The sequence below is a fragment of the Kitasatospora sp. NPDC030952 genome (assembly GCF_055571335.1).
This window is the reverse complement of record NZ_JBVIFM010000005.1, coordinates 169,534-281,643: the sequence shown is the minus strand read 5'-3', so window position 1 is coordinate 281,643 and position 112,110 is coordinate 169,534. Positions and strand designations below refer to the sequence as shown.

At 73.1% G+C, this 112,110-nt stretch carries 102 protein-coding genes and 3 tRNA genes (2 of these 105 cut by a window edge); 60 read left to right on the top strand and 45 right to left on the bottom strand.

The window, feature by feature from the left end; translation table 11 throughout:
• The 12 genes from ACZ47G_RS13005 to era all read left to right on the top strand — a co-directional run.
• Positions 1 to 3,017: the 3' portion of a S41 family peptidase gene (locus ACZ47G_RS13005; RefSeq protein ID WP_465741898.1), read on the top strand. 220 nt of this gene lie to the left of the window's left edge; the window shows 3,017 of its 3,237 coding nt (coding positions 221-3,237); its start codon lies off the left edge, out of view; the stop codon is at positions 3,015 to 3,017.
• A 117-nt stretch (positions 3,018 to 3,134) separates the two neighbouring features.
• Positions 3,135 to 3,878, top strand: coding sequence for an RDD family protein (locus ACZ47G_RS13000; protein WP_465741896.1), 744 nt, complete (start codon positions 3,135 to 3,137; stop codon positions 3,876 to 3,878).
• Positions 3,879 to 3,933: 55 nt separating this feature from the next.
• Entirely contained in the window at positions 3,934 to 4,287 is a 354-nt protein-coding gene (locus tag ACZ47G_RS12995) for a histidine triad nucleotide-binding protein (RefSeq protein WP_465741894.1), read from the top strand.
• Between the two features lie 6 nt (positions 4,288 to 4,293).
• Entirely contained in the window at positions 4,294 to 5,217 is a 924-nt protein-coding gene (locus ACZ47G_RS12990; RefSeq protein ID WP_465741892.1) for a ribonuclease Z, read from the top strand.
• A 280-nt stretch (positions 5,218 to 5,497) separates the two neighbouring features.
• Entirely contained in the window at positions 5,498 to 6,523 is a 1,026-nt protein-coding gene (locus tag ACZ47G_RS12985) for a PhoH family protein (RefSeq protein WP_465742088.1), read from the top strand.
• Between the two features lie 14 nt (positions 6,524 to 6,537).
• Positions 6,538 to 7,032 (top strand): rRNA maturation RNase YbeY, encoded by a 495-nt coding sequence (gene ybeY, locus ACZ47G_RS12980; RefSeq protein WP_030061268.1) that lies wholly within the window; start codon positions 6,538 to 6,540, stop codon positions 7,030 to 7,032.
• A gap of 19 nt (positions 7,033 to 7,051) precedes the next feature.
• A complete protein-coding gene (locus ACZ47G_RS12975; RefSeq protein WP_465741890.1) occupies positions 7,052 to 8,377 on the top strand; it encodes a hemolysin family protein in 1,326 nt (441 codons plus the stop codon).
• 33 nt (positions 8,378 to 8,410) lie between these two features.
• A complete protein-coding gene (locus ACZ47G_RS12970; RefSeq protein WP_465741888.1) occupies positions 8,411 to 8,647 on the top strand; it encodes a hypothetical protein in 237 nt (78 codons plus the stop codon).
• A gap of 38 nt (positions 8,648 to 8,685) precedes the next feature.
• Complete coding sequence (locus tag ACZ47G_RS12965) at positions 8,686 to 9,237, top strand: DUF4383 domain-containing protein (RefSeq protein WP_465741887.1); 552 nt, start codon at positions 8,686 to 8,688, stop codon at positions 9,235 to 9,237.
• 38 nt (positions 9,238 to 9,275) lie between these two features.
• On the top strand, positions 9,276 to 9,629 hold the full coding sequence (locus ACZ47G_RS12960) for a cytidine deaminase (protein WP_380455463.1): 354 nt from the start codon (positions 9,276 to 9,278) through the stop codon (positions 9,627 to 9,629).
• 54 nt (positions 9,630 to 9,683) lie between these two features.
• The gene (locus ACZ47G_RS12955; RefSeq protein WP_360228745.1) at positions 9,684 to 9,866 is read left to right on the top strand and encodes a hypothetical protein; all 183 of its coding nucleotides are present in this window, start codon (positions 9,684 to 9,686) and stop codon (positions 9,864 to 9,866) included.
• A gap of 59 nt (positions 9,867 to 9,925) precedes the next feature.
• Positions 9,926 to 10,855 carry a GTPase Era gene (gene era / locus ACZ47G_RS12950; RefSeq protein WP_049651090.1) on the top strand — a complete coding sequence of 310 codons (930 nt, stop codon included), beginning with the start codon at positions 9,926 to 9,928 and terminating at the stop codon, positions 10,853 to 10,855.
• A gap of 44 nt (positions 10,856 to 10,899) precedes the next feature.
• Here the strand turns inward: era and ACZ47G_RS12945 are convergent, their stop codons facing one another.
• Together ACZ47G_RS12945 and ACZ47G_RS12940 are read right to left on the bottom strand one after the other, a co-directional pair.
• On the bottom strand, positions 10,900 to 11,166 hold the full coding sequence (locus ACZ47G_RS12945) for a protealysin inhibitor emfourin (protein WP_188304439.1): 267 nt from the start codon (positions 11,164 to 11,166) through the stop codon (positions 10,900 to 10,902).
• Between the two features lie 160 nt (positions 11,167 to 11,326).
• Entirely contained in the window at positions 11,327 to 12,349 is a 1,023-nt protein-coding gene (locus ACZ47G_RS12940) for a M4 family metallopeptidase (protein ID WP_465741884.1), read from the bottom strand.
• Between the two features lie 335 nt (positions 12,350 to 12,684).
• Here ACZ47G_RS12940 and leuA point away from each other — a divergent pair, with 335 nt between their 5' ends.
• The 4 genes from leuA to ACZ47G_RS12920 all read left to right on the top strand — a co-directional run bounded on the left by leuA (position 12,685) and on the right by ACZ47G_RS12920 (position 17,190).
• A complete protein-coding gene (leuA, locus tag ACZ47G_RS12935; RefSeq protein ID WP_380455459.1) occupies positions 12,685 to 14,481 on the top strand; it encodes a 2-isopropylmalate synthase in 1,797 nt (598 codons plus the stop codon).
• A gap of 238 nt (positions 14,482 to 14,719) precedes the next feature.
• Entirely contained in the window at positions 14,720 to 15,391 is a 672-nt protein-coding gene (locus tag ACZ47G_RS12930; protein ID WP_465741882.1) for a TerB family tellurite resistance protein, read from the top strand.
• Positions 15,392 to 15,599: 208 nt separating this feature from the next.
• Complete coding sequence (recO, locus tag ACZ47G_RS12925; protein ID WP_188304435.1) at positions 15,600 to 16,346, top strand: DNA repair protein RecO; 747 nt, start codon at positions 15,600 to 15,602, stop codon at positions 16,344 to 16,346.
• Between the two features lie 4 nt (positions 16,347 to 16,350).
• Positions 16,351 to 17,190, top strand: a complete 840-nt coding sequence (locus ACZ47G_RS12920) for an isoprenyl transferase (protein WP_465741879.1) — start codon at positions 16,351 to 16,353, stop codon at positions 17,188 to 17,190.
• Between the two features lie 89 nt (positions 17,191 to 17,279).
• On the opposite strand, the gene ACZ47G_RS12915 is transcribed toward ACZ47G_RS12920, so the two are convergent.
• Genes ACZ47G_RS12915 through ACZ47G_RS12900 form a run of 4 tightly spaced genes read right to left on the bottom strand, consistent with a single transcriptional unit; the run spans position 17,280 to position 20,438 of the window.
• Positions 17,280 to 17,690 (bottom strand): Fur family transcriptional regulator, encoded by a 411-nt coding sequence (locus tag ACZ47G_RS12915; RefSeq protein WP_188304433.1) that lies wholly within the window; start codon positions 17,688 to 17,690, stop codon positions 17,280 to 17,282.
• A gap of 35 nt (positions 17,691 to 17,725) precedes the next feature.
• Positions 17,726 to 18,688: a metal ABC transporter permease gene (locus tag ACZ47G_RS12910; protein WP_465741877.1), complete on the bottom strand. Its 963-nt coding sequence runs from the start codon at positions 18,686 to 18,688 to the stop codon at positions 17,726 to 17,728.
• Positions 18,685 to 19,449, bottom strand: coding sequence for a metal ABC transporter ATP-binding protein (locus ACZ47G_RS12905; RefSeq protein WP_465741875.1), 765 nt, complete (start codon positions 19,447 to 19,449; stop codon positions 18,685 to 18,687). Before ACZ47G_RS12905 ends, ACZ47G_RS12910 begins: the two co-directional genes overlap by 4 nt.
• 14 nt (positions 19,450 to 19,463) lie before the next feature.
• A complete protein-coding gene (locus tag ACZ47G_RS12900; RefSeq protein WP_465741873.1) occupies positions 19,464 to 20,438 on the bottom strand; it encodes a metal ABC transporter substrate-binding protein in 975 nt (324 codons plus the stop codon).
• Between the two features lie 191 nt (positions 20,439 to 20,629).
• Here ACZ47G_RS12900 and ACZ47G_RS12895 point away from each other — a divergent pair, with 191 nt between their 5' ends.
• Positions 20,630 to 22,012 (top strand): glycine--tRNA ligase, encoded by a 1,383-nt coding sequence (locus ACZ47G_RS12895; RefSeq protein WP_380455448.1) that lies wholly within the window; start codon positions 20,630 to 20,632, stop codon positions 22,010 to 22,012.
• Positions 22,013 to 22,133: 121 nt separating this feature from the next.
• On the opposite strand, the gene ACZ47G_RS12890 is transcribed toward ACZ47G_RS12895, so the two are convergent.
• A complete protein-coding gene (locus ACZ47G_RS12890; RefSeq protein WP_465741870.1) occupies positions 22,134 to 23,318 on the bottom strand; it encodes a hypothetical protein in 1,185 nt (394 codons plus the stop codon).
• A gap of 208 nt (positions 23,319 to 23,526) precedes the next feature.
• The gene (locus ACZ47G_RS12885) at positions 23,527 to 24,105 is read right to left on the bottom strand and encodes an NADAR family protein (protein WP_465741868.1); all 579 of its coding nucleotides are present in this window, start codon (positions 24,103 to 24,105) and stop codon (positions 23,527 to 23,529) included.
• A 318-nt stretch (positions 24,106 to 24,423) separates the two neighbouring features.
• Between ACZ47G_RS12885 and ACZ47G_RS12880 the strand changes: the two genes are divergently transcribed.
• The gene (locus ACZ47G_RS12880; protein WP_465741866.1) at positions 24,424 to 25,161 is read left to right on the top strand and encodes an alpha/beta fold hydrolase; all 738 of its coding nucleotides are present in this window, start codon (positions 24,424 to 24,426) and stop codon (positions 25,159 to 25,161) included.
• 56 nt (positions 25,162 to 25,217) lie between these two features.
• Here the strand turns inward: ACZ47G_RS12880 and ACZ47G_RS12875 are convergent, their stop codons facing one another.
• The gene (locus ACZ47G_RS12875) at positions 25,218 to 26,354 is read right to left on the bottom strand and encodes a threonine aldolase family protein (RefSeq protein WP_465741864.1); all 1,137 of its coding nucleotides are present in this window, start codon (positions 26,352 to 26,354) and stop codon (positions 25,218 to 25,220) included.
• A gap of 185 nt (positions 26,355 to 26,539) precedes the next feature.
• Between ACZ47G_RS12875 and ACZ47G_RS12870 the strand changes: the two genes are divergently transcribed.
• Together ACZ47G_RS12870 and ACZ47G_RS12865 are read left to right on the top strand one after the other, a co-directional pair.
• On the top strand, positions 26,540 to 27,478 hold the full coding sequence (locus ACZ47G_RS12870) for an alpha/beta hydrolase (RefSeq protein ID WP_465741862.1): 939 nt from the start codon (positions 26,540 to 26,542) through the stop codon (positions 27,476 to 27,478).
• A 10-nt stretch (positions 27,479 to 27,488) separates the two neighbouring features.
• Positions 27,489 to 28,202 (top strand): helix-turn-helix transcriptional regulator, encoded by a 714-nt coding sequence (locus ACZ47G_RS12865; RefSeq protein ID WP_465741860.1) that lies wholly within the window; start codon positions 27,489 to 27,491, stop codon positions 28,200 to 28,202.
• 16 nt (positions 28,203 to 28,218) lie between these two features.
• On the opposite strand, the gene ACZ47G_RS12860 is transcribed toward ACZ47G_RS12865, so the two are convergent.
• Positions 28,219 to 28,452 (bottom strand): hypothetical protein, encoded by a 234-nt coding sequence (locus tag ACZ47G_RS12860; RefSeq protein WP_465741858.1) that lies wholly within the window; start codon positions 28,450 to 28,452, stop codon positions 28,219 to 28,221.
• Between the two features lie 165 nt (positions 28,453 to 28,617).
• On the opposite strand from ACZ47G_RS12860, the gene ACZ47G_RS12855 reads away from it, so the two are divergent.
• Positions 28,618 to 29,856 (top strand): MFS transporter, encoded by a 1,239-nt coding sequence (locus tag ACZ47G_RS12855; protein WP_465741856.1) that lies wholly within the window; start codon positions 28,618 to 28,620, stop codon positions 29,854 to 29,856.
• A gap of 51 nt (positions 29,857 to 29,907) precedes the next feature.
• Entirely contained in the window at positions 29,908 to 30,498 is a 591-nt protein-coding gene (locus tag ACZ47G_RS12850; RefSeq protein ID WP_465741854.1) for an alpha/beta fold hydrolase, read from the top strand.
• A gap of 309 nt (positions 30,499 to 30,807) precedes the next feature.
• Here ACZ47G_RS12850 and ACZ47G_RS12845 read toward each other — a convergent pair whose 3' ends face one another.
• Complete coding sequence (locus tag ACZ47G_RS12845) at positions 30,808 to 32,271, bottom strand: MFS transporter (RefSeq protein WP_465741852.1); 1,464 nt, start codon at positions 32,269 to 32,271, stop codon at positions 30,808 to 30,810.
• 111 nt (positions 32,272 to 32,382) lie between these two features.
• Between ACZ47G_RS12845 and ACZ47G_RS12840 the strand changes: the two genes are divergently transcribed.
• Positions 32,383 to 33,258 (top strand): helix-turn-helix transcriptional regulator, encoded by an 876-nt coding sequence (locus ACZ47G_RS12840; RefSeq protein ID WP_465742086.1) that lies wholly within the window; start codon positions 32,383 to 32,385, stop codon positions 33,256 to 33,258.
• Here ACZ47G_RS12840 and ACZ47G_RS12835 read toward each other — a convergent pair.
• Both ACZ47G_RS12835 and ACZ47G_RS12830 read right to left on the bottom strand, forming a co-directional pair.
• Positions 33,255 to 33,644: a hypothetical protein gene (locus ACZ47G_RS12835; RefSeq protein ID WP_465741850.1), complete on the bottom strand. Its 390-nt coding sequence runs from the start codon at positions 33,642 to 33,644 to the stop codon at positions 33,255 to 33,257. The two genes, ACZ47G_RS12840 and ACZ47G_RS12835, sit on opposite strands and share 4 nt — an antisense overlap.
• A complete protein-coding gene (locus ACZ47G_RS12830) occupies positions 33,641 to 34,174 on the bottom strand; it encodes a hypothetical protein (RefSeq protein ID WP_465741848.1) in 534 nt (177 codons plus the stop codon). The genes ACZ47G_RS12835 and ACZ47G_RS12830 overlap by 4 nt, the downstream gene beginning before the upstream one ends.
• A gap of 134 nt (positions 34,175 to 34,308) precedes the next feature.
• On the opposite strand from ACZ47G_RS12830, the gene ACZ47G_RS12825 reads away from it, so the two are divergent.
• From ACZ47G_RS12825 to ACZ47G_RS12790, 8 genes are all read left to right on the top strand, one after another.
• Entirely contained in the window at positions 34,309 to 35,529 is a 1,221-nt protein-coding gene (locus tag ACZ47G_RS12825; RefSeq protein ID WP_465741846.1) for a sensor histidine kinase, read from the top strand.
• The gene (locus ACZ47G_RS12820) at positions 35,517 to 36,164 is read left to right on the top strand and encodes a response regulator (RefSeq protein WP_465741844.1); all 648 of its coding nucleotides are present in this window, start codon (positions 35,517 to 35,519) and stop codon (positions 36,162 to 36,164) included. Before ACZ47G_RS12825 ends, ACZ47G_RS12820 begins: the two co-directional genes overlap by 13 nt.
• A complete protein-coding gene (locus ACZ47G_RS12815) occupies positions 36,161 to 36,985 on the top strand; it encodes a DUF4097 family beta strand repeat-containing protein (RefSeq protein ID WP_465741842.1) in 825 nt (274 codons plus the stop codon). Before ACZ47G_RS12820 ends, ACZ47G_RS12815 begins: the two co-directional genes overlap by 4 nt.
• Before the next feature lie 70 nt (positions 36,986 to 37,055).
• Positions 37,056 to 38,303, top strand: coding sequence for a tRNA dihydrouridine synthase DusB (gene dusB, locus ACZ47G_RS12810; RefSeq protein WP_465741840.1), 1,248 nt, complete (start codon positions 37,056 to 37,058; stop codon positions 38,301 to 38,303).
• A 563-nt stretch (positions 38,304 to 38,866) separates the two neighbouring features.
• Positions 38,867 to 41,575 carry a pyruvate, phosphate dikinase gene (gene ppdK, locus ACZ47G_RS12805; RefSeq protein WP_465741838.1) on the top strand — a complete coding sequence of 903 codons (2,709 nt, stop codon included), beginning with the start codon at positions 38,867 to 38,869 and terminating at the stop codon, positions 41,573 to 41,575.
• Positions 41,576 to 41,796: 221 nt separating this feature from the next.
• A complete protein-coding gene (locus tag ACZ47G_RS12800; protein WP_465741836.1) occupies positions 41,797 to 42,324 on the top strand; it encodes a ribonuclease in 528 nt (175 codons plus the stop codon).
• A gap of 135 nt (positions 42,325 to 42,459) precedes the next feature.
• The gene (locus ACZ47G_RS12795) at positions 42,460 to 42,933 is read left to right on the top strand and encodes a hypothetical protein (RefSeq protein ID WP_465741835.1); all 474 of its coding nucleotides are present in this window, start codon (positions 42,460 to 42,462) and stop codon (positions 42,931 to 42,933) included.
• The gene (locus ACZ47G_RS12790) at positions 42,933 to 43,244 is read left to right on the top strand and encodes a transcriptional regulator (RefSeq protein WP_465741833.1); all 312 of its coding nucleotides are present in this window, start codon (positions 42,933 to 42,935) and stop codon (positions 43,242 to 43,244) included. Before ACZ47G_RS12795 ends, ACZ47G_RS12790 begins: the two co-directional genes overlap by 1 nt.
• Positions 43,245 to 43,257: 13 nt before the next feature.
• Here the strand turns inward: ACZ47G_RS12790 and ACZ47G_RS12785 are convergent, their stop codons facing one another.
• Positions 43,258 to 44,253 (bottom strand): hypothetical protein, encoded by a 996-nt coding sequence (locus tag ACZ47G_RS12785; protein ID WP_465741831.1) that lies wholly within the window; start codon positions 44,251 to 44,253, stop codon positions 43,258 to 43,260.
• A gap of 109 nt (positions 44,254 to 44,362) precedes the next feature.
• Between ACZ47G_RS12785 and ACZ47G_RS12780 the strand changes: the two genes are divergently transcribed.
• Positions 44,363 to 45,604 carry an ADP-ribosylglycohydrolase family protein gene (locus tag ACZ47G_RS12780; protein WP_465741829.1) on the top strand — a complete coding sequence of 414 codons (1,242 nt, stop codon included), beginning with the start codon at positions 44,363 to 44,365 and terminating at the stop codon, positions 45,602 to 45,604.
• Between the two features lie 16 nt (positions 45,605 to 45,620).
• Here ACZ47G_RS12780 and ACZ47G_RS12775 read toward each other — a convergent pair whose 3' ends face one another.
• Complete coding sequence (locus ACZ47G_RS12775) at positions 45,621 to 46,352, bottom strand: GNAT family N-acetyltransferase (RefSeq protein ID WP_380455406.1); 732 nt, start codon at positions 46,350 to 46,352, stop codon at positions 45,621 to 45,623.
• 675 nt (positions 46,353 to 47,027) lie between these two features.
• Between ACZ47G_RS12775 and ACZ47G_RS12770 the strand changes: the two genes are divergently transcribed.
• The 5 genes from ACZ47G_RS12770 (at position 47,028) to ACZ47G_RS12750 (ending at position 54,003) form a co-directional block, all read left to right on the top strand.
• Positions 47,028 to 47,972, top strand: coding sequence for a PAC2 family protein (locus ACZ47G_RS12770; RefSeq protein WP_465741826.1), 945 nt, complete (start codon positions 47,028 to 47,030; stop codon positions 47,970 to 47,972).
• A 147-nt stretch (positions 47,973 to 48,119) separates the two neighbouring features.
• Positions 48,120 to 49,145 carry an SGNH/GDSL hydrolase family protein gene (locus tag ACZ47G_RS12765; protein WP_465741824.1) on the top strand — a complete coding sequence of 342 codons (1,026 nt, stop codon included), beginning with the start codon at positions 48,120 to 48,122 and terminating at the stop codon, positions 49,143 to 49,145.
• 232 nt (positions 49,146 to 49,377) lie between these two features.
• Positions 49,378 to 50,688 (top strand): deoxyguanosinetriphosphate triphosphohydrolase, encoded by a 1,311-nt coding sequence (locus ACZ47G_RS12760; protein WP_465741822.1) that lies wholly within the window; start codon positions 49,378 to 49,380, stop codon positions 50,686 to 50,688.
• 56 nt (positions 50,689 to 50,744) lie between these two features.
• Positions 50,745 to 52,661, top strand: a complete 1,917-nt coding sequence (dnaG, locus tag ACZ47G_RS12755; RefSeq protein ID WP_465741820.1) for a DNA primase — start codon at positions 50,745 to 50,747, stop codon at positions 52,659 to 52,661.
• Positions 52,662 to 52,836: 175 nt separating this feature from the next.
• A complete protein-coding gene (locus tag ACZ47G_RS12750) occupies positions 52,837 to 54,003 on the top strand; it encodes an RNA polymerase sigma factor (RefSeq protein ID WP_465741818.1) in 1,167 nt (388 codons plus the stop codon).
• Positions 54,004 to 54,056: 53 nt separating this feature from the next.
• Here ACZ47G_RS12750 and ACZ47G_RS12745 read toward each other — a convergent pair whose 3' ends face one another.
• The 4 genes from ACZ47G_RS12745 to ACZ47G_RS12730 all read right to left on the bottom strand — a co-directional run bounded on the left by ACZ47G_RS12745 (position 54,057) and on the right by ACZ47G_RS12730 (position 59,268).
• Positions 54,057 to 55,265 (bottom strand): helix-turn-helix domain-containing protein, encoded by a 1,209-nt coding sequence (locus tag ACZ47G_RS12745; protein ID WP_465741816.1) that lies wholly within the window; start codon positions 55,263 to 55,265, stop codon positions 54,057 to 54,059.
• A 606-nt stretch (positions 55,266 to 55,871) separates the two neighbouring features.
• On the bottom strand, positions 55,872 to 57,275 hold the full coding sequence (locus tag ACZ47G_RS12740; RefSeq protein ID WP_465741814.1) for a glutamate decarboxylase: 1,404 nt from the start codon (positions 57,273 to 57,275) through the stop codon (positions 55,872 to 55,874).
• A 131-nt stretch (positions 57,276 to 57,406) separates the two neighbouring features.
• Complete coding sequence (locus tag ACZ47G_RS12735; protein ID WP_465741812.1) at positions 57,407 to 58,843, bottom strand: FGGY family carbohydrate kinase; 1,437 nt, start codon at positions 58,841 to 58,843, stop codon at positions 57,407 to 57,409.
• 131 nt (positions 58,844 to 58,974) lie between these two features.
• Complete coding sequence (locus ACZ47G_RS12730; protein WP_350511030.1) at positions 58,975 to 59,268, bottom strand: hypothetical protein; 294 nt, start codon at positions 59,266 to 59,268, stop codon at positions 58,975 to 58,977.
• 245 nt (positions 59,269 to 59,513) lie between these two features.
• Here ACZ47G_RS12730 and ACZ47G_RS12725 point away from each other — a divergent pair.
• Positions 59,514 to 59,586: transfer RNA gene (locus ACZ47G_RS12725), tRNA-Asn, on the top strand.
• Positions 59,587 to 59,648: 62 nt separating this feature from the next.
• Positions 59,649 to 59,721, top strand: a tRNA-Asn gene (locus ACZ47G_RS12720).
• Positions 59,722 to 59,839: 118 nt separating this feature from the next.
• Here the strand turns inward: ACZ47G_RS12720 and ACZ47G_RS12715 are convergent.
• Together ACZ47G_RS12715 and ACZ47G_RS12710 are read right to left on the bottom strand one after the other, a co-directional pair.
• Positions 59,840 to 60,589, bottom strand: a complete 750-nt coding sequence (locus tag ACZ47G_RS12715; protein WP_465741810.1) for a trypsin-like serine peptidase — start codon at positions 60,587 to 60,589, stop codon at positions 59,840 to 59,842.
• 142 nt (positions 60,590 to 60,731) lie between these two features.
• Positions 60,732 to 61,583, bottom strand: coding sequence for a trypsin-like serine peptidase (locus ACZ47G_RS12710; protein WP_465741808.1), 852 nt, complete (start codon positions 61,581 to 61,583; stop codon positions 60,732 to 60,734).
• Positions 61,584 to 61,774: 191 nt separating this feature from the next.
• On the opposite strand from ACZ47G_RS12710, the gene ACZ47G_RS12705 reads away from it, so the two are divergent.
• From ACZ47G_RS12705 to ACZ47G_RS12685, 5 genes are all read left to right on the top strand, one after another.
• Positions 61,775 to 61,848: transfer RNA gene (locus tag ACZ47G_RS12705), tRNA-Ile, on the top strand.
• Between the two features lie 459 nt (positions 61,849 to 62,307).
• Entirely contained in the window at positions 62,308 to 63,255 is a 948-nt protein-coding gene (locus ACZ47G_RS12700; RefSeq protein ID WP_465741806.1) for an SPFH domain-containing protein, read from the top strand.
• An 11-nt stretch (positions 63,256 to 63,266) separates the two neighbouring features.
• Positions 63,267 to 63,494 (top strand): type II toxin-antitoxin system antitoxin, encoded by a 228-nt coding sequence (locus tag ACZ47G_RS12695; RefSeq protein WP_465741804.1) that lies wholly within the window; start codon positions 63,267 to 63,269, stop codon positions 63,492 to 63,494.
• Positions 63,495 to 63,545: 51 nt separating this feature from the next.
• Positions 63,546 to 64,175, top strand: coding sequence for a GOLPH3/VPS74 family protein (locus ACZ47G_RS12690; protein ID WP_465741802.1), 630 nt, complete (start codon positions 63,546 to 63,548; stop codon positions 64,173 to 64,175).
• Between the two features lie 47 nt (positions 64,176 to 64,222).
• Positions 64,223 to 65,131 carry a 1-aminocyclopropane-1-carboxylate deaminase/D-cysteine desulfhydrase gene (locus tag ACZ47G_RS12685; protein ID WP_465741800.1) on the top strand — a complete coding sequence of 303 codons (909 nt, stop codon included), beginning with the start codon at positions 64,223 to 64,225 and terminating at the stop codon, positions 65,129 to 65,131.
• 60 nt (positions 65,132 to 65,191) lie between these two features.
• On the opposite strand, the gene ACZ47G_RS12680 is transcribed toward ACZ47G_RS12685, so the two are convergent.
• Both ACZ47G_RS12680 and ACZ47G_RS12675 read right to left on the bottom strand, forming a co-directional pair.
• Positions 65,192 to 66,697 carry an LCP family protein gene (locus tag ACZ47G_RS12680; protein ID WP_465741798.1) on the bottom strand — a complete coding sequence of 502 codons (1,506 nt, stop codon included), beginning with the start codon at positions 66,695 to 66,697 and terminating at the stop codon, positions 65,192 to 65,194.
• Between the two features lie 119 nt (positions 66,698 to 66,816).
• Positions 66,817 to 67,281: a MarR family winged helix-turn-helix transcriptional regulator gene (locus ACZ47G_RS12675; RefSeq protein WP_465741796.1), complete on the bottom strand. Its 465-nt coding sequence runs from the start codon at positions 67,279 to 67,281 to the stop codon at positions 66,817 to 66,819.
• A gap of 107 nt (positions 67,282 to 67,388) precedes the next feature.
• Here ACZ47G_RS12675 and ACZ47G_RS12670 point away from each other — a divergent pair, with 107 nt between their 5' ends.
• On the top strand, positions 67,389 to 68,414 hold the full coding sequence (locus ACZ47G_RS12670) for an NADP-dependent oxidoreductase (protein ID WP_465741794.1): 1,026 nt from the start codon (positions 67,389 to 67,391) through the stop codon (positions 68,412 to 68,414).
• Positions 68,415 to 68,766: 352 nt separating this feature from the next.
• The gene (locus tag ACZ47G_RS12665) at positions 68,767 to 69,261 is read left to right on the top strand and encodes a DUF3145 domain-containing protein (protein ID WP_188304317.1); all 495 of its coding nucleotides are present in this window, start codon (positions 68,767 to 68,769) and stop codon (positions 69,259 to 69,261) included.
• An 81-nt stretch (positions 69,262 to 69,342) separates the two neighbouring features.
• Here the strand turns inward: ACZ47G_RS12665 and fabF are convergent, their stop codons facing one another.
• The 5 genes from fabF to ACZ47G_RS12640 form a co-directional block, all read right to left on the bottom strand.
• A complete protein-coding gene (gene fabF / locus ACZ47G_RS12660) occupies positions 69,343 to 70,605 on the bottom strand; it encodes a beta-ketoacyl-ACP synthase II (RefSeq protein ID WP_465741791.1) in 1,263 nt (420 codons plus the stop codon).
• 183 nt (positions 70,606 to 70,788) lie between these two features.
• A complete protein-coding gene (locus ACZ47G_RS12655; RefSeq protein WP_380460597.1) occupies positions 70,789 to 71,037 on the bottom strand; it encodes an acyl carrier protein in 249 nt (82 codons plus the stop codon).
• An 80-nt stretch (positions 71,038 to 71,117) separates the two neighbouring features.
• The gene (locus ACZ47G_RS12650; RefSeq protein ID WP_465741789.1) at positions 71,118 to 72,161 is read right to left on the bottom strand and encodes a beta-ketoacyl-ACP synthase III; all 1,044 of its coding nucleotides are present in this window, start codon (positions 72,159 to 72,161) and stop codon (positions 71,118 to 71,120) included.
• On the bottom strand, positions 72,158 to 73,117 hold the full coding sequence (locus ACZ47G_RS12645; protein WP_465741787.1) for an ACP S-malonyltransferase: 960 nt from the start codon (positions 73,115 to 73,117) through the stop codon (positions 72,158 to 72,160). The genes ACZ47G_RS12650 and ACZ47G_RS12645 overlap by 4 nt, the downstream gene beginning before the upstream one ends.
• Positions 73,118 to 73,208: 91 nt before the next feature.
• Positions 73,209 to 74,405, bottom strand: a complete 1,197-nt coding sequence (locus tag ACZ47G_RS12640; protein WP_465742084.1) for a PucR family transcriptional regulator — start codon at positions 74,403 to 74,405, stop codon at positions 73,209 to 73,211.
• Between the two features lie 253 nt (positions 74,406 to 74,658).
• Here ACZ47G_RS12640 and ACZ47G_RS12635 point away from each other — a divergent pair, with 253 nt between their 5' ends.
• On the top strand, positions 74,659 to 75,435 hold the full coding sequence (locus ACZ47G_RS12635) for a pirin family protein (RefSeq protein ID WP_465741785.1): 777 nt from the start codon (positions 74,659 to 74,661) through the stop codon (positions 75,433 to 75,435).
• A 54-nt stretch (positions 75,436 to 75,489) separates the two neighbouring features.
• Here ACZ47G_RS12635 and ACZ47G_RS12630 read toward each other — a convergent pair whose 3' ends face one another.
• Positions 75,490 to 76,323: a serine hydrolase domain-containing protein gene (locus ACZ47G_RS12630; protein WP_465741783.1), complete on the bottom strand. Its 834-nt coding sequence runs from the start codon at positions 76,321 to 76,323 to the stop codon at positions 75,490 to 75,492.
• 119 nt (positions 76,324 to 76,442) lie between these two features.
• Between ACZ47G_RS12630 and ACZ47G_RS12625 the strand changes: the two genes are divergently transcribed.
• Together ACZ47G_RS12625 and ACZ47G_RS12620 are read left to right on the top strand one after the other, a co-directional pair.
• Positions 76,443 to 76,946 (top strand): MerR family transcriptional regulator, encoded by a 504-nt coding sequence (locus ACZ47G_RS12625; protein ID WP_465741781.1) that lies wholly within the window; start codon positions 76,443 to 76,445, stop codon positions 76,944 to 76,946.
• Between the two features lie 240 nt (positions 76,947 to 77,186).
• On the top strand, positions 77,187 to 78,200 hold the full coding sequence (locus ACZ47G_RS12620; RefSeq protein ID WP_465741779.1) for an aldo/keto reductase: 1,014 nt from the start codon (positions 77,187 to 77,189) through the stop codon (positions 78,198 to 78,200).
• A gap of 70 nt (positions 78,201 to 78,270) precedes the next feature.
• Here ACZ47G_RS12620 and ACZ47G_RS12615 read toward each other — a convergent pair whose 3' ends face one another.
• Entirely contained in the window at positions 78,271 to 78,849 is a 579-nt protein-coding gene (locus tag ACZ47G_RS12615; RefSeq protein WP_465741777.1) for a TIGR03086 family metal-binding protein, read from the bottom strand.
• Positions 78,850 to 78,984: 135 nt separating this feature from the next.
• Here ACZ47G_RS12615 and ACZ47G_RS12610 point away from each other — a divergent pair, with 135 nt between their 5' ends.
• On the top strand, positions 78,985 to 79,974 hold the full coding sequence (locus tag ACZ47G_RS12610) for a helix-turn-helix transcriptional regulator (RefSeq protein ID WP_465741775.1): 990 nt from the start codon (positions 78,985 to 78,987) through the stop codon (positions 79,972 to 79,974).
• Positions 79,975 to 80,032: 58 nt separating this feature from the next.
• Here the strand turns inward: ACZ47G_RS12610 and ACZ47G_RS12605 are convergent, their stop codons facing one another.
• The 9 genes from ACZ47G_RS12605 to ACZ47G_RS12565 form a co-directional block, all read right to left on the bottom strand.
• Positions 80,033 to 81,247 (bottom strand): alpha/beta hydrolase, encoded by a 1,215-nt coding sequence (locus tag ACZ47G_RS12605; RefSeq protein ID WP_465741773.1) that lies wholly within the window; start codon positions 81,245 to 81,247, stop codon positions 80,033 to 80,035.
• Positions 81,248 to 81,444: 197 nt separating this feature from the next.
• Complete coding sequence (locus tag ACZ47G_RS12600; protein WP_465741771.1) at positions 81,445 to 81,792, bottom strand: MmcQ/YjbR family DNA-binding protein; 348 nt, start codon at positions 81,790 to 81,792, stop codon at positions 81,445 to 81,447.
• A gap of 101 nt (positions 81,793 to 81,893) precedes the next feature.
• A complete protein-coding gene (locus tag ACZ47G_RS12595) occupies positions 81,894 to 84,272 on the bottom strand; it encodes a Dyp-type peroxidase (protein ID WP_465741769.1) in 2,379 nt (792 codons plus the stop codon).
• Positions 84,273 to 84,326: 54 nt separating this feature from the next.
• Positions 84,327 to 86,246 carry a galactose oxidase-like domain-containing protein gene (locus ACZ47G_RS12590; RefSeq protein ID WP_465741767.1) on the bottom strand — a complete coding sequence of 640 codons (1,920 nt, stop codon included), beginning with the start codon at positions 86,244 to 86,246 and terminating at the stop codon, positions 84,327 to 84,329.
• 259 nt (positions 86,247 to 86,505) lie between these two features.
• Entirely contained in the window at positions 86,506 to 87,735 is a 1,230-nt protein-coding gene (locus ACZ47G_RS12585; protein ID WP_465741765.1) for an acyltransferase family protein, read from the bottom strand.
• Positions 87,736 to 87,762: 27 nt separating this feature from the next.
• Positions 87,763 to 88,884, bottom strand: a complete 1,122-nt coding sequence (locus ACZ47G_RS12580) for an alpha/beta hydrolase (protein ID WP_465741761.1) — start codon at positions 88,882 to 88,884, stop codon at positions 87,763 to 87,765.
• Positions 88,885 to 89,004: 120 nt separating this feature from the next.
• Entirely contained in the window at positions 89,005 to 89,679 is a 675-nt protein-coding gene (locus tag ACZ47G_RS12575; RefSeq protein WP_465741759.1) for a response regulator, read from the bottom strand.
• Complete coding sequence (locus ACZ47G_RS12570; RefSeq protein ID WP_465741757.1) at positions 89,676 to 90,977, bottom strand: sensor histidine kinase; 1,302 nt, start codon at positions 90,975 to 90,977, stop codon at positions 89,676 to 89,678. The genes ACZ47G_RS12575 and ACZ47G_RS12570 overlap by 4 nt, the downstream gene beginning before the upstream one ends.
• A gap of 84 nt (positions 90,978 to 91,061) precedes the next feature.
• Positions 91,062 to 91,736: a TetR/AcrR family transcriptional regulator gene (locus ACZ47G_RS12565; protein WP_465741755.1), complete on the bottom strand. Its 675-nt coding sequence runs from the start codon at positions 91,734 to 91,736 to the stop codon at positions 91,062 to 91,064.
• Between the two features lie 215 nt (positions 91,737 to 91,951).
• Here ACZ47G_RS12565 and ACZ47G_RS12560 point away from each other — a divergent pair, with 215 nt between their 5' ends.
• Positions 91,952 to 93,556: an MFS transporter gene (locus ACZ47G_RS12560; RefSeq protein WP_465741753.1), complete on the top strand. Its 1,605-nt coding sequence runs from the start codon at positions 91,952 to 91,954 to the stop codon at positions 93,554 to 93,556.
• A 70-nt stretch (positions 93,557 to 93,626) separates the two neighbouring features.
• Here the strand turns inward: ACZ47G_RS12560 and ACZ47G_RS12555 are convergent, their stop codons facing one another.
• Both ACZ47G_RS12555 and aceE read right to left on the bottom strand, forming a co-directional pair.
• Positions 93,627 to 94,076: a nitroreductase/quinone reductase family protein gene (locus tag ACZ47G_RS12555; protein WP_465741751.1), complete on the bottom strand. Its 450-nt coding sequence runs from the start codon at positions 94,074 to 94,076 to the stop codon at positions 93,627 to 93,629.
• A 115-nt stretch (positions 94,077 to 94,191) separates the two neighbouring features.
• Positions 94,192 to 96,942: a pyruvate dehydrogenase (acetyl-transferring), homodimeric type gene (aceE, locus tag ACZ47G_RS12550; protein WP_465741749.1), complete on the bottom strand. Its 2,751-nt coding sequence runs from the start codon at positions 96,940 to 96,942 to the stop codon at positions 94,192 to 94,194.
• A 517-nt stretch (positions 96,943 to 97,459) separates the two neighbouring features.
• On the opposite strand from aceE, the gene ACZ47G_RS12545 reads away from it, so the two are divergent.
• From ACZ47G_RS12545 to ACZ47G_RS12525, 5 genes are all read left to right on the top strand, one after another.
• Positions 97,460 to 97,903, top strand: a complete 444-nt coding sequence (locus ACZ47G_RS12545) for a DUF3052 domain-containing protein (protein ID WP_380463919.1) — start codon at positions 97,460 to 97,462, stop codon at positions 97,901 to 97,903.
• Positions 97,904 to 98,245: 342 nt separating this feature from the next.
• Complete coding sequence (locus tag ACZ47G_RS12540; RefSeq protein ID WP_465741747.1) at positions 98,246 to 98,704, top strand: peroxiredoxin; 459 nt, start codon at positions 98,246 to 98,248, stop codon at positions 98,702 to 98,704.
• Positions 98,705 to 98,949: 245 nt separating this feature from the next.
• Positions 98,950 to 99,525 (top strand): TerD family protein, encoded by a 576-nt coding sequence (locus tag ACZ47G_RS12535; protein WP_465741745.1) that lies wholly within the window; start codon positions 98,950 to 98,952, stop codon positions 99,523 to 99,525.
• Between the two features lie 207 nt (positions 99,526 to 99,732).
• Positions 99,733 to 100,311, top strand: coding sequence for a TerD family protein (locus tag ACZ47G_RS12530; RefSeq protein WP_465741743.1), 579 nt, complete (start codon positions 99,733 to 99,735; stop codon positions 100,309 to 100,311).
• Positions 100,312 to 100,478: 167 nt separating this feature from the next.
• Positions 100,479 to 101,573 carry a DUF475 domain-containing protein gene (locus ACZ47G_RS12525; protein WP_465741741.1) on the top strand — a complete coding sequence of 365 codons (1,095 nt, stop codon included), beginning with the start codon at positions 100,479 to 100,481 and terminating at the stop codon, positions 101,571 to 101,573.
• A 115-nt stretch (positions 101,574 to 101,688) separates the two neighbouring features.
• On the opposite strand, the gene ACZ47G_RS12520 is transcribed toward ACZ47G_RS12525, so the two are convergent.
• Complete coding sequence (locus ACZ47G_RS12520) at positions 101,689 to 102,909, bottom strand: DUF2637 domain-containing protein (RefSeq protein WP_465741739.1); 1,221 nt, start codon at positions 102,907 to 102,909, stop codon at positions 101,689 to 101,691.
• Positions 102,910 to 103,305: 396 nt separating this feature from the next.
• Between ACZ47G_RS12520 and ACZ47G_RS12515 the strand changes: the two genes are divergently transcribed.
• Positions 103,306 to 104,064, top strand: coding sequence for a Tellurium resistance (locus ACZ47G_RS12515; RefSeq protein ID WP_465741737.1), 759 nt, complete (start codon positions 103,306 to 103,308; stop codon positions 104,062 to 104,064).
• Positions 104,065 to 104,243: 179 nt separating this feature from the next.
• On the opposite strand, the gene ACZ47G_RS12510 is transcribed toward ACZ47G_RS12515, so the two are convergent.
• Positions 104,244 to 105,536: a TerD family protein gene (locus tag ACZ47G_RS12510; protein WP_465741735.1), complete on the bottom strand. Its 1,293-nt coding sequence runs from the start codon at positions 105,534 to 105,536 to the stop codon at positions 104,244 to 104,246.
• A 408-nt stretch (positions 105,537 to 105,944) separates the two neighbouring features.
• Between ACZ47G_RS12510 and ACZ47G_RS12505 the strand changes: the two genes are divergently transcribed.
• From ACZ47G_RS12505 to ACZ47G_RS12495, 3 genes are all read left to right on the top strand, one after another.
• Positions 105,945 to 107,138: an HpcH/HpaI aldolase/citrate lyase family protein gene (locus ACZ47G_RS12505; RefSeq protein ID WP_465741733.1), complete on the top strand. Its 1,194-nt coding sequence runs from the start codon at positions 105,945 to 105,947 to the stop codon at positions 107,136 to 107,138.
• Positions 107,139 to 107,345: 207 nt separating this feature from the next.
• Entirely contained in the window at positions 107,346 to 109,826 is a 2,481-nt protein-coding gene (locus tag ACZ47G_RS12500; protein WP_465741731.1) for a phosphoribosyltransferase, read from the top strand.
• A gap of 155 nt (positions 109,827 to 109,981) precedes the next feature.
• Positions 109,982 to 110,797 carry an HAD family hydrolase gene (locus ACZ47G_RS12495; protein ID WP_465742082.1) on the top strand — a complete coding sequence of 272 codons (816 nt, stop codon included), beginning with the start codon at positions 109,982 to 109,984 and terminating at the stop codon, positions 110,795 to 110,797.
• Here ACZ47G_RS12495 and ACZ47G_RS12490 read toward each other — a convergent pair.
• Complete coding sequence (locus ACZ47G_RS12490) at positions 110,794 to 111,009, bottom strand: FmdB family zinc ribbon protein (RefSeq protein ID WP_380455371.1); 216 nt, start codon at positions 111,007 to 111,009, stop codon at positions 110,794 to 110,796. The two genes, ACZ47G_RS12495 and ACZ47G_RS12490, sit on opposite strands and share 4 nt — an antisense overlap.
• 139 nt (positions 111,010 to 111,148) lie before the next feature.
• Positions 111,149 to 112,110 carry the 3' portion of a hypothetical protein gene (locus ACZ47G_RS12485; protein WP_465741729.1) on the bottom strand. The gene runs 358 nt beyond the window's last position, so the window shows 962 of its 1,320 coding nt (coding positions 359-1,320); its start codon lies beyond the right edge, outside the window; it ends in the stop codon at positions 111,149 to 111,151.

Here is a 112,110-nt window from a genome sequence, read left to right as displayed (position 1 = left end):
AGGTGCACGTGGTGCCGGTGGACGGCGGGCCGTCCCGGCGGCTGACGTACTGGGGCGACGCCGAGACCAGGGTGCAGGGCTGGACGGCCGACGGGCGCCCGATCGCCACCACCGGCGCGGGCGAGTCCGGGGCGCGGCGCTGCTGGGCGCACGCGGTGCCGCTGGACGGCGGCGAGCCGGCCCGGCTGCCCTACGGGCCGGTCGGCGGTCTGGCCTTCGAGCCGGACGGCGACCAGGTGCTGCTGGTGACCGTCAACAATCGCGAGCCGGCCTGGTGGAAGCGCTACCGGGGCGGCCGGGCGGGCAAGTTGTGGATCGGGCAGGACCGCTTCACCCGGATCCACGAGGAGTTGGACGGGCAGCTCGACTCCCCGCTGTGGGTGGGCGGGCGGATCGCCTTCCTGTCCGACCACGAGGGCGTCGGCGAGCTGTGGTCCAGCCGCCCGGACGGCTCGGACCTGCGCCGCCACAGCACCGACCCGGACGGCTTCTACGCCCGCAACGCCACCACCGACGGCACCCGGGTGGTCTTCCACCGGGCCGGCGACCTCTGGCTGCTGGACGACCTGGACACCGCCGTCCCGCGCCGCCTGGACGTCCGGCCGGCCGGGTCGCGGGCCGGCCGCCGCCCCCACCCGGTACCCGCCGCGTACTGGCTGGACTCCGTCGCCCCGGACCGCACCGGCCGGGCCAGCGCCGTGGTGGTGCGCGGCAGCGTGCACTGGCTGACCCACCGGGAGGGCCCGGCCCGGGTGCTGGACGAGACCCCGGGCGTGCGGGCCCGGCTGGTCCGGGTGGTGCCGGGCGAGGACGGCGCCCAGGGCGTGCTCTGGGTGTCCGACGCCGAGGGCGAGGACGCCCTGGAGTACGCCCCCGCCGTCCACGACCCCGAGCGGCGCCGGCTGGCCGCCGGGCGGCTGGGCCGGGTCAACTCGCTGGTGGTCTCCCCGGACGGCAAGCAGGCCGCGCTGGGCGTGCACGACGGCCGGGTGCTGCTGGTCGGGCTGGCCGACGGCGCCGTGCACGAGCTGGACCGCAGCACCGACGGCGAGGTCAGCGGGCTGGCGTTCAGCCCGGACTCGGCCTGGCTGGCGTGGTCCCGCCCGGTGCACCGGATGGGCCCGTACTCGCTGCGCCAGATCGTGCTGGCGAACCTGGCCACCCGCACCGTCGGCGAGCTCACCCAGCAGCGCTTCGTCGACACCTCGCCGGCCTTCACCGCGGACGGCCGCTACCTGGCCTTCCTGTCGGTGCGCAACTTCGACCCGGTCTACGACGCGCACGCCTTCGACCTGTCCTTCCCGAACGGCTGCCGCCCGTACCTGGTCACCCTCGCCGCCGACACGCCGTCCCCGTTCGGCCCGCAGCGGGCCGGGCGCCCGCTCGGTGGGGAGGAGGACGAACCGAAGGCCCGGAAGGCGGACGGCGAGGAGGCGACGGACGGGGCCGCGCCGGCCACCAGGGTGGACCTGGACGGCATCGCCGACCGGATCGTCCCCTTCCCGGTCGAGGGTGGCCGGTTCCACGCGCTGCGCGCCGCCAAGGACGGGGTGCTGTGGACCAGGGCGCCGCTGCTCGGCGAACTCGGCGACGAGGCGGCCTCCCTGGACGACGAGCGGCCCCGGCCGGTGCTGGAGTGCTTCGACCTCGGGAAGCGCCGGGTGGAGCAACTGGTGCACGGGCTCGACGGGTTCGCGGTCAGCGGGGACGGCGCCCGGGTGGCCGTGCTGGACGAGGGCGCCCTGCGGATCGTCCCGTCCGACCGCAAGGCCTCCGGCGAGGACGACGAGACCGCCGTCGACCTCGCCCGGCTGCGGGTGACCGTCGACCCGGCCGCCGAGTGGCGGCAGATGTACGCCGAGAACGGCCGGCTGATGCGGGACAACTTCTGGCGCCCCGACCTCGGCGGCCTCGACTGGGCGGGGATCCGGGACCGCTACCGGCCACTGGTCGAGCGGGTCGGCTCGCACGACGAACTGGTCGACCTGCTCTGGGAGGTGCACGGCGAACTCGGCACCTCGCACGCCTACGTCGTCCCGTACGGGCGCTACACCGAGCCGGCCCGGCGCCAGGGCCTGCTCGGCGCCGACCTGGTCCGGGACGGCGAGCAGTGGCGGATCGGCCGGATCCTGCCCGGCGAGTCCTCCGACCCCCGGGCCCGCTCGCCGCTGGCCGCGCCCGGCGCCGCGATCCGCCCGGGGGACGCCCTGCTGGCCGTCAACGGCCGCCCGGTGGATCCGGTCACCGGCCCGGCCCCGCTGCTGGCCGGCACCGCCGGGCAGCCGGTCGAGCTGACCGTGGCCGGCAAGGACGGCACCGACCGGCGCCACCCCGTGGTCGTCCCGCTCGCGGACGAGACGGCGCTGCGCTACCACGACTGGGTGGCCGGTCGGCGGGCCGAGGTGCGGGAGCTGTCCGGCGGGCGGCTCGGCTACCTGCACATCCCCGACATGCAGACGGCCGGCTGGGCCCAGCTGCACCGCGACCTGAGCACCGAGATGGCCAAGGAGGGCCTGATCGTGGACGTCCGGGAGAACCGCGGCGGCCACACCTCGCAGCTGGTGATAGAGAAGCTGGCCCGGCGGATCATCGGCTGGTACGCCATCCGGGACACCGACAGCCGGGTGCCCTACCCGATGGACGCCCCGCGCGGGCCGGTGGTCGCGCTCGCCAACGAGCTGTCCGGCTCGGACGGCGACATCGTCAACGCCGCCATCCAGGCGCTCGGGATCGGCCCGGTCGTCGGCACCCGCACCTGGGGCGGGGTGATCGGCATCGACAGCAGGTACCAGCTGGTCGACGGCACCCTGGTCACCCAGCCCAAGTACGCGATGTGGCTGGAGAACTACGGCTGGGGCCTGGAGAACCACGGCGTCGACCCGGACGTCGAGGTGCCGTTCGCCCCGCACCACTGGGCGGCCGGCGAGGACCCCCAGCTGGACGAGGGCGTGCGGATCGCCCTCGACGGCCTGGCCGCCACCCCGGCCCGCACCGCGCCTCCGCTGCCCTGGGCGTAGCCGGGGGCGGCGGCGGGAGGCGGGGGCCGGCCTCCCGCCGCCGCGGGCGTGGGTAGGATGCGGGGCTGTTCTTGATCGCGATCATGATCTGATCGACAGCTCACGGGGGAGCACACCATGGCTCAGGGCTATCCGCCGCCGCAGTACCCGCAGCAGGGGTACGGGCCGAACCCGTACGGCCAGGGGCCGTACGGGCAGCAGCCGCCGCAGGGGTACCAGCAGCCGTACCCGCAGCAGCAGGGGTACCAGCAGGCGCCGCCGCAGCCGTACCCGCAGGGGTACCAGCAGCAGCCGCACCAGCAGCCGTACCCGCCGCAGCCGTACCAGCAAGAGCCGTACCAGCAGGAGCCGTACCAGCAGCCGTACGCGCGGCCCGCGCTGCCGCCGTGCCCCAGGGAGGCGGGCGGCGGGCGGCGGTTCCTGGCGATCGTGCTCGACTTCGTCCTCGCCCTGAGCGTCGGCTTCGCCGCCGCCGTCGCCGACGACAAGACCGCGGAGCACGCCAAGCCCGTCGTGCACGCGGCCGGCCACGCCGCCGTCCACAACCCGGTGGTGCCGTTCTGGGTGGCGTTCCTGGGCGTCAGCCTGCTGACCTCGTTCCTCAACCAGGTGGTGCTCGCCCGGCTGACCGGTTTCAGCGTGGGCAAGGGGATCCTGGCCATGCGGGTGGTGCGCCGCAAGCGGGTGATGCGACCCAACACCTGGCGGCTGACCCGGCGCTGGCTGCTCGGCTTCGTCTTCCTGGCGGTGGTGATCATCTCCGAGGACTTCGACATCTCCGAGGGGGACGTCGTCGGCATGCGCTCGGTGCGCTGGAAGCACCTGCGGGAGTACCAGCAGGCCGTCGCGCGGCTCGGCTAGGCTGCGCCCGTACGGCCCCACGTCAGCGAAGACCCAGTGACCCGAGGAGAATCCGATGGCCGGCGAGCCGCAGTCCGACTGTGTGTTCTGCAAGATCGTGGCGGGCGAGATCCCGGCGACCGTGGTGCGCAAGACCGAGCGCGTGCTCGCCTTCCGTGACATCGCGCCCAAGGCCCCCGTGCACGTCCTGGTCATCCCGCACGTCCACTACCCGAACGCCGCGGCGCTGGCCGCCGCCGAGCCGGGGATCACCGCCGAACTGATCGCCGAGGCGGGCGCGGTGGCGCGGGACGAGGGCATCGAGGACTACCGGCTGATCTTCAACACCGGTGCGGGCGCCGGGCAGACCGTCTTCCACGCCCACGTGCACGTGCTCGGCGGGACGCGGATGTCCGAGAGCATGGTCTGATCCCAGGTGTCGCAGCGCGAACTCGTCGTCCTCGGCACCGCCAGCCAGGTGCCCACCCGGCACCGCAACCACAACGGCTACCTGCTCCGCTGGGACGGCGAGGGCCTGCTGTTCGACCCCGGTGAGGGCACCCAGCGGCAGATGCTGCGGGCCGGGGTCTCGGCGACCCAGATCAACCGGATCGCCGTGACCCACTTCCACGGCGACCACTCGCTGGGACTCGCCGGGGTGATCCAGCGGATCAACCTTGACCGGGTCCCGCACCCGGTGGACGTCTACTTCCCGGCCTCCGGCGAGGTCTACTTCGAGCGGCTGCGCTACGCCACCGCCTACCACGAGACCGCGGTGCTGCGGCCCCGGCCGATCGACGAGTCCGGCCCGCTGCCCGCGCCCGGCGCCCGGTTCGCGCTGGACGCCGTCCGGCTGGACCACCCGGTGGAGTCCTTCGGCTACCGGCTGTCCGAGCCGGACGGCCGCCGCCTGGTGCCCGAGCGGCTCGCCGCCGCCGGCGTGCACGGCCCGGCCGTGGGCCGGCTCCAGCACGAGGGCGCGGTCGAGGTGGACGGCCGTACCGTCACCCTGGACGAGGTCAGCGAGCCCCGGCCGGGCCAGCGGTTCGCCTTCGTGATGGACACCCGGCTCTGCGAAGGGGTGCACCAACTCGCCGAGGGCACCGACCTGTTGGTGGTCGAGGCGACCTTCACCGACGCCGACGCCCAGCTCGCCGAAGACCACGGCCACCTCACCGCCGGACAGGCCGCCAAGGTCGCCGCCGAAGCCGGCGCGCGCACCCTGGTGCTGACCCACTTCTCCCAGCGCTACCCGGACCTCGGCCAGCACCTGGCCGACGCCCGCAAGCACTTCGACGGGGAGCTGGTGCTCGCCGAGGACCTCGCCCGGGTGCCCGTCCCCGCCCGCCGCCACCGGTGAACGGTGCACGGCCTCCTCGGGAAAAGGGCTCGCGCCGCCCCGCGATCTGCCGCAGCATCGTCGGGTGCGGCCCCGCCGCCCGCCGCGGCGATCACGCTCGCGGCGTACCCTGGTGCCCCGGAGAGACCGAGCGGCACACGACACCACGGATGGGATGAGGCAGGCCCAGCGCCGACCCATGAGTGACACATCGCAGACCCGTACCGACGGACAGTCGCGCCCCGAACCGGCGGACGACGCCCGTGTGAGCGCCCGGATCGTCATCCCCGAGAAGCACCCGATGGTCACCCTGCTCGGCACGGCGGACTCGCTGCTGCGCGTGATCGAGCAGGGCTTCCCCGCCGCCGACATCCACGTCCGCGGCAACGAGGTGACCGCCACCGGGGAGCGTGCCGAGGTCGCCCTCGTGCAGAAGCTCTTCAACGAGATGATGCTGGTGCTGCGCACCGGCCAGCCCCTGACGGAGGACTCCGTGGAGCGCTCCATCGCCATGCTCCGCGAGGAGGGCCCGGACAGCCCGGCGCCGTCCCAGGTGTTCACCGCGAACATCCTGTCCAACCGGGGCCGCACGATCCGCCCCAAGACGCTCAACCAGCAGCGCTACGTCGACGCGATCGACAAGCACACGATCGTCTTCGGCCTCGGCCCGGCCGGCACCGGCAAGACCTACCTGGCGATGGCCAAGGCCGTCCAGGCCCTCCAGGCCAAGGAGGTCAACCGGATCATCCTGACCCGCCCGGCGGTCGAGGCGGGGGAGCGGCTGGGCTTCCTGCCCGGCACCCTCTACGAGAAGATCGACCCGTACCTGCGCCCGCTGTACGACGCGCTGCACGACATGATGGACCCGGACTCCATCCCGCGCCTGATGGCGGCCGGCACCATCGAGGTCGCCCCGCTCGCGTACATGCGCGGCCGCACCCTCAACGACGCCTTCATCATCCTGGACGAGGCCCAGAACACCTCGCCCGAGCAGATGAAGATGTTCCTCACCCGCCTCGGGTTCAACTCCCGGGTGGTGGTCACCGGCGACACCAGCCAGATCGACCTCCCGGGCGGCACCCGCAGCGGCCTCAAGGTCGTCCAGGAGATCCTGGCCGGCGTTCCGGACATCCACTTCTCCGTCCTCACCAGCACCGACGTGGTCCGCCACAAGCTGGTCGGCCGGATCGTGGACGCCTACGAGCGCTGGGACGCGCTGCAGGAGGCCGAGGAGAACACCCCGGCCCCCCGCAAGCCCGCCCAGCGGCGCCCCGGCAAGACCGCCGCGGCGCGCGCACCCCGACAGTCCCATCGCACCGAAAGCTGAGCACACAGCCCGTCATGTCGATCGACATCGCCAACGAGTCCGGTTGGGACGCCGATGAGGAAGCCATCCTCGACGTCGCCCGCTTCGCCCTGGACAAGATGCGGATCCACCCGCAGTCCGAACTGTCCGTGATCCTGGTGGACGGTGCGGCGATGGAGGAGCTGCACATCCAGTGGATGGACCTGCCCGGACCGACCGACGTGATGTCGTTCCCGATGGACGAGCTGCGTCCCGGCAAGGAGGGCGAGGAGCTGCCGCAGGGCCTGCTCGGCGACATCGTGCTCTGCCCCGAGGTCGCCGAGCAGCAGGGCAAGGCGGCCCCCTCCAAGCACTCGATGGACGAGGAGCTCCAGCTGCTCACCGTCCACGGGGTGCTGCACGTCCTCGGCTACGACCACGAGGAGCCGGAGGAGGAGGAAGAGATGTTCGCCCTCCAGAAGCGCATCCTGGACGACTGGCGGGCGGGCCGCGGCCTCGGCGGCATCTCCCCGGCCCCCACCACCCACTGAGCGCGGAGCCCGAACCCCTGTGAGTGGTGAGAGTACGAGCTTCATCCTCGGCGCCGTGGCCCTGGTCGTGCTCGGCTGGCTGGCCGCGTGCGCCGAGGCGGGCGTCTCCCGGGTCTCCCGGTTCCGGGCGGAGGAGGCCGTGCGCAACGGGCGGCGCGGCTCCGCGCGGCTGCTGGCCGTCGCCTCCGACCCGTTCCGCTACCTCAACCTGGCGACCCTGATCCGGGTCGCCAGCGAGATGGCGGCCGCGGTGCTGGTCACCGCGGTGTGCGTGCGCAACATCCACCCGACCTGGCAGGCCGTGCTGCTGGCCTTCGGGGTGATGGTGCTGGTGTCCTTCGTCGCGGTGGGCGTCTCGCCGCGCACGATCGGGCGCCAGCACCCGATCTCCACCGCGACCGCGGCCTCCTTCGTGCTGCTGCCGCTGGCCGCGGTGCTCGGCCCGATCCCACGGCTGCTGATCCTGCTCGGCAACGCGCTGACCCCGGGCAAGGGCTACCGGGAGGGGCCGTTCGCCTCCGAGGCGGAGCTGCGCGCGCTGGTCGACCTGGCCGAGAAGGACGACCTGATCGAGGACGAGGAGCGCCGGATGGTGCACTCGGTCTTCGAACTGGGCGACACCATCGTGCGCGAGGTGATGGTGCCGCGCACCGACCTGGTGATGATCGAGCGGCACAAGACCGTCCGGCAGGCGCTCACCCTGGCGCTGCGCTCGGGCTTCTCGCGGATCCCGGTGGTCGGCGACAACGAGGACGACGTGGTCGGCATCGTCTACCTCAAGGACCTGGTGCGCCGCACCCACATCAACCGCGAGGCGGAGGCCGAGGAGGTCGGCGCGGTGATGCGCCCGGCCGTGTTCGTCCCGGACTCCAAGCCGGCCGGGGACCTGCTGCGCGAGATGCAGCAGCGCCGCTCGCACGTCGCGATCGTGATCGACGAGTACGGCGGCACGGCCGGCCTGGTCACCATCGAGGACGTGCTGGAGGAGATCGTCGGCGAGATCACCGACGAGTACGACCGGGAGATCGCGCCGATCGAGGACCTCGGTGACGGCTCGTACCGGATCACCGCCCGCCTCCTGGTGGAGGACCTGGGCGAGCTGTTCGGCATCGAGCTGGAGGACGAGGACGTCGAGACCGTCGGCGGGCTGCTGGCCAAGCACCTCGGCCGGGTGCCGATCCCCGGCTCGGCCTGCGAGATCCCGCTGCCCGAGCCGGCCGTGGACGGCCTGACCGGCATCCTGCTGACCGCCGAGTCCTCGGCCGGGCGCCGCAACCGGATCGGCTCGATGGTCGCCTCGCCGGTGCGCCGGGCGGGGGAGACGGCGCAGGCCGCGGGCGAGTAGCGGGTGGGCGGTCGCCGCGCGAACATGGAGGGCATGACGCACAAACTTCGCGCGGAGTACGGCCCGCAGGGGGCGGCCGGCGGAGTCAAGTCCTGGCACGTGGTGCGGGACGAGGACCCGTCGGTCGCGCTCTGCGGCCGGACCATGCCCGACGACGCCGAGACGCGGCCCGAACAGGACTGGGGCACCGGGCTGCGTTGCTGCCAGCAGTGCGGCTCGCTCTACATGCACGAGACGCCGCACATGCAGGGGAGCCACCCGTACAGCTAGACGTGCCTTTCGGTCATGGCCGAGCTCTGGAGGTCGCCATGAAGCTGCAAGACGAACTGCCGACCGTCGATCGCCGGCTCGCCCTGGTGTGGCGGGTCGGGGCGGGGCTCGGGGGGATCTTCCTGATCGTGTTCGGGATCCTGGGGCTGACCGACCACCCCGGCTTCCTGGCCACCCACGGTGACCGGATCGCCGGGCTGTCGACGAACGGGGCGCTGAGCATCCTGTCCATCGTGGCGGGCGCGGTCCTGGTGGCCGGCGCGGTGATCGGCGGGAACTTCGCGTCCAACCTCAACATGGTGGTCGGGGTGCTGTTCGTCCTGTCCGGTTTCTACGGGCTGACGGTGCTCGGCCGGCCGGACGCGAACATCCTCAACTTCCGGATGTCGAACGTGCTGTTCGCGTTCGTCTTCGGGATCGTCGTGACCACCTTCGGGATGTACGGCCGGGTCAGCAGCCATCTGCCGCACGACAACCCGTTCTGGCGGGAGCGGACCTCGCACGAGGAGCCGCTGCCGTCCGGCGCCGCGAAGACCTTCGTCAAGGTCCTCAACCCCAACCCGGGGCGCACCCGCCCGGTCGGCCACTGAGCTGTGGCGCGGGTAGGGGGCCGCCTATGCTCGGCGGCATGAGTGACATCGTCGAGCTCGACCCCGAAGACAAGAAGATCATCACCCTGGCCCGCTCGGCCCGCGCCCGCAACGGCGTGGCCGAGGGGGCCGCGGTGCGTGACGAGACCGGCCGCACCTATGTCGCCGGGACGGTCGCGTTGGAGTCGCTGCGGCTGAGCGCGCTGCAGGTGGCGGTGGCGATGGCGGCGGCCAGCGGTGCGAAGTCGCTGGAGGCGGCGGCCGTGGTGAGCGAGGCGGAGCAGCCGGCCGAGGCCGATCTGGCGGCGGTGCGGGACCTCGGCGGGGCCGGGACGCCGGTGCTGCTGGCCGGCCCGGACGGGGCGCTGCGGGTGTCCGCCCAGGCCCGCTGAGAGGCCCTGGCGGGCCCTGCCCCCATGCATTCAGCCGATAATCTCACCGGGGGAGTGGACTCGGTGAGGGGCTGGGGCATGGGGGCGTTGGCGTTCGTCGCCGGGCTGGTGCTGTTCGTGATGGGGATGGGCAAGTGGCAGGAGACCGGCACGGTCTACTGGCTCTGGGGTTCACTCGCCTTCCTGCTGCTGCTGGTGGTGTTCTCACTGGTCGGACGGGGCGGCGGCAAGGGCTGACCGCGGGGGTCAGCCGACCCCGGACGGCGGGGCTCCGGTGATCAGGGAGAATGGAGCCCATGAATGCCCCTTCCTCCTCGTACCGCTCCGGGTTCGCGTGCTTCGTCGGCCGTCCCAACGCGGGCAAGTCGACCCTGACCAACGCCCTGGTGGGGACGAAGGTCGCGATCACCTCCGACCGCCCGCAGACCACCCGGCACACCGTGCGCGGCATCGTGCACCGCCCGGACGCCCAGCTCGTGCTGGTCGACACCCCCGGCCTGCACAAGCCGCGCACCCTGCTCGGCGAGCGCCTCAACGACCTGGTCCGCACCACCTGGGCCGAGGTCGACGTGATCGGTTTCTGCCTGCCCGCCGACCAGAAGATCGGCCCCGGCGACAAGTTCATCGCCAAGGAGATCGCCGGGATCAAGAAGACCCCCAAGGTCGCCATCGTCACCAAGACCGACCTGGTCGACTCCAAGCGGCTGGCCGAGCAGCTCATCGCCATCCACCAGCTCGGGATCGAGCTGGGCTTCGAGTGGGCCGAGATCATCCCGGTCTCCGCGGTGGGCGACAAGCAGGTGGAGCTGGTCGCCGACCTGCTCACCAAGCTGCTGCCGGAGGGCGACCAGCTCTACCCGGCGGGCGACCTCACCGACGAGCCCGAGCAGATCATGGTCGCCGAACTGATCCGCGAGGCCGCCCTGGAGGGCGTGCGGGACGAACTGCCGCACTCGCTGGCCGTCGTGGTCGAGGAGATGCTGCCGCGCGAGGGCCGGCCGGCCGACCGCCCGCTGCTGGACATCCACGCCAACGTCTACATCGAGCGGCAGAGCCAGAAGGCGATCGTGATCGGCGCCAAGGGCGCGCGGCTCAAGCACGTCGGCACCACCGCCCGCAAGCACATCGAGGCGCTGCTGGGCACGCCGGTCTACCTGGACCTGCACGTCAAGGTGGCCAAGGACTGGCAGCGCGACCCCAAGCAGCTGCGCAAGCTCGGCTTCTGACCCTCGGCCTCTGACCAGGGAGTCCGAGCGGGCTGCGCGAGGGGTCACGCCCCCTCGCGCAGCACCAGGGACAGCAGCTCCCGCTGGGAGTCGGTGAGTTTGGGGTCGGCGCAGTACACCGTCCGTCCGTCGACGGTGATCTCGTAGTGGAAGCCGTCCGGCACCCCGTACGAGGGCGCGCGCAGCCCGCCCGCGACGGCTTCGCGGGCGAGCGCGTGGACGTGCGGGGCGTCCGTGCGGTCGACGGTGTCGAGCTCCGCGTGGCGGACGATTCCGGCGAGGCCGCCGGTCCGGGTCACCTGGATACGCATGGTGTCCATGGTGCTACCCAGGGAAGGCTTTTGCGGCACTTTTCCCCGACCGTGACCTTGGGCCCCGTCCGGCCGGTCTCGATCCGCTCCCGACCGGCGGCGAACCGGCCGCCCCCGGTTCGTCCCCGGTCGGCCGCCGGGCCGCCGGGCCGCCGCCCCGTCAGCCGGGGCTGACGCCGACCTGCGCCCAGGAGGCCGTCACGGTGTCCGCGACCGAGGCCTGGTCGGGGTAACGGGCCTTGGCGGCGGCCACGGTGGCGCGCGCGAAGGCGGTGAAGTCGGCGTCGGCGGGCAGGCTGCCGCCGGTCAGGGTGTCGTACCAGATCCGCCCGGCGCGCTCCCAGGACCGGCCGCCGAGGGAGGTGGCCAGCAGGTAGAACGCGTGGTTGGGGATGCCGGAGTTGATGTGCACCCCGCCGTTGTCCTCGGTGGTGTCCACGTAGTCCCGCATGTGCGCGGGCTGCGGGTCCTTGCCGAGTTGGGGGTCGTCGTACGCGGTGCCGGGGGCCTTCATCGAGCGCAGCGCGACGCCCTGGACGCCGGGGGCGAGCAGTCCGGCGCCGATCAACCAGTCGGCGCCGGCGGCGTCCTGGTGCAGCGCGTACTGCTTGACCAGCGAGCCGAAGACGTCGGAGACCGACTCGTTGAGCGCGCCGGGCTGGTCCTGGTAGTCCAGGCCGGCGGTGAACTGGGTGACGCCGTGGGTGAGTTCGTGGCCGATGACGTCGATGCAGGCGGTGAAGTCGCCGAAGATCCGCCCGTCGCCGTCGCCGAAGACCATCTGGGAGCCGTTCCAGAAGGCGTTGTCGTAGTTGCGGCCGTAGTGGACGCTGGCGTCCAGCCGCAGCCCCCGGCCGTCGATCGAGTCGCGCCCGAAGGCCTCGGAGTAGAGGGCGAAGGTGGCGCCGAGGCCGTCGTAGGCGTGGTTGACGGAGGCGTCGGTGACCGGGGACTGGCCCTCGGTGCGGACGGTGCGCCCGGGCAGGCGCTGGCCGTGCCCGGCGTCGGCGATCACCCGGCTGAGGCCGGGGTCGGCGGCGGCCGGCGGGGGAGCGGCGAGGCGGGCCGCGCGGTGCGCGGCGTCGAGGGCGAGGGAGTGGACGGCGGGCTGGTGACCGGCCTCGGCGAGGCGGTCCAGGACGTACGGCGGGACGATCGCGCAGATCGGTACTGCTGCAGTCATGTGGCCCAGAGTGAGGCTTCGATGACCGGTTGTCACCAGCTCGGGTCGAACCGGCCACCGTCTCAAGGAGTGGAACGGGAGCCCGGATCACTTCGGGGGCGCGCGGGCCTGGGTTACGCTGGGCCACATCATGCGCAACGGGCTGCTTCTTCTTAGCTGCCGCGTCGAGGGCCTGTAGTCCACTGGGGCCGGCTCCCTCGCCGCGGGGAACGAGCTGTGCGCGGAATCGGCGATCCAACGGTGTATCGCGCGGCGCAGCAGAGGCCGGCCAGTCGGTGTTGATCCCTCCCGACCCGCCCGCACCACGCATCCACAGGAAGCCGAGAGTCCCCTCCATGACCGAGCAGACCTCCGCCGCGTCCGTCCCCGCCGCTCGCGCCTTCGTCGACCGGCCGACCCCGATCACCGCCGCCTCGGTGCGCCAGCGGCCCTCGGGCATGCGCACCGGGCGCTACCTGCCGTTCGGCACCGTCGACCTGCCGGACCGCACCTGGCCGGACCAGGTGATCACCAAGGCGCCGCGCTGGCTCTCCACCGACCTGCGGGACGGCAACCAGGCGCTGATCGACCCGATGTCCCCGGCCCGCAAGCGGAAGATGTTCGACCTGCTGGTCGCCATGGGCTACAAGGAGATCGAGGTCGGCTTCCCGTCCTCCGGGGCCACCGACCACGCCTTCGTGCGGTCGCTGATCGAGGAGGGGGCGATCCCGGAGGACGTCACCATCTCGGTGCTGACCCAGGCCCGCGAGGAGCTGATCGAGAAGACCGTGGAGTCGCTGGTCGGCGCCCCGCGGGCGACCGTCCACCTGTACAACGCGACCGCGCCGCTGTTCCGCCGGGTGGTGTTCCGCAACGACAAGGCCGCCACCAAGGCGATCGCCGTCGACGGCACCCGGCTGGTGATGGAGTACGCGGAGAAGCTGCTGGGCGACGACACCGTCTTCGGCTACCAGTACTCGCCGGAGATCTTCGTGGACACCGAGCTGGACTTCGCGCTGGAGGTCTGCGAGGCGGTGATGGACGTCTGGCAGCCGGGCGAGGGCCGCGAGATCATCCTGAACCTGCCGGCCACCATCGAGCGGGCCACCCCCAACGTCCAGGCCGACCAGTTCGAGTGGATGTCGCGCCGGCTGTCCCGCCGTGAGTTCGTCTGCCTGTCGGTGCACCCCCACAACGACCGGGGCACCGCGGTGGCCTCCGCCGAACTGGCCTACATGGCGGGTGCGGACCGGATCGAGGGCTGCCTGTTCGGGCAGGGCGAGCGGACCGGCAACGTCGACCTGGTGACGCTGGGGATGAACCTGTTCTCGCAGGGCATCGACCCGCAGATCGACTTCTCCGACATCGACGAGGTGCGCCGCACCGCCGAGTACTGCAACCAGATGGAGGTGCACCCGCGCCACCCGTACGCCGGCGACCTGGTGTACACCTCCTTCTCCGGCTCGCACCAGGACGCCATCAAGAAGGGCTTCGAGGTCCTGGAGGCGGACGCGAAGGCCGCCGGAGTGCCGGTGGAGGAGCACACCTGGGGCGTGCCGTACCTGCCGATCGACCCGAAGGACGTCGGCCGCACCTACGAGGCGGTCATCCGGGTCAACAGCCAGTCCGGCAAGGGCGGGGTGGCGTACGTCCTGAAGAACGACCACAAGCTGGACCTGCCGCGCCGGATGCAGATCGAGTTCTCCCGGATCATCCAGGCCAAGACCGACGCCGAGGGCGGCGAGGTCAGCCCGGCGGAGATCTGGCGGGTCTTCGAGGACGAGTACCTGCCGACCACCGGCAACCCGTGGGGCCGGCTGTCGCTGGCCGGTTCGCGCACCCTGACCACCGAGGACGGCCGGGACGCGCTGACCGCGCAGGCCGTGGTGGACGGCACCCCGGTGACCCTGTCCGGCACCGGCAACGGCCCGGTCTCGGCCTTCGCGGACGCGCTGGCCCGGATCGGCGTGGACGTACGGGTGCTGGACTACGCCGAGCACGCGCTGAGCGAGGGCGGCGACGCCCAGGCCGCCGCGTACGTGGAGTGCGCGGTGGACGGCAAGGTGCTGTGGGGCGTGGGCATCGACGGCAACACCGTGCTGGCCTCGCTGAAGGCGATGATCAGTGCCGTCAACCGCTCGCAGCGCGGCTAATTCGTACGGGTGGTACGCGAAGGGCCGTCCCACGGGCGGCCCTTCGCCCTGTGCGCCGCCCGTTGTGGCCTGCGCCACATTTTTTCGGATCGGAAGCCGTTCGAGGTACTGACACGTGCCGGTAACCGTGGCAACATCGATCCACCGGAAAGCCGGGCCGGTGGGACGGCCTCGGTGTCCGGTCGCGTGACCTGCCCATAGTTGTGCAGGCCGCCTGCCATGTCTGGGGAGTGGCGCCGTGACCAGGTTGTGGGGTGTTCGCCCGAGGTGGCGGACCGATGTTCTCGGTGACTTCTTCTGCCCGGGCTGCGGCGGGGACCGCAACTACCGCCGGCAGCACGGCCGGCCGTGGCTGCGACTGCTGGGCACGCCCGTCGTTCCGCTCGGGTCGGTGATCGGCAGCGTCCAGTGCACCACCTGCCACGGGCGCTACGGCGTCGAGGTCCTGGAGCAGCCCACCAGCGTGCGCCTCGGCGCGATGCTGCGGGACGCCCAGTACACGATCGCGCTGGCCCTGCTCGCGGCCGGCGGCACCGCCCACCGGGCGGCCCGCGAGGCGGCCTGCACGGCGGTGCGCGAGGCCGGGTTCGAGGACTGCGGCGAGGCCCAGGTGCTGGCCGCGCTCGCCGCGCTGTCCGGGCTCGGCGGCGAACTCCACGACGCCCACGGGATGGCCGGGGGCCTGGCCGTGGAACTGCGCGCGGTGCTCGAACCGCTCGCCCCGCACCTGGCCCGACAGGGCCGGGAGCGGCTGCTGCTGCAAGGGGCCGCGATCGCCCTGGCCGACGGGCGCTACCTCCCGCAGGAGCGCGAGGCGCTGGCCGCGGTGGGGAGTTGTCTGGACCTGCCGCAGAGCCAGGTGCCGGCGCTGCTGGAGGCGGCGACCCGGACGCCGTACGAGAACCTGTAGGCCTTTCCGGCCCCGGCCCGGCGGACCCGTCCGCGACGGACCTCCCGTATCCCCCACAAACGGGCCCGATCCTCCCCGGCTTCGGCCGGGGGGACCCCCCACTCCGGGCCCGCCGTGACCCGCACTGCGGTGGTCCTCCCCCACGGCCCCCGGTGCGGGCAACACGGCTGTCCGCGGCCGGGCCCGGCGGTGGGGGACAATGGTCGGCATGAGTCTTTTCCGGGACGACGGCGTCGTGTTGCGGGCGCAGAAGCTCGGCGAGGCCGATCGGATCATCACCCTGCTGACCCGCCAGCACGGCAAGGTGCGGGCGGTGGCGCGCGGGGTGCGGAAGACCAAGTCCAAGTTCGGCGCCCGACTGGAGCCGTTCTCGCACGTGGACGTCCAGTTCTTCAGCCGGGGGAGCGAGCTGATCGGGCGCGGGCTGCCGCTCTGCACCCAGGTGGAGACCATCGCCCCGTTCGGCGGTTCGATCGTCACCGACTACGGCCGCTACACCGCCGGCACGGCGATGCTGGAGACGGCCGAGCGCTTCGCCGAGAACGAGGGCGAGCCGGCCGTCCAGCAGTACCTGCTGCTGGTGGGCGGGCTGCGCACCCTGGCGGCCGGGACGCACGAGTCGCACCTGGTGCTGGACGCCTTCCTGCTGCGCTCGCTCGCGGTGAACGGGTACGGCGCGAGCTTCACCGACTGCGCCAAGTGCGGCCTGGACGGGCCGAACCGTTTCTTCTCGCTGCAGGCCGGAGGGGTGCTCTGCGCGGACTGCCGAGTGCCCGGATGTGCCGTACCCTCCCCTGAGACACTGGTACTGCTCGGGGCGCTGCTGTCAGGGGACTGGCGGACGGCCGACGCCTGCGAGCCGCGGTACTGGCGGGAGGGCAGCGGCCTGGTCGCGGCCTATCTGCAGTGGCACCTGGAGCGGGGCATCCGCTCGATGAGATACGTGGAGAAGTGAGCACATGGCAGCGCGACGGCTCTTCGGCGGCGGCAAGCAGCGGGACTACGTTCCCCCGACCCCGCACCCCAGCGGCGCCAAGCCCCCGAAGATCCCCGGCGAGCTGGTCCCCGACCACGTCGCCATCGTGATGGACGGCAACGGCCGTTGGGCCAAGGAGCGCGGGCTGCCCCGCACCGAGGGCCACAAGATCGGCGAGTCCGTCGTGCTGGACGTCCTCAAGGGCGCGATCGAGCTCGGCGTCAAGAACATCTCGCTGTACGCGTTCTCCACCGAGAACTGGAAGCGCTCCCCCGACGAGGTGAAGTTCCTGATGAACTTCAACCGGGACGTCATCCGCCGCCGCCGCGACGAGATGGACGCGATGGGCGTGCGGATCCGCTGGGCCGGCCGGATGCCCAAGCTGTGGAAGAGCGTCGTCCAGGAGCTGCAGGTCGCCGAGGAGCAGACCAAGGGCAACGACGCGGTGACGCTCTACATGTGCGTCAACTACGGCGGCCGGGCCGAACTCGCCGACGCGGCCCAGGCGCTCGCGCTGGACGTGGCGGCCGGCCGGCTGGACCCGAAGAAGGTCAACGAGAAGACCCTCGCCAAGTACATGTACCACCCGGACATGCCGGACGTGGACCTGTTCCTGCGCCCCAGCGGCGAGCAGCGCACCTCCAACTTCCTGCTCTGGCAGTCCGCGTACGCCGAGTTCGTGTTCCAGGACGTGCTCTGGCCGGACTTCGACCGCCGCGACCTGTGGCGCGCCTGCGAGCAGTTCGCGATGCGCGACCGCCGCTTCGGCGGGGCGATCCCGAACGAGCTGCCCGAGCCGCTGGAGCTGCCGACCCAGCGCTGACCGCCGACCGGTGCACGACGAAGGGCCCGCAGGATGCGCTCCTGCGGGCCCTTCGCGGTCCGTCCGTGCGGGCTGCCCCCGTACGGTCGTCAGCCCTTCTTCGCGCAGTCCGCGCAGGTGCCGAAGATCTCCAGGGTGTGGGCGATGTCGCTGAACCCGTGCTCGGCGGCGACCGAGTTGGCCCAGCGCTCCACCGCGGGGCCCTCGACCTCGACGGTGGCGCCGCAGTGCCGGCAGACCAGGTGGTGGTGGTGTCCGCTGCTGCACCGGCGGTAGACGGCTTCGCCGTCGGCGGTGCGCAGCACGTCCACCTCACCGGCGTCGGCGAGCGACTGCAGGGTGCGGTAGACCGTGGTCAGACCGACGGAGTCCCCGCGGTGCTTGAGCAGGTCGTGGAGCTCCTGCGCGCTGCGGAAGTCCGCGATCTCGTCCAGGGCCGACGAGACGGCGGCACGCTGCCGGGTCGATCGGGCGCGCGGCGACGGGCCTGCGGTGGTCACCGTGGGTCCTCCTGGGGTCGTGGGCGTCACGCACCTCATTGTGCCAGCCCGGCCCGCTCCTCCGGAGTGGTCACGGCGGAGGAACTCTTTCCCGGGTCTTGGCCGGGGATTTGACCGGCGATGTGACCGGGCAGCCGGACGTCGCAGACCCGCGGTCCCCGCTCGGCGTCGCCGCGGCGCCGGTGGCGGCGGCGGGCGAGCGGGGCGGCGATCACGCTGAACACCGCGAAGACCGCGATGGCCAGCAGCACGATGGCCGGGCCGGAGGGCACGTTCAGCTGGTAGGAGCTGGTGACACCGGCCAGGGCGACCACCACGCCGAGCGCGATCGAGGCGGCCTGGGTGGCGGCGAAGGAGCGGGTGAGCTGCTGGGCGGCGACCACCGGGACCACCATCAGGGCGCTCACCAGCAGCAGTCCGACCACCCGCATGGCGACCGTGACGGTGACCGCGGCCATCACCGCGAGCAGCAGGTTCAGGGTGCGCACCGGCACCCCGGTGACCCGGGCGAAGTCCTCGTCCTGGCAGATCGCGAAGAGCTGGCGGCGCAGGCCGACGGTGACCGCGATGACCACCGCGCCGAGCACCGCGATGGTGGCCAGGTCGGCGGGGGCGACGGTGAGGATCGAGCCCCACAGGTAGCTCTCCAGCGAGCCGGCCCCGGCCTGGGCGGACATCGAGACCAGCAGCTTGCCGCAGGCCATGCCGCCGTAGAAGAGCATCGCGAGGGCGATGTCGCCGCGCTGGTTGCCGCGCGAGCGGACCAGCTCCATGGTGACCGCGCCCAGCACGCAGACCAGCACGGCCATCCAGACCGGGCTGGTCTGGAAGATGAAGCCGAGGCCGACGCCGGTCATCGCGACGTGCCCCATGCCGTCGCCCATCAGGGCCTGGCGGCGCTGCACCAGGTAGATGCCGACGGCGGGGGCGGTGATCCCGACCAGCACGGCGGCCAGCAGGGCGCGCTGCATGAAGTCGTAGGAGAGCATCTCGGTCATGCGAGCAGCCTCGGCGGGGTGGGGTCGGCGTGCGGGTGGACGTGGTCGTGGCCGGGCAGCGCGTGCAGACCGGTGTTGGGCACGGGCGGGCCGTCGTGCGCGACGCAGCCGTCCCGCAGCACCACGGCGCGGTCGATCAGCGGCTCCAGCGGCCCGAGTTCGTGCAGCACCAGGAGGACGGAGGCGCCGCGTCCGACCTCGGCGCGCAGGGTGTCGGCGAGCACCTGCTGGCTGGCGGCGTCCACGCCGGCCATCGGCTCGTCCATGATCAGCAGGTCGGGGGTGCCGACCAGGGCGCGGGCGATCAGCACCCGCTGCTGCTGGCCGCCGGACAGGTCGGCGACGCCGTCCCCGGCCCGGTCCAGCATGCCGACGGCGGCCAGCGCGCCGTCCACCGCGGCGCGGTCCCGGCGGCGGAAGGGCAGCAGCCGGTGCTGCGGCAGCCGTCCGGTGGAGACCACCTCGCGCACGGTGGCCGGGACGCCGGAGGCGGCGGTGGTGCGCTGCGGGACGTACCCGATCCGGTGCCAGGCGCGGAAGGAGCCGTACGGGGTGCCGAACAGCTCCAGGGTGCCCCGCTCCAGCGGCACGGAGCCGATCACGGCCTTGACGGTGGTCGACTTGCCGGAGCCGTTGGCGCCGAGCAGGGCGACGACCTCGCCCGGTCGGACGGTGAGGTCGACGCCGCGCAGCACCGGCCGGCCGCCGCGCGCGGCGACCGCGTCACGGAGGCGGACGGCCGGGGGTATCGGGTGGGTCATGGTGTGGTGTCCCGTCAGCTCGCGGGGGTGGCGGCGGGGGCGCCGAGGGCGGCCTGGAGGTTGGCCAGGTTCTGCTTCATGACGCTCAGGTAGTCGTCCTTGGCAGGGTCCTTGACGCCCTCCAGCGGGTCCAGGACGGCGGTCTTGAGGCCGAGGTCCTTGGCGACGGTGTCGGCGAGCTTGGGGCTGACCAGGGTCTCGAAGAAGATCGTGGTGACGCCGTTGTCCTTGGCGGCCTTCTGCACCTCGGCGAGGCGGGCCGGGGTGGGCTCGGACTCCGGGTCGACGCCGTTGATGGCGACCTGGGTGAGGCCGTAGTGGTCGGCGAGGTAGCCGAAGGCGGCGTGGCTGGTGACGAAGGTCTTGGTCTTGGCGTCCTTCAGCCCGGCCTGGAACTCCTGGTCCAGCGCGGTGAGCTTGTCGACCAGCGCGTCGGTGTTCTTCCGGTAGTCGTCGGCGTGCGACGGGTCGGCCTCGGCGAACTCGGCGCCGACGCTCTTGGCGATCGCGGCGTAGCGGGTCGGGTCGAGCCAGATGTGCGGGTCGCCGGCCGGGCCCTCGTGCTGGTGGCCGCCGGCCTCGGAGGTGCCCTCGTCGAGGTGGTGGTCGACCAGCGGGCTGGCCGCGGTGGCGTCGATCCGGTGCTTGCTGGACGACTGGTCGACGGCCTGGTCGACGGTGGGCTGGAGGCCCTTGAGGTAGATGATCGCGTCGGCCTTCTGGACGCCGGCGACCTGCTTGGCGGTGAGCTCCAGGTCGTGCGGCTCGACGCCGGGCGCGGTGAGGTCGGTGACCGAGACGTGGTCCCCGCCGATCTGCCGGGCCAGGAACTCCATCGGGTAGAAGGAGGCGACGACGCTCAGCTTGCCGTCCGAGCCCTTGGCGCTGCTGCTGCCGCCGCAGGCCGTGAGGGCCAGTGAGGAGGCGAGGGCGGCAACGGCGAGGGCGGCGGTCTTGCGGGTCCGGCGGCTGAGCAGTCCGATCATCATGACAATCATTCTCATCTGAAGTGGAAATGATTGTCAACTCACTCGGAAGGGTGAACGGGAGGTGTCGATGGGTGGGGGGAGCCGGACGATACCGATTTGAACCCCGTACCCGTCTGGCCGGTAACCTGAGGTACTCGGGTACGAGCAACCAGCCGTGCCCTGACCGTGCCGTACGTACTGAAGAGAGCACTGTGGCCGCCGACAAGATCGACACGATCGTCAGCCTGAGCAAGCGCCGTGGCTTCGTCTACCCCTGCAGCGAGATCTACGGCGGCACGCGTGCCGCCTGGGACTACGGGCCGCTGGGCGTCGAACTCAAGGAGAACATCAAGCGCCAGTGGTGGCGCACGATGGTCCAGGCCCGCGAGGACGTCGTCGGCCTCGACTCGTCGGTCATCCTTGCCCGCGAGGTCTGGGAGGCCTCCGGCCACGTCGCGACCTTCAATGACCCGCTGACCGAGTGCCTCTCCTGCCACAAGCGCCACCGGGCCGACCACCTGGAGGAGAAGTACGAGGCCAAGCACGGCTTCCCGCCGCCGAACGGCCTCAAGGACGTCAACTGCCCCGACTGCGGCACCAAGGGCCAGTTCACCGAGCCCAAGGACTTCTCGGGCATGCTGAAGACCCACCTCGGTGTCACCGAGGAGGCGAGCGGCCTGGCCTTCCTGCGCCCCGAGACCGCCCAGGGCATCTTCACCAACTTCAGTGCCGTCCAGACCACTTCGCGCAAGAAGCCGCCGTTCGGCATCGCCCAGACCGGCAAGAGCTTCCGCAACGAGATCACCCCCGGCAACTTCATCTTCCGCACCCGCGAGTTCGAGCAGATGGAGATGGAGTTCTTCGTCAAGCCGGGCGAGGACGAGCAGTGGCACGAGTACTGGCTCCAGCAGCGCTGGGACTGGTACGTCGACCTCGGCATGCGGACCGAGAACATGCGCTTCTTCGAGCACCCGAAGGAGAAGCTGTCCCACTACGCCAAGCGCACGGTGGACATCGAGTACCGCTTCAACTTCGGTGGCAGTGAGTTCTCCGAGCTCGAGGGCGTCGCCAACCGCACCGACTACGACCTGCGGGTGCACAGCGAGGCCTCCGGCAAGGACCTCCGGTACTTCGACCAGGAGAGCGGCGAGCGGTACTTCCCGTACGTCATCGAGCCGGCGGCCGGCCTCAACCGCGCCATGCTGGCCTTCCTGATCGACGCCTACTTCGAGGACGAGGCGCCCAACGCCAAGGGCGTCATGGAGAAGCGCGTCGGCATGCGGCTCGACCCGCGCCTGGCCCCGGTCAAGGTCGCCGTGCTGCCGCTGTCGCGCAACGCCGAGCTGTCCCCGAAGGCCCGCGGCCTGGCCGCCGACCTGCGCACCGCGTGGAACGTCGAGTTCGACGACGCGGGCGCGATCGGCAAGCGCTACCGCCGCCAGGACGAGATCGGCACGCCGTTCTGCGTGACGGTCGACTTCGACACCCTCGAGGACAACGCCGTGACCGTGCGCGACCGCGACACCATGTCGCAGGAGCGCGTGTCGCTGGACCAGGTGAAGGGCTACCTGGCGGCGCGCCTGATCGGCTGCTGAGTCCGGTGCTTCGGGGAGCCCCCGGCCGTCCTCCTTGGTGAGGACGGCCGGGGGCTCCGCCGTTCTCCGGACGCTCCGATCACTCCGGTCGCTCCGATCACTCCGATCGACCTCGGGCCGGTCAGCGCCGGCCCCAGCGGGGGCGCGGGGCGGTCGGCGGGGCGGTCGGCAGACCGGCCGCGCGGAGGGCGGCGATGGTGCTGCGGTGGTGGGTGGGGTCCGCCAGCAGCGCGTCCAGCAGTCGGCCGTAGAGCCCGGGGTGGCCGTCCAACGCGGCCGCCAGGCGCACCAGTTCGACGGGCGGGCGCAGCGCGGCCAGCTCGTGCAGCAGCAGGGTGGCGAGCGCGGGCGGCAGTTCGGTCGCGAGGTCGGCGAGGTCGGCGGTCGGGCGGCCGGCCGCCTGGCGCAGCAGGGTCCGTACGTCGGCGGGGCGGCCGTGCTGCTGGAGGCAGGCGGCCAGGGAGGTCAGTTCGGGCGTCGGGGCCGAGCCCCACTCCCAGAGCAGGGTGGCGCCGTCGGCGTGCTGCCCGGCCCGCTCCAGGGCGGCGAGCAGGGCTGGGACGGCGGTGGCCGGGTAGGCCCAGAAGGCGTGGAACAGTTCGGCGGCCTCCTCGGCCAGGCCCAGTTCGCGCAGCTGCGCCAGTACGGCGACGGCGTGGTCCGGGGTGCCCCGGGCGGCGGTCCGGGCGAGGTGCAGCGAGGCGCCGGTCGGGCCGCGCTGGGCGAGCATCCCGACCAGCAGGGCGGCGTCGGCGGGGGCGAGGCGGGCGGCGGCCTGGTCCAGCAGGTCCTGGGCCTCGGCGAGGGCGCCGCCGCGGTGGAGTCCGGTGATCCGCTCGGTGAGGGCGCCGAGGTCGGGTCGGATGGGCGGTGGTGGCGGTGGTGGCGGTGGGGGCGCCGGGGCCTGGTGGGGGTGGAGCTCGGGGTGCGGGGGCCCGGGGTGCGGCGGTTCGGAGTGTCGAGGGCCGGAGTGTCGAGGGCCGGAGTGTGGGGGTTCCGAGTGCGGGGGCTCCGGGGGGTGCTGCCGGCGTCTGAGGTTGAGCTCCAACTCCTGTAACCGGTCGCTCAGTTGGAGGCAGCGTGCGCCCAGGCCCTCGCGGAGGGTGCGGGCCTGGGCGAGCTGCCGCAGCAGCTCGCCGTCCGGGCGCTGGCGGCCCGGGCTCGCCCGTACCGCCTCGTTCAGTCGTCGCTCGCGTTGGCCCGCGTAGCGGCTCGCGCGGAGCAACTCGTCCAGTTCTGACCGGAGTTCGGCGGCCCGTTGCTCGCCCTCCGGTTGCTGGCCTGCGGATTCTTCCGTCGACCGCATGCGCATGATCGCCCCAACCTGTCCATCTGTACCCTGACTGCGGGACATCCTGGCGTCGGAATGTGGCGATGGAGTTACGAGAGCGCGACCAGTCGTGCCCGAGTGGTGTCAAGGAGCGCGCAGAGGGCGGTCGTTGCGAGAAGTGCGCCGGTCGCGCTCCGGGTCGGGGGTCGGCTCCCGGGGCCGGTCCGGCGGGTCCTGCCCGGCGTCAGCCGCCGAGTCGCGCCCGCGCCTCCATCAGGGCGAACCCGAGCAGGTTCAACCCCCGCCACTCCAGGGGGCGTTCGGCCCGGATGTCGTCCGCGGCGAGCCCGATGCCCCAGATCCGGTCCAGCGGGCTGGCCTCCACCAGGACGCGGCCGCCGGTGCCCAGCAGGTACTCCCGCAGCGCCTCGTCCTGACCGAACTTGGCGACGTTCCCCTCGACCACCAGCTCGAACCGGCCCGCCGCCCAGACGTCCTGGTCGAAGTCCTTGACCAGTCGGCCCAGCTTCTTCGCCTCGGCGGGCGTCCGGGCCTCCAGCACCTGCCGCTCGATCGCCTCGTCCCCGAACATCCGGGCCTTCCCGGCCATCATCCAGTGCTCGGCGGAGGCGTACGCCACCCCGTCGACGGTGAACCGCCCGGGCCACCACTGGCTCAGGCACTCCTGTCGCGCCGCACCGCCCTTGCGTGCGGTGTGCCCCCAGAACATCACCCACTTCGGCCGCTCCCCGGTGGCCATCAGGGCCGCCAGCTCCTCGCGGTCCCGGACGTCGGCGAAGGGCCGCACCTGCTGCTCGCTCATAATCGTCATTCTGACACGAAGGGTTCGGGGGTCGCCAACGGTTTGCCGACGGCGTGCTCGTGGGCCGGGCGGGGCGAAGAAAAATCACTTGCGGTGGGGGTGATCGGGCGGCAAGATCCTCTCGACCGCGAAACCGCGCAAGGAGGTGAGACCCCGTGAACGCCATAAACCCATGGGTGCTCCCCCTCTCGTCACGGTCGGGCGACTGACACAGGTCTCGCCGGGAGCGCCTCGACAACACGGCACTCCCGAAAGGCCATAGCCATGTCTTCTTCTCCTTCTTCTCTGAAGTTCAGCTCCGACGCGCCGGTGAACGGCATGCGCGAGCGCGAGTTCACCGTCGACGGCGTCCCCGGAGTCCTCTGGTCGCCGGTGTCCGGCACCGACCGGGCGTCCGCCGGCACCGCGCCCCTGATCCTGATGGGCCACGGCGGCGGCAACCACAAGAAGCACCCCGCGATGGCGGGTCGGGCCCAGCGCCTGGTGGCCGGCTGCGGCTTCCACGTCGCCGTCCTCGACGCGCCCGGTCACGGCGACCGGCCGCGGTCGGCGCACGACGAGGCCGAGATCGCCGAGCTCTTCCGGGCCCGGGCGGCCGGCGAGCCGGAGGGCCCGATCGTCGTCCGCTACAACGCCCACCTCGCCGCACTCTCGCTGCCCGAGTGGGTGGCGGCCCTGGACGCGCTCCAGGAACTGCCGGAGATCGGCACCGACGGGCCGGTCGGCTGGTTCGGCCTCAACATGGGCACCGCGATCGGCGTCCCGCTGGTCGCGGGCGAACCCAGGATCAAGGCCGCGGTCTTCGGCCAGCACTGGCCCGACGTCCTGGCCGAGCAGGCGCGGCGGATCACCATCCCGATCGAGTACGACCTGCAGTGGGACGACGAGCACATATCCCGCGAGGACGGTCTCGCGCTGTTCGACGCCTTCGCCTCGACGGAGAAGACGCTGCACGCCAATGCCGGCCGGCACAAGGAACTGCCGAGGTTCGAGGCGGACAGCGCGGTGCGCTTCTTCGCCCGGCACTTCGGTCGGCCGATCGACGCGCTCGCCTGACGGGTGCGGCGGCGCCCGGCTCTCGGCCCCGGGTCGGAGGGCCGGGCGCCGCCGGCTCAGCCCTGGTCGCCCGCGGCGGTCCGCCGCTCGGCTTCCGCGACCAACTCCAGGAAGTGCAACCCGAGTTCGGTGACCTCCTGCGCCGTCCAGTCCTGGGCCGGGCCGTCCAGGCTCACCTCGGCCATGGCGAGGCCGGGGGCGGCGTCCGTCCACTTCGGGACGAACCAGGTCCCCTCCCGCTCGGCGAGCGCGAGGACGGCGGCGTTCAGGGCGCTCGCCGAGTGGGGCAGCCAGAGCTGGAACTCATGGGTCGGCGGGACTTCCGGGAACAGCCTGGCGCCGGGGAGGGCCGCCAGCGCCGGGGCGAGGGCGGCGGCGTGCCGGATTCGGTCGGGGATCCGGGGGAGCACGGTGTCCAGACCGGTGAGCGCGGCGAGGGCGGCCGGCCACTGCTGGTACAGCTGCCCGCCGTAGCGGTGGCGCCAGGTGCGGGCGTAGGCGGTGAAGGCCTTGTCGCCGGCCAGGGCGGCGCCGCTGATCCCGCCGAGGTCCTTGTAGAAGGAGACGTAGACGCTGTCGGCCAGCGCGGCGATCTCATGGAGCGGCCTGCCGAAGTGGGCGGTGGTGTTCCAGAGCCGGGCGCCGTCGAAGTGCACCCGGGCGCCGGCCTCGCGGGCGGCGGCGGTGAGTTCGGTCAGTTCGTCCCAGCTGGGGAGCAGGAAACCCGGGTCGCGGAGCGGGAGTTCCACCGCCAGGGTGCCGAAGGGCTCGCCGAGCAGACGGAGTTCATCGGCGGTCGGGTGGCGCGGCTCGGTGGTGGGCCAGAGACCGCGCAGGCCGGTGAGCTGGGTGTAGGCGTGGCGCTCGTGCCGTTCGAGGTGGCTCTGCGGGTGGAGGGCGACGGCCCGGTTGCCGGTCTGCTCGGCGTGGTGGCGCAGGGCGACCTGCTGGGCCATCGTCCCGCTGGGGAAGAAGACCGCGTCCTCCGTGCCGAGGAGCGCGGCCGTACGCTCCTCCAACTCCCCGACCGGGCCCCCGTTGCCGTAGATGTCGGGGTGGGCGTCCGGGTCGACGGCGGCGGTGAGGGCGGCCAGTCGCTCGCGCATGGTGAGGGGACGGCTGCCGGAGAGGAAGCGGGTGCAGGCCCGGCGAGCCGCGCGCAGGCGTGCCCAGTCGATCTGATCATCGGTCATCCGGCGATTGTCGGTCGGCGGGGGCGTCGGACCAACCGGTTTTCTCTCCGGGGTGGTCGTGGCGGCGGAAGGCTTCGGCGATGACGGCGGGCCGTTCAGGCGGCCGGGATCGACGGATCGATGTGACGCAGGCCACCTGGAAAGGGTGACGCCAGGCTGTCGCGGACGGTCGCGAAGATCGACCCATGACGATCACAGACGAGGACCGCCTCGCCGAGACCCTGGCCTTCAACGAGCGGTTCGAGGCCGCCGCCGCACTCCGCCCGGCCCGCACCGGAACCCCGGACGCCGCCACCCTGACCCGCCTGCGGACCAACCGCCTCGGCGCCGACACGCCCCCCGTGCGACTGCCGCAGGGCCGTGACCGCGTCGTGGCCGGCGGGGTGACGGTCCGCACCTTCGTGCCCGAGCAGGTCGACGGCGTGTACCTGCACATCCACGGTGGCGGCTGGGCCTTCGGCTCGGCCGCCGGGCAGGACGAGAAGCTGTGGCGCCTCGCCACCGAGGCACGGCTCGCCGTGGTGAGCGTGGACTACCGCCTGGCGCCCGAACACCCCTTCCCGGCCGGCCCGGACGACTGCGAAGCGGCCGCCCGCTGGCTGGTGGACCACGCCGAGGCCGAGTTCGGCACCCGGCGGCTGCTGGCCGGCGGCGAGTCGGCCGGGGCCCACCTCGCCGTCCTCACCCTGCTCCGGCTGCGCGACCGGCACGGCATCACCGGCGTGTTCCGGGCCGCCCACCTCGCCTTCGGCGCGTACGACCTGTCGATGACGCCCAGTCAGCGGCTCTTCGGCTCCCGGCGGTTGCTCAGCAACACCGAGGCGATCCAGGGGAGTTACCAGCTCTTCACGCCCGGGATGACCCCCGAGCAGCGCCGCTCCCCGGAGGTCTCCCCGCTGTACGCCGACCTGGCCGGACTGCCGCCCGCCCGGCTGGTCGTCGGCACCGAGGACCCCCTGCTGGACGACTCGCTGTTCCTCGCCCAGCGGTGGCGGGCGACCGGGGTGCCCGTCCGGCTCGACGTGGTGGCCGGCGCGATGCACGGCTTCACGCTGTTCCCGCTGACCGTCACCGAGCGCGAACAGCGGAGGGAGCGGGACTACCTGGCCGGCGCGGGGCGGTAGCGTCGCCCGCATGGACCGCACCCCCCGGCTCTACGCACTGGTGGAGGAGCTGCGCGCGGCGGCGCCCCGATCCCGGACCGTCGCCGCGCTCGCCGCCCGCTTCGAGGTGAGCACCCGTACCGTGCAGCGCGACCTCCAGGCGCTGATGGCGGCGGGCGTGCCGGTGCGCACCACGACCGGGCGGGGCGGCGGCTGGTCGATCGACCCGGCGATGACCCTCCCGCCGATCCGCTTCACCCCGGAGGAGGCCTCGGCCCTGGTCGCCGCGCTCGCCGCCGCCGACGCCTCGGCCCCGTACGCCGGCGCGGCCCGCACGGCCTCGCAGAAAATCGCGGCCACCATGAGCGGCCCCGCCTCGACGGCGGCCCAGCAGCTCGCCGCCCGCATCGTCGCCCTGCCGGCCCGCACCGCCGAGTCGGTGCGCGGCGCCGTCGAGCAGGCCCTCAGCGGCGGCACGGTGCTGCGGCTGTCCTACGTCGACGCGGCGGGCCGCGAGAGCGACCGTGCGGTGGAACCGGCCGGGCTGCTCACCGCCGAGGGCAAGTGGTACCTGATCGCCTGGTGCCGCACCCGGCAGGCCGGCCGCGGCTTCCGGCTGGACCGGATCACGGCGGCGACCCCGACCGGAGAACCGGCGCCGCCGCACGACCTGGCGAGCCTGCTGGCCGGCTCGTCCGCCGCCGGCGCGGCGAGGCCCGCGGCGCTGGCCCCGCTCGCGCCGTGAGGCCCCCGGGGCGGGGTCAGGAGTACTGCGGGTACAGGTCGTCCGGGAGCAGGCCGTTGCCGTGGTGGGTGGCGAAGCTGGAGTAGGTGGAGCGGATCCGGGCGGCCTGGGAGGTCCGCTGCCGTTCGATCAGCAGGCCCTCCGCGCCGCCCGCCCACTGCCGGTGGGCCCGCTCGCGGCGGGCCAGGTGCAGGGTGATGCCTCCGACGACGGCCGCCAGGGCGGCCAGGAACACGAGAACGAAGCTCATGAGCTCCCCCTTCCTTCGGACTCGATCATTGTGCGAATCAAGTATGGCGGAACGGGCCGCTGACCGGCTATAGCGTGAAGTAGCTTGAGATGTATGGCAGATGATGGTTCAGGTGGCACCCCAGCGGCCGTTCCGCCACCCGCGCGCAGTGCGGTGCCCGCGCTGATGTTCTCGCAGGGCGTCAGCGTGGCGGGCACCCAGGTCACGGCGCTGGCGCTGCCCGCGCTGGCGATCCTGCTCCTGGACGCCGGTCCGCTGGCGGCCTCGCTGCTCTTCGCGCTGGAGTACGGGGTGCAGGGGCTGACCGGGCCGTTCGCCGGGGTGCTGGTGGACCGGGTCGCCTCCCGACGGCGGCTGCTGGTCGCGGTGGACGTCCTCCAACTGCTGCTGATCGCCACCGTCCCGCTGGCGCACGCCGCCGGCGCGCTGACCCTGGGCCACCTCTACGCGGTCGCGGCCGTCTCCGGGGCGCTGGGCGGGGTCTCCGCCATCGCGGTGCCGACGGTGGTGGCCGACTTCGTGCCCAAGGACGGCCTGGTGGCGGTCAACGCGAAGCTGGCCGGGGCCCGTTCGGTCGGCCAGATCGCCGGCCCCGGACTGGCGGCCACCCTGGTGCAGGCGGTGGGGGCGGCGACCGCGATGGTCGCGGACGCGGTCAGTTACGGGCTGTCCGCACTGGCCCTGAGCCTGCCCCGGCTGCGGCGCGGCGCGGAACCGGAGCAGCCCGCCGCGGAACCGGAGCAGCCCGCCGCGGAACCGGAGCAGCCCGCCGCGCGCCCCGGGATCGTGGCGTCGCTGCGGGAGGGGATCGGCGTGCTGCGCGACCAGCCGCTGCTGACCCGGCTCGCCGTCGCCGCGGCCGCGCTCAACCTCGGCGGGGCCGGACTGGCCGGACTGTTCGCCTACTTCGCCTACCAGGTCGTGGACTTGGGCCCCGGTGAACTCGGGCTGACCCAGGCCGTCTACAGCATCGCCGCGGTGACGGCCGTGCTCACCGCCCGGCGGGTGATCCGGCGGATCGGCCTGACCAGGGTGATCCCGGTCTTCGGCCCGCTCGCCGCCGGCGCGCTGTTCCTGATCCCGCTGGCCTCGCTCGGTGCCGCGCTCCCGGTGCTGATCGCCTACCAGGCGGTGTTCGGCTTCTGCGCGACGGTCTGGGGCGTCAGTTGGGTGACCCTCCAGCAACAGCTTTCCCCGCCCGAGCAGTTGGGCCGGGTGCTCGGCCTGTCCCGCTCGATCGGCCAACTCGTCATGCCGGTCGGCGCGTTGCTGGGCGGCACGCTGGCCGGCGCGGTCGGCACCACCGGGGCGCTGGCCGTGTTCGCCTCGATCGCCCTGGCCGGCACCCTGGCCGTGGTCACCACCCGGCCCCGGCCGGTGCTGACCGGGGAGAGCCCGGCGTGACGCGCCAACGGCCCCGTTCGGTAGGGCGGTTCGGCAGGTAGCCTCCGGACCATGCCCACTCCCGCCGCGCTCACCCTCCCCACCCGCTTCGACGGCGACCCGGACCGGGTCGCACTGATCGTCCCCGGCACCGGATACACGCCCGCCCGGCCGCTGCTCCACTTCGCCCGCTCGGTGCTGCTGCGGCACGGCTGGACGGTCCACGAGCTGTGGTGGCGACTCCCGGACGAATTCGTCGAGTTCACAAGGGAGCGGCGGATCGCCTGGGTCGAGCGCCAGGTCGCCGAAGCGGTCGACGCCGAGGGCGGCGCCTGCCGGCTGCTGGTCGGCAAGTCACTGGCCTCCTTCGCCGCCGGCCTCACCGCCGACCGCGAACTCGCGGCCGCCTGGCTCACCCCCGTACTGACCCTCGACCACGTGGCCCGCGCCCTCCACCGGGCCACGGCCCCGACGCTCCTGGTCGGCGGCGGCGCCGACCGGCTCTGGGACCGCGCGGTCGCCGACTCCACCGGCCACCCCGTCCTGGAGCTGCCCGCCGCCGACCACAGCCTCGAACTGCCGAACGACCCCCTCGGGTCGCTCGACCACCTGCGGACGGTCGTCGCCCGCCTGGACACCTTCATCGCCGCGCTGACCACCTGAGCGCAGGCCGCTTGAGCGCCGACCACCGCCGGCCGCCATCGAAGGCCAGACGGGCCAGACGGGCCAGACGGGTCAGACAGGCCAGACGGGCCAGACGGGCCAGACAGGGGGTGACGCCGAGCCCGGCCCCCAGGACACCCATCACGCACATCACTCGAACCGACGTGCGCCTGCGGCTCGACGGCCATGGGAACCTCCCCCGGGCCGCTCCGGCGATCGCCCGACCTCGACGACAAGGGCCCCGCGACCGGGAGGAATCCGGTCGCGGGGCCGTTGCGCCGTCGCCCTGGGCCCGTAGGCCCGGGCGGCTCAGCCGATGGAGCGCGGCAGACGGGTGGTCAGGTACAGCACGGTGAAGGAGCCCAGCAGCTGGATGCCGAGGCAGATCGCGAGCGCGCGGCCCATGCCGAAGCTGGGGGAGAGGGACAGGTAGAGGGTGCCGAGGGTGGCGACGCCGAGGGCGAGGCTGGACTGCTGGCCGGTGGCGAGCACGCCGCTGCCGACACCGGCCCGGGCGGCGGGCACCTTGGCGAGCACGACCCGGAACAGCGGGGTGCCGATCAGGCCCTGGCCGATGCCCGCGAGGGCGACGCCGGGCGCCATCCGCAGCGGGGAGAAGTGGTCGGCGTCGGCGAGGACGGTCAGCGCGATGGTGACCAGGCCGAGGGCCTGGACGACGGCGCCGGCGCTGAGCACCCGGCTGCCCCAGCGGCCGATCAGCCGCGGGCCGGAGAGCGAGGCGGTGAAGTAGCCGACGGCCATCGGGACGAGCGCCCAGCCGGCCGCGACCACGCCGAGCCGCAGACCCTGCTGGAGGGCGACGGCGATGACGAACATGAACCCGCCGAAGCCGGCGAAGTAGGGGAGCGCGATGCCGAGGCCGCGGCGCATCTCGGGGATCCGCAGCAGGGACGGCGGCACCAGCGGGGTGCCGCCGCGCTGCTCGGCGCGGCGCTCGACCAGCGCGAAGGTGACGGCGAAGACCGGGAACAGGGCGAGCAGCACCCAGGACCAGAGCGGCCAGCCGGCCGCGCGGCCCTCCATCAGCGGGATGAGCAGCGAGAGCAGGGTGGCGGTGAGCAGGGCGGTGCCGGGCACGTCGACCGCGGCGGCCTGGCTGGCCCGGCTCTCCGGCACGTACCGGACGGCGAGGACCACGGCGAGCAGCGCGAACGGGACGTTCAGCAGGAAGACGGAGCGCCAGCCGGTGCCGAACAGGTCGGCGGCGACCAGCATCCCGCCGAGCACCTGCCCGATCACCACCGAGATTCCGCCGACCGCGCCGTAGACGCTGAGGGCGCGGCCGCGCCGGGCGCCGTCGGTGGCGGCGGTGATGGTGCCGAGCACCTGGGGGATGAGCAGGGCGGCCGAGGCGCCCTGGGCGGCCCGGGCGGCGACCAGGGACCACGCGTCGGGGGCGAGTCCGCAGGCCAGCGAGGTGAGGGCGAAGGCGGCGGCGCCGACGACGAACAGCCGGCGGCGGCCGAAGATGTCGCCGAGTCGTCCGCCGAGGACGAGCAGGACGGCGAAGGCGATGCCGTAGCCGGCCGCGACGAGTTCCAGGACGGCCGGTCCGGCGGCCAGGTCCTCGTCGATGGTGGGCAGGGCGACGTTGACGATGAAGAAGTCCAGCATCGGCAGGAAGGCCCCGAGCAGGACGGTGACCAGCCCGGCGGTGCCGAGCGAGGGGGAGGAGGACGGGGAGGAGGAAGGGGAGTGGGGAGCGGGAGCGGTCCGTACCGGGGCCGGGGCGACGGCGAGTCGTTGAGTCACGGGTCATACGATCCGCCGCTTCGTACCCTGGTACCAGAGTGTGGTTATCCAGGTATAAGAAGTACCTGGCAACAGGCTCCGGCGTGCCGCATGCTGGGGAGCATGAGCCTGATGACCCCGGCCACGCAAGCCCGTCCCGGTTCCGCCGGGCCGCACCGCGGCAGTCCTGACGAGGCCCGCCGGCACGACCTGGCGGCGTTCCTGCGCAGCCGCCGCGAGCGCATCGCGCCCGAGCAGGTGGGCCTGCCGATGACCGGCCGCCGCCGTACCCCGGGGCTGCGCCGGGAGGAGGTGGCGCAGCTGGCCGCGGTCGGGGTGACCTGGTACACGTGGCTGGAGCAGGGGCGGGACATCCAGGTGTCCGCGCAGGTGCTGGACGCGGTGGCCCGGGCGCTGCTGCTGGACCCGAGCGAGCGGGCGCACCTGTTCACCCTGGCCGGCGCGGACGATCCGGCGCCGGTGACGGAGTGCCCCTCGGTGACCCCGAGCGTGCGCCTGGTGCTGGAGCAGATGGCGCCGTACCCGGCCGCGCTGGTCAACTCCCGCTACGACATCCTGGCGCACAACGCGCCGTACACCGCCATCGTCGGCGAGCTCGGTGAACTGCCGCTGGAGGAGCGGAACCTGATGTGGCTGGCGTTCACCCCTTCGCGCTTCCGCGAGGTGCTGATCGACTACCGGACGGAGCGCCTCGGCATGGTGGCCCGGTTCCGCGCCTCGATGGCCGACCACTCCGCCGAGCCGGCCTGGAAGGCGCTGCTGACCCGGCTGTTGAAGGCTTCGCCGGACTTCGCGGAGGAGTGGCAGCGGCACGAGGTGATGCGGCCGGGCAACGGGATCAAGCGCTTCCAGGTGCCGGGCGTGGGCCTGCTGCGCTGCGAGTACACCAACTTCTGGCTCAGCCCCCGGCTCGGGACGCGGATGATCAGCTACACCCCGCTGGACGAGGAGACCCGCGCCCTGATGAGCAAGCTGCCCCGGGCCTAGGCCGTGCCCTGGCCGCGTATCGACTCGCTCCCGAGCAGCAGGCACACCGCCGCCAGCGGCAGTTCGACGCAGCACGCCATCACCAGCGCCGCCAGCACCGCGTGCCCCGGCCCGGCGCAGGAGATGTCGGCCAGCGCGTCACCGGCCAGCAGCAGGGCCGCCGCCCCGCCCGGCCACGGGGCGGCGGTACTGCGCCGGCGCAGCAGCGCGTCCAGCGAGAGCAGGGCGGCGAACTCCGCGAGGTCCAGCACCACCCACGGGGTCTCGTGGTTGACGGCCAGCACCATCAGCCAGGGCAGCAGCCCGAGGGCGGCCAGCCGCGGCAGCTTCCGGAAGCGCTCCGGCAGGGCGTACCCGGGTGCGCCCGCGATGACGGCGGTGCTCATGCTCCGGCCTCCGCCCGCGCCCGCACCCGCTGCAGCGGCAGCCGCTCGGCCGGTCCGCCCGCCGGGTGCTCGACCAGCACGGTGTCGAACGGCCCCTCGGCCAGCGCGAGCCAGAACGACCCGGCGACCGTGACCACCTCGGCGACCGCCGCCGCCCGGACGGCGCGGAACAGCCGCCGCCCGCCGGTGAACACCACCGAGGGCGCCGTGCCGTCGGCCGGCAGCCGACCCCAGGCGAGCACGTGCGAGCGCCGCCCGGTGGCGGGGCTGCGCCGGGCGCCGCGCACCAGTTGCGGTGCGAGCCGGGCGGCGACCAGGACGTCGGCCAACTCGCCGTGCTGGTAGAGCTCCAGCGCGGCCCGGCCGCGGCCGGTGCCGACGCTGCGGACCGACCAGGGACCGGCCCCGGCGGGCAGCGTCCCCTCCGGCCCGGGCGCCGGGCGGAGCGCGCCCCCGGGAACACCCCCGTGGTCCCCGGGGACGGGCCGCCCGTGCGGCGGGGTGGCGGAGTGCGATGCGGTGCTCGTCATGCCCCCAAGCCTTCCGTCGCGGGGGCCCGTTGTCGGTGGTGCCGCACACCGAATCGGGGGTGTATCTAGCTACACCCCTGTCCGGCACCCCCCTTCATGGTGGCCGTTGATCACCGGGCCCTACGCTGTCCGGCATGCCCTCCACCACGTTGCGCCGAGCGCTCGTCAGGAGCCTCGGACGACCACCGTGGTCGGCCGAGGCCTGGCGGGAGACCCGCTTCATAGCCGCCGGAATACCCATGGCCGCGCCGGTCTGGCTGGCCGTGACCGACTCCGGCCTGCTCCTCCCGGTCCTCGCGGTCGTCCTGGTCTGCGCGCGCTGGCTCACCGGCGTCCAGCGCGGCCGGCTGCGCGCCCTGCGCGGCGTGGAGGTGCCGCCTCCCGGCGGGTCCACGACCCTGCGGCTGGGCCGGCTGCGGTTCGGCCTGGCCTGGCGTCAGACCACCTACCACCTGCTGGTCGGTCCGGTCCTGGCGCTCGGCGCGCTGGCCGCCGTCTACCTCTGGGGCGTCGCCCTGGTGCTGACCACCCTGTACGGCTGGGTCTGGCTGCTGCCGCTCGGGACGGGGCTGCGCAGCGAGCTGGCCGGCCTGGACGTGGCGCTCACGGTGCTCGGCGTGCTGCTGCTGGTGGTGACGCCCTGGCTGACCACGCTGGCCGGCTGGCTGGAGGTGCGGGCGGCGCAGCTGCTGCTCGGCCCGAACCGGGCGGAGCGGCTGGAGCAGCGGGTCGAGGAGATCACCGAGTCCCGGGCCGGCCTGGTGGACGCGGTGGACGCCGAGCGCCGCCGGATCGAGCGGGACCTGCACGACGGCGCCCAGCAGCGCCTCACCTCCCTCGCGATGAACCTGGGCCTGGCCCGGCGCACCCTCAAGGACTGCCCGCCCGACGCCATGGAGGTGATCGTCGCCGCGCACGAGGAGGCCCAGGCGGCCATCGACGAGCTGCGCGACCTGGTCCGGGGGCTGCACCCGGCGGTCCTGGAGGACCGCGGGCTGGACGCGGCGCTGTCCGGCATCGCGGCCCGGGCCCCGCTGCCGGTGCGCCTGGACGTCGAGCTGTCCGACCGGATCGCCCCGACCGTCGAGGCGGTCGCCTACTTCACCGTCTCCGAGGCGCTCACCAACGTGGCCAAGCACGCCCGGGCCGAGCAGGTCGACGTCTCGGTGCGGACGGCCGGCGGCCGGCTGCGCCTGGTCATCAGCGACGACGGCGTGGGCGGCGCGGACCCGTCGCGCGGCACCGGGCTCACCGGTCTGCGCAAGCGCGCGGCCTCGGTCGACGGAACGCTGTCCGTTCTCAGCCCCCTCGGGGGCCCCACCACCATCACCGTGGAGTTGCCGTGCGTGCTGTGATCGCCGAGGACTCGGTCCTGCTGAGGGTCGGCCTGGTGAAGGTCCTGGAGGCGGTGGGGTTCGAGGTGGTGGCCGCGGTCGGGGACGCCGTCGAGCTGCTGGCCGCCGTCGAGGAGCACCGCCCGGGGGTGGTGGTCGCGGACGTCCGGATGCCGCCGGGCTTCCACGACGAGGGCGTGAAGGCCGCGATGGTGATCCGGCAGCAGTGGCCGGACACCGCCGTGCTGCTGCTCTCCCAGTTCGTGGAGGAGCGCTACGCCGCGGACCTTCTGGCGACCAACACCAGCGGGGTCGGCTACCTGCTGAAGCAGCGGGTGGCCAATGTGGACGACTTCGTGGACGCGCTGCAGCGGGTGGCCGAGGGCGGCACCGCGCTGGACCCGGAGGTGGTGGCCCAACTGCTGGTGCGCCGCCACCGGGATCCGCTGGAGAAGCTGACCCCGCGCGAGCGGGACGTGCTCTCGCTGATGGCGGAGGGCCGGTCCAACGCGGCGATCGCCGCCTCGCTGGTGGTCAGCGACAGCGCGGTGGCCAAGCACATCAACTCGATCTTCACCAAGCTGGACCTCCCGCCGGCCGACGACAGCCACCGCCGGGTGATGGCGGTGCTGCGCTTCCTGGAGGTGGGAACGTGAGGAGCGCCCGGGCCTGGAAGATCACCGGCGTGGTCACCCTGGTGTTCGTGCTGTTCATGGGCGCGGGGCAGACCCTCGCCCTGGTGGCCAAGCAGCGGAGCGTGGAGGACAAGGTGTACACCACCGACGTCCACAAGCTCCAACTGGCGACGGGCAGTTCCTCCGTGATCGTCAAGGCGGGCCTGCCGGGCCGGGTGGTGCTGACCAAGACCCTGGACTGGACGGTGAGCGAGCCGAAGGTGAGGGCCGAGATCAGCGACTCCGGCGTGATGAGCATCGACGTCCAGTGCCGGCGGCAGATCCCCTTCTTCAACTGCGGTGCGCAGATCGAGCTGTCGGTGCCGCCCGGCACCGAGGTCGCCGGTCTGGTGACCTCGGGCAGCGTCACGGTGGACGGCCTCTCCGGCCCCGTCGAGCTGCAGGGCGCCTCGGGGGCGATCTACCTGAGGCGCCTCTCCGGCGAGATCCACGCCCGTACGGGCTCCGGCATGGTCCAGGGTACGAAGCTGCGGTCCGGCACGGTGGAGGTGAGCAGCGGATCCGGCGAGGTGGACCTGGACTTCGCCGCCGCGCCCAGGGACGCCACCATGAGGACCGGCTCGGGCTCGGCGACGATGACCCTGCCGCGGGGCAGCCACTACCAGATCAGCGGGAAGACGGGCTCCGGCGGCAGCTCGATCGACCCGGCCCTGGGCGATGTCACCAGCCCGAACAGCCTGACCGCCGAGGTCGGCTCGGGCTCGCTGGAGGTCCGCTACGGGACCGCCGCCACGGAGGCACCGTCCGCGTCGGAGGCACCGTCCGCACCGGCGGCCCGGTAGGTAGGCCGGGTGGGTGATCCGGGTGGGGGACAATGGAGAGTCCCGTCCCCCTATCCGAGGTCAGCCGCGCATGACAGCCACGCCCGCACCCACCGCGCCCGAGACGGCGACCGCGACCGCGCCGGAGACGGCGACCGCGACCGCGCCGGAGACGGCGACCGTGTCCGAGACCGGGACCGCGACCGAGTTCGCGCCGCTGGACATCGGCCCGATCCGGGTCTGGCCGCCCGTCGTGCTGGCGCCGATGGCCGGGATCACCAACGCCCCGTTCCGCACCCTGTGCCGCGAGCAGAGCGGTGGCAAGGGCCTGTACGTCTCGGAGATGATCACCACCCGGGCGCTGGTCGAGCGCAATGCCAAGACCATGCAGCTGATCAAGTTCGACCCGAGCGAGAAGCCGCGCTCGATCCAGCTGTACGGGGTGGACCCGGTGACCGTCGGCAAGGCGGCCCGGATGATCTCGGACGAGGGCCTGGCCGACCACATCGACCTCAACTTCGGCTGCCCCGTCCCCAAGGTGACCCGCAAGGGCGGCGGCTCGGCGCTGCCGTACAAGCGCAACCTGCTGCGGGAGATCCTGCGCGAGGCCGTGGCCAACGCCGGAGACCTCCCGGTGACCATGAAGATGCGCAAGGGCATCGACGACGACCACCTCACCTTCCTGGACGCCGGCCGGATCGGCGCCGAGGAGGGCGTGGCCGCGATCGCCCTGCACGGGCGCACCGCCGCCCAGCACTACGGCGGGACGGCCGACTGGTCGGCGATCGCCCGGCTGCGCGAGGCCGTCCCGGCGCACGTGCCGGTGCTGGGCAACGGGGACATCTGGTCGGCCGACGACGCGCTGCGGATGATGCGCGAGACCGGCTGCGACGGCGTGGTGGTGGGCCGCGGCTGCCTGGGCCGGCCGTGGCTGTTCCGGGACCTCGTGTCGATCTTCGAGGGCGACGTCGACTACGCCCGTCCGGACTTCGGCTACGTGGCCCGGGCGATGGTGCGCCACGCCCAGCTGCTCGGCGAGTGGCTGGGGGACGAGACGCGCGGCGTGATCGACTTCCGCAAGCACGTCGCCTGGTACACCAAGGGCTTCTCGGTCGGCTCCGAGCTGCGGGTGCGGCTCGCCAACTCCTCCTCGCTGGCCGAACTGGCCGGAACCCTCGCCCAGGTGGAGCAGACCCAGACCTGGCCGATCGGCGCGGACGGCCCGCGCGGCCGCACCAGCGGCAACGGCCGGGTGGTCCTGCCGGAGGGCTGGTTGGACGATCCGTACGACTGCGCCCGGCCGGGCGAGGATGCCGAATCGGACACCTCCGGCGGATGATCTAGCCGATCCGGCGAAGTCGGCCCCTCCGGGAGGCTGGCCACCCGGTCCCAGCCCTCTTGTCCATTCTGGCCAAGAGGGCTCCTTTTCGGCGGCCGGCCATCACGGAACGAGCACGTTCCTGGACGGAGTGCGACGATTGGCGCAGGCGTTCTACGTTCGAGCCGCGAGACGGACTGGTGACGCTTGCCACACGCGGTGGCGACTGACGCCCGGTCAGTGGACGAAATGGACAGGTCGACCGTGAATCGCTTCCCGAAGCCGGTTCGACGCCGATCGGCCGATCCGGCTGCAGGAAATCAAGCCGGGGCAACGCGACCGACCCGCGGCCGCTACCCAGCGTCCGAATCGAGCGATCTTCCGTTTCCCCGCCTTCAAGTCTTGAACGCGGGCTAGCGTCAGGGGGACGATTTCACCAACAGAGGTGAACGCCTTTATGCGCATTCGATCTAGCGGGTTACCCCTCGGTACCGGCCTCGTGTGGCCTATTCAGGGCAGAGAAGTGCCTTCGAAATGGGTATGTTCTCCGGCGTCAGGGCAACCGCGTACGAGGAGACCGACCCGTGCCGTCCCAGCAGAAGTTTGTTTACTCCTTCACCGAAGGAAACAAGGACCTCAAGGACCTTCTCGGCGGCAAGGGCGCGAACCTGGCCGAGATGACCAACCTGGGGCTCCCCGTCCCTCCGGGGTTCACCATCACCACCGAGGCCTGCAAGGTCTTCCTGGAGACCGGTAGCGAGCCCTCCTCGCTGCACGAGGAGATCAGCGCCCACCTGGACGCGCTCGAGCAGGAGATGGGCAAGAAGCTCGGCCAGGCCGACAACCCGCTCCTGGTCTCCGTCCGCTCCGGTGCCAAGTTCTCCATGCCCGGCATGATGGACACCGTCCTGAACATCGGCCTCTCCGACGCCTCGGTGGTCGGCCTCGTCGCCCAGTCCGGCAACGAGCGCTTCGCCTGGGACTCCTACCGCCGCCTGGTCCAGATGTTCGGCAAGACCGTGCTGGGCGTCGACGGCGAGCTGTTCGAGGAGGCCCTGGACGAGGCCAAGCACGCCAAGGGCACCGTCAACGACCTGGACCTGGACGCTTCCGACCTCCGGGACCTCGTCGAGGTGTTCAAGGGCATCGTCGAGCGCGAGACCGGCCGGGCCTTCCCGCAGGACCCGCGCGAGCAGATGGACCTCGCCGTCCACGCCGTCTTCCACTCCTGGAACGGCGACCGCGCCCGGCTGTACCGCCGCCAGGAGCGCATCCCGAACGACCTCGGCACCGCGGTCAACGTCTGCACCATGGTCTTCGGCAACCTCGGCGAGGACTCCGGCACCGGCGTCGCCTTCACCCGCGACCCCTCCACCGGCGCCCAGGGCGTCTACGGCGACTACCTGTCCAACGCCCAGGGCGAGGACGTCGTCGCCGGCATCCGCAACACGCTGCAGCTGTCCGAGCTGGAGAAGCTCGACAAGAAGTCGTACGACGAGCTGATGGCGATCATGCAGACGCTGGAGAACCACTACCGCGACCTCTGCGACATCGAGTTCACCATCGAGCGCGGCAAGCTCTGGATGCTGCAGACCCGGGTCGGCAAGCGCACCGCCGCGGCCGCCTTCCGGATCGCCGTCCAGCTGGTCGACCAGGGCCTGATCGACCTGGACGAGGCCCTGATGCGGGTCACCGGCGGCCAGCTGGCCCAGCTGATGTTCCCGCGCTTCGCCCCGACCCCCGAGTCCAAGCAGATCGGCTGGGGCCTGGCCGCCTCGCCCGGCGCCGCGATCGGCAAGGTCGTCTTCGACTCCTACACCGCAGTCAAGTGGTCCCGCTCCGGCGAGAAGGTCATCCTGGTCCGCCGGGAGACCAACCCGGACGACCTGGACGGCATGATCGCCGCCGAGGGCATCCTCACCTCGCGCGGCGGCAAGACCTCGCACGCCGCCGTCGTCGCCCGCGGCATGGGCAAGACCTGTGTCTGCGGCGCCGAGGAGCTGGAGGTCGACACCAAGTCCCGCAAGTTCACCACCGCCGACGGCCTGGTGGTCCACGAGGGCGACGTCGTCTCCATCGACGGCGCCAGCGGCAAGGTCTACCTCGGCGAGGTACCGGTCCTGCCGTCCCCCGTGGTCGAGTACTTCGAGGGCACCCTGCACGCCGGCGCCGACGTCCAGGGCGGGCTGGTCCAGGCCGTCCACCGGCTGATGTCGCACGCCGACGGCCGCCGCCGGCTCGCCGTGCGCGCCAACGCCGACAACGCCGAGGACGGCTCGCGCGCCCGCCGCTACGGCGCCCAGGGCATCGGCCTGTGCCGCACCGAGCACATGTTCCTCGGTGAGGAGCGCCGCAAGGAGGTTGAGCACCTGATCCTCGCGGACAACGACAAGGACCGCGAGCTCGCCCTCTCCACCCTGCTGCCGCTGCAGAAGGGCGACTTCCTGGAGCTCTTCCAGGCGATGGACGGACTGCCCGTCACCGTCCGCCTGCTCGACCCGCCGCTGCACGAGTTCCTGCCCGACATCACCGAGCTGTCGGTGCGCGTCGCCCTCGCCGAGGCCCGCAAGGACCCGAACGAGAACGACCTGCGCCTGCTCCAGGCGGTGCACAAGCTGCACGAGCAGAACCCGATGCTGGGCCTGCGCGGGGTGCGCCTCGGCCTGGTCATCCCCGGCCTGTTCGGCATGCAGGTCCGGGCCATCGCCGAGGCCGCCGCCGAGCGCAAGCTGGCCGGCGGGGACCCGCGCCCCGAGGTGATGATCCCGCTGGTCGGCACCGTCCAGGAGCTGGAGCTGGTCCGCGACGAGTGCGAGCGGGTGCTCGCCGAGGTCGCCCAGTCCACCGGCGTCACGCTGGACATCAAGCTCGGCACCATGATCGAGCTGCCGCGCGCCGCGGTGACCGCCGGTCAGATCGCCGAGGCCGCCGAGTTCTTCTCCTTCGGCACCAACGACCTGACCCAGACGGTCTGGGGCTTCTCCCGGGACGACGTGGAGGCCTCGTTCTTCACCGCCTACCTGGAGAAGGGCATCTTCGGGGTCTCCCCGTTCGAGACCATCGACCGCGACGGCGTCGGCTCGCTCGTCAAGCACGCCGTCGAGGCCGGCCGGGCCACCCGCCCCGACCTCAAGCTCGGCGTCTGCGGCGAGCACGGCGGCGACCCGGAGTCGGTCCACTTCTTCCACGAGGTGGGGCTGGACTACGTCTCCTGCTCCCCCTTCCGGATCCCGGTGGCGCGCCTGGAGGCAGGCCGCGCCGCCATCGAGACGGCGGGCAGCGACTCGCGCTGAGAGGGTAGGCATCCCCTACTCACGCGCGGGTACGACTGACCGCTCCACCCTCCCGTCGGGAGGGCGTACACCGGAGCTCGGCGCAGGAGAACCGGCGTACGTGACACGGCCGGGCGGGAACGGACAACGGCGTCCGTTCCCGCCCGGCCGTACGTATCTGTGGCGTCCGTCATGTGTGTGACTGGCCGGGCCGGACGCCGCCGGCTGCCAAGCTGGACGGCATGACCAGAAGCAAGAGCCCGCTCGTCGTGGTGGCCGTCCTGATCCTGGCCGTGCTCGCCGGGGTCGGGTACCTGCTCGCCGGCAAGGGCGGCGGCAGCCACCCCAAGGCCGCCGCGAGCGCCACCGCCACCGCGGGCACCTCGGCCCCCAAGCCCTCGGCCCCCAAGCCCTCGGCCCCCAAGCCGTCCCCGCCGGCCGGCGGCGCCTCCGCCCCGAGCGGCGGCTGGGTGCCCGCCGACCCGGCCCTGGCCGACGTCTGCCGCACCAAGCTCCCCAGCCAGGCCCAGGACACCCTCGGCCTGATCGCCAAGGGCGGCCCCTACCCGTACAACCGGGACGGCATCGTCTTCGAGAACCGCGAGAGCCGGCTGCCGAAGAAGGGCAACGGCTACTACCACGAGTTCACCGTGGTCACCCCGGGCTCCAACGACCGCGGCACCCGCCGGGTCGTCACCGGCGGCTCCGGCGAGCAGTACTGGTCCCCGGACCACTACGGGACCTTCCAGGAGATCGACCCGCGCTGCTGACCCCGGACCGAACTCCTCCGGCCCCCGCCTCCGCCGCACGGACCGGGGGCCGCTTCGTCTGCGCTCCAGAAAATACTTTCCAATCTGGAAAGTAAGTGCCATCCTGGAGCCACCATCACCGACGAGGGGGCTGTCATGAGTAATTCCGTTCCCACCCCGCTGCCCGCCGCCGAGGCGCTGCGCCTGGCCGCCGGAGCCGACGCGGCCGCCCGGCGGCCGGGCGAGGTGCCCCGCTGGTACGGGCCGGCCTTCGCCTTCGCCTTCACCGCGTACGGCCTCGGGATCGGCCAGGCCGTCGCCACCGGGCAGTACGCCCTGATCGGCGCCTTCGCCGGTGGCTTCGCCGCCCTGACCGGTGGCCTCGCCCGGGTCGCCGTGCGCAGCGACGGGATCGTCCGCCGGGGAGTGCCGGACGGCATCCGCGGCCCGGTCGCGCTGGCGGTCCTCGCGGTCTGCGCCGTGTCGGCGGCCGGGATGCTGCTCGCCTGGCAGGCCGGCGGCGGCCCGCGCTGGATCGCCGGGGTCGCCGGGGTCGCGGCGGGCCTGACCTTCTGGGTGGGCATCCACTGGCTCAACCGCCGGGTCCGGCGCTCGTACGAGGCCGGCTGATGCCCGGCGCGCTCGACCCGCTGCTCCAGCACGCCACCCGGCTCACCGTGCTCGCCTTCCTCGGCGCCTGCCACGAGGCCGAGTTCGCCGCGGTCCGGGACCACTGCGAGGTCTCCGACTCCGTGCTCAGCAAGGCCGCCACCGCCCTGGAGGAGGCCGGCTACCTGGTGGTCAAGAAGGGCTATGTCGGCAAGCGTCCCCGTACCTGGCTCGCCGCCACCCGCGAGGGCCGCGCCGCCCTCGCCGCCCACCTCGCCGAACTCCAGCGCCTGGTGGCCGCCGCCGAGGCCGCCGGCGCCCAACACGCCTGAAACGCGGGTGGGTTCACCGGGCCCGGCGCCAACTGACCCGGCTGTGCGGGCCGTGCGGGCCGGTGGTGACCAGGGCGGTGAGCTCGTGCAGGACCGGGGCGGGGTCGCGGCGCAGCTGGACGGGGGTGGTGCGGACCACCGGGAGGCCGGCGGCGGTGAGGCGGTTGGCGCGGGCCAGGCCGCGTTCGTGGTCGGCCGGCCGCAGGTGGTAGGCGCGGGAGTCGATCTCCAGGGCGACGCAGGCGTGCGGCCAGTAGGCGTCCGGCACCGCGAGGAAGCGGCCGTCCAGGAACAGCACCGGGTTCCAGAGCGGTTCCGGCAGGCCCGCGTGGGCGAGCACCTCGCGGGCCTCGCCCTCCACCACCGACCGCACCCCGGCGGTCAGGTCCTCCACCACCAGGGCCACCCGCGGCAGTGCCAGCGCCCCCGGCCTGGCGAGCAACTGGTCGAGCAGTTCGCCGAGTTCGCAGTGCCGCCGCTGGACGGCCTCGGCGCACAGCGCCCGGAACCGGCGCTGCCCGGTCTCCCGCGACGCGACGTCCGCCAGCGCCCGCGCGACGGTGGCGCTCCACAGCCCGTCGTCCCGCTCGAAGCCGCCCGGCATCGCCCCGGAGGCCCGGTGGATCCGCACGAACTCCCTTTCCCTGATGCGTCGCTGATGTGGGATCAGGACATCGACCTCGGCCAGGTCGGCCGGGTGTCCGGCGCTCGGCAGCCCGGCGTCCGCCAGCACCGCGAGCCCGGTCAGCAGCACCTCCCCGGGCTGTGGCACCTGCCCCTTCGGACTCGCGTACGCCAGCGCCGCCCGTAGTTTCTGATGGATCGTCAATCGTCCGTTCTGCAGGCAGATCACCCGCGGCAGCACCTGCTGCCAGGGCCCGCCCGGCCGTAGTCGGTGGGCGATCGTGCCGGAGGGCACGCCGAGCCGGCGCAGCTGCGCGCGGGTGGCGATGTGCTGCTGGTCGGCGCCGAGCAGGGCGACGGGGTCGAGCGGGTGTGCGCGGGTCATACCCGGGTGCTGCCCGCCCGGATCGGAGGTATGCGAAACGTCCCTCGTCAGGGGCTTCCGCGCAACGGTGTTGACGAAACGGCGGTCGAGCGGCTGAGCTTGGTCCCCCATGATGACCGAACCCCACGGCCCCGCGCTCGACGCGCTCAACGGCCTCTCCGTCGGCGACGCCCTCGGTGCCCAGTACTTCGTCCCGGAAACCGCCCGGGCCCACCACGCCTCCCGCACCGAACCGCCCGGCCCCTGGCCGTGGACCGATGACACCGAGATGGCCTGCTCGGTGTACGCCGCCCAGCGCGAGCGCGGCACCATCGACACCTTCGACCTCACCCACGCCTTCGCCGTCCGCCACGACTTCGACCGCGGCTACGGCCCGGCCGCCAACCGGCTGCTCCGGCTGGTCCGCGAGGGCGGCGACGCCAGGGTGCTGGCCGCCGAACTCTTCGACGGCCAGGGCTCGTACGGCAACGGCGCCGCGATGCGGGTCGCCCCGCTGGGGGCGGCGTACGCGGAGGATCCGGCCGCCGTGGTCCGGCCCGCCGCGGACACCGCCGTGATCACCCACACCCACCCGCAGGCCGTCGACGGTGCGATCGCGGTCGCGGTGGCCGCCGCCTACGCGGTGCGCGCGCGCACCGAGCCGATGACGCCGGAGGCCTTCCTGGCGGCGGTGGTCGAGCTCACCCCGTACGGAGTGGTGCACGACGCGCTCGCCGAAGCGGTCCGGCTGCTCGCCGAACCGGATCCGCAGGCCGTCGCCCGGCTGCTCGGCAACGGCAGCCGCACCTCCGCCGCCGACACCGTCCCGTACGCCCTGTGGTGCGCCGCCCGGAACCTCACCGACTACCGGGCCGCCGTGTGGGAGGCGGTCGCGGCCGGTGGCGACATGGACACCGTGGCCGCGATCACCGGGGGAGTGGTGGCCGCCCGCACCGGCACCGAGGGCATCCCGGCGGCCTGGCTGGCCGCCCGGGAACCGCTGCCCGGCTGGGCGTTCCCCGGGCCGGGCAGCGTCCGGCCCGGGCCCACCGACGACTCGTACCTGAAGCCGCTGCGGCTGCCCCGCCCCTGCCCGGTGCCGGACCTGGTCTGGACCGAGGAGCAGTGGCGACGGGTCCGGTCCGGGCGGATCCCCGGCGACATCGACGGGCGGTGGACGTTCTACACCGCCGAGGGCGTGCTGCACCTGCACCGCAGCTGGACCGGCTTCGAGATCTGGCGGGTGCGGGTCGCCCCGGTCAAGGGCGGTGGCTGGCGGCCCGTGTCCGCGCTGGTCGAGGCGTTCCCCGGGCGCTACAACGGCGACCGCACCGTCCCCGAAGGCCTTCTTCGCGAGGTCGCCGGGGACTGAGAACAGCCGTGACCCCTCAGGCCGTGATCATCAGCTGCCCGCTGCCGCCGCCCGGTCTAAGGCACTCCTGGTTGATCGCCGGATCAGGGGCGCTCGGCGAGGTGGCGGCGGCGATCCGCAGCTCGATGATGTCCCGGACCGCCGGCCATTCGGAGTCCAGGATCGAGTAGAACGCGGTCGAGCGCACCACCCCGTCCAGCCCGCGCGAGTGCGCCCGGCGGACGCCCTCGGAGGTCGCGCCGAGCCGCTCGATCGCGGCCCGCGAGCGCAGGTTGCGGGCGTCCGCGCGCAGCGAGATCCGCTGCACGCCCCAGGTCTCGAAGGCGTGCCGGAGCATCAGCAGCTTGGCCTCGGTGTTGATGCCGGTGCCCTGGGCGCGCGGGGAGAGCCAGGTGTTGCCGATCTCGGCGGCGTCCGGGACGGCCGTCGCCGGATCGCCGAACGGCACGCCGGGCACCGGCGGCCACACCATGGGGCCCTGCCAGTAGTCGAGTTCCAGGAATCGGGTGGAGCCGACCACCCGGCCGTCGGCGACGTTCACCGTCGCGAACGGCACCGACCGGCCCGCAGCCTGGTCCGCGAGGGCGCGCGCGATGTAGTCGCGGGCCGCTTCCAGGCCGTGCGGGACGGGGGTGAAGGCGTAGGTCGTTCGGTCCTCGGCGCCGGCCGCGGCGATGGCCTCGGCGTGGTGGGCGGCGAGGGGCTCCAACCGAACGGTGCGGCCGGTGAGGAAGACAGGTGCTGGCACGGAACCTTGGTCCTTCATCGGTCGTAGGGCGCAGTCCGCGCCGGGGTGCGGCACGCGCTGCGGTGGACTGGGGTCGCCCCGGCCCGGTTTCCGCTTCCGGGTACCCGTGCGCGCCGGAGGATTCCGGTCGGGTGGGGCGGGAGCGGCGGCCCGGAACGGGCGGCGAGGTGTGCCGGAACGGACACGGATCCTCGGACCGGTCCGGCGGGAAGGGCGAGCGGACAGTGTGCGTCCGCGAAATGGCCGAAGAGGAAACGAGAGCGCGAAGGGAAGCAGGCGGCCAGGTGAAGGCAAGATGCGTCGTGGGTGTCTGCCCGAGCAGCGATCCGGGTCGTGATCGACGGCGTTACGGACGACGTGACGACGACGCGACGATGCGAGGCAGCGAGAGGACGATACCCGCCAGAACGCGGTGCGTCACTTCGCGGCACGCGAATGGCGGCGCGGACCGCCACCGCACGCCCCGGAGCAGCCTGTTGAACACCCGTGACCAGGGCTTTTCCCCTCGGATGCGATCATGGTCCGGAGCGGTCGACGACGGTCTCCGGCCGCGTCCCCGGGCGGGTCGCCGGACGGGCGGTCGGCCGGAACGGGAATTCCGGCGCGGCCCGGCACGCTGGAGAGGACGAGAGGCCGGTCGGGTCGGGACGAGCAGAGAACGGGGTTGGGTGCGCGGTGCGAGACTTCCAGGCGCTGTACGAGCTGGATGAGCGGGGCGTGGCCGCGGTGGCCGCGGCCAACGCGGAGCTGCGTGACACCGGCGCCGGCCTGGTGCTGCTCCAGCACTTCGAGGGCTTCATGGACGCCGGCGAGGCCGGCGGCCAGGTGGTGGCCCACCTGCTGGAGACGGGCTCGCCCCAGGTGGTGGCCCGCTTCGACCACGACCGCCTGGTCGACTACCGGGCCCGCCGCCCCGCGATGGTCTTCGACCACGACCACTGGTCGTCCTACGACCCGCCGGAGATCCTGCTCCAGCTGGTCCGGGACGCGGCCGGCGCCCCGTTCCTGCTGCTCACCGGCCCGGAGCCGGACGTGGAGTGGGAGCGGTTCGCGCGCGCCGTCCGCGAGCTGGTCGAGCGCTTCGAGGTCCGGCTCAGCCTGGACTTCCACGGCATCCCGATGGGCGTGCCGCACACCCGCCCGGTCGGTTTGACGCCGCACGGCAACCGGCTGGACCTCGCGCCGGGCTACCCGCAGTGGTTCGAGCAGGCGCAGGTCCCGGGCAGCGCCCAGGCACTGCTGGAGTACCGGCTGGCCGAGGCCGGGCACGACGTGCTGGGCTTCGCGGTGCACGTCCCGCACTACGTGGCCCGTTCGGCCTACCCGGCGGCCGCCGTGCTGATCCTGGAGGCCGTGCAGTCGGCCACCGGCCTGGTGCTGCCCGGCACCAAACTGCGCGAGCGGATGGGCGAGGTGTACGCCGACATCGAGGAGCAGTTGGCCCAGGGGGACGGCGAGTTGCGCTCGGCGATCCGCGGCATGGAGGGCCAGTACGACGCGGTGGCGGGCGCCGACGGCCGGGAGAGCCTGCTGGCCGAGCCGGTCGACCTGCCGTCGGCGGACGAGCTGGGGCGGCGCTTCGAGCAGTTCCTGGCCGAGCACGAGCGCGACGCGGAGTAGCACGGCGTGGAGTAGCGCGGCACGGAGCGGATGGAGTGGTTCGCGCCGGGAGTCATCGGCGCCGCCCGTACGTTGCAGTCTGCGGTGCCCGGGGGACGGGCCGCCGCGTACGGAGCTGCCCGTGATCCGCACCCCCGGGGGGATGCCATGCCGAGGACCACACGCCCGACGGCCGTTGCGACGGCCGGGCTCGCCGCCTTGCTGTTGGCGGGACTGACCGGATGCGGCGGCGGGGGCGGTTCGGACGGCCCGGCCGCCGCGGACCGCGGCTTCGCGGGCGCGGTGCCCGGCCGCGCCCCGGCCGCCGCGAGCCCGACCCTGACCCCGACGCCGACCCCGACCCCGCCGCCGAGCGGCCCGTACGTGGCGCTCGGCGACTCGTACACCGCCGGGCCCCGGATCGCCCCGCAGGTCGGCGAGCCGGGTGGGTGCGCCCGCTCCGGGGTCAACTACCCCTCCCTGCTGGCGAAGGCGCTCGCCCTGGAGCCCGAGCGGTTCCGGGATGTCAGCTGCAGCGGCGCCCGTACCGGCGACCTGAAGGCCCCGCAGAAGACCGACGACGGCGCCAACCCGGCCCAGCTGGACGCCCTGACCCCGGCCACCCGGCTGGTCACCCTGGGCATCGGCGGCAACGACGCCGGCTTCATGCAGGTCGTCACCCAGTGCGCCAAGGACACCCTGGCGGACGCGGTGAAGGACCTGGTCGGCGAGGACGGCTCGGCCGCGCCCTGCCGGGACCGCTACGCCTCCGGCGGTACCGACGAGGTGCGGGCCAAGGTGGACGCGGCCGGCGAGAAGGTCGCCGAGACCCTGCGGGAGATCGGCCGCCGCTCCCCGCAGGCCCGGGTGTACGTGATCGGCTACCCGTCGCTGCTCCCGGCCGACCCGGCCGGCTGCGTGCCGGTGCTGGGCACCACGATCGCGACGGCGGACCTGCGCTTCCTCGCCGAGAAGGAGCAGCAACTCAACGGGATGCTCAAGCAGCGCGCGGAGGCCGCCGGGGCCGTGTTCGTGGACACCGCCGGGCCCTCGGCCGGGCACGACATGTGCGCGGGGGAGGACGCCCGCTGGATCGAGCCGCCGTTCCCGGCCCACGGGCTCACCCCGATCCACCCCAACGCGAAGGGGGAGGAGGGGGTGGCCGCCGCCGTGCTGAAGGCCGTCCGGGGCTGACCCGCCGCCGCGGCCTCCCGGACGCACGGGCACGGGCACCTCCGCGGGCCCACGGGTTACCTTCGTGGGCTCCCGGGCTCCTTCACGGGCCCTCCGGGGACTGGACCGTTCGGGTCCGGTCGAATCGTCGGGCCCGACACCGGCGCGCCTCCCACGGTTCACGCCCCGGTCCACACCACTTCGTGCGCGGCACACCCCGCGTGTCGGAGGCCCGGCGTACCGTGAGGGGCATATGGACGACACCACGCACCGCCTCGCCGCCCCGATCCCGTACGACCACGCCGCCGAGGCCCGCTGGGTCCCCGAACCGGACAAGCGCCCCGGCCGCACCGCCTTCCAGCGCGACCGCGCCCGGGTGCTGCACTCCGCGGCGCTGCGCCGCCTGGCCGGCACCACCCAGGTGGTCGCCCCCATGCGCAGCGACTTCCCGCGCACCCGGCTCACCCACTCGCTCGAATGCGCCCAGGTCGGGCGGGAGCTCGGCGCCGCCCTCGGCTGCGACCCGGACCTCGTGGAGGCCGGCTGCCTGGCCCACGACATCGGCCACCCGCCCTTCGGCCACACCGGCGAGGAGGCGCTCGACCAGGCCGCCGAGGACTGCGGCGGCTTCGAGGGCAACGCCCAGTCGCTGCGCATCCTCACCCGGCTCGAACCCAAGCGCTTCGCGCCCCCGGAGGACCAGCCCGCCGCCCGGCTCGCCCCCTGGCCCGGCCGCAGCGTCGGCCTCAACCTGACCCGGGCCGCCCTGGACGCCGCCACCAAGTACCCGTGGACCAAGGGCGCCCACCCCACCGACCCGGCCTCGCCCAAGTACGGCGTCTACGCCGACGACCTGCCGGTCTTCCGCTGGCTGCGGGCCGGCTCCCCGGCCGGGCGCAAGTGCTTCGAGGCCACCGTCATGGACTGGTCCGACGACGTCGCCTACTCCACCCACGACGTCGAGGACGGCCTCCAGGCCGGCCACATCGACCCGGCCGCCCTGCGCGCCCCCGGCGAGCGCGCCGACCTGTTCAAGGTCGCCGAGCGCTACGCCCGGGACGCCGAGCCGGAGGAGCTCGCCGCCGCACTGGACCGGCTGCTCGCCCAGGACTTCTGGCCGCGGGGCTACGACGGCACCGCGCGCGCCCGGGCCGGGCTCAAGGACTTCACCAGCCAGCTGATCGGCCGCTTCTGCCTGGCCGCCGAGCAGGCCACCCGGGCCCGCTACGGGCCCGGCCGGCTCACCCGCTACACCGCCGAGCTGGTGGTGCCGCGGGACGTCCGGCTGGAGGTCGCGGTGCTCAAGGCGGTCGCCGTCCTCTACGTGATGATGCGCGACGAGCAGGCCCAGCTGCGGACCCGGCAGCGGATCGTGATCGCCGAGCTGGCGTACGTACTGAACCAGCGGGCCCCCGAGGGGCTGGACCCGGTCTTCGCCGCGATGTACCACGAGGCCGAGGACGACCGCGCGGCCCTGCGCACCGTCATCGACCAGATCGCCACCCTCACGGACGCCTCGGCCCTGGCCCTGCACGCCAAACTCGTCGGCGCCTCCTGGACGTGACGCCCGCGGCAGGGAACCCCGGCTCGAAACCCCGGCCGCCCCAGTAGACTTCCGGGGTGGCCGGGCGGATCAGGGACGAAGACGTACAGGCGGTGCGCAGCGCACTGCCGATCGACGCGGTGGTCGGCGACTACGTACAGCTGACCAACGGTGGCGGCGGCGAGTACAAGGGCGTCTGCCCCTTCCACGACGAGAAGTCCGCCTCCTTCTACGTCAACCCCGCCAAGGGCGTCTTCCACTGCTTCGGCTGCCAGGAGAACGGCGACACCATCGCCTTCCTGATGAAGATCGAGCACTTCACCTTCGCCGAGGCCGTCGAGCGGATGGCCGCCCAGGCCGGCATCACCCTGCGCTACGAGGAGGGCGGCTACAGCCCCCGCCACCAGCAGGGCGAGCGCACCCGGCTGGTCGAGGCGCACAAGGTGGCCGCCGCCTGGTACCAGGAGCAGCTGGCCTCGCCGGAGGCGGAGATCGGCCGCCGCTTCCTGGCCGAGCGCGGCTTCGACGAGGAGGCGGCCAGGACCTTCGGCGTCGGCTACGCCCCCGCGGGGTGGGAGCACCTGGTCCGCTACCTGCGCGGCAAGGGCTTCACCGACAAGGAGATCCTCCAGGGCGGTCTGGCCTCGCAGGGCCAGCGCGGCGGGCTGATCGACCGCTTCCGGGGCCGGCTGGTGTGGCCGATCCGGGACATCGCGGGCGAGGTGATCGGCTTCGGCGCCCGCCGGCTGCGCGAGGACGACAACGGCCCGAAGTACCTGAACACCCCCGAGACGCCGATCTACAAGAAGTCCCACGTGCTGTACGGCATCGACCTGGCGAAGAAGGAGATCGCCAAGTCGGGCCGGGCGGTGGTGGTCGAGGGCTACACCGACGTGATGGCCTGCCACCTGGCCGGGGTCACCTCGGCGGTGGCGACCTGCGGCACCGCCTTCGCCGAGGACCACATCAAGATCATCCGCCGGCTGCTGATGGACACCTCGCAGTACCGCGGCGAGACGGTCTTCACCTTCGACGGCGACGCGGCCGGCCAGAAGGCCGCGCTGCGGGCCTTCGAGGACGACCAGAAGTTCGCCGCCAAGACCTCCATCGCGGTCAGCCCCGGCGGCATGGACCCCTGCGAGCTGCGCCTGGCCCAGGGCGACGACGCGGTCCGGCAACTGATCGACAACCCCGTCCCGCTGTTCGAGTTCGCGCTGCACACGGCGGTGGCCAAGCACCGGGTAGAGACGCCCGAGGGGCAGGCCGCCGCGTTGGAGGAGGCGGCCCTGATCGTCGCCAAGATCAAGGACCCGTCGATCCGGCACGGCTACGCGATCCGCCTGGCCGGCATGGTCGGGGTGAACCCCGGCGACGAGCAGTTCGTGGTCCGCCGGATCTCCCAGCTGGCCCGCTGGGAGCGGGAGCGGCAGCAGAACCCCCGCGCCAACGGCCAGCAGCGGCGCACCGAGCAGCCGGTCGCGGCGCCGCGCCCCGCCCAGCCGGCCTTCCGGCTCAACCCGCGCGACCCGGCCCAGTTCGTCGAGCGCGAGCTGCTCAAGCTGGCGCTCCAGCACCCGGACCTGGTCAGCCCGGCCTTCGACCACTACGGCGAGGACGAGTTCCCGACCCCGCCGTACGCCGCCGTCCGGCAGGCCATCGCCAAGGCCGGCGGCGCCGTGTTCGGGGCGACGGTGCCCGACTTCACCAGCGCGGTGCGCGAGGCGTCCCCGGACGACCAGGTGCGTTCGCTGGTGACCGAGCTGACCGTCGAACCGGTGCGCTCGCTGCGCAAGGCCGACGCGATCTACGCGGGCGAGTTCCTGGTCAAGCTGCGCCTGCTGGCCGTCGACCGCCGGATCGCCGAGGTCCGCGGCTACCTCCAGCGGCTGGGCCACCGGGCGGACACCGAGCAGCTGCACGCGGTGCAGACCGAGCTGTGGCAGCTCCAGCAGTACGGCGACCAGCTCAAGAGCCGGGGCGCCGCGGCTCTGTGAGCCCCGCACGGGAGGCGGGCGAGGAGCCCGGCGAGGAGCCTGCCGGGAAGCCCGGCGAGTTCCGTGCAGAAAGTCGGCGCACGAGTCTCGGCCACGGAGCGTGGCGTACCCCACACTGGAGGGCGCCCTACCTCCGTACAGCGCGGGTCCGCCAGAGTCGCGCCCGCCCCGAGGGATGCCCGTGGACCGAGGCCTTGCCGCAGCGACCACCGCCACCAGACGAGCCCAGCCCGCCCGGACACCGGACGGGGAGCAGGAGACGGACCACGGCCGGGCCGGGGCCGCGCCCCCGGCCGGCGAGCTGATGCCCGCCCGGGAACTGCCGGAGGGCCACCCCGACAGCCCGGACCAGGACCCGGACGGCCCGGACCCGGAGGCGCAGGCCGAGCCGGATCCCGAGGACGAGCCGCCCGAGCGCGCCGAGGGTGCCGCCCCCGCCCCCGATCTGCTGCGCCAGTACCTGCGCGAAATCGGCCGGATCCGGCTCCTCACCGCGGCCGAGGAGGTCGAACTGGCCCGCCGGATCGAGGTCGGCCTGTTCGCCGAGGAGCGGCTGGACGGCGACCCCCCGCCGCCGGACCCGCTGGCCCGCGAGCTGGACTCCCTGGTGGTCGCCGGCCGGATCGCCAAGCGCCGCCTGATCGAGGCCAACCTGCGCCTGGTGGTGTCCGTCGCCAAGCGCTACGTCGGTCGCGGACTGACCCTGCTGGACCTCGTCCAGGAGGGCAACGTCGGCCTGATCCGCGCCGTCGAGAAGTTCGACTACGCCAAGGGCTTCAAGTTCTCCACCTACGCGACCTGGTGGATCCGGCAGGCGATGAGCCGGGCCCTGGCCGACCAGGCCCGCACGATCCGGGTGCCGGTGCATGTGGTGGAGCTGATCAACCGGGTGGTCCGGGTGCAGCGCACCCTGCTCCAGCAGCGCGGAGTGGAGCCGACCGCGGCCGACATCGCCACCGCCCTGGAGCTCACCGAGGTGCGGGTGCGCGAACTCCTCCGGCTGGCCCAGGAGCCGATCTCGCTGCACACCCCGGTCGGGGAGGAGGACGACGTCGCGCTCGGCGACCTGATCGAGGACGCCGACGCGGCCTCACCCGCCGAGTCCGCGGCCTTCCTGCTGCTGCGACAGCACCTGGACGCGGTGCTGGCGACCCTCGGCGAGCGGGAGCGCCAGGTCGTCCAGCTCCGCTACGGGCTGGACGACGGGCGTCCGCGCACGCTGGAGGAGATCGGTGCGGTGTTCGGCGTGACCCGGGAGCGGATCCGCCAGATCGAGTCCAAGACCCTGGTCAAGCTCCGCGACCACGCCTACGCCGACCAACTGCGCGGCTACCTCGACTAGCCGGTCAGGCCTCAGGCCTCAGCTCTCAGATGTCCGGCCTCAGACCTCTGACCTCAGGGCGCGGATGGGCTCGGCGACGTCTGGCCGGTCGCCGGTGGCTGCGCCGGGCCGGCCGGGGCCGAGTCGCCCGGCGTCGGCGTCGGCGTCGGTGTCGGCGTCGCCGCCGCGGCCCCGGTGCCCGGAGGCGGCGAGGCGGGTCCGATCGGGATCGGGGTGGAGTCCACCACCGAGGCCAGGGCGGTGACGGTCGTGGTGCAGTCGTTCCCGGCGGGCTGGAAGCCGCAGACCTGGAAGCCGATCGACGGGTCCGCCGCGTTCAGCATCTGCGAGTAGTTGTCGTAGCCCCAGTGGATCATCGCGGTCTCGCTGTCCCCGGTGCTGTCGGTGATCACCGCGTAGTCCTTGGGCTCGCCCTCGGTGATCGCCGCCCAGGCGGCCTGGCAGGTCCGGCTGTACCGGAGGTAGACGACGACCTTGCCGACCACCTGGGTCCGCAGGGTGCGGGCGTCCTTGCCGCAGCCGGTGGTCTTGGGGTCCTTGTGGGCGCAGCCGAGGGCCCGGCAGGCGGGGTCGGACGGGTCGGACGGGGCCGACGGGGCGGACTTGACGGTGGACGAGGCGGTCGGAGCCGGCCCGTCGGCGGCCGAGGCCTGGTCGTCGTGCCGGCTGACCCGCAGGCCGACCAGCACCAGCAGCAACGCCAGCACGGCCGCGCCGGAGACCAGCGCCGCCGGGCGCCGCCACCAGGCGGCGGGTTCGGCGGCGGGCTGCCCGGCGGTCGGCGCCGGCTCCTGGTCCGCGGGCAGCTCGCTCGCCGGCCCGGCCACCAGCTGGTCCGGCTGGTCCGGCTCCTCGGCCACCGGCCGGCCGTCGGAGAGCTCCGGGGCAGGGGCCGGGGCAGAGGCCTGAACGGGGGCGTGAACAGGGGCCTGAGCCGGGGCCTGGGCAGGCTCCTCAGCAGCCTCCTCAGCGGTTTCCTCGGCCACGGCCTCCCCGGCAGCGGGCTCCATCGCCCGCCGCCACAGTCGGCGCAGCGCGGCCGGGTCGCAGTCCACCGCCCCGATCAGCGCCTCCAGCGCCTGCGCGGTCACCACCCGCTTGCCGTTCAGCCAGCGCTCCCAGGAGGCCCGGCTGTAGTGGGTCCGGGTGGCCAGCTCGGACAGCGAGAGCCCGGCCGCGTCCTTGATCGTCCGGAGCTCCTCGGCCAGCAGCCGGGCGGGCTCGGACAGTTCCTCGGGCAGGTCCTTCCAGGCGGAAGCCAATGCGGCCCTCCATGAGTCGCAGGACGGGACAGTCCCAGGACGGGACAACGGTGGACGGTGCGAGAGGCGCGCGCCCGGTCCTCCGGCGTCTCCTCTTCTCCAACCTCAGCGGCCTGGTGTCCCAAACTCCAGGTCATGGCGTTGAGACGGACGGAAGTGTCTCACAACACCTCGGAACCCTCGAACAGTCATGTGTTCGTCGTGCAGAGTTCTCCTCGCCGGTGCGTTTTCCACCGCCCCGGCCGCTTCGTTCGGGCACCGGCCGGTCGGCCGGGTCAGGCTCGACACGGAGTCCCGGACCCCCACCGGTCGGGGCAGCCTCGCGGGGGGAGGCTGCCCCGACCGACCCGGGACCACCCGGCGGGAGGGCGCTTCCCAGTGCCCTCCCGCTGCGGCGTTTCCGGCCCGCGGCGCCCGCGTGGCGGCCGGGCCGAAACACGCCCCCTGGGGCGTGTCTGACAATTCCCGCCGGGCGCGCGACGCCGGGGCACGCGCCTCGCCGCGTTGTCGTCAGTCGCCGATGCTCCGCATGGACTCCCTCCTCCGCCTTGCGATGCACGCACCCCGACGCCGCGCGCTGATCCGACGCGAATTGTCAGACACGCCCTAGTGGTGGAAGCCCTCGCGGACCGGCATCCCCAGTTCCCGGAGCGGGGCGGGCTGGCGCCGCAGCTCCGGCAGCAGCCGGTTGAGGTCGGCCAGCAGCAGGTCGGCGAGGTCCCGGGAGAAGCCGTTGCGGCAGACGATCCGGAGCACCGACAGGTCCTCCCGGTTCGCCGGGAAGCTGTACGCGGGCACCTGCCAGCCGCGCTCGCGCAGCCGCCGCGAGACGTCGAACACGTCGAAGTTCACGTCCTCGGTGGTGGTGAAGGCGAACACCGGGACTTGGTCTCCGGGGGTCAGCAGCCGGAAGCAGCCCAGTTTCCCGATCTCCCCGGCCAGGTAGGTGGCGACCTCCCGACAGGCCCCCTGGACGGCCCGGAAGCCCTCCCGGCCGAGCCGCAGGAAGACGTAGTACTGGGCCGCGACCTGCGCGCCGGGCCGGGAGAAGTTGAGCGCGAAGGTCGGCATCTCGCCGCCCAGGTAGTTGACCCGGAAGACCAGTTCCTCGGGCAGCGCCTCCTTGTCCCGCCACAGCGCCCAGCCGACGCCCGGGTAGACCAGGCCGTACTTGTGGCCGGAGGTGTTGATCGACTGCACCCGGGGGAGCCGGAAGTCCCAGACCAGCTCCGGGTCGAGGAACGGCGCCACCATGCCGCCGGAGGCGGCGTCGACGTGTACCGGGACGTCCAGGCCGGTGCGCTGCTGGAGTTCGTCCAGGGCCGCGCAGATCTCCGCGATCGGCTCGTACGACCCGTCGAAGGTCGAGCCGAGGATGCCGACCACGCCGATGGTGTTCTCGTCGCACAGGGCGACCGCCTGCTCGGGGCCGAGGTGGAAGCGCTCGCCCTCCATCGGCGCGGTGCGGGCCTCGATCTCCCAGAAGTTGCAGAACTTCTCCCAGCACACCTGGACGTTGATGCCCATCACCAGGTTGGGCCGGGCCCCGGACGCGTAGCGCTCGGGGTTGCGGCGCATCCAGCGGCGCTTGAGCGCCATGCCGGCCAGCATGCAGGCCTCGCTGGAGCCGGTGGTGGAGCAGCCGACCGCGGTGTCCGGGTCGGGGGCGTGCCAGAGGTCGGCGAGGATGGCCACGCAGCGCCGCTCCAGCTCGGCGGTCTGCGGGTACTCGTCCTTGTCGATCATGTTCTTGTCCAGGCACTCGGTCATCAGCCGGGTGGCCTGCACCTCCATCGAGGTGGTGACGAAGGTCGCCAGGTTGAGCTTGGCGCTGCCGTCCAGCATCAGCTCGTCGTGGACCAGCTGGTACGCGGTGTCGGCCGCCACCGGGCCCTCGCCGAGCCGGTGCACCGGAGGGGCCAGCTCCATCGCGCCCAGCGGATCGGTGATGCCGACGAACGGACTGACGCTCAGCCGGCGGTCGCCGCCGGTCCCTTTGTGCAGGGCCATGGGATCCTGCCGCCCTTTCGCCTCGGTGGCCGTGTCCCGACCCACGCTGCCATCGGGGGCGGCGCGACGCATCTTCGTCGGCGTACTCCGGCCAATCCCGTTCCCGCCCCCGCGGAGGGGCCCCACGCCGCCTACGACGAGGCGGCCTCCGGGTGGATCTGGTCCCGGGCGGCCCGGTACTGCTGGCGCACCGCCGAGCCGATCGCCAGGTCCTGCTCGTCCTCGGGCGCGATGGTCTCGGCGTCCGGCAGCGCCCACTCCGGCGGCTCGGGGGTGCCCGCCAGCGCCCAGGCGGCCTGCCGGGCGGCGCCGCGGGCGGCGTGCGCGCCCGGCGGCGGCACCACGACCGGGACGCCGAACAGCATCGGGGCGACGTGCCGCACCACGGGCAGTCGGCCGGCCGCGCCGAGCAGGAACACCCGCTTGATCGCCACGCCCTGGGCGCGCAGCACGTCCAGCGCGTCGGCGATGTTGCACAGCATGCCCTCGACGGCGGCCCGGGCCAGGTGCTGCGGGGTCATCGCCTCGGCCCGCAGGCCGGTCAGGGTGCCGGCGGCGTGCGGCAGCGCGGGGGTGCGCTCGCCGTCCAGGTAGGGGAGCAGCACCAGGCCGTAGGCGCCGGGGGAGGAGTGCTGGGCGAGGTCGCTCAGTCCTTCCAGGTCCCGGCCCAGCATGGCGGCGGTGGCGCGCAGCACCTGGGCGGCGTTGAGGGTGGCGACCATCGGCAGGTGTCGGCCGCCGGCGTCGGCGAAGGAGGAGACCAGCCCGGTGGCGTCCACCACGGCCTCGTCGTGGACGGCGAAGATCGTCCCGGCGCTGCCGAGCGAGACCACCGCGTCGCCCGGGCCGAGGCCCAGGCCCAGGGCGGCGGCCATGTTGTCGCCGGTGCCGGCCGAGATCAGCAGGCCCTCGGGGGTGTGCCCGGCGGGTTCGGCGGGGCCGAGCACGTCCGGCAGCCGCAGTTCGTGGCCGAGCGCCAGCTCGACCAGATCCTGCCGGTACTCGCCGGTGATCGGGGACCAGTAGCCGGTGCCGGAGGCGTCGCCGCGGTCGGTGGTGCGGCGCTTGGGGTGGCCGAGCAGCTGCCAGACCAGCCAGTCGTGCGGCAGCAGCACCTCGGCGACCCGGCGGGCGTTGGCCGGTTCGAACTCGGCCAGCCAGCGCAGCTTGGCGATGGTGTACGTCGGGCCGGGCACCGCGCCGATCGCGGCGGTCCAGGCGGCCGGGCCGCCGAGGGCGTCCAGCAGCTTGGCGGCGGCGCCGCCGGCGCGCGGGTCGTGCCACAGGATCGCGGGCCGGACCAGTACCCCGCCGGCGTCCAGGCCGATCATGCCGTGCTGCTGCGCGCTGACGCCGATCGCCCGGACGCTCTCCAGCAGGCCGCCGGCCGCGGCGTCGCCGAGCGAGTGCAGCCAGACCTGCGGGTCGGCCTCGCCGGGGCGCAGGTCCTGGTCCTCGGGGACGGGATGCGGAGCCTTGCCGGAGCGGAGGACGGCGCCGGTGTCCGCGTCGCACGCGACGATCCGGGTGCGGTTGGTCGAGCTGTCTATCCCCGCGACGATGGCCATGTCGAGATCATGCCTCAGCCCGGCCCGGGACGCGTCCGGGCCGGGTGAGACGTTGCCGGTTCGGGACCGCGCGTTGGGATCCCCTTTGCCCGGGGCCCGCCCGCGGACGGGCCCCGGACGCTACCGTCCGGTCACGGCCGGACGGTGCCCCAGCCGTCGTCCTCCGCGCGGGAGCGGCTGAAGTACGGCACCCGGTCGGTGACCGCGTTCGGCAGCCGGTCGCCGACCCGGTCCGCGACGGCGCCGGCCGCCTTCCCGGCCACCGCGCCGGCCTGCTGCCGCGCCCGGTCCGTCGCCCCCTGCACGGTGGGGTTCTGGGCGATCTGCCGGGTGACCTTGGCGATCTGTTCGTAGCGCTGGCGCCCGGCCCGCGAGCCGAGGACGTAGCCGGCCGCGAATCCCACGGCCAACGACAGCTTCCACATGATCGGACCCACCCTCTCCTGGCGGCCTTCTGCCGCATTGCCCTACCCGTTGCGCGGGACGGTGAACCGTCCCGCGCTCCCCAGCATCCCCGGGCGCCGCCGGGGGCGCGCGCGGGGCACGCCGGACCGGCGGTCCGGGGCGGCCGGGGGAAAGCGATTGGCGGACCACCCCCCCGAGTGCGCTAATGTATGTCCCGCAGCGAGCGCCGAGGAGCCCGGGGAACGGGAGCCGAAGCGGAAGCCGATCCCCCATAGCTCAATTGGCAGAGCAGCCGACTGTTAATCGGCAGGTTATTGGTTCGAGTCCAATTGGGGGAGCTCGGAAGGAGTGCTCCCAGGAGCCCGACTCCCGTGTCAGGTAAGGAAGTTCAGCACAGCGATCCCCCATAGCTCAATTGGCAGAGCAGCCGACTGTTAATCGGCAGGTTATTGGTTCGAGTCCAATTGGGGGAGCTGCGCCGGGTCCGCCCGGTGACTGCTCAGAGCGAAGGCCCCTCGGACGACCGGGGGGCCTTCGTGTTGCCCGCGCCGGTGTCGGGTGCGTCACTCCGCTCCCCGGGCGGGGCCGCGGTCAGGTGGTCGCCCGCCGGTAGAGGTCGGCGACCCGCTGGTCGAAGGCGACGCTGTACGAGGTGCCCGGGGTGTCCCCGCCCTCCTGGTAGCCGCCGATCACGCCGACCACCGTGCCGTCGCCGGTCACCCACGGGCTGCCGCTGGTGCCGTCGGTGTAGCCGCCGCAGTCGAAGCGCTCCTGGGTGGCGCTCTGCGCACTGGTCCGGACCGAGCAGGTGATCGGTTCGTCGCTCTGGTTGGGGTAGCCGGTCACCGAGACCGCCAGCCCGACGCCCTTGCCGGTGCCGAGCGGGTTGCCGCCGACCGCGTCCTCGACCTGCCGGCCGTCGGCCGGGTGGAGGGTGACGAAGGCCACGTCGTAGTCCGGGTCGTCGTCGGCGGCCCAGCGCGGGTCGACGGTGATCGACTCCACCTGCCAAGTCCCGTACGGGGAGTACCCGTTGCGGTAGCCGGGGGTGAACACCAGGCCGTCCAGCAGCCCGACCCGCTGGTTCTGCACGCAGTGCGCGGCGGTGACCAGCAGGTTGCGCCCGGGGCTGCGCACCACGCTCGCGGTGCAGGAGCGGGGCCCCTGGGCGTTGTGGATGGACAGGGTGCCGATCCGGTCGCGGGCCGCGCTCTGCTGGGCGATCTCGGCGCTCGGCGGCTTGTCCGGCCCAGCGCCGCACGCGGTGCCGGCGGCCAGCAGCAGGGCGGCCAGTGCGGTCGCTCCGGCCGTGCGCGCGGGCGGTACCGGGCCGGGGGCCATCGGGGCTCCGTCTCGTTTCCTCGGGGCGGGCATCCGGGCCGTGCGTTCCGCCGTTCGAGAGGAAGATCTACCAGGCCGTGCCCGGCGGCGCCAATGCCGGGTGTTCGATTCCGGGCCCGCTCCCGGCCCGCTCCCGGCCCGCTCAGCCGGTGGCCCGGTCGTAGAGCGCCTGCACCCGGTCGCCGAAGTAACTGCTGTACGAGGTGTCCGGGCTGTTCCCGCCCTCCTGGTAGCCGCCGATCACGCCGACCACGGTGCCGGTGCGGGTGGCCGGGTCGAAGTCGGTGACCCAGGGGCTTCCGCTGGTGCCGCCGGTGTAGTCGGGGCAGTCGATCCGCAGTTGGGTGGCGCTCTGCTCGGAGGTGGTGTTGGAGCAGGTGATCGGCACGTCGCTGCTGCCCGGGTAGCCGGTGACCCGCACCGGGACCCGGTAGCCGCGGTTGACGCCCAGTTCGTTGGCGCCGAGCACCTGTTGGACCTGCTGCCCGTTCTGTGCCTGGACGACGGCGAAGGCGACGTCCATGTCCGGGTCGGCGTGGTCCTTCCAGCCGTCGTCCACGGTGACGGCCAGCAGCGGCCAGACACCGCTCGGGGTGTCGCCGTTGCGGTAGCCGGGGACGAAGACCAGGTCGCTGCGCTGGCCGATCTTCGGGTCCCAGACGCAGTGCGCGGCGGTGACGATCAGATTGAGGCCGGCGCTGTCCACCACGCTGGCGGTGCAGAAGTGGTCGCCGCCCGCGTTGCGCGTGAACACCGCGCCGACCAGGCCGTTCAACACGGTGGGCTTGGCGGTGCGGGTGACCCCGGTGTGCCTGCCGAGCGCCCCCTTGAAGCGCTGCTTGTTCCAGCCGTGGACGTTCGCGGTGGTGTTGGTGGGCGGTGCGGAGGTGACGGTCGGGGCGACACTGCCGGGCCGTGCCGCGGTGGTGCACCCCGCCGCCGCGAGCGCCAGCACCAGTGCCCCCGCCGCCGCTGCCGTCCCACGCTTCGTCATCAGCCCAGGCTGCCCTGTCGGGGCCCGCCGCCGCCACCCGGGCTCCGCTGCCCGGGGCGGCGCACGCCCTCGCGCACCCGGCTGCGCCCCCGGCGCGCACCACGGGTGATCGACCGGCTATGCTGCCCGGGACGGCCTCGCGGGGCCGTCTGCTGCTGCCGTGGGTCGACGACCGGCGCGCGCGGCGAACCGGGGCGGTAGCTCAGCCGGTTAGAGCAGGGGACTCATAATCCCTTGGTCGTGGGTTCGAGTCCCACCCGCCCCACTTCTCCCACCCCCGTGCGGCCCGTCGGCCGACGGGCCTTTGCGGCGCGGTTGAGAACTGATTGTACGCGCGCAAGCACCCTCCGTGGCGATGACGCGCCAAGGTTCACCCGCGTTGGGGAACCCCCGGTGCTCGGCGCTGAGCCGTGGCCCTTCCGGGATCGGCCGAGGCCCCCGGAGCTCTTCTTCGGCGTCACTCCGAGCAACTCACCCGCGATGCGGTCGTGCTGACGGTCCGAAAGGTGCAAGTCCCGGTCCTGGGGCGGGTCCTGTGCCGCCGGAGCGCGGAGCGGATTCCGAGTCCCCGATCCGACGGGCCGGTTGGCGCGCCCCGGTCGACGGTGCTCCGGCGGAGTCGGTCCGCGCTCCCCCTGGTGCGTTGCCGCAAAAAAGTGATATCACTTTGACAGCTGACGCGAGCACTCGCGCGGCGCACATCGCACAGGGGGGATCCGGTCCCGTGACCACACCGCACACCGCCGTCGAGGACGGTCCTGTCATCGACCTTCCGGCTCCGAAGATCACCGAGCGGGTCATCACCGGAGCCGCCGGGCTGCCGGTGCTCGGCGCCGCGCTGCTCGGCGTGCTCGCCGGGTTGGGGGTGCTGATCACCGGAGGGGTCCAGATCAGCGGCGGCAGCAAGGGGGTGGGCATTCCGCTGGTGATCGTCGGGCCGTTGCTGGTGTTCGGCTCGCTGCTGACGCTGTGCGGCCTGACGGTCGTCTCGCCCGGTGAGGCCCGGGTGGTGCAGCTGCTCGGCCGCTACCGCGGCAGCATCCGGTCGGCGGGCCTGACCTGGCTGAACCCGTTCACCAGCCGCCGCCGGATCTCCACCCGGATCCGCAACCACGAGACCGAGACCACCAAGGTCAACGACGCGGACGGCAACCCGATCGAGATGGCCGCCGTGGTGGTCTGGCAGGTCGAGGACACCGCGATGGCGGTCTTCGAGGTGGACGACTACGTCGACTTCGTCGCCATCCAGACCGAGACGGCCGTCCGGCACATCGCCAGCAGCTACCCGTACGACGCCCACCACGAGGGGCAGTTGTCACTGCGCGACGGCGCGGAGGAGATCGCCCGCAAGCTGTCCGCCGAGATCTCCGCCCGGGTCGCCTCGGCCGGTGTGCGGGTCATCGAGTCCCGGATCACCCGGCTCGCCTACGCGCCCGAGGTCGCCCAGGTGATGCTCCAGCGTCAGCAGGCCGGGGCCGTGGTGGCCGCCCGGCGGCTGATCGTCGAGGGCGCCGTCGGTATGGTCGAGGAGGCGCTGGACCGGCTCGCCGAGCGCGACGTGGTGGAGTTGGACGAGGAGCGCAAGGCTGCCATGGTGAGCAACCTCCTGGTGGTGCTCTGCGGCGACCGGGGCACCCAGCCCGTCGTGAACACGGGCTCCCTCTACCAGTAAAGGGCGCGGCGTTGGCGACGGAACGGAAGAAGCTCCTGCTGCGACTGGATCCTTCGGTTCACGACGCGCTGGCCAGGTGGGCTGCGGACGAACTGCGCAGCACCAACGCACAGATCGAGTTCGTCCTCCGCCGCGCCCTCACCGAGGCCGGCCGGATGCCCAGCGGTGCGGCCCGGCTTCCCCGGCGCGGCCGACCGCCCAAGGAGAGCCCGGAGGGTGGCGGTCCCGCCGAGGACTGACCGCAGCGGCCGGGCGACCCGCAGATCTTTCCAGATCCTTCGGAGACCGAGATGGACCTGCCCGACAATCTGCCCGAGAAGCTCTACCTGCTCGCCTACGACCCCGAGCGCGGGCGGCTCCGTACGACCAACCTGGACCTGGCCCTGCGGGCGGCGGCGCTCACCGAGCTCCTCCGCCGCGGGCTGATCCGTGACGACGGTCGGCACCCGGCCGCCGTCGACGGTGCGACCGGCGGGCTCGACCCGCTCTCCGCCGCGCTGCTGGAGCAGATCCGCCAGGGGCGGCGGCGCACCTGGAAGAGCTGGATCGGGCGCCAGCGGAGGTCGGCGCGGGTGGTCCGCGACGGGCTCGTGGCCTCCGGCCGGATCCGGGTCGAGATGCGACGGGTGCTCGGGTTCTTCCCGGTCGCCCGGGTCGTCCTTCCGCAGCCCAGTGTGCGCAAGGCGCTGACGGCGAGCATCGCGTCGGCGCTGAACGGCCCGCTCAGCCGGGTCGATCCGGCGGACGCGGCGCTGGTCGCCCTGGTCGACGCGGCCCGGCTGGGTTCGGCCCTGACCTGGCGCCAGCGGCGCGAGTTCCGGGCCCGGATCGACAAGCTGGCACCTGCCGCCGGCCCCGTCCCGCGTGCCCTGCGCCGGGCCATCAGCGCCCAGCACGTGGACGGCGGGGCGGGCGGCTGAACCGACCGCACGGTTCCCGGCCGTCCGCGGCCCCGTAGGGTGGTCGGATGCTCGAACCCGCCCTGCTGCCGACCCCGCTGGTGGACTGCACCGACGAGGTGTTCGCCCGGGCCGGGGTGGAGCTGCGGCTGAAGCGGGACGACCTGCTGCACCCGGGCGTCCCCGGCAACAAGTGGCGCAAGCTCGCGCCCAATCTGGCCGCCGCCGTCGAGCAGGGCCACACCCGGCTGCTGACCTTCGGCGGGGCCTACTCGACCCATCTGCGGGCGGTCGCGGTCGCCGCCGGGGCGCTCGGGCTGGAGAGCGTCGGACTGGTGCGCGGCGAGGAGCTGGCCGGCCGGCCGCGCAACTGGTCGCTGCGGGCCGCCGAACGGGCCGGGATGCGGCTGGAGTTCCTCACCCGGTCCGCCTACCGGGAGGCCACCGGCCGGGCCGGTGCCGAGGACGCCGTGGAACTCCAGCACCGCTGGGGCCCCTGCCTGGTGCTCCCGGAGGGCGGCTCCAACGCCCTGGCCGCGATCGGCGCGGCCGCGATCCCGGCCGAACTGCCCGGTCTGGACGGGCGCGACGTGGTCTGCTGCCCGGTCGGCACCGGCGGCACCCTGGCTGGCATCGCGGCGGGGCTGCCGGCCGGCGCCCGGGCGCTCGGGGTGGCCGTGCTGCGCGGCGGCGAGGGCTACCTGGAGGCGGAGGTGGCCCGGCTGCACCGGGCGGGCTTCGGCCGCGAGTTCGACAACTGGTGGATCGACCACGCCCACCACGGCGGCGGCTACGGCAAGGTCCCGGCCGAACTGGCCGCCTTCGCCGGGGAGTTCGAGCGCCGCCACGGCGTCCCGGTGGAGCACCGGTACGTCGCCAAGCTGCTCGCCGCGCTGGCCGACCTGGCCGCGGCGGGTGCCTTCGAACGCGGCACCCGCCTGACGGCCGTGGTCACCGGCCTGCCGGATCCGGAGTAGCCCGCCAGGCCCCGGAGATCAGGACCCGAAGGTCAGGACCCGGAGATCAGGGCCCGGAGATCAGGACCCGAAGGTCAGATCGGCGCAGGGGTCGGTGTCGGCGCCGCGGGTGTTCTCCGCTATGCCGGTGGGGATCCCGCTGGGCGCGGTGCTGCCGGGGGTGGGCGTGGCCGGGGGCGTGGTGGCCGAGTCGAGCCGGGTGCCGGGCGCCTGGTAATCCGCTCCGAGGGTGACGGTGATCGCGCCCGAGCCCGCTTCCTCGACCGCGCGGGCGCCGGGGAACAGGGCGGTGACCTGGTCGGCGGTGGCCTTCAGGCCGGGGTCGTAGGAGACCTCGGTGTGCTGCTTGCCGGGGTTGTTGGCGCCGAGGGTGACGTTCTGGAAGCCGCGGGCCTTGAGCGTCTCGGCGCCGGAGCCGGCCAGCCCGGCGGTGCCGACGCCGTTGACGACGGTGATCGGGGCGGCGGCCTGGTCGGCGGTGAGCGGCGCGTTCGGGGTGGGGCTCGCGCTCGCCCCGGCGGAGGCCGAGGCGTCGGCCGCGCCGGTGCCGGCGGTGCCCTGCCCGTCCAGGGTGCGGTCCTCCTTCAGCAGCTTCCACAGGGTGTCGGCGTCCGGCTGGACCAGCCGCACCCGCTCCCCGGCGAAGCGCCAGGGGGCGGTGACGAAGGTGACGTCGGAGAGCTTGATGTCCTCCATTGAGCGGGCGAAGTCCACCAGCTTCATCGCGGTGCCGAGGCCCTCGTCCACGGTGAGCGACTTGGTGGCGGCGTCGGCCAGCGGCAGCAGGGTGGGCAGTGAGAAGCCCTCGCCCTGGACCTTCTTGATCATCGAGGAGAGGAAGGCCTGCTGGCGCCGCATCCGGCCGATGTCGGAGTTGTCGCCGATGCCGTGGCGGGCTCGCAGGTAGTCGACCGCGGTCTTGCCGGAGAGCTTCTGCAGCCCCTTCTTGAGGTGGATGCCGTACTGGTCGACGTCATTGGGCACGCAGGCGTCCACGCCGCCGAGCGCGTCGGTCATCGCGGCGGCGCCCTTGAAGTCGACCACGATGGTGTGGTCGATCCGCAGCCCGGTGAGCGCCTCCACGGTGTTCTGGGTGCAGGCCGGGTTGCCCTTGGGCAGCTCGCCGAGGCTGAACGCGGAGTTGAACATCTGGTCGTTGCGCGGCTTGCTCCAGGTGCCGTTCGCCAGCTTGCAGGACGGGATGGTGACCAGGGTGTCGCGGGGTATGGAGACGCCGACGGCGTGCTTGTGGTCGGCGTAGACGTGCAGCAGGATCGCGGTGTCCGAGTTGCCGACGCCCTCGTCGCCGCCGCCCAGCGCGTTGTTGCCGTCATCCCGGGTGTCCGAGCCGAGCAGCAGCACGTTGACCGGGACCTGGGCGCCGGGGCTGGCCGGGACGGGGGCGGGCGGGCGCTCGGTGGCGACACCGCCCGCGTCGAAGGTGGTGATGTTGCTGTCCAGCCGGTGGTAGAACCAGGCTCCGGCTCCCACGACCGACAGCACCAGAACGGCGGCCAGGCCGATGGCGGTCCGCAGGTACCGGCGCCGGCGCGTGCTGCTGCTCATCCTCCGTGCCCCCCGTCTTCAGGTGTCTCGCGTTCGGCGTTCGAACGTTAGACGTTCCGGAAGGCTGTTCGGTTACCCCTGGAGGGCAGCGGAATCGACCGCTGGAGCCGTGACGCTCGTCACGCTCCGGGGCCGGCGGCGCCGGTCAGCATCCGGCTGAGCAGGTCCCGCAGCACCGTCCGCTCCTCCGGGTCGAGCGCGGCGAGCGGCTCGCGGGCGAAGTTGAGCGACTCGCGCAGTTCCTCGGAGGCGGCGGCGCCGGTCTCGGTGGCGGCGACCAGCTTGACCCGGCGGTCCTGCCGGTCGGCCTCGCGGGTCACGAAGCCGCGGGCCTCCAGCCGGTCGACGATGCCGGTGATGTTGGAGGGCTCGCAGCTGAGCGTCTGGGCGATGTGGCGCATGGGCAGCGGGCCGCGCCGCAGCAGCGCCAGCACCTTGGCCTGGGCACCGGTGAGTGAGCGGGCGGCGGCGGCCTCCTCGTACTCGCGGTGGAACAGTGCGACCAGGTTGGCCATCAGGTCGACGACCTCGCGGGTGATCTCGTCGGACTGCGGCGTGGCGGCCTCGGTCTGCTGAGTGTCCATGCCTCAGAGTCTACCTGAAAAGTTGACAACATGAACCTTTCATGCCCATCGTTACTTCAGTTGCTCAACCTTTCACCTGCCGAATCCCCCCTTCGAGGAGCACCTCCATGGCAGAGCAGGCCACCCCCGCCACCGCCCGTGAATGGCACCTCGCCGCCCGCCCCCAGGGCTGGCCGGTGCCCACCGACTTCGCCCTGGTCGAGGCCCCGGTCCGGACCCCGGGCCCGGGCGAGATCCTGGTCCGCAACACCCACCTCTCGGTGGACCCGTACATGCGCGGCCGGATGAACGACGTGAAGTCGTACGTGCCCCCGTTCCAGCTCGGCCGGGCCATGGACGGCGGCGCGGTCGGCTATGTCGTCGCCTCCGAGGCCGAGGGCTTCGCCCCCGGCGACGCCGTGCTGCACGGGCTCGGCTGGCGCGAGTACGCCACCCTGGACGCGAGGCACGCCGTGAAGGTCGACCCGGCCGCCGCCCCGCTCTCCGCCTACCTCGGCGTGCTCGGCATGCCCGGCCTGACCGCCTACGCCGGGCTGCTCGCCGTCGGCGGCCTCAAGGAGGGCGACAAGGTCTTCGTCTCCGGCGCGGCCGGCGCCGTCGGCTCGCTGGTCGGCCAGATCGCCCGGCTCAAGGGCGCCTCGCTGGTGGTCGGCTCGGCCGGCTCGGCGGAGAAGGTCGCCAAGCTGGTCGACGAGTACGGCTTCGACGCGGCCTTCAACTACAAGGACGCCCCGGTCGCCGAGCAGCTCGCCAAGGCCGCCCCGGAGGGCATCGACCTCTACTTCGACAACGTCGGCGGCGACCACCTGGAGGCCGCGATCGGCGCCCTCGGCGTGCACGGCCGGGCGGTGCTCTGCGGCGCGATCGCCCAGTACAACGACACCACCGCGCCCGCCGCCCCGCGCAACCTGGCGATGGCGATCGGCAAGCGGCTGCGCCTGGAGGGCATGCTGGTGGGCGACCACGCCGCCCTCCAGCCGCAGTTCGTCACCGAGGTGGGCGGCTGGCTGAAGTCCGGCGAACTGCGCACCGAGGAGACCGTGGTGGACGGCTTCGAGAACGCCGCCGAGGCCTTCATCGACCTGCTGCGCGGCGCCAACACCGGCAAGATGGTCGTCCGCCTGGACGGCTGACGTCCCGTCAGGGAGCCGACCGCCCCGCCGCCCCGGACCGGGCGCGCGGGGCGGTTCGCGTGCACGGCGCAGGGGATCCGGCCGCACTACCGCATTCCGGCCGGATCCGAAAGTGCGTCATCCATCCTGCGCCGCCGCGCGGTACGGTGGTCCCGCCCGGCGATGGGGCCGTTCGGGGGAGAGATCCGGCCGAGGGGTAGACCTCGTTGAGGATTCGACTAGCATTGAGCGAAAGCCTGTCCGTTTTGCTCAATTTAGTAGCTTAATGTCGGCTAACGTGGGTAACTGTGGATCAACTGCAGGCACGAGGCAGCTGGGGAAGGCGACCCTCGTCCACAGCCTGGAGGTCCCGGTGACGACACGTGGAGTTCTCTACATCCACTCCGCGCCCCGCGCGCTGTGCCCGCACGTCGAGTGGGCCGTCGCGGGGGTGCTCGGTGTGCGGGTGAGCCTGGACTGGATCCGCCAGCCGGCCGCACCCGGGCATTGGCGCGCCGAACTCTCCTGGCAGGGGGAGCCCGGCACCGCCTCCAAGGTCGCCTCCGCGCTGCGCGGCTGGCAGCTGATGCGGTACGAGGTGACCAGCGAGCCCTGTGCCACGGCGGAGGGGGAGCGGTACAGCAGCACGCCCACGCTCGGCATCTTCCACGCCGTCACGGGCATCCACGGAGACATCCTGATCCCCGAGGACCGGCTGCGGGCCGTCCTGCTGCGGGCCCGCAGCGAGGGCGCCGACCTGGAGGCCGAGATCTCCCGGTTGCTCGGCAAGCCCTGGGACGACGAACTGGAGCCGTTCCGCTACGCGGGCGAGGGCGCGCCGGTGCGCTGGCTGCACCAGGTGGTCTGAGGCCGTACGCACGACGAAGGGGCCGGCGCTCGCGGAGAGCGCCGGCCCCTTCGTGCTGGGTGCCGCGGGGTGCGGACCGGGTCAGCGGGTGCGGAAGGCCAGCACCACGTTGTGGCCGCCGAAGCCGAACGAGTTGTTCAGCGCGGCGATCCGGCCCTCGGGCAGCGGGGTCGCCTCGGTCACGATCCTGGCGTCCACCTCGTCGTCGAGCTCCTCGACGTTGATGGTCGGCGGGGCGATCCGGTGGTACAGCGCCAGCACGGTGGCGACGGTCTCGATGCCGCCGGCGCCGCCCAGCAGGTGACCGGTCATCGACTTGGTGGCCGAGACCAGGATGTGGTCGAGGTCCTCGCCCAGTTCCTTGCGCAGCGCCTTCAGCTCGGCGGTGTCGCCCTGCGGGGTCGAGGTGGCGTGCGCGTTGACGTGCACGATCTCGGCCTTGTCCAGCTCGTTGCGGTCGAACAGGTCGGCCAGCGCGCGGGCCACGCCGGCGCCGGTCGGCTCGGGCTGGGCGATGTGGTGGGCGTCCGAGGACAGACCCTGGCCGACCGCCTCGCAGTAGATCCGGGTGTTGCGGGCCTCGGCGTGCTCCAGCGACTCCAGCACGACCACACCGGCACCCTCGCCCAGCACGAAGCCGTCACGGGCCTTGTCGTACGGGCGCGAGGCGCGCTCGGGGTCGTCGTTCTGCTTGGACATCGCCATCATGTTGGCGAACGCGGCGATCGGCAGCGGGTGGATCGCCGCCTCGGTGCCGCCGGCCACCACGACGTCGGCGCGGCCGCTGCGGATCATCTCGATCGCGTAGCCGATCGCCTCGGCGCCGGAGGCGCAGGCGGAGACGGGGGTGTGCACACCCGCGCGGGCGCCGACCTCCAGACCGACGTTGGCCGCCGGGGAGTTGGGCATCAGCATCGGGACGGTGTGCGGGGAGACCTTGCGGGCGCCCTTCTCCTTCAGCACGTCGTACTGGTCGAGCAGGGTGGTCACGCCGCCGATGCCGGAGGCGATCACGGCGCCCAGGCGCTCGGGGGCGAGCTTGGAGGAGTCGTCGGTGGCCGGGGTCTCGAAGCCGGCGTCGGCCCAGGCCTCGCGGGCGGCGATCAGCGCGAACTGGGCCGAGCGGTCCAGCTTCCGGGCCAGCGGCCGGGGCAGGATCTCGCCAGGCTCGACCGCGGTGCGCGCGGCGATCCGGACCGGCAGGTCCTCGGCCCACTCCTCGGTCAGGGCCGCCACCCCGGAGCGCCCGGCGACCAGGTTCTCCCAGGTCGTGGCGGCGTCGCCGCCCAGCGGCGTGAAGGCGCCGATACCCGTGACGACCACGGTTCGGTTCTCAGCGGTCACTGGTCTCTCTTCTTTCACGTTCGTGCGGGGTCGGCGGCGAGCCGAAGAAGGGCCCGGCCGGGCGCCCGGGTGGGGCGTCCCGGCCGGCGGATCGGCCTGGCTCGGGGGAGCCGGGCCGACGGGTCAGCCGTCCGAGGCGTGCGTCACGCCGGACGGACTGTGCGACTCGTACGAGTCGGCTGATCAGGCGTCGGCGTTGGTGAGGATGTAGTTCACCGCGTCGCCGACGGTCTTCAGGTTCTTGACCTCGTCGTCCGGGATCTTGACGTCGAAGCGCTCCTCGGCGGCCACGACGACCTCGACCATGGACAGCGAGTCGACGTCCAGGTCGTCGGTGAAGGACTTGTCCTCCTGGACGTCCTCCGCCGGGATGCCGGCGATCTCGTTGACGATCTCGGCGAGACCTTCCAGGACCTCGTCCTTGGTAGCCATACTGGCTGCTCCTCTTCGGTGTTGAACGTGTCCGACCGTCAGCCGAACACGGGCTTGTGGATGGATGGGGCGAAACGCGCCTAGGGGAGCGTAACGACCGCCGCAGCGTAGACGAGACCCGCCCCGAACCCGATGATCAGCGCGAGGTCGCCGCTGTGGGCCTCGCCGGACTCCAGCATGCGCTCCATCGCCAGCGGGATGGAGGCGGCGGAGGTGTTGCCGGTCTCGGCGATGTCCCGGGCGACCGGCACCGACGCGGGCAGCTTGAGCGCCTTGATCATCGCGTCGGTGATCCGCATGTTGGCCTGGTGCGGGATGAAGGCGCCGAGCTGGTCGGCGGTGACCCCGGCGGCGTCCAGCGCCTGCTGGGCCACCTTGGCCATCTCCCAGACCGCCCAGCGGAACACCGGCTGGCCGTCCATCCGCAGGGCCGGCCAGGTGCGGCCCTGCTCCGGGTCCTCGGCCTGGCCGTTGATCGCGTCGGGCTTGGCGAAGGCGGTGTCCCAGGCCTGGGTCTGGGTGATGACGTCGGCCTGCGAGCCGTCCGAGCCCCAGATCAGCTTGCCGATGCCCGGGGTGTCGGACGGGCCGACGATCGCGGCGCCGGCGCCGTCACCGAAGATGAAGGCGGTCGAACGGTCCGACTTGTCGGTCAGGTCGCTGAGCCGCTCGACGCCGATCACCAGCACGTACTCGGCGTTGCCGCCGCGGATCATGCCGTCGGCCAGGCCCAGGCCGTAGCCGAAGCCGGCGCAGGCGGCCGAGATGTCGAAGGCCGGGGCGGTGCCGCAGCCGAGCCGCTCGGCGATCTCGGTGGCGATCGCGGGGGTCTGCTTGAGGTGCGAGACGGTCGCGACGATCACGCCGCCGATCTGCTCGGGGGCGATGCCGGCCTGCGCGATCGCCTTGCCGGCGGCCTGCAGCGACATCTCGGCGACGCTCTCCTCCGGGCCCGCCCAGCGGCGCTCGGCGATCCCGCTGCGGGTGCGGATCCACTCGTCGGAGGAGTCGATCCACTCCAGGACCTCGGAGTTGGGGATGACCCGGACCGGACGGTAGCCGCCGACCCCGTGGATGCGGGCGTACTGCGCGCCGGTGGCGGGTCGGATCTGCGGCTTGGTCATGCCTGGTCCTCCTGGTCCTGCTGTTCCTGACCGCCGTGCTCCGCGATGAGCTCGCGGGCCTTGTCCAGATCGGCGGGGGTCTTCAGGGCGAGCGTGGCCACACCCTTCAGGTTGCGCTTGAACAGCGCGGTCAGCGTGCCCGCGGGGGACAGCTCGATGACGGCGGTGGCGCCCAGCTGTCCGAGGGTCTCCATGCAGAGGTCCCAGCGGACCGGGTTGGAGACCTGCGACACCAGGCGGGCCAGCACCTCGGCGCCGGAGCCGACGACCTCGCCGTCCTTGTTGGACACGTAGCGGACCTGCGGGTCGGCCACGGTCAGGCTCGGGGCCAGCGCGGCCAGCCGCTCGACGCCGGGGGCCATGTGCTCGGTGTGGAAGGCGCCGGCCACCTTGAGGGCGATCAGCTTGGCGCCGGCCGGCGGGTCCGCCTTCAGGTCCGCCAGCTGGGCCAGCGTGCCGGCCGCGACGATCTGGCCGCCGCCGTTGTTGTTGGCCGCCGTCAGGCCGTGTTCGGCCAGCTTGGCCGCGACGACCTCCGGGTCGCCGCCGAGCACGGCGGTCATACCGGTCTCGGTGACGGTGGCGGCCTCGGCCATGGCCAGGCCGCGCTCGCGGACGAAGGCCAGGGCGTCATGGGCGCTGAGCACCCCGGCGCCGGCCGCGGCGGTGATCTCGCCGACGCTGTGACCGGCGACGGCGCCGACCAGCTTGCGGGCGACGTCCTCGTCCGGGAACAGCTCACGGGCGGTCATCAGACCGGCCGCGACCAGCAGCGGCTGGGCGACGGCGGTGTCCTTGATGTCCTCGGCGGACGCCTCGGTCCCGGCGTGCACCAGGTCGAGCCCGGCGACCTCCGACCAGCCGCGCAGGCGGTCGGCGACACCGTCGAGCTCCAGCCAGGGGCTGAGGAAACCGGGGGACTGGGCACCCTGTCCAGGGGCGACGATTACGAGCACGGTTCAACCCTCTCTCGCCAGGCGCCCAGGGGCGGGTAGGCGACGGTAACGAAGAAAACCATCCGGGATTGTATGGTCCCTACACTCCGGCTCAGCCGGGCTCCCCGGCGGCGGTGAGCCGGCCGAGGGCCAGTGCGATCCGCAGAGTGAACGCCGAACGTACGTCGGAGGGGGCGTACCCCGTGACGTCGGTCACACGTCGTAGCCGGTAGCGCACCGTGTTGGGGTGCACGAAGAGCATCCGGGCGGCTCCCTCCAGGGACGACGCCTGCTCCAGGTAGACACTCAGCGTCTCCAGCAGGGCGGAGCCGGCCTCGTCCAGCGGTGTGTAGATCTCCTCCACCAACTGGGCGCGGGCGGCCTGGTCCCCGGCCAGCGCCCGCTCCGGCAGCAGGTCGTCCGCGAGCACCGGGCGGGGGGCGTCCGGCCAGGCGGCGCAGGCCCGCAGGCCGGCCGCGGCGGCGTGCGCCGAGCGGGTCGCCGACAGCAGGTCCGGCACGGTCGGGCCGATCACCACCGGGCCCGGCGCGAACTGGCCGATCAGCGCCCGGGCGGCGTGCACCGGCTCCTTCTCACCGCCGACCACCACCACCAGGCGCTTGCCCAACACCCCGGTCAGCACGTTCAGCTTGGCGTACCGGGCGGCCCGGCGGATCGCCTCGACCACCAGCTCGCTGTCCCCGTCCGGGGCGCTGCCCATCACCACCCGGACCTGGCTGGGCTGGCCCCAGCCCAGCGCGGCGGCGCGGGAGAGCACCCCCTCGTCGGCGTCGCCGGACAGCAGGGAGTTCACCACCAGCGCCTCCAGCCGGGCGTCCCAGGCGCCGCGTGCCTCGGCCGCCTGGGCGTACACCTGGGCGGTGGCGAAGGCGATCTCCCGGGCGTAGACCAGCACGGACTCGCGCATGTCCGCCTCGTCGCCGGGGGCGGCCACCTCCTCGATGGCCTCCTCCATCACCTCGATCGTGGTGCGGATCAGCTCCACGGTCTGGCGCAGGGTGATCGCCCGGGTCAGCTCGCGCGGCGCGGTGCCGAAGACGTCGGTGGAGATCGCCCGGGCGGCCTCCGGGTGGCGGTACCACTCGGTGAAGGCCGCGATGCCGGCCTGGGCGACCAGGCCGATCCAGGACCGGTGCTCCGGCGGCATCCGCCGGTACCAGCCGAGTTGGTCGTCCATCCGCGCGATCGCGGCGGTGGCCAGCTTGCCCGAGGACTTCTCCAGCCGCTTGAGCGTCGCGGCCCGGCGCTCGGCCCGCTCGGCGGCGTTTCTGCGCTCCTGGGCCGTCAGACGGGGCGCGGGGCGGCCGGGGCGGTCGCGGCCGCCCCGGGGAGCCGGACTGTTCCCGGTGGGATCGGCTGCGGGAGTGGGATCGCTCTTGGAGTTCGCGGAAGCGGCTGGCACAAGGACAAGACTGCCTCACGCGGGTGACTGCTCGTGCACACCCCCCGGCGCGGGGGCCCGGTGGTCCCGGTCACACCCGCGGGCCGCGGGGCGCGCCCGTGCCCGGGGACGGGCCGCCCGGCACAGTACGGTGGGGCCCGTGACCGACGCCGCCGCCCGCCCCCGTGCCGACCTGCGCCGCACCGCCGAGCGCTACCGCTCCACCCCCGCCGAGGGCGTCGAGACCCGGCACGCGTTCTCCTTCTCCGGCCACTACGACCCGAAGAACACCCACTTCGGCGCGCTGCTCGCGTGCAACGAGGAACTCCTCGCCCCCGGCGCCGGGTTCGAGGAGCACAAGCACCGGGACACCGAGATCCTCACCTGGGTGCTGGAGGGCGCGCTCGCCCACCGGGACTCGCACGGCCACAGCGGGGTGGTGCGCCCGGGCATGGTCCAGCACCTGAGCGCGGGCTCCGGGGTCACCCACACCGAGCGCAACGTCGGCGGCGCCACCGGCCCGGTGCGCTTCGTCCAGATGTGGCTGCAGCCGGACGAGTTCGACGCCGCCCCCGCGTACGGGCTGCGCAAGGTGGAACCGGCGGACGGCGGGTTGACGCTGCTGGCCTCCGGGCTGGAGCGGGACGCCGGGACGGACGCCCTGCGGCTGCGCCGCGGCGACGCCGCGCTCTGGCTGGCCACCGCCGGTCCGTGGCAGCCGCTGCCGCAACTGCCGGCGGCGCCCTGGCGGTACGCGCACCTGACGGCCGGCACGCTGGGCTACCGGACCGTCCCGGGGCCCAAGGGCGCCGGCCGGTCGATGGTGCCCGGCGACAGCGTGCGGATCACCGGCGAGGCCTTCGCCGACCCGGCGGCCGGCGAGACCGGCGCCCAGCTGCTGCTCTGGGAGATGCACTCGCCGGTCTCGTACGGCTGAGGTCAGCCAGTCAGCCAGTCAGCCAGTCCGCGAGCCCTTCAGCCCTTCAGTCCTTCAGTTCTTCAGTTCGGTGAGGACGGCGTCGGAGAGCGGCGGCCAGGCCTCGACGGCCCAGGGGCCGAAGTCCCGGTCGGTGAGCGCGATGCAGGCCGCGTCGGCCTGCGGGTCGACCCAGAGGAAGGTGCCGGACTGGCCGAAGTGGCCGAAGGTCTCGGGGGAGTTGGCGGTGCCGGTCCAGTGCGGGCTCTTGCCGTCGCGGATCTCGAAGCCCAGGCCCCAGTCGTTCGGGCGGCGGTGTCCGTAGCCGGGCAGCACGCCGCTGGTGCCGGGGAAGGCGACCTCGCGGGTGGCCCGCCGGACGGTGGACGGGTCCAGCAGCTGGGGGGACTGCAACTCGGCGGCGAACCGGGTGAGGTCGGCCACCGTGGACAGGCCGCCGGCGCCGGCCGGGGACTTGATCGCGGTGTTGATCAGGGTGTCGTGCATGCCCAGCGGCTCGAACACCGCCTCGGCGACGTACTGGTGGAACGCGATCCCGGCGGCCTCGGCCAAGGTGCGGGCGAGCACGTCGAAACCGGCGTTCGAGTAGAGCCGGCGGTTGCCGGGCTCGGCGAACAGCCGGTCCTCGTCGAAGCCGAGGCCGGAGGTGTGGGCCAGCAGGTGGCGGACGGTGGAGCCGGGCGGGCCGGCCGGGTCGTCCAGCTCGAACACGCCCTCCTCCAGGGCGACCAGGGCCGCGTAGGAGGTGAGCAGCTTGGTCACCGAGGCCAGCGGGAAGAGGTGCTGCTGCGGACCGTGGGCGGCCAGCACCGCGCCGTCCGACCCCCGGACCACCGCGGCGGCGGCGTGGGGCACGGGCCAGTTGTCGATCATCCGCAAGCTCTCCATGCGGTCGACTCTAGCCGGGCCCGGAACGGGGTGGTGGGGCCACCCGGCTGGGCGGCTTGCTTGGAGTGCACTCCAACTCGGTAGCGTCGTTCCCGTCTACAGGACAGGGGGAACCGATCATGGCCACACCCGTACGGGCCAGGGCCGGGCTGCGCAGCTGCGCCGAGGTGTACCAGGGCCCGGCCGGCGAGCCGGACCGCACCCCGCGGCACACCATCAGCGAGGTCGCCGCGGCCAGCGGGCTGACCGCCCACACCCTGCGCTGGTACGAGCGGATCGGCCTGCTCGACCCGGTCGACCGCGCGGTCGGCGGCCAACGCCGCTACTGCGACGCCGACCTGCACCGGCTGGCCTTCCTGGGCCGGCTGCGGCTGACCGGGATGTCGGTGGCGGACATGCTCAAGTACGTGGACATGGCCCGCCGCGGCGAGGAGACCTACCCCGAGCGGCGGGAGCTGCTGGAGGCGCAGCGCGAGGAGGTCCGGCAGCGGATCACCGACCTCCAGGCGACGCTGGCCGTCCTCGACCACAAGATCGATCTCTACGCCGGGAAGATCGCCGACAGTGCCGACACCCCCGTCCGATGCCAGTACCACCGACCAGAGGAAGAGCAGAGCGCTTGACATCCCCCTCCGGTTGAAGCCGGAGGATTCCGACCCTCGCGGGGCGGGCTTTCTGCTTCGCGGCCGATTGCCGACCCGGGGCTACCGGCGAAGGGACGGTGTGCCGCCCATCGGTCCTACATCAGCTCCACAGACCTGACTTTCCGCCAGTCCGGCGGTAGGCCGGGCCGGAACTTGGTTATCGTTCCGACCCGGCGTGACTAACCAATCACGATATGTGACCACCCCTGGAGGCGTCAGATGACTCACCCCGTCCTTCCCACCGCGCCCCTCGGCACCGACGGCCCGCTCGTGGGCGTCCAGGGCCTCGGCTGCATGGGCATGAGCGAGTTCTACGGCCCGACCGACTCCGCCGAGGCGCTCGCCACGCTGGACGCCGCGCTGGAGGCCGGTGTCACGCTGTTCGACACCGCCGACATGTACGGCTCCGGCCGCAACGAGGAGTTCATCGGCCCCTTCGTCCGGGCCAACCGCGACCGGGTGGTGCTCGCCACCAAGTTCGCCATCGAGCGCGACGAGAACGACCCGACCAAGCGCGCCATCCGCAACGACCCCGCGTACATCCGCGGCGCCGTGGAGGGCTCGCTGCGCCGCCTCGGCGTGGACGTGATCGACCTCTACTACATGCACCGCCGCAACCCGGAGGTGCCGCTGGCCGAATCGGTCGGTGCCATGGCCGAGTTGGTGCAGGCAGGCAAGGTCCGGCAGCTGGGCCTGTCCGAGGTGACCGGGGCCGAGCTGCGCGAGGCGCACGCCGTCCACCCGATCGCCGCGGTGCAGTCCGAGTGGTCGGTGTTCGCCCGTGACGTCGAGCGCTCGGCGGTGCCGGCCGCGGCCGAGCTGGGCGTCGCCTTCGTGCCGTACTCGCCGCTCGGGCGCGGCTTCCTGACCGGCGCCTTCCAGGACGCCGCGAACCTCGCGGCGGACGACTTCCGCCGCACCCACCCGCGCTACACCGGGGAGAACGCCGTCGCCAACGGCGAACTGCTCACCCCGCTGCGGAAGATCGCCGAGGCCCACGACGCGACGCTCGCCCAGGTCGCGCTGGCCTGGGTGCACCAGCGGGCCGAGGTGCACGGCCTGACCGTCGTGCCGATCCCCGGCACCCGCAAGCGCAGCCGGCTGGCCGAGAACACCGCTGCGGCCACCCTGCGGCTGAGCGCGGAGGAACTGGCGCTGCTGGAGCCGCTGGCCGGGCAGGTCGCCGGGGACCGTTACGCGGACATGCGCAACACCTCGGTCGGGCGGGAGTAACGCCCGCCGGGGTCCGGGGAGTCGGCGACTCCCCGGACCCCGTCCCCCGGGCCTTCGGGCCCTTGGGAGCTCAGGCCTTGCGGCCCATCCAGGCGGCCAGCCGGGTGTGCACGTCGGCGTCCGCCGCGGCCGGCCGCACCGCGCCGAACGGGACGCCCTCGACCCGGCTCGCGGGCGGCAGGACCAGCTCGGCGACGGCCAGCGCGGTGTGCGCCAGGGCGTCGTCCAGGACGAAGCCGTTGTCGAGGGCGGTGGCGATGTCCCAGGAGTGGGTGACCGTCTCCATCACGTAGCCGCCGACCACCATGCCGCCGGGCACCTCGCCCCAGGGGGCGAAGGTCGGGCGGCCCAGCTTGGCGTCGTCCGCCCAGGCGGCGGTGGCGCGGGCGGCGGCCCGGGCGAGCGCGGCCGGCCAGCCCTCGTCGGACGGGTCCTCGATGGCCGGCACGATGTCCTGGGACCGGCCGCCCTCGCCCAGGTAGGCGAACCGGTGGACGCCGCCGACCACGTGGTTCAGCAGCTGACGCAGTGTGAACTCCTCGCACGGGGTGGGCCGGTCGAGGTCGGCGGGGGTGACGGCGGCGAACAGCTGCGCCAGCTGGCCGAGGGCGGTGAGGTACTGCGGGCGGGCGTCCTGGACGGCGCTCATCTGCGTTCGGCTCCTTCGTACGGTGTGGTGCTGCGCGGTGCGGTGTGTGCTGCGCGGTGCGGTCTTTCGGGCTCGGAACGCAATCTCCCAGTAAAACCTGACAAGCGCCGTCAGGTTTGTTGGGATTCTGGTGCCATGAAGGCCGATCGCCTGCTCTCGATCCTGCTGCTGCTCCAGACCCGGGGCCGGGTGCCCGCCACCGAACTGGCCGAACGGCTGGAGGTGTCCGTCCGCACCATCTACCGCGACGTGGAGTCGCTCTCCGCCGCCGGGGTGCCGGTGTTCACCGAGCGCGGCCGGCACGGCGGCATCAAGCTGCTGCCCGGCTACCGCACCGACGTCACCGGGCTGACCGCGGACGAGGCCCGGGCGCTGTTCGTGCTCTCCGCCCAGGGCGCCCACAGCGATCTCGGGCTGGACGGCGCGCTCGGCTCGGCGCTGCGCAAGGTGATGGCGGCGCTGCCCGCTCCGCACCGCCCGGCCGCCGAGCGGATCAGCGAGCGCGTCCTGGTCGACCCGGCGCGCTGGATGCAGAACCCCCAGGCGGGCACCGGGAGCGGGCCCGACCTGGGGGAGTTGCAGTACGCGGTGTTCGCCGACCGGCGGCTGCGGCTGCGCTACCGGCACAGCGGCACGCCCGCGCCGGTCGAGTACACCGTCGACCCGTACGGGCTGGTGAGCAAGGCCGCGGTCTGGTACCTGGTGGCCGATCTGGGCGGCGAGCCGCGGCTGTTCCGGGCCGACCGGGTGCTGGCCGCCGAGACCACCGGGGAGGCGGTGCGCCGCCGGGCCGGGGTGGCGCTCGGCGAGGTGTGGGCGGGGCTGCGCGAGCAGGTGGAGCGGCTGCCGAAGGACGTGCCGGTGCGGGTGCGGGTCCGGCGCGGACGGCTGGACATGTTCCTGCGCATCCACGGCGGCCGGGTCACCGCGGCGCCGCCGGAGGCGGGCACCGGGCCGGCCGAGGAGTGGGTCGAGCTGGCGATGGCCTTCCCGGCCGCGGCGGCCGTCCGCTCGCTGCTGGCCTTCGGCGCGGAGGTCGAGGTGCTGGGCCCGCCGGCCGCCCGGCGCGAGCTGGCGCGGGCGGCGGCGGAGGCCCTGCGGCTGTACCAGGAGCAGCCGACCTGACGGGGACTCGGACCGACTGGGCCGGACCGACTGGGCCGGACCGACTGGGCCGGACCGACTAGGAGTCGGACTGGGGCCGGACCACGTCGCGGTAGTCCCCGAGCGAGATCGCCGCGAAGTTGTGCAGGCTGTCGGTGCCGTCGGTGAAGTAGCCGTTGTGGCCGGAGGCCCGGGCGGAGGAGATCTGCTCGGCGCCGAAGCCGCTGCCGGTCGGGTCGGCGCCGTGGCCGAGCTTGCCGACCTCCAGGAACGGGACGTTGCCGATCCAGTCGCTGGGGTTGCGGGTGGCCCACACGTGCACGCCGCGGCCCAGGTCGCCGGCGGACTGCACGCCCATGCCGGGGCTGCCGAACACCATCATGTCGGTGATGCCGGAGGTGTCGGAGGGCGAGGCGGCCGCGCGCGGGATCCTCGGGGCGGCGGTGCCGCAGACCACCGAGCCGTACGAGTGGCAGAGCAGCGACGGGGGCGCGTCCGGCCGGGTGGTCTCCTTGAGGCCGGCCAGCAGCCGCTCCAGGCGGGGCGCGGCGACGTCGGCGAGCCGGGAGGTGGCCGCGTCCGGGCCGAGGCCGGAGGGGGTGACGTACCCGGTCCAGGCGATCACGGCGGTCCGGGCGCCCGGGGCCTGGCGCTGCTCCTCGGTGTGGAGGGCGCGGGCCATGCCGGCCGGGGAGCGCAGCGGGTCGGCGGTCTGGTCGAAGTGGCCGAGGTCGGCGTCCGAGCCGGGGACGAGGACGGAGATCCGCTCGGCGTCGGCGAGGTCGCCCCAGACCTCGGTGACCAGGCCGCGGCCGCGCGGGTCGAAGGCGAGGATCTGCCGGTCGGGGGAGAGCAGGTGCTCGACGTCGTTGGCGCGGGAGACGGCCAGCGCTCGGGTGTCCGGGTCGAGCTTCTTGTCGGCCGCGCGGACCCGGGCGGCGTCGCGCTCGTCGGCGAGGGCGATCCGGTTGGCGCGGTAGCGCAGGTCCAGCGGGGCGCCGTCGTAGTTGCCGACGACCAGCGGGTACGCCTTGACCAGCCGGTCCAGCTCGGTGGGAGCGAGCGAGGCGAAGAACGCGGCGGCGTCGGCGGGGCTGGTGGTGGCCGGGTCGGGCAGCAGGCGGCCGAAGGAGTGGTCCTGGATCCAGGCGGCGCTGCCGGCCGGGGGCGTGGAGATCGCCAGCTGCTCCGAGGAGACCGCGGCCGCGGCCGCCGAGGCACCGGCGTCGGCGAGCACGGCACAACCCGCGAACGCCCCGATCAGTACCCGCTTCCAGCGTCGACGGTTGCGCACCGCACCAACTCCCTTGGGGCCCGTCACCGTTTCTCGGGCGGTGCCCGGAGGGTGCGATTGGACTGCTGAACTTCCCTGAACTTTCCCTGGGCAAGCGTAGAGGTCACGGGAGGGTGACGGACCCGCCTAAACTGTGGGATGGATCACATGAACCGGGGGTGTCTTTCCAGCGTCTCCGAGTAGCTGGTAGTGCGGCGTCAGCCGGACTGCCGGGCGTCGAATCCGGCGACCACCCGCTTGGGTGCCGTGCGCCGCCAGGCCTCGGTGACCAGGTCGTCGAGCTCCTCCCGGTCGACCAGGTCCAGTCGGACGCTCACCCAGCCGTGCCGGCCGACGTACCGGGCGAAGGAGAACACCTCGGGCTCGGCCGCGATCAGTTCGGGCTGGTCCTCGCGGGAGGCTTTGAGGGTGATGCTGTCCCCCTCGGGCGAGCCCATCGCGAAGACCTTGCCGCGCACCCGCAGCGTCTCGATGCCCCAGGTCGGCTCCTGGGCGGCCTCGGGGAGGTCCAGGGCCATCGCGCGGAACTCATCGAACGTCACCATGGCCGCAGGGTAGAGCAGGGCTCGGACAGCGCGCCCCCGGGGTGCGGGTCGGCACACCGGGGGCGCGCGTCCGGAGGGTGGGTCCGGAGGGTGGGTCCGGCTCAGCCGAGCGAGGCCCAGTTGTCGCAGGTGCGGTCGCCGTCGACCAGCCGGTCCGGGTGGCCGCTGCCGTCGGCGATCGAGATCCGGCGGTAGCTCTGGCCGCAGAACACCCAGAACTCGCTGTTCCCGCCGACCCGTTGGCGGTCCGGGACGGGCAGGAAGCAGTCCACCCGGCTCAGGCCGTTCAGCGAGGACCACTGGGAGAGCTCGCGGTCGGTGCGCTCGCGGACGTCGGTGTGGGCGGAGCCGTCGGCGATCGAGATCAGCCGGTACTGCTGGCGGCCGCTGGTGGTGTGGAAGCACCAGTACCAGCTCTTGCCGCCGACCCGCTGCTGGTCCGGCACCGGCAGCCAGCAGTCGACCTGGCCGACGCCGCTGAGCGAGCCCCAGTAGGTGAGGTCGCGGTCGGAGCGCTCCAGGGCGGTGGTGTACCGGCCGCCGGCGCAGGTGATCGAGACCAGCCGGTACTGCTGGCGGCCGAGGGTGCTGTGGAACACCCAGTACCAGCTCTTGCCGCCGGGGTCCTGCTGGTCCGGTACGGGCAGCACGCAGTCGACCCGGCCGACGCCCTGGAGGCAGGTCCAGCTGGTCAGCCAGGCGTCGTCCTCGACCTTGCGGTCGGTGTGGGCGGAGCCGTCGGCGACCGAGATCAGCCGGCAGCGGTCGCCGTGGAAGGCCCAGTACTGGCTCTGGCCGTTCCGGCGGTACTGGTCCGGGACGGTGACGAACTCGTCGCAGGGGTAGGCCTTCACCGGCTGCGGCTTGGGCTGGCCGCCGGTCTGGGTGCCGGTCTGGCCGCCGTTCTGCCGGCCGACCGGGGTGAGCCGCCCCTCGCAGAGCCCGCGCAGGATGCTCAGGGACGGCATGAAGGCGTACACCGAGCCGGTGGTCCGGACGAACTGCGCGAAGCTCAGCGGGGTGTGCTCGATCAGGCCGCTCGCGTCCCGGCTCTCGAAGTCGACCGGGGTGATCTCGCGGCTGTCCGGGTCCAGGCAGTTCTGGGTGACCGGGTCACGGCCGGGCACCGGACGGGGTTCGGCGTGCCCGGACGGGGTGTTCCCCTGGCTGTCCCGGTTCGGGGGGAAGTTCGGCTGGTCCATCCAGTCGACCTGGATGAACTCGAACTGCCGCTGGATGTCCGCCTGGTAGCAGATGAACAGCAGGCCGCGCGGGTCGTCGGGGCCGCCCGGGCCCTCGGAGGCCGGGTCGAACGGGGCGCCGTACGGGGTGCCGCGGCGCATGATCCGCCGGCCGTTCAGGACGTCGGCGTCGAACGGGGGCTTGTCCGGGGCCTCCTGGAGGCCGGCGCGCGGTTCGGTCTTGCGCAGGTGCGACCAGAGCGGGGTGACCAGGCCCTCCGGGTCGTCCCGGAAGGTGAAGTCGTTGTCCTTGGCGGCGTCCGGGTTGTTCGGCACGTCCCGGTCCGGGTGCTTGCAGACCGGCGCGCCGGAGCGCCAGCGGCCGACCATCCGGGCGGCCAGCCACTCGGTGGTGGCGTGCTCCGGGACGGCCTTGGCGCTCCTCAGCTCCTCCAGCTTGACCGCGACCTGCGACCACCAGCCGGGCACGTCCTGGGCGAGCCGGCGGATCACCTGGAAGGAACCGTTGCGGGCCCACTCGGGGTACTGGCTCGGCGGGCCGCTGAACTGGTCGTTGGGCAGCCCGCAGATGAACTCGCCTGCCGGGATCAGCCGGGTGCCCGGGTGGCCGTCCACCTCGTCCGGCTTGCTCGGGTTCGGCTGGTCGAAGCCCCGGATGCCGGGCTCGCTGATGCCGTCCTTGAAGCCGAAGTGCTCCTTGCCGCGCCGACTGCCCAGCAGGGTCTGGGCGTTCTGCTGGTAGACGATCAGCACCCGGCACTCGGCGGCGGCGATCCGCTGGGCCTCGATCGCCGACTGGAGGTCCCGCTCGGTGTCCGCGGAGATCTTCAGCACGGCGTGGATCGGCTGGTTCGTGCCGTTGCCGAACAGCCAGGTCTCCGGGCGGTTGTCGCCGGTGTCGCCGAGGGCGCCCGCCCGCTTGGCCGAGCCGTCCTTGAAGGCCTCCAGGCCGCCGCCGACCGGTGGGGGCGTGGGGAACGGATCGCTGCCGGCCAGCATCCGCATGCCCTCGTAGGTGAAGCTGACGCCCAGCCAGGTGGCGGTCAGCGACTTGGGGTCGTCGCCGCCGGCGGCCTGTTTGGCCTCGCTGAACCGTTCGTTGAACGCGGCGACCTCGCGGGTGGTGGAGATCTGCGGGGTCAGCCGGCGCAGCCAGTCGCGGGCCCGGGCGGCGTCCTCGAACTTCAGGAACAGGACGCTGACGTTGTCCTTCTTGAAGCCGGCCAGGACGTCGCCCTGGATCTCCTCGCTCTCGCGCAGGCTCAGATCCGTGGTCATCGTTCTCGGGGTTCCTTCCGGGGGTGCAGGGGGGGATCGGGGGAGTCGGGGGGATCAGGCGGAGGGGCCGAGCTGGACCCACTGGGCGACGCTGGGCACGCCCTTGTCGCTGAGCAGGAAGAGCAGGTACCAGCCGGGCGGGGCGGCCTTGGCGTCCGGCGGGGCCTGGAACTCCAGCCGGTTGCCGGCCCGGCTGGTGAGCCGCAGGTCGACGTAGCGCTGGCTGGTGTTGACCGAGTGGGTGGAGGTGGTCGGCGCCATCAGGACGGCCCTGACGGCGAGGGCCGGGGTGGTGCTGGTGACGGTGAACTTCCTGTCGTAACCGACCGGCGCGGTGGGCGCGTTGGCGAGTGCGGGCCGGTCGCCCTGGTGCAGGTAGGGCGGTTCGTAGATCTCGATGGTGCCGTTCATGGTGATCGGGCCGGAGGTGCCCGGGACGCCGTCGACGGTGCCGTTGATGTCCGTGTTGTTGGCCATCTGCTGGAGCTCGTCGCCGGTCACCATGACCCGGCCGTCCGGCAGCACCACCGCGTTGGAGTGGTAGCCGCGCGGCAGCCGCTGGACCGGGCCGAGCTGCCAGTCGCCCTGGTCGTCGCGCAGCTCGATCTGGCGGTACTTGAGGTCGGCGTTGGGGTTGTACGGGCCGTTGCCGTAGTCGCGGATGTCGTAGGCGCCGTTGACCGTCATCAGCCGGCCGTTGGGCAGCAGCAGGGTGTCGTCCTGGGTGCGGCCGAAGGCGCGGGACTTCTCGGCGGTCCAACTGCCGTTGGAGAAGCGCAGGGTGCTCGGGTTGTCGCGGTCGCCGCCGAGGATCAGTGCGGAGTCCGGCCCGTTGGCGCCGCCGGGCAGCATCACGGCGGAGCCGTAGTTGCGCTTGCGGCCGTCGGGGCGGGCGGTGAGGTCGGTGCGGGTCTCGGCGACCGGGTCGAACTTCCACTGCTCGTCTGCCGCGCGGCCGAAGCCGTAGACGTTGCCGTCGTTGAGCGAGAACAGGTGCGGGTAGTCGAAGCTGAACGGCGCGTCGACCCTGAGCCGTTCGACCGGGGTGTTGGCGGGGGTGTCGGTCTTCTTCACCGGCACCGGGAAGGCCTTGGCGGGGAAGCGCTCGACCACCGGGGTCGGGGTGCCGTAGCCGAGTTCGGACTGGCCGGACATGATCAGCTGCCGGCCGTCGGCGCCGGTCACCACCGAGGGGTACCAGCGGCCCACCGACATGTCGGGGTTGCGGGTCCAGGTCTCCGTCCACGGGTCGAAGACCAGCGAGAGCTTGGCGCCGGTGCCGCCGTTGCCGCCCAGGTTGCCGCCGAAGACGCCGAGCATGCCGTTGGGCAGGAAGGAGTGGCCGGAGCAGAAGAACGGCACCGGGCGGGGCTCGTTCAGGCCGTCCGGCATGTCCGAGACCGGCGGGTTGACCTGCTTGAACGCGTCCTTGCCGGTGCCCTTGGCGGGATCCCAGAGGAAGGCCCGGCCGGCGTTCTCCTTGCCGGTGGTCTGGGTGGGGGCGGGCTCCTTCTCCGGGTTGGTCTCGATCCGTTCGAAGGAGAACAGCAGCACCTTGCCGGTGGGCAGCAGGGCGACGTGGTCGCCGAAGTCGGGGGACGGGAAGTACTCCTTGAACGCGCCCCAGGTCTGCGGTGCGAAGGCCTTGTTGTGGTCGGCCTGGGAGGCCGTCAGGGCGTTGTACCGGTTGGTCCGGGTGGTCTGCGGGTAGTCGCCGATGCCGCGGACGGCCGCGCGCATCCGGGCGTGCTCCTCGGCGTGCTCCTGGCCGAGGGCGGCGACCTCGTCCTGGCGCAGTTCCTCGGCGATCCGGCGGGAGTCGACGTGCGGGGCGAGGTCGTCCCCGCCGTGGGCGAGCGCCGGGGCGGCGGTGCCCAGCAGGGTGCCGGCGGTGACGGCGAGGACCACGGCGGTGGCCGGCAGCCGGCGGCCGGCCCGGGGCCGGGGCCGCGGGCGCGGTGGGGACGGGGACATGGGTCTCCTAGGGCGGGGGCGTTGGGGGAGGGGCGGCGAATGCGGACGGACGGGCCGTGGGCGGGCGCGGGTCCAGCGATGGTCGCCGACCGTCACAGAACATCACAGTGCGTGGTGGTTCGCATGCGGATGCACCCCTTGGGGCGGTCGCTCGAGGTGCCGCTGGAGCGGTCGCCGTTCCAGGGGCACCTCGGAACGGCCGCAGGGGCGCGGACCGGTCGGTCCGCGCCCCTGTCGTGCCCTGATCGCCCGGCGTGCGTCACACCACCCCCAGCGCGTACGCGGCGAACAGCGCCGCGGCCGTGCCGGCCAGCGCCTTGCCGGCCCGGGAGAAGGACGTCCAGGGCCCGTCGAAGCGCCGGGTGAACCACCCGATCGCCACCAGGGCGGCACCGAACAGCGGGAGCAGGGCCAGTCGGGCGACCACCCAGCCGAGCGAGTCCGGTGCGGTGGTCAGCCCGGGGACGGCACCCAGGCCGGCCGCGCCGGGCACCGCCACCGCGAGCATCGCGCTCTGGTGCCAGCAGAAGATCGTCATCGCCGACAGGTTGACCACCACCACCGGCAGCCACAGCAGCGGACGGCGGCTCAGCAGTCGGCCCAGCCGCTCCCGCAGCAGCACCGCGGCGCCGCACTGCACCGCGGCCAGGGCGAGCACCAGCAGGGACGGCGGGTGCGAGTTGGTCCGCTCGACGCCCGGCACCCCGACCATGCTGGCCGGGTAGTGGAACACCACCAGCAGGACGGCGAACAGCGCGCCGCCGCCGAACAGCAGCACCCGGGCCGCCGACCGGCCGAGCCGGCCCCGCGCCCACAGCACGCCCAGCTGGTAGCCGAACATCCAGCCCGGCAGCAGGTTCAGCAGGCCGAGCCAGGAGGGCATCGCGTCGGCCCACGGCCCGTACCGCAGCAGGTCGACGGTCGCGACCGAGGCCACCAGCAGGGCCGCCGACCAGCCGCCGAGCCGCCGCCCGAAGGCCGTGCAGAGCGGGGTGAGCGCGGTCAGCGCCAGGTACACCCCGATGTACCAGAGCGGCTGCACCACCAGCGTCGCCCCGGTGCGCAGGGTGTCCGCGGGCACGCCGAGCCGGGGCAGCAGCGGGATCAGCAGCGCCCACACCGCCGTCACCCCGAGCACCGGACGCAGCAGCCGGACCGTCCGGGTCCGCAGCCAACTCCCGTACGACAGGCCCTTCTCCCGGGCCCGCTCCAGCGAGCGGACCGAGGAGTGGCCGCCGACCAGGAAGAACACCCCGAGCATCTGCAGCACCCAGCTGGCCGGGGCGAAGAAGCCGAGCGAGGAGAGCGGGCTGGCGTTGTGCAGGGCGCCGTCGGGGGAGAGGGTGAGGCCGCCGAGCATCCAGTGGCCGATCGGGACGGACAGCAGGGCGACGGCGCGCAGCCCGTCCAGGGCTCGGTCGCGGCTCTCGGGGGTCTTCGCGTCGACCTTCTCGGCGGCGCGGCGCAGGGTGGTGAGCGGGTGGGCCATGGCGGTGCTCCTTCCAGGAGGGGGGCTTCAGTGGCCGAGGGCGATGGCGGCGTAGGCGGCGAGCGAGGCGGTGCCGGGGGCGAAGTAGCCGGTGTGGCCGTGGGATCCGGTGGAGGGCAGCGGGCGGGCGCCGAAGCCGGGGTCGGTCGGGTCGGCGCCGTGGCCGAGGCCGAGGAACCGCACGTTGGGCACGTCGCCGATCCAGTCCGAGTCGTTGCGGGTGGTGGCCCAGAGCGGGACGCCCGGGTCGAGGTCGGCGGCCGAGTCGACGCCCATGCCGGGCGAGCCGAGCACCACCAGGCCGGAGGCCCGGGCGGGGGTGGGGCGGGCCAGGCCGCAGACCACCGAGCCGTAGCTGTGGCAGAACACGGTGGCCGGGGCCTCGGGGCGGGTGCTGACGGCGAGTCCGTCGAGCAGCCGGTCGAGGCGGGTGGCGCCGGCCCGGGCGAGGTCCTCGGTGGCGGCGTCGACGCCGAGGCCGAGCGGGGTGGTGTAGCCGGCCCAGGCGATCACGGCGGTACGTCCGTCGGTGGCCCGGTGGAGGGCGCGGGCCATGCCGGCGGGGGTGCCGTACGGCTCGGTGGCGCGATCGAAGGTGAGCAGGTCGATGTCGGAGCCGGGGACGATCACGGCGGTGCGCGGGGCGGTGGCGAGGTCGCCGAACACCTCGGCGACCTGGCCGCGGCCGCGCGGGTCGAAGGCGAGAACCTGCCGGCCGCCGTCCAGCAGGGTGCGGTAGCGCTCGGCGCGGGTGCGGGCGGCCTGGTGGTCCTGGGGGGTGAGGGCCGGGTCGGTGGCCCTGGCGAGTTCCCGGTCGCGTTCGGCGGTGAGGGCCAGGGTGTTGGCGCGGTACCGGAGTTGGACCGGGGCGCCGTCCAGGTTGCCGACCACCAGGGGGTGCCGGGCGGCCAGGGCGTCCTGCTGGGCGGGCGTCAAGTCGGCGAAGAAGGCGGCGACTTGGGCGGGCGTGCTGGTGGCCGGGTCGGGCGGTCGGAGGCCGAGCGCGGTGTCGGCGGTCCAGCCGGCGCTGTCCGGCGGCGGGCCGGTGAGGGCGGTCTGGGTGTCGGCGGCCCAGCCGCCCGCGCCGAGCACCACCGCCAGCGCCACCGCGGTGGCGGCGAGCGCCCGCTTGGTCCGGAACCTGCGCATGTCCGTGTTCTCCCTCGTCCGTTCGGTTTCCGACGAGGAGGAAGGTAGGAATGCGACGGCCCCGCGGACGTCACTCCGCGGGGCCAACTCCCGGGTGCTACCCAGGTAGTACTCGGATCGTCACTGGCCGGGCGTCACCAGGCCGGACTCGTAGGCCAGCACCACCGCCTGGGCGCGGTCGCGCAGGTCGAGCTTGCCGAGGATGCGCCCGATGTGGGTCTTGACGGTCTGTTCGGCGAGCACCAGCCGCGCGGCGATCTCCTGGTTGGACAGCCCGCGGGCGATCAGCTCCAGCACCTCGGTCTCGCGCGGGGTCAGGCCGTTGAGCCGCAGCTTGGGGTCGCGGCGCTTGGCGGGCCGGTTGCGGGCGAAGTCGGCGATCAGCCGCCGGGTGACGGAGGGGGCGAGCAGTGCCTCGCCGGCCGCGACCACCCGGACGGCGGCGATCAGGTCGGCCGGCGGGGCGTCCTTGAGCAGGAAGCCGCTGGCCCCGGCGCGCAGCGCCTCGTACACGTAGTCGTCGACGTCGAAGGTGGTGAGCATCAGCACCTTGGGCCGGTGGGCGCCCGGGACTGCGGGGTCGAGCAGTCGCCGGGCGGCCTCCAGGCCGTCCATGACGGGCATCCGGACGTCCATCAGCACCAGGTCGGGATGGGTGCGGCCGGTGACCTCCAGGGCCTGGGCGCCGTCCGCCGCGTCCCCCACCACGTCGATGTCGCTCTGGGCGTTGAGCAGGGCGGCGAAGCCGGCCCGGACCATGGCCTGGTCGTCGACGATGATCACGCGGATGGTCATGCGGGTGTCTCCTGGGGTGGGTCGATCGGCAGGACGGCGGCCACCTTGAAGCCGCCGTCCGGCAGCGGGCCGGTGTCCAGCCTGCCATCGACCAGCCGGACGCGTTCGCGCATTCCGACCAGGCCGTGACCGGTGCCCTCGACCGAGGCCTCCAGCGACTCGGTGCGCTGCGGCGGGGGCGCGTTGACCACGGTGAGCCGCAGGTCCGGGCCGTCCGCCGAGAGCGACACCCAGGTCCGGGCGCCGGGGGCGTGCCGGACCACGTTGGCCAGCGCCTCCTGCACGATCCGGTAGGCGGAGAGGCCGACGGCCTGCGGCACCCGGTCGGCCAGCCCCTCGTCCACGGTCAGTTCGGCGGGCACCCCGGCCCGCCCCACCGTCTCGACCAGCTGGGCGAGTTGGGCCACGCCCGGCTGCGGGGCGGTCTCCCCGCCGGTGTCCTCGCTGCGCAGCACCCCGAGCAGCCGGCGCATCTCGGCCAGCGACTCGCGCGCGGTGCCGGCGATCGCGGTGAACTCCTCGGCGGCGTCGGCCGGGACGCCCTCGATCCGGTACGGCGCGCTGGCGGCCTGCACCGCGATCACCGACATGTGGTGGGCCACCACGTCGTGCAACTCCCGGGCGATCCGGGTGCGTTCCTCCAGCAGGGTGCGCCGCTCGCGCTCCGCCTCGCTGATCTGCTCCTGCTCGGTGAGCAGCCGTCGGGCCTCGGCGCGTTCCCGCAGAGCTCCGCCGAGCACCAGGACGGCGCCGGTCAGGGCGATGGCGAGGATGACGTTGTCCCCGGTGTAGCGGGAGCCCAGCCCGGCGAGCGACAGGGCGATCCCGGCGCCGGCGGTGACCAGCCAGACCGCGACCAGGGTGCGCCTGGGCTCGCGGAGGGAGAGCGGGACCATCAGGAACAGGTAGCCGACCAGGCTGGTGGGGACCCACGGCCAGGGGCCGCCGGTGTGGCTCCCGGTGGTCAGGACCAGCAGGGCGGCCAGCAGGTCGGTGCCGCCGATCATCCACCAGGCGGCCAGCGGCCGGCTCACGGCGAGCAGCAGCGGCGCGGTCTGCGCGACGGCCAGGGCGCCGGCGACCCCGCCGTTGAGCCCGTAGTCGTTGGCCATCACGTTGATCCCGCTGGGCAGCAGCGAGGCGATCGCGGCCACCGCGAGGACGTACGGGAGGTGGCGGACCCACGGGCGGGGGGACTGGGCCAGCAGCGGGGTGTGGTCGGCGGACGGCCGGGCGAGCGTGCCGAGCAGGGCCCGTGCCGCGCCGACGGGGCCGGACCCGGCGGTCGAGTTGATCATCCGGCCAGACTAGGGGTGCGGCGGTGGCCGGGCGTCGGACCAGGGGCCGGGATCCGGTGTAGTACTCGGGTATGACCCGCGCGCTCAGGGCCGCCAGTGGCCGGCCAGGGCGGGGCCGAGCTGGTCGAAGTACCGCTCGATCACGGCGACCATGCCCTCGGGGCCGGCCGGTTCCTGTTCGGCGGTCCAGGACAGGTGGGCGGCGCGCAGCAGGCTGCCGAAGACGGCGGCGAGCACGACCGGCCGCAGGTCCCGCGCGGGGTCGAGCCCTTCGCGTTCGGCGAGCACCTGGCCCACCAGCCGCTCCTGTTCGGTCACCCGGCGCAGGTGGGCGGCGAGCAGCGGCGGGGTCTCCTCGATGATCCGCAGCAGTTCCAGGGCGCTGCTGATCGAGCCGGGGCCGGAGGTCCGGGCGTTGCCGAGGTCGCGCCAGGCCTTGACGATCGAGGCGCGCAGGGCCTGGAGCGGGGTCTCCTCGGCGGGGCGGTGGCGCAGGCACTCGATGAAGTAGTCCTCGGCGTCGGCCATCACGGCGAGGGCGACCTCGTCCTTGTTGGCGAAGTAGCGGAAGAAGGTGCGTTGGGAGACGTCGACGGCGGAGGCGATCTCGTCGACGGTGGTCTTGGCGAAGCCCTGGCTGAGGAAGAGCATGTGGGCGGCCTGGACCAGGGCGTCCCGGGTCTGCTGCTTCTTGCGCTCCCGCAGACCGGGTGCCCGGTCGGCGTCCGCAGCGGCGGGGTGGGGGGTGCGAGCGGCCATGGCGGGGCCTTCCGGGCGCTGGTGTGGCGGGTGGGAGCACAACCTTAGCGGCCTGACAAATGTCAGTGCAGGTCAGAAGTCATTGTTTGCCGATTGTCAGTAGCTGACATAATCTGCCGGAGTGGCGCTCGTCGGCCGGGCACTCGTGGGGACGGGTGGGTCGGCGCAGCGCCACCGTCACGTTCCGATCTCTGTCACGCCCCCGGAGGGCCCAGATGAGTCAGTCCGTCGTCAAGAACTCCGAGGCGGACGCACCGCCACCGCCGAATCCGACGTCGGGGGGAGGGCTCAAGGGACACCCCTGGCTGACCCTGCTGACCGTCGCGGTCGGCGTGATGATGGTCGCCCTGGACGGCACGATCGTCGCCATCGCCAACCCGGTGATCCAGGAGAAGCTGAAGGCCGCGCCGTCCGAGATCCAGTGGGTCACCAGCGGCTACCTGCTGGCGCTCGCGGTCTTCCTGATCACCGCCGGCAAGATCGGTGACCGCTTCGGCCACAAGACCACCTTCCTGGTCGGCGCGGTCGGCTTCGCCGCCACCTCGGCCGCGATCGGCTTCGCCGGCAACATCCAGACCGTGATCGCCTTCCGCGTCCTCCAGGGCCTGTTCGGCGCGCTGCTCCAGCCGGCCGCGCTCGGCCTGCTGCGCGGGGCCTTCCCGGTCGAGAAGCTCAACATGGCGATCGGCATCTGGGGCGGGGTGATCGGCGCCTCCACCGCGGCCGGCCCGATCGTCGGCGGCCTGCTGGTGGAGCACGTCAGCTGGGAGTCGGTGTTCTTCATCAACATCCCGGTCGGCCTGATCGCCGTCGCCCTCGGCCTGTGGATCCTCAAGGACGTGCGGCCCGAGAACGCCGCCAAGTCCTTCGACGTGCCGGGCATCGCGCTGCTCTCGGTCGGGATGTTCGCGCTGGTCTTCGGCATCATCAAGGCCCCTGAGTGGGGCTGGGGCGACGCCCGGACGCTGCTGCTCCTGGGCGGCGCGGTGCTGCTGATGGTGCTCTTCGCGCTCTGGCAGGGCCGGGCGAAGGAGCCGCTGATCCCGCTCAGCCTGTTCCGCTCGGTGCCGCTGTCGGCGGGCGTGCTGCTGATGGTGCTGATGGCCTTCGCGTTCTTCGGTGCGATCTTCTTCGTGACCTTCTACCTGCAGAACGTGCACGGGATGAAGCCGGTCGACGCCGGCGTCCACCTGCTGCCGATGACCGGCATGATGATCGTCGGCTCGCCGCTGGCGGGCATCGCGATCGGCAAGTTCGGCCCGCGCGTCCCGATCACGGCCGGGATGCTGATCACCACCGCCGCGATGTTCGGCATGTCCACCCTGGACACCGGCTCCGGCACCGGCGTGATGTCGCTCTGGTTCGTCCTGATGGGCCTGGGCATCAGCCCGGTCATCGTCGGCGCCACCGAGGTCATCGTCGGCAACGCCCCGCTGGAGCTGTCCGGCGTGGCCGGCGGCCTCCAGCAGGCCGCGATGCAGGTCGGCGGCAGCCTCGGCACCGCGGTGCTGGGCGCCCTGATGGCCGCCAAGGTCGGCGACGTGCTGCCCGGCAACTGGGCCAAGGCCGGCCTGCCGCCGGTCGAGGGCCCGCAGGCCGAGGGGCTCAAGCAGGCCGCCCAGCTGGGCATCGCCCCGCCGGCCCCGCCCGGCACCCCGCAGCAGGCGGTGGACGCGATGGCCGGCGCCGTGCACCAGTCCTTCGTCAGCGGCATGTCGCTCGCCTTCGCGGTGGCCGCCGTGGTGGCCTTCGGCGCCGCCCTGCTCGCCCTGCTGACCCGCCGCGGCGAGACCGACGCGGGCCCGGCCGTGCACATCTGAGCCCGCCCCTGACCGGCGCAGATCTGAGTCCGCCCCTGACCGGCGCAGATCTGAGCCGCCTCCTCTTCGCTCAGGCCCGGGTGAGCGCCACCAGCGGGACCGTCCGGGCCGCGGTGCGGTAGCCGGCGAACTGCGGCTGGGCGGCGACCTGGCGGGCCCAGAGCGCGTCGTGCTCGGCCGGGTCGACCGGGGTCGCCAGGGCCGGGTAGCGGTCGGTGCCGATCTCGACGGTGACCTCGGGGTGGGCGACCAGGTTGCGGTACCAGACCGGGTCGGTGTCGCTGCCGCCGTTGGAGGCGAAGACCACCAGCCGTCCGCCGTCCGGCAGGTAGACCAGCGGGGTGGTGCGCGGCTCGCCGCTGCGGGCGCCGAGCACGGTCAGCAGGAGCAGCGGCAGGCCGGCCAGTTCGCCGCCGACGACACCCTCCCGGGCGCGGAACTCGGTGATCACGTTCCGGTTGAACTCACCCGCGCCGTCGGCGGGTTCGGGGTGGCGGAGACTCGCGCTCTGATTCGTCATGCGGCTCACCCTAGGGTCTGTCCGGCAGGACCCGCCGGGCGGACCCTGCGTCAGCGGAACGCCGAAGGGGCCGGACTCCGCACGGAGTCCGGCCCCTTCAGGCGCTAGCGGGTGATCAGGCGTCGCCGCCGGCGGCGCCCGGGTCGGCCGCGGCCACGTCCAGCAGCTGGTAGCGGTCGATCGCGTCCTTCAGCACCGAACGGTCGACCTTGCCCTGCTTGGCGAGCTCGGTGAGCACGCCCAGGACGACCGACTGGGCGTCGATGTGGAAGAAGCGACGGGCCGCGCCACGGGTGTCGGCGAAGCCGAAGCCGTCGGCGCCCAGCGACTGGTACTGGCCCGGCACCCAGCGGGCGATCTGGTCCGGAACGGCGCGCATCCAGTCGGACACGGCGACGATCGGGCCCTCGGCGCCCTGGAGCTTCTGGGTGACGTACGGCACCCGCTGCTGCTCCTCGGGGTGCAGCAGGTTGAACTCCTCGGCCTCCACCGCGTCGCGGCGCAGCTCGTTCCAGGAGGTCGCGGACCAGACGTCGGCCTTGACGTTCCACTCCTCGGCGAGGATGCGCTGGGCCTCCAGGGCCCACGGCACGGCCACGCCGGAGGCGAGGATCTGGGCCGGGATCTGGCCGGCGGTGCCCGGCGCGTACTTGTGCAGACCCTTGAGGATGCCCTCGACGTCCACGTTCTCGGGCTCGGCCGGCATCTTGATCGGCTCGTTGTAGACGGTCATGTAGTAGAACACGTCCTCGCCGTGCGGGTGTTCGGCGCTGGAGCCGTACATCCGCCGCAGACCGTCCTGGACGATGTGCGCGATCTCGAAGCCGTACGCCGGGTCGTACGCGACGACGCCGGGGTTGGTCGAGGCCAGCAGGTGCGAGTGGCCGTCGGCGTGCTGCAGGCCCTCACCGGTCAGCGTGGTGCGACCGGCGGTGGCGCCGATCACGAAGCCGCGGGCCAGCTGGTCGGCCATCTGCCAGAACTGGTCGCCGGTGCGCTGGAACCCGAACATCGAGTAGAAGACGTAGACCGGGATCAGCGGCTCGCCGTGGGTCGCGTACGACGAACCGGCGGCGATCAGCGAGGCGGTGCAGCCGGCCTCGGAGATGCCGTCGTGCAGCATCTGGCCGGTCGGCGACTCCTTGTAGGCCAGCAGCAGGTCGCGGTCGACCGACTCGTAGGTCTGGCCCAGCGGGTTGTAGATCTTCGCCGACGGGAACAGCGAGTCCATGCCGAAGGTGCGGTACTCGTCCGGCGCGATCGGCACGAAGCGGTTGCCGATGCCCTTGTCCCGCATGAGGTCCTTGAGCACCCGGACGAACGCCATGGTGGTGGCGATGGTCTGGTTGCCGGAACCCTTCTTGACCGCCTTGTACGCGTCGTCGCCGGGCAGCACCAGCGGGCGCGGGCGCACCTTGCGGGTGGGCACGAAGCCGCCGAGGCCCTGGCGGCGGTCGTGCATGTACTGGATCTCCTCCGAGTCGCGGCCCGGGTGGTAGTAGGGCGGGTAGCCCTCGTCCAGCTGCTTGTCGGTGATCGGCAGGTGCAGCCGGTCGCGGAAGCGCTTCAGGTCCTCGACCGTCAGCTTCTTCATCTGGTGGGTGGCGTTGCGGCCCTCGAAGTTGGGGCCGAGCGTCCAGCCCTTGACCGTCTGGGCCAGGATGACCGTCGGCTGGCCCTTGTGCTCGCGGGCCGCCTTGAACGCCGCGTAGATCTTCTTGTGGTCGTGGCCGCCGCGACCCAGGTGCTGGATCTGCTGGTCGGTCATGTTCTCGACCATGGCGCGCAGGCGCAGGTCGCCGCCGAAGAAGTGCTCGCGGATGTAGTCGCCGGTCTCGGTGGCGTAGGTCTGGAACTGGCCGTCCGGCGTGGTGTTCATCTTGTTCACCAGGACGCCGTCGCGGTCCTGCGCGAGCAGCGGGTCCCAGGAGCGGTCCCAGATGAGCTTGATCACGTTCCAGCCGGCACCCCGGAACTGGGACTCCAGCTCCTGGATGATCTTGCCGTTGCCGCGGACCGGGCCGTCCAGGCGCTGCAGGTTGCAGTTGACCACGAAGGTCAGGTTGTCCAGGCCCTCACGGGCGGCCAGCGACAGCTGGCCGAGCGACTCGGGCTCGTCCATCTCGCCGTCGCCGAGGAAGGCGTAGACCTGCGAGTCCGAGGTGTCCTTGATGCCCCGGTGCTCCAGGTAGCGGTTCATCCGCGCCTGGTAGATCGCGCCGAGCGGGCCGAGGCCCATCGAGACGGTCGGGAACTCCCAGAAGTCCGGCATCAGCCGCGGGTGCGGGTAGCTGGACAGGCCGTACGGGGCCTTCGACTTCTCCTGGCGGAACGCGTCGAGCTGCTGCTCGTCGAGTCGGTCCAGCAGGAAGGCGCGGGCGTAGATGCCGGGGGAGGCGTGACCCTGGAAGAAGATCTGGTCGCCCGACTCGCCCTCGGCGTCCTTGCCGCGGAAGAAGTAGTTGAAGCCGACGTCGTACAGCGACGCGGAGGAGGCGAAGGTGGCGATGTGCCCACCGACGCCGATGCCCGGGCGCTGCGCCCGGGAGACCATGACGGCCGCGTTCCAGCGGGTCGCGTTGAGGATCTTGCGCTCGATCTCCTCGTTGCCGGGGAAGAACGGCTCGTCCTTGGTCGCGATGGTGTTGACGTAGTCCGTGCTGCGCATCTCGGGCACGGCGACACGCTTCTCGCGGGCGCGCTCGATCAGCCGCAGCATCAGGTAACGGGCACGCTCACGCCCCCGCTCGTCGATAGCCGCATCGAGCGACTCCAGCCATTCCGCGGTCTCCTCGGGATCGAAGTCCGGGACCTGACTCGGAAGGCCGCCAATGATGATCGGGTTGCGATCGGATCCGGAAGCCACGCTGTTCCTTCACTGTCGGTCGAAACTGAGGTGTGTCGCGCCGCCTCCATCGTGCTACCGCGCTCGGAGATCCGTCATCTCTACCGATCGGTAACCGTTGCGCCTGGTGGGCGGAACGGTCTGGTGGCGCGCGTCGCGGGCTTCTTCGTCCGCTCCGAACACCCCCGGGTGTTACGAAAAGAGGTGGTCCGACCTGGTGTCCCGTCCACCCGATGGCGGGCGGCCGGGGTGAGGGCCAACAGGAGACTCTACGCCCGCGCACGCGCGGACCCCGAATGCCGTTCGTATCTCGGGCACGCGTACGGCCTGTGGGCCGGGACCACCCGAAGCATCCTTGTCCCACGCAGAGAAGGGCAAATCGGTGTGATTCCCGACACGTCGACCGGCGTGTTCCGGTGTGGCACGTCAACCTTTGGAGGGGATCGGCGGTCGGGTACTTGCGCGAACCGCCGCGCCCGTGTGGACTACGGCAACAGCCTCGGCATGGACGCCGGGCCGAATACTGGAGGTTATTCCCGTGAGCGCGACCGCGGACCCCGCGGACAAGTCCAACAACCCGGCGACCCGTCTGAACTTCGAGGAAGGTCAGATCGTCCAGGAGCTGGGGTACGACGAAGACACTGACCAGGACCTCCGCGAGGGCATCGAGGAGATCACCGGGACGGAGCTCGTCGACGAGGACTACGACGACGTCGCTGACGCCGTCCTGCTGTGGCACCGCGACGACGACGGGGATCTCACCGACTCCCTCGTCGACGCCCTGGAGTACCTGGCCGAGGGCGGTCTGATCTGGCTGCTGACGCCCAAGACCGGCCGGGACGGGCACATCGAGGCCTCCGAGATCGCGGACGCGGCCCGCACCGCCGGTCTGTCCCAGACCAGCTCGATCGCGGTCGCCAAGGACTGGGCGGCCACCCGCCTGGCCACCAAGTCCACGGCGAAGCAGCCCAAGCAGCGCTGAACGGGCCCCTGAGCCCCTTGCCGGGCCCCGTCGGAGGGATTCTCCTCCGGCGGGGCCCGGCGCTTTTCGTGGGCGGGTCCAAGGGCTTTCGCGGGTGGGGCCGGGGGCTTTCCGGGGTGGGTCCGGGCCTTTCCGGTGGGGTTCCGGTGCCGGTCCGGTGCGGGTCCGCCGGCCGGTCGGGTGCGGGGTCCGGGGCCGCCGGTGCGTTCGCTCAGAGCGGAAGGCGTGGGCCGCCCGACGGGCCGGGTCATCCGTTCGGCCCAACGCCGGTCAACGGATGCGAGGATGTCGCCTGCCGGGCCGCGCGCCGCCCGGCCCGCCCGCGTCAGGAAGGTCCCGCACATGGCCATCGAGGTCGGCACCCCGGCTCCGGACTTCGAGCTCCGCACCCAGCACGGGGAGACGGTCCGGCTGGCCGACTTCCGCGGCCGCAAGCACGTCGTCCTGGTCTTCTACCCGTTCGCCTTCACCGGCGTGTGCACCGGTGAGCTGGGCGCGATCCAGCGCGAACTGGCCGGGCTGCAAAACGACGACGTCCAGGTGCTCGGGGTCTCCTGCGACTCGCAGTTCTCCCAGCGGGTCCTCGCCGACCGGGAGGGCCTGGAGTTCCCGCTGCTGGCCGACTTCTGGCCGCACGGCGAGGTCGCCCGCGCGTACGGCGTCCTGGACGAGGAGAAGGGCTGCCCGCTGCGCGGCACCTTCGTGATCGACCGGGTCGGCACGGTGCGCTGGAGCGTCGTCAACGGCCTCCCGGACGCCCGGGACGAGCGGGAGTACCTGAGGGTCCTGGCCGGCCTCTGAGGCCCCCGGGGCGCTCCCGCGGAGCCGCCGCAAGCCCTGCGGGGCCCTCACCGTCCCGCAGGGCCGTCGCCGTCCCGCGGGACGTACCGCGACGCACCGGCACCGCCCGTTCGGGCGTGCGTGCGGGAACCCGGTACTACGCTCGGGCCGTTGGCGGAGTGGGGCGTACGTCCGGTTTGGGCGGTCGGCGCCCCGAACCGCACCACCGGGGGCACCAGGCGTGCCTCCCGATTCTTGGAGGACACGTGGGAGTCAGCCTCAGCAAGGGCGGCAACGTCTCGCTCACCAAGGAGGCGCCCGGGCTCCAGGCCGTCGTGGTCGGCCTGGGCTGGGACGTCCGGACCACCACCGGGACGGACTTCGACCTGGACGCCAGCGCGCTGCTCTGCAACGAGCAGGGCAAGGTCGGTTCGGACGGGAACTTCGTCTTCTTCAACAACCTCAAGAGCCCGGACGGCTCGGTCGAGCACACCGGGGACAACCGGACCGGCGAGGGCGAGGGCGACGACGAGGCGATCAAGGTCAACCTGGTCGGCGTCCCGGCGGACGTGCAGAAGATCGTCTTCCCGGTGTCGATCTACGACGCCGAGAACCGCGGCCAGAACTTCGGCCAGGTGCGCAACGCGTTCATCCGGGTGGTGAACCAGGAGAACAACGTCGAGCTGGCCCGCTACGACCTCTCCGAGGACGCCTCCACCGAGACCGCGATGGTCTTCGGCGAGCTGTACCGCAGCGGCGCCGAGTGGAAGTTCCGCGCCATCGGCCAGGGCTACGCCTCCGGCCTGCGCGGCATCGCCCAGGACTTCGGCGTCAACGTCTGATCCCTCTTGCGGCGCAAGGAACTTGCGCCCGGCTCCCGGGGCGGCCCCGGACCCTTCGCGGGTCCGGGGCCGCCCCGGCTTCGTCGGGGTCCGCTGCGCTGCGAGGATGTGAGTTCAGGAAGTTCAGCCGGCCGAAGCGGGCCGGCCGGGGCCGCGGGGGACTACACCTGTATGGCGCCCCGGGAGAAGCAAGGGAGGAAGAACACCATGGTGGTCACGCTCGCCAAGGGCGGGAACGTCTCGCTCACCAAGGCCGCGCCGAACCTGACGCAGGTCCAGATCGGCCTCGGCTGGTCCGCCCGTTCGACCACGGGCGCACCGTTCGACCTCGACGCGAGCGCCCTGCTCTGCGGTGGCGGACGGGTGCTCGGCGACGAGTACTTCGTCTTCTACAACAACCTCAAGAGCCCCGAGGGCTCGGTGGAGCACCAGGGCGACAACCTCGTGGGCGGCGACGACACGGGTGACGACGAGCTGATCCTGGTCAACCTGGAACTGGTCCCGGCCCAGGTGGACAAGGTGGTCTTCGCGGTCTCGATCTACGAGGCCGAGGCCCGGCTGCAGAACTTCGGACAGGTGCGCAACGCCTACATCCGGGTCGTCAACTCCGTCGACAGCCAGGAGATCGCGCGTTACGACCTGTCCGAGGACGCGTCCAGCGAGACTGCGATGATCTTCGGCGAGCTGTACCGGTACGCGGGCGAGTGGAAGTTCCGCGCGGTGGGCCAGGGCTACGCCTCCGGCCTGCGCGGAATCGCGCTCGACTTCGGCGTCAACGTACAGTGAGCGCGTAAATCGGACTTATCGCACCCATTCGACGATCACGATCAACGATCGAACGATCATGAGAACAGAGGGCAGTGCGGGGGTGACCTGATCGGGCCCGGCCCGGTCAGGCAGCTCGGGACCAGGCCGCCCCGGCACGGCCAGAACCCGAAAGGTAGCCAACTCCCGTGTTCCTCCGCACATTCGGCTGGTCGTTCGCGATCACCGCACTGGGCCTGATCGCGGCCGGACTGCTCTGGGGAGCCCAAGGCTTCGGCATCGTGCTGATCCTCTCCATCCTGGAGATCTCCCTCTCCTTCGACAACGCGGTGGTCAACGCCACGGTGCTGAAGCGGATGAACCCGTACTGGCAGAAGATCTTCCTGACGGTCGGTGTGCTGATCGCCGTCTTCGGGATGCGCCTGGTCTTCCCCCTGCTGGTCGTCGGTCTCACCGCGAAGCTCAACCCGGCCACGGTGATCGACCTCGCGCTCCACTCCGACAAGACCCACGACGGCCTCACCTACGGCCAGTACCTGGAGGCCGCCAACCCGGCCATCGCGGCCTTCGGCGGCGTCTTCCTGCTCATGATCTTCCTGGACTTCGTGTTCGAGGAGAAGGAGCACAACTGGCTGAGCTGGCTGGAGCGCCCGCTGGAGAAGGTGGGCAAGCTGGACGCCCTCTCCAGCGTCGTCGCCCTGGTCGCGCTGGTGCTCGCCTCGCGCTTCTTCGCCGCGGAGCACGCTGAAACCGTTCTGCTGGCCGGCGTGCTCGGCCTGATCACCTACCTCGCCGTCAGCGGCCTCTCCTCGATCTTCGAATCGGGCCTGGACGAGGAGGCCGAGCGCGAGGAGGAGGCCGAGAAGTCCGGCAAGTCGATCGTCCAGGTCGCCGGCAAGGCCGCGTTCTTCCTGTTCCTCTACCTGGAGGTGCTCGACGCGTCGTTCTCCTTCGACGGCGTGGTCGGCGCCTTCGCCATCTCCAACGACATCTTCCAGATCACCCTGGGCCTCGGCATCGGCGCGATGTACATCCGCTCGCTGACCGTCTTCCTGGTCCGCAAGGGCACCCTGGACGACTACGTCTACCTGGAGCACGGCGCGCACTACGCGATCGGCGCGCTGTCGGTGATCCTGCTGGTCGGGATCAAGTACCACATCCCGGAGATCGTCACCGGCCTGATCGGTGTCGCCTTCATCGGGCTGGCCCTCGGCTCCTCGATGCTGCGCAACCGGCGCGAGGCGGCGGAGGACGACAAGCAACTGGTGGGCAGCGGGCAGTAGCCCGGTCCCGCCGACTGGCGGGCGAACACGCGACGGCCGCCTCCGGGGATCCGGGGGCGGCCGTCGCGTTGTGCTCCTGCGGTGTCGATCCGTTGTCGGCCGACTGCTGCCGGGGTCAGCCCAGCTGCTGCTCGATCGCGCGCAGCTTGCGCTCCAGCGAGTCCAGCTTCGGCATCGACAGGGTGTCGTCGTCGGCCGTCAGGTCGATGGTGGAGCTGCGGTAGGACGAGGTCGAGCTGCTCGTCGAACCGCTTAGCGAGCTGCTCAGCGAGCTGCTCGTGGAGCCGCTCAGCGAGGAGGACGAGGAGGAGTAGGACGAGGAGGAGTAGGACGAGCCGACGGCGGCACGCGCCCGGCGGCCGGAGTCCAGGGCGGTCGGCTCCAGCGTGCCGGTCGAGCTGGTCGAGCTGGTCGAGCCGGTCGAGGTGTACGGGTCGTGCGCGGTCGAGATGGCGTGGTCGCTCTCGGGGGCTAGGGCAGGCTCCGTAGCGCTCGGGCCGTCGCCGGCCGCCGTGAGCGCGGGCACCTGACGCCCGCCGCGGGCCCGGGCGAGCATGCCGCCCTGGCGGGAGATGGCCTTCAGTTCGGCCCGCTCGCGGCGGTCGGCGGAACGGGCGCGCACCTTGGCGTCCAGCTTCGCCTGGCGCTCCTCGCGCACCTCCTCGACCGCCTCGTCCAGGCTGCGGACGTTCTCCAGCAGCATCAGCGACCAGGCCGCGTAGGTCTCGCGCGGGGCGCGCAGCCAGCGGACGATCCGGATCTGGGGCAGCGGACGCGGCACCAGGCCCTGCTCGCGCAGCGCGGCCTTGCGGGTCTGCTTCAGCGCCCGGTCGAACAGGATCGCCGCCGAGATCGACATGCCGGAGAAGAACTGCGGGGCGCCGGCGTGGCCCAGGCCGCGCGGGGCGTGCACCCAGTTGAACCAGGCCGAGGCGATCGCGAACACCCAGACCAGCAGGCGGGACCCGAGCGCGGCGTCACCGTGGCTGGCCTCGCGGACGGCGAGCACCGAGCAGAACATCGCGGCGCCGTCCAGGCCGAACGGGACGAGGTACTCCCAGCCGTTGGACAGGCCCAGGTTCTCGATGCCGAAGCCCACCAGGCCGTGGAACGACAGTGCGGCGGCCACGCCGGCGCAGCAGAACAGCAGGGTGTACGAGGAGATGCCGTAGATCATCTCCTTGCGGCGGCGGCGCTCCTCGCTGCGCTCCCAGGAGTCGCCGGACTCGTCCTTCTTCGAGCTCTTGAATCGCAGCGTCGCCATCAGGATGGCGACGAACAGCAGGGCTGCGCCGCCGATGACGGTCCAGACCAGCTGTATGGAGGTCAGGTTCATTGCGGGTCGGGCCTCGGGTTTCCGCAGGGGACGGGTTTCACGGTGCGACACAGGCGGTCAGGCCCCGCGGGGCGGGCGCCGTCTGACGGCTCGTTCGTCGCCGCACGGCATGCCCACCGCGCCCGCGCAGGGGCGGACGGGACACCTGTGCGGCTAGACGATATCGCGTCCGAAGGGGCGGCATGTTACGGGAGGGCGGCTTCCACGGGCCAATCGACCCGCCGGTTCGCGTCCGGTGTGGGCGTGAACGGCCGGGCGGGGTAGGGAAAGCGGGGTAGGGAAAGGGAAGTCCGGGTATCCGTCGGCCGGGTCGATGCCCGATCATGGACCGGCGGATCGTCAGATGGCCGGACCCGATCGTCGGATCGCCGGGCGGAGGCAGGGGGAGAGGACTCGATGGTCTCGATCTGGGAGTACCTGCGCGGGGACAGGAGCTACACCTTCGACAACCCGGGCGCACAGCACAAGGTCACGCTCACCAAGTCGGCGCCGCAGCACGCGATCACCGGCTCCGCCGCCACCACCGGCTACCTCTACGTCAACCTGCACTGGACCATGCGCTCCGGCGCCTCCCGGCCGAGCACCCGGGACACCGTCAAGCGCTTCTTCAGCCCGCGGATCCTCTCCCCGCTGGAGCCGGACTCGCCCGGGGGCAACGAGCAGGTGAACGTCGACCTCGACCTGGCCTGCATGTACGAACTCTCCGACGGTACCAGGGGCGTGGTGCAACCGCTCGGTGAACTCTTCGGTGACCTGCGGGAACCGCCGTACATCAAACTCAGCGGCGACGACCAGTACGGGGCGCCCTCCGGCGAGACGATGTACGTCAACCTGGAGAAGAAGGACAAGTTCAAGCGGCTGCTGATCTTCGTCTACATCTACGACGGCACCCCGGCCTTCGAGCAGACCCACGCGGTGATAACGATCGTGCCGCAGACCGGGCCGCGGATCGAGATCAAGCTGGACGAACGGGCCCGGGCGGCGCGCTCCTGCGCGGTGGTGCTGATCGAGAACTCCGGGGACAACCAGCTGACGGTGCGTCGTGAGGTGCGCTACGTCAACGGGTTCCAGGCGGACATCGACCGGCTGTACGGGTTCGGGATGCAGTGGCAGCGGGGGTACAAGGGGCAGCGGCCGGGGGGCGGCGGGGACTGAGCCCCCGGCGGCGCCGCGGGGGTCGGCCGGTAGCGGCGAGGTGTCGTGCCGGCGGGGCCGCGGGGGTCGGCCGGTAGCGGCGAGGTGCTTCTCCGATGGGGCGGGGTGTTTCTCCGGTGGGGCGGGGTGTTTCTCCGGCGGGGCCGCGGGGGTCGTTGCGGCGGCCCCGCCGGGGTGGCTCAGTGGGGCTGGAACTGCGGGCCCTGCGGGGGCAGTGCGAACTCCTCGCCGGCCGGCGCCGGGGGCTGCGGCGGGACGGGGGGCTGCTGGCCGGTGCCGGGCTGCTGTTGCGGGTAGCCGTAGTTGCCGGCGTGCTGCTGCGTCGGGATGGCCTGGGGGTGCTGGGGGTAGCCGTACCCCGTGTCCGGCCGGCCGGGCGGCTGCTGCTGCGGCGGGTACGGCTGGTTGGGCTGGGGGTAGCCGTAGCCGGTCGCGGGCTGCTGCGGGTAGCCGTACCCCGTGCCGGGCTGTGGCTGTGGCTGTGGCTGTGGCTGGGGGTAGCCGTAGCCGCCGGGCTGCTGGGCGCCCGGGTGGTGGGTCGGTGGTGCGGGCGGGGCCGGCGGGACGTTCGGGGGCACGGTGGGCGGGGCCGCCGGCGGTGGCGTCATGGTCGGCGGGGTCGCGGGCGGTGCCGGGGGCCGGGACGGCGGCGGCGGGGTCGGCGGTGCGGCGGGCGGCGGGGCCGCCGGGCCGGTCGCGGCCGGAGTCGGGGCGGCGGTGGGCTGCGCCGGGGAGTGGGTCGGGGACTGGGTCGGCGGAACGGCCGGGGTCAGGGTAAAGGTGCCGGGCTCGGGCGTGGTCGCGGAGCGCGGGTCGGGCAGCGGGGTGGCGCGCGGGTCGACCGCACCGGTGGGGGTCGCGGTGGACGCGGGCGCGGGCGGCGGGCTCTGGGCAGCCCGGTCCTGGGCCACCTGCTCCTGGGCCTCGTCGTCCACGGTGATGCCGAAGTCGGTGGCCAGACCGATCAGTCCCGAGGTGTAGCCCTGGCCGATCGCCCGGAACTTCCAGGAGCCGTTGCGCCGGTACAGCTCGCCCGCGACGAGGGCGGAGACGTTCTCGGCGTCCTCGATCGCGAACTCGGCGAGCGGCACGGCGCCTTCACCGCTCGCGGCGTCGAACAGCAGCAGCCGCAGGCCGGGCACGGCACGGAACGAGCCGCCCTCGGAGGAGCCGGCCAGCACCACCCGGTCCACCTCGGCGGGCAGCTTGGCGAGCTCGACCTCGATGGTGTCGATGATCTCGGCGCCGCCGGAGGTGTGCTGCTTGGGCAGGTGGCGCACCAGCCCGGAGGGGTGGCGCGGCTGGTTGTAGAAGACGAAGTCGGCGTCCGAACGGACCCTGCCGGTGGCGCCGAGCAGCAGCGCGGACGCGTCCACGTCCGGCGCACCGGGCGTGGCGCTCCAGCGCAGCACGGCGCGGACCGCCGCCGCCGGCAGTGCGATGTTGGCGCCCTTGGCCATCACGTGCGTCATAGCGGACCATCCTGCCTGTTCGCCACCCCTTCGGACAACGTGACCGGGACTGTCGGCGTGGGGGCGGACTTTGCCAAGACTTGCGTCGGACCGGGGTTTGCGGGCGCCGTTCCCCCGGTCGTCGGATGATAGGTCCGGGCGGGCAGGGCTTCGGCAGGGCTTCGGCAGGGCTCCGTCCGGAGGTCGGCCGGATTTCGGCGGGAGGGCCGCCGGGCTCCGGCGGGATGTTCCGTGAGTTCAGTGCCCCGGCGCCGGGAACGGCCGGAATCCGTCCGTACGATGGGCATTCGAACAGGCCCCCGGGGGCCGACGGAGGGGAGTCCGCCGGCGGTGCGTCCAGGTGAAACCGCTGGCCGGAGGCCGTCCACCCCGCCGCCCGTCCCGCCGTCCATCCCCGAGGAGAGCACCGTGCGCCATTTCGGCCACCTCGCCGACGACGTCCGCGCCCGGCTGTTCCTGGAGCAGCCGCGCACGTTCACCGCGCGGAGCGAGCCGGCGGTGCTCGCCACGGCCCTCGGCGGCACCCTCTACAGCCCCGCCACCAGGCCCGCACTGGCCGCCGACATCCGAAAGCAGGCGGCGCGCGGCGTGGTGTCGATGGTGCTCTGCCTGGAGGACGCCATCGCCGACCACGAGGTGGGCGCGGGCGAGCGGAACCTGATCGAACAGTTGACAGACCTGGTCAATGATTTCACCGACTGCGCACAGGATCATCCACTCCTCTTCATCAGGGTTCGTGCCGCCGAGCAGATCCTCGACCTGGCCGAACGGCTCGGCCCGGCCGTCGGGCTGCTGAGCGGCTTCGTGCTGCCCAAGTTCACCGCGCGCAGCGGCCCCGCCTACCTGGCCGCCCTGGCCGCCGCCGAGGCCGCCACCGGACGGCGGCTGTTCGCCATGCCCGTCCTGGAATCGCCCGAACTCGCGCACCTGGAGACCAGGCGCGAACAGCTCTTCGGCATCGCCGAACTGCTCGCCGGCCACCGCGAACGGGTGCTCGCCGTCCGGCTCGGCGTCACCGACCTGTGCTCCGCCTACGGGCTGCGCCGCTCGCCCGACCTCACCGCGTACGACGTGGCGCTGGTCGCGGCCGTGATCGGGGACGTGGTCAACGTGCTCGGCCGGGCCGACGGCACCGGGTACACCGTGACCGGGCCGGTCTGGGAGTACTTCCCGGTGCAGGAGCGGATGTTCAAGCCGCAGTTGCGCCGCACCCCGTTCGCGGCGACCGCCGGCACCGCCCGGGCCACCGGCGAGGAGGTCCGCCGCCGGATCATCGAGCACGACCTGGACGGGCTGATCCGCGAGGTCGAACTCGACCGCGCCAACGGACTGTTGGGCAAGACCTGCATCCACCCCAGTCACGTCCCCGCCGTGCACGCCCTCTCCGTGGTCACCCACGAGGAGTACTGCGACGCCCGCGACATCCTCCGGCAGGAGCAGGACGGCGGCGGGGTACTCCGCTCGGCGTACACGAACAAGATGAACGAGGCCCGGCCGCACCGCGCCTGGGCGGAGCGGGTGCTACTGCGGGCGGAGGTGTTCGGCGTCGCCCGGGAGGACGTGAGCTTCGCGGAGCTGCTGTCCGCCTGCCTGTGCGGCTGACGCCCGACCGGGCCGCGCCCGGAATGTGTGATCCGACGTGTGTGATCCGACCGACCAGCACCACCGAAGGCGGGACCAGCAGTGACGAGAGCGGAACAGCGGCAGAACGGGGCGGAGCGGAACGGGGCGGAGCGAGGCGGGTCCGAGCGGGACGGGGCGGAGCGAGGCGGGGCGGAGCAGGGGGCGCGGGACGGCGCGCCGGAGGGCGTGCCGGCGGATGTGTGGACCGGGCGCTGGGTCGCCGAGCGGGCCGGCATCGTGCTGACCGGATCGGAGCGCCTGCCCGAACTCGTCGGCCTGGCCCTGCGGTCCGGCAACCCCAAGCGGGCCCACCTGCTGGTCTCCAGCGTGCTCGGCAAGCACGTCCCGCAGCGGCCCGCCGTCGTGCACGGCGCCGGGCTCGAACTCGGCCGCCGGGTACGGGAGTTGCTCGGTCCCGAGACGGCCGCCCGGGCCGTCGTGCTCGGCTACGCGGAGACCGCCACCGGCCTCGGCCACAGCGTCGCCGACGGCCTCGACGCGCCCTACCTGCACTCCACCCGCCGCGCCGTTCCCGGAGTGCCCCCACTCGGCGGCTTCGAGGAGGAGCACTCCCACGCCACCGGGCACCTGCTGCTGCCCGCCGACCCCGGACTGCTCGCCGGTGACGGGCCGCTGGTGCTGGTGGACGACGAACTCTCGACCGGCCGTACCGTCCTCAACACCATCCGCGAACTGCACGGCCGGCACCCGCGCGGCCACTACGTGGTGGTCGCCCTGGTCGACCTGCGCTCCGCCGAGGACCGGCGCCGCCTCGCCGGGGCCGCCGCCGAACTCGGCGTCCGGCTGGACGTGGTGGCCACCGCGAGCGGCGGCCTCGACCTGCCCGAGGACATCGTGGCCCGGGCCGAGCGGCTGATCGCCTCGGTGCCCCCGGTCGCGCCGCCCCCGGCCGTCGAGCCCGCGCCGCTGGTCCGGGTCGAGCTGGACTGGCCCGCCGGGCTGCCGGACGGCGGGCGGCACGGTTTCACCGCGCCCGACCGGGAGCGGCTCGACGCCGTACTGCCCGCGCTGGCGGGGCAGTTGGCGGCGGCGGTGGGTGACGCGGAGTCGGAGCCGGAGTCGGCGGCGGCGTCGGAGTCGGCGTCGGAGTCGGCGTCCGGGGTGGCCGGGCGGGTGCTGGTGCTCGGCTGCGAGGAGCTGATGTACGCCCCGCTGCGGCTGGCCGAGGCGCTCGCCCAGCGGCTCGGCGGCGACCGCGTCCGCTACTCCACCACCACCCGCTCGCCCGTCCTCGCCGTGGACGACCCCGGCTACGCCATCCGGACCCGGCTGGCCTTCCCGGCCCACGACGACCCGCAGGACGGCGCCTCGCGCGAGCGCTACGTCTACAACGTCGCCCCCGGTACCGACGGCGCCCGCCGCTTCGACGCGGTGGTGCTGGTGGTGGACGACGTAGCCGACACCCCGGCCCTGCACCAGGGGGAGTACGCGCTGCTGCGCCAGCTGCGGCAGGTCACCGACCGGGTGGTCCTCGCCGTACTGCCCTCGCACCGGCCGGCGCTGCCCACCCCGCTGTACGGGCCGGAGTTCTCCTCGTACCGGCCGGAGGACGTGGCCTGGCTGCTCAAGGACCTCTCCGACGTGCCGCTCGAAGCCCCCACCGAGGAGCGCGAGGAGGCCGTCCAGCAGGGCGGCGCGCACTACGCCGAGTCGCTGCCGGTCGAGTACCGGCCCAGCCCCGAGTACCAGGAGCTGTTCCACCAGGCGCTGCGCGGCTCCGCCCGCCGGATCGCGCTCGCCGTCGGCGCCGTCGCCGAGACCCTGCTGCGCGAGCGCGGGCCCGGCCTGGTGCTCGCCTCGCTGGCCCGGGCCGGGACGCCGGTCGGCATCCTGGTCCGCCGCTGGCTGGCCTTCGCCCACGGCCTGGACGTTCCGCACTACGCGGTGTCGATCGTCCGCGGCCGGGGCATCGACCATGTCGCCCTGCGCTACCTGGCGGCCCACCACCGGGCGGCGGACGTGGTGTTCGTGGACGGCTGGACCGGCAAGGGCGCGATCACCCGCGAACTCACCGACGCGCTGGCCGGCACCGCCTTCACCCCGGACCTCGCGGTGCTCGCCGACCCCGGCCGCTGCGTGCGCACCTACGGCACCCGGGACGACTTCCTGATCCCCTCCGCCTGCCTCAACTCCACGGTGTCCGGGCTGGTTTCGCGGACCGTGCTGCGGGCCGGGCTGATCGGCCCCGGGGACTTCCACGGGGCCAAGCACTACGCCGAACTCGCCGGCGGCGACGTGTCCGAGGCCTTCCTCGCCACGGTCGCCGACTGCTTCGGCGACGTCCGCGCCGGCGCCGTCGCGGAGGCCGAACGGCTGGCCGCCGACCCGGACCGCACCCCCGACTGGGCCGGCTGGGCCGCCGTCGAGCGGATCAGCGCCGAGTACGGGATCGACGACGTCAACCTGGTGAAGCCCGGCGTCGGCGAGACCACCCGGGTGCTGCTGCGCCGGGTGCCCTGGCGGGTGCTGGCCCGGCGCGGCGCCGGAGCCGACCTCGACCACGTGCGGCTGCTCGCCGCGCAGCGCGGCGTTCCGGTCGAGGAGGTGGACGGGCTGCCGTACAGCTGCGTGGGCCTCATCCACCCCCGCTACAGTCGGGGCGCGACGGGGGCGAGCGGGCGGGCCGTGACGGGGAGGGAGTCCTGATGGCGGGTGGGGGAGGGGCGGTTGGGGTGCCTGGGATAGCCGGTGGGGCCGGTGCGGTCGCTGCGGCCGGTACGGCCGGTACGGTCGCTGCGGCTGGTCCGGCTGGTCCGGCTGGTCCGGCTGGTCCGGCTGGTCCGGCCGGTCCGGCCGGTGTGCTGGTGGCGAGCGATCTGGACCGGACGCTCATCTACTCGGAGCGGGCCCTGGCACTGGACGCCCCGGACCACCGCGCGCCGCGGCTGCTCTGCGTCGAGGTGCTGGACGGGCGCCCGCTGTCCTTCCTGACCGAGCGGGCCGCCGCACTGCTGGCCGACCTGGGCCGGGAAGCCGCCTTCGTCCCCGCCACCACCCGGACCGTCGAGCAGTACCGGCGGGTCAACCTGCCCGGCCCGCAGCCGACTTACGCGATCTGCGCGAACGGCGGACAGCTGCTGGTGGACGGCGAACCGGACCACGACTGGCGCCAGGAGATCACCACCCGGATCGCGGCCGGCTCGGCACCGCTCGCCGAAGTGGTGCAGCAGCTCGCGCTCCGCGCCGACCCGGAGTGGACCCGCAAGCGGCGGACGGCCGACGAGCAGTTCGCCTACCTGGTCGTCGAACGCGACCGGCTGCCGGACGGCTGGCTCGCCGAACTGACCGGCTGGTGCACCGAACGCGGCTGGCGGGTCTCGCTGCAGGGCCGCAAGGTGTACGCCGTACCGCAGCCGCTCACCAAGAGCGCCGCGCTCGCCGAGGCCGTCCGGCGCAGCGGCGCGGGCACCGTCCTGGCGGCCGGGGACTCCCTGCTCGACGCCGACCTGCTGGTCGCCGCCGACGCCGGATGGCGCCCCGGGCACGGCGAACTCGCCGACAGCGGATGGACCGCCCCCGGCGTCACCGCCCTCGCCGAGACGGGGGTGGCGGCGGGGGAGGAGATCGTCCGTCGGTTCCTGGCGACCGCTACCGGCGGGACGCCGGACCGGTCCTAGCCGCAGCACCCGCCGCCGCAGCAGCCCCCGCCCCCGCCCGGGGCCTGCTGCGGGGCGCCGCCGGCCGCGCCGGTCACGGCGACGGTGGACAGCAGCTTCACCGTGTCGGGGTGGCCCTGCGGGCAGACGGCGGGGTCGTTGGCCTGCGCCATCGGGCGGCGGAGCTCGAAGGTGGCACCGCAGGAGCGGCAGCGGAAGTCGTAGCGTGGCATACCCGCAGGGTACCGATGCTTCGCCCGCACCGTCAGGGCCGCTCGGTCGGTAGCGTCAGCGGTGCCCGGTCCGGAGCGTCAGCGGTGCTCGGTCCCTAGCGCCAGCGGTGCTCTTCCCTCATCTGCTCTTTCCTCGTCGTCAGCGGTGGCCGAGGTCCCCGCGGATCATGCCGATCACCCGAGCCGCCGCGTCCCGCACCGCCGCCAGCTCGGTCAGGAAGAACCAGTAGTCGGGGTGCCGGCCCGCCGCCTCCAGCGTCGCCACCGCGCGGTCCAGCCGGGCCACCGCCTCGTCCAGCGGGGCGGCGTGCCGCGGATCCGGCGCGCTGCGGCCCGCCATCGCCAGGCGCTGGGCGTCCCGTACCGCGAAGCGGGCGCGCTCGACCTCCCGGTGCGGATCGTGCTGCACCTCGTTCAGCTGCCGCAGCCGCTCGTTCACCGCCACCACCGAGCCGTCCGCGGTGTCCAGCAGCGCGCGGACCGTGCCGATCGCCGCCGTCGCATCCGCCCAGCGCTGCTCGTCCCGGGCCCGGGCCGCCTCCGCGAGCTTGGCCTCGGCGGCCCGACCGGCCCCGGCGACCTGCTCGGGCACCCGCTGGAGGTCCTGCCAGCAGGCGGTGCTGAAGCGGCGGCGCAGCTCGCTCAGCGCCGGATCCACCGTCCCGGCCTTGGTCTCCAGCGCCTGGATCCGGGTCCGCAGGCTCGACACCCGCCGGTCCAGCTCACGCGCCCGCTCGGGCAGCTGCGCGGCATCGGCGGTGATCGCCTCCGCACGCCGCCGCACGTCCTCGGCACGCTGCAGCGTGGCCGCCACCCCGTGCCGCGCCGGGCCCTCGTTCAGCCGCCCCAGCTCGGGCGCCAACTCGGCCAGCCGGGCCGCCAGTTCATCGGCCCGCAGGCCCGCGCCGCGCACCTCGTCCAGCGTGGTGGTCGCCTGCAGCAGCGCGCGCTTGGCCTGCTCCACGGCCGGGGTGACCCGCATCAGCTGCTGCTCGGCGTGCTGCAGGGCCGGCTGGAGGCGGCGCAGGAAGTCGGTCAGCTCGGCGCGGGCCGAACGGAGCTGGCCCTGCACGTCCGTCAGCAGCCCTCGGGCCTGGGCCA

Bases quoted from the DNA above. Each gene is read 5' to 3' on its own strand.
- ACZ47G_RS12615 (WP_465741777.1), bottom strand. From the start codon at position 78,849: ATGAGCGCCGTCCAGGACGCCCGCCCGCAGTACCTCACCGCCCTCGGC.
- ACZ47G_RS12750 (WP_465741818.1), top strand. From the start codon at position 52,837: ATGCCCGTGGACCGAGGCCTTGCCGCAGCGACCACCGCCACCAGACGA.
- ACZ47G_RS12885 (WP_465741868.1), bottom strand. From the start codon at position 24,105: ATGAGCGAGCAGCAGGTGCGGCCCTTCGCCGACGTCCGGGACCGCGAG.
- ACZ47G_RS12850 (WP_465741854.1), top strand. From the start codon at position 29,908: ATGCCCACTCCCGCCGCGCTCACCCTCCCCACCCGCTTCGACGGCGAC.
- ACZ47G_RS12800 (WP_465741836.1), top strand. From the start codon at position 41,797: ATGACCAGAAGCAAGAGCCCGCTCGTCGTGGTGGCCGTCCTGATCCTG.
- ACZ47G_RS12785 (WP_465741831.1), bottom strand. From the start codon at position 44,253: ATGACCCGCGCACACCCGCTCGACCCCGTCGCCCTGCTCGGCGCCGAC.
- ACZ47G_RS12905 (WP_465741875.1), bottom strand. From the start codon at position 19,449: ATGACCCACCCGATACCCCCGGCCGTCCGCCTCCGTGACGCGGTCGCC.
- ACZ47G_RS12515 (WP_465741737.1), top strand. From the start codon at position 103,306: ATGGTCTCGATCTGGGAGTACCTGCGCGGGGACAGGAGCTACACCTTC.
- ACZ47G_RS12900 (WP_465741873.1), bottom strand. From the start codon at position 20,438: ATGATGATCGGACTGCTCAGCCGCCGGACCCGCAAGACCGCCGCCCTC.
- ACZ47G_RS12740 (WP_465741814.1), bottom strand. From the start codon at position 57,275: ATGGCCCTGCACAAAGGGACCGGCGGCGACCGCCGGCTGAGCGTCAGT.
- ACZ47G_RS12830 (WP_465741848.1), bottom strand. From the start codon at position 34,174: ATGACGAGCACCGCATCGCACTCCGCCACCCCGCCGCACGGGCGGCCC.
- ACZ47G_RS12910 (WP_465741877.1), bottom strand. From the start codon at position 18,688: ATGACCGAGATGCTCTCCTACGACTTCATGCAGCGCGCCCTGCTGGCC.
- ACZ47G_RS12630 (WP_465741783.1), bottom strand. From the start codon at position 76,323: ATGGAGAGCTTGCGGATGATCGACAACTGGCCCGTGCCCCACGCCGCC.
- ACZ47G_RS12685 (WP_465741800.1), top strand. From the start codon at position 64,223: ATGCTCGAACCCGCCCTGCTGCCGACCCCGCTGGTGGACTGCACCGAC.
- ACZ47G_RS12715 (WP_465741810.1), bottom strand. From the start codon at position 60,589: ATGGCCCCCGGCCCGGTACCGCCCGCGCGCACGGCCGGAGCGACCGCA.
- ACZ47G_RS12575 (WP_465741759.1), bottom strand. From the start codon at position 89,679: ATGACCATCCGCGTGATCATCGTCGACGACCAGGCCATGGTCCGGGCC.
- ybeY (WP_030061268.1), top strand. From the start codon at position 6,538: ATGTCGATCGACATCGCCAACGAGTCCGGTTGGGACGCCGATGAGGAA.
- ACZ47G_RS12940 (WP_465741884.1), bottom strand. From the start codon at position 12,349: ATGACTGCAGCAGTACCGATCTGCGCGATCGTCCCGCCGTACGTCCTG.
- ACZ47G_RS12595 (WP_465741769.1), bottom strand. From the start codon at position 84,272: ATGACCACGGATCTGAGCCTGCGCGAGAGCGAGGAGATCCAGGGCGAC.
- ACZ47G_RS12600 (WP_465741771.1), bottom strand. From the start codon at position 81,792: ATGGTGACGTTCGATGAGTTCCGCGCGATGGCCCTGGACCTCCCCGAG.
- ACZ47G_RS12985 (WP_465742088.1), top strand. From the start codon at position 5,498: ATGGTCACCCTGCTCGGCACGGCGGACTCGCTGCTGCGCGTGATCGAG.
- ACZ47G_RS12540 (WP_465741747.1), top strand. From the start codon at position 98,246: ATGGCCATCGAGGTCGGCACCCCGGCTCCGGACTTCGAGCTCCGCACC.
- ACZ47G_RS12875 (WP_465741864.1), bottom strand. From the start codon at position 26,354: ATGACCGATGATCAGATCGACTGGGCACGCCTGCGCGCGGCTCGCCGG.
- ACZ47G_RS12585 (WP_465741765.1), bottom strand. From the start codon at position 87,735: ATGGCCCACCCGCTCACCACCCTGCGCCGCGCCGCCGAGAAGGTCGAC.
- ACZ47G_RS12735 (WP_465741812.1), bottom strand. From the start codon at position 58,843: ATGGCCATCGTCGCGGGGATAGACAGCTCGACCAACCGCACCCGGATC.
- ACZ47G_RS12520 (WP_465741739.1), bottom strand. From the start codon at position 102,909: ATGAACCTGACCTCCATACAGCTGGTCTGGACCGTCATCGGCGGCGCA.
- ACZ47G_RS12655 (WP_380460597.1), bottom strand. From the start codon at position 71,037: ATGGCTACCAAGGACGAGGTCCTGGAAGGTCTCGCCGAGATCGTCAAC.
- ACZ47G_RS12650 (WP_465741789.1), bottom strand. From the start codon at position 72,161: ATGACCAAGCCGCAGATCCGACCCGCCACCGGCGCGCAGTACGCCCGC.
- ACZ47G_RS12530 (WP_465741743.1), top strand. From the start codon at position 99,733: ATGGTGGTCACGCTCGCCAAGGGCGGGAACGTCTCGCTCACCAAGGCC.
- ACZ47G_RS12760 (WP_465741822.1), top strand. From the start codon at position 49,378: ATGGACGACACCACGCACCGCCTCGCCGCCCCGATCCCGTACGACCAC.
- leuA (WP_380455459.1), top strand. From the start codon at position 12,685: ATGACCGAGCAGACCTCCGCCGCGTCCGTCCCCGCCGCTCGCGCCTTC.
- ACZ47G_RS12835 (WP_465741850.1), bottom strand. From the start codon at position 33,644: ATGAGCACCGCCGTCATCGCGGGCGCACCCGGGTACGCCCTGCCGGAG.
- ACZ47G_RS12840 (WP_465742086.1), top strand. From the start codon at position 32,383: ATGACCCCGGCCACGCAAGCCCGTCCCGGTTCCGCCGGGCCGCACCGC.
- ACZ47G_RS12965 (WP_465741887.1), top strand. From the start codon at position 8,686: ATGAAGCTGCAAGACGAACTGCCGACCGTCGATCGCCGGCTCGCCCTG.
- ACZ47G_RS12860 (WP_465741858.1), bottom strand. From the start codon at position 28,452: ATGAGCTTCGTTCTCGTGTTCCTGGCCGCCCTGGCGGCCGTCGTCGGA.
- ACZ47G_RS12765 (WP_465741824.1), top strand. From the start codon at position 48,120: ATGCCGAGGACCACACGCCCGACGGCCGTTGCGACGGCCGGGCTCGCC.
- ACZ47G_RS12730 (WP_350511030.1), bottom strand. From the start codon at position 59,268: ATGTGGAAGCTGTCGTTGGCCGTGGGATTCGCGGCCGGCTACGTCCTC.
- ACZ47G_RS12620 (WP_465741779.1), top strand. From the start codon at position 77,187: ATGACTCACCCCGTCCTTCCCACCGCGCCCCTCGGCACCGACGGCCCG.
- ACZ47G_RS12625 (WP_465741781.1), top strand. From the start codon at position 76,443: ATGGCCACACCCGTACGGGCCAGGGCCGGGCTGCGCAGCTGCGCCGAG.
- era (WP_049651090.1), top strand. From the start codon at position 9,926: ATGAATGCCCCTTCCTCCTCGTACCGCTCCGGGTTCGCGTGCTTCGTC.
- ACZ47G_RS12690 (WP_465741802.1), top strand. From the start codon at position 63,546: ATGGACCTGCCCGACAATCTGCCCGAGAAGCTCTACCTGCTCGCCTAC.
- ACZ47G_RS13000 (WP_465741896.1), top strand. From the start codon at position 3,135: ATGGCTCAGGGCTATCCGCCGCCGCAGTACCCGCAGCAGGGGTACGGG.
- ACZ47G_RS12710 (WP_465741808.1), bottom strand. From the start codon at position 61,583: ATGACGAAGCGTGGGACGGCAGCGGCGGCGGGGGCACTGGTGCTGGCG.
- dusB (WP_465741840.1), top strand. From the start codon at position 37,056: ATGACAGCCACGCCCGCACCCACCGCGCCCGAGACGGCGACCGCGACC.
- ACZ47G_RS12680 (WP_465741798.1), bottom strand. From the start codon at position 66,697: ATGAGCAGCAGCACGCGCCGGCGCCGGTACCTGCGGACCGCCATCGGC.
- recO (WP_188304435.1), top strand. From the start codon at position 15,600: ATGAGTCTTTTCCGGGACGACGGCGTCGTGTTGCGGGCGCAGAAGCTC.
- ACZ47G_RS12970 (WP_465741888.1), top strand. From the start codon at position 8,411: ATGACGCACAAACTTCGCGCGGAGTACGGCCCGCAGGGGGCGGCCGGC.
- ACZ47G_RS12565 (WP_465741755.1), bottom strand. From the start codon at position 91,736: ATGGCCGCTCGCACCCCCCACCCCGCCGCTGCGGACGCCGACCGGGCA.
- ACZ47G_RS12865 (WP_465741860.1), top strand. From the start codon at position 27,489: ATGGACCGCACCCCCCGGCTCTACGCACTGGTGGAGGAGCTGCGCGCG.
- ACZ47G_RS12790 (WP_465741833.1), top strand. From the start codon at position 42,933: ATGCCCGGCGCGCTCGACCCGCTGCTCCAGCACGCCACCCGGCTCACC.
- ACZ47G_RS12570 (WP_465741757.1), bottom strand. From the start codon at position 90,977: ATGATCAACTCGACCGCCGGGTCCGGCCCCGTCGGCGCGGCACGGGCC.
- ACZ47G_RS12780 (WP_465741829.1), top strand. From the start codon at position 44,363: ATGATGACCGAACCCCACGGCCCCGCGCTCGACGCGCTCAACGGCCTC.
- ACZ47G_RS12490 (WP_380455371.1), bottom strand. From the start codon at position 111,009: ATGCCACGCTACGACTTCCGCTGCCGCTCCTGCGGTGCCACCTTCGAG.
- ACZ47G_RS12855 (WP_465741856.1), top strand. From the start codon at position 28,618: ATGTTCTCGCAGGGCGTCAGCGTGGCGGGCACCCAGGTCACGGCGCTG.
- ACZ47G_RS12580 (WP_465741761.1), bottom strand. From the start codon at position 88,884: ATGCGCAGGTTCCGGACCAAGCGGGCGCTCGCCGCCACCGCGGTGGCG.
- ACZ47G_RS12960 (WP_380455463.1), top strand. From the start codon at position 9,276: ATGAGTGACATCGTCGAGCTCGACCCCGAAGACAAGAAGATCATCACC.
- ACZ47G_RS12825 (WP_465741846.1), top strand. From the start codon at position 34,309: ATGCCCTCCACCACGTTGCGCCGAGCGCTCGTCAGGAGCCTCGGACGA.
- ACZ47G_RS12590 (WP_465741767.1), bottom strand. From the start codon at position 86,246: ATGTCCCCGTCCCCACCGCGCCCGCGGCCCCGGCCCCGGGCCGGCCGC.
- ACZ47G_RS12510 (WP_465741735.1), bottom strand. From the start codon at position 105,536: ATGACGCACGTGATGGCCAAGGGCGCCAACATCGCACTGCCGGCGGCG.
- ACZ47G_RS12870 (WP_465741862.1), top strand. From the start codon at position 26,540: ATGACGATCACAGACGAGGACCGCCTCGCCGAGACCCTGGCCTTCAAC.
- ACZ47G_RS12890 (WP_465741870.1), bottom strand. From the start codon at position 23,318: ATGCGGTCGACGGAAGAATCCGCAGGCCAGCAACCGGAGGGCGAGCAA.
- ACZ47G_RS12610 (WP_465741775.1), top strand. From the start codon at position 78,985: ATGAAGGCCGATCGCCTGCTCTCGATCCTGCTGCTGCTCCAGACCCGG.
- ACZ47G_RS12945 (WP_188304439.1), bottom strand. From the start codon at position 11,166: ATGCGTATCCAGGTGACCCGGACCGGCGGCCTCGCCGGAATCGTCCGC.
- ACZ47G_RS12995 (WP_465741894.1), top strand. From the start codon at position 3,934: ATGGCCGGCGAGCCGCAGTCCGACTGTGTGTTCTGCAAGATCGTGGCG.
- ACZ47G_RS12670 (WP_465741794.1), top strand. From the start codon at position 67,389: ATGGCAGAGCAGGCCACCCCCGCCACCGCCCGTGAATGGCACCTCGCC.
- ACZ47G_RS12920 (WP_465741879.1), top strand. From the start codon at position 16,351: ATGGCAGCGCGACGGCTCTTCGGCGGCGGCAAGCAGCGGGACTACGTT.
- ACZ47G_RS12795 (WP_465741835.1), top strand. From the start codon at position 42,460: ATGAGTAATTCCGTTCCCACCCCGCTGCCCGCCGCCGAGGCGCTGCGC.
- ACZ47G_RS12675 (WP_465741796.1), bottom strand. From the start codon at position 67,281: ATGGACACTCAGCAGACCGAGGCCGCCACGCCGCAGTCCGACGAGATC.
- ACZ47G_RS12880 (WP_465741866.1), top strand. From the start codon at position 24,424: ATGCGCGAGCGCGAGTTCACCGTCGACGGCGTCCCCGGAGTCCTCTGG.
- ACZ47G_RS12560 (WP_465741753.1), top strand. From the start codon at position 91,952: ATGAGTCAGTCCGTCGTCAAGAACTCCGAGGCGGACGCACCGCCACCG.
- ACZ47G_RS12555 (WP_465741751.1), bottom strand. From the start codon at position 94,076: ATGACGAATCAGAGCGCGAGTCTCCGCCACCCCGAACCCGCCGACGGC.